Genomic DNA, 111175 nt, shown 5'->3' on the forward strand with positions numbered 1-111175 from the left:
GGGAAGGCGAAGACGATCGCGCGGTGGGCCGCCCGCTCCAGATCGGCCCGTGACGGCAGCCGTGATATCCCGTCGCCGCGGATCAGGTAGAGGATGCCCGACACACCGGCCACGATGAACAGACCACTCGCCAGGATCGCCGCCGTCACGTGGATGGCCACCCAGTACGAGTTGAGCGCCGGCACCACCGGACCCGCCGCCGTGTAGAGGACCTTGACCGCGAAGCCGAGCCCCAGGGCGGCCGTCACCATGACGAAGGCGCCGAGGAAGCGAATGTTCTGCCGGAGCTGGGTGCCGAGGAAGGCGGTGACCGCGGCGAAGCAGATGGCCACCACGAACTCGTACATGTTGCCCCAGGGCCACCGGTCCACGGCCAGACCCCGGGTGACGATGGCGGCCAGGTTCGCGGCCCAGCCGAGCCAGCCGAGCGCCATGGCCGCCCAGCCGGCCTTGCCCGCCCAGGCCGGCGGCTCGACGGCCGACTCCGAAGCGACAGGGCCGTCCGAAGCGGCTGGGCTGCCTGAGGAGCCGCCCGCCGAGCCGACTGCGGCTCCCACGGGCTGCCTGGCGGGTACGGCCGCCGAGTCGGCCTGGGAGCGACCGAAGGCCAGCTCCAGCGCGAACCCGATCATGGCGGCCAGATAGAGCAGGACGGCGGCGACGACGAAGAGGTCGCTCACCCCGGCCAGTTGCTGCTCAGCGGGCATCCTTGCCTCCAGCTGATAGGACCTTGACGATGTCGGCGAACTCCTCGGTGAAGCCCGCCGCGGACCCTTCGGTACGGGTAAGACCGCCGACTTCGGCCACGCCGTCCTTGACCCGCACCCACACCCGGCGGCGGCGGATCATCAGCGACAGCGCGATGGCGACCACGGCCGTGCCCGCGGCGATCAGGGCGGGCAGCCGCCCCGGGTCGTAGGCGATCTGGAGCGTCATCCACTCCTTGACCGCGGTGAACTCCAGCTTTCCCGCCCCCTTGGGCAGGTCGATCGAGCCCCCGACCGCGAGTGGCGCCTGGCCGGTGCCCATGACCAGCGGGGTGAGCTTGCGCATCACCTCGGGCGGCGCGAGCTCGTAGACGGACTGCGGCCGCCCGGAGCGTATGCCGAAGTCGCCGGAGAATGCCCCGAGGAGCTGGACCTGGGGGTTGAGCGCGCCGGGGAAGAGCGAGGCCCCCGCGCCGTTACCCGTGGGCAGGAAGCGCAGCAGGAACCCGAGCTGCGACGGCTGGGCGTCGGGCACCTTGACCACGCAGCCCGAGGTGAGCGTGGGCTTGCTCTCGATCAGGCAGGGGACGGGCCCTTCGAAGGCGACCTGCCCCTTGCCGTCGGTGACCTTGAAGACGGGCGCGTAGCCGTGACCGAGGAGGTAGGTCTGGGTGCCGTTGACCTCCAGCGGCTCGTTGACCTTGAGCGTGTAGTCGCGCGTGGGCGCCCCGGGCGCGTCGTTGACCTTCATGTAGGCGGAGTAGTCGAGTTCCTGCCCTCTCTTGGGGCCTTCGACCTGGTAGGTGGTCTGGAAGTCCGTGAGCGAGAATGAGAACGGCTCCAGCGACTCCGCCGACACCTGACTGCCCGGGATGAACCGATCGTAGGCGGCGACCGTGTTGGCGAAGCCGTCGCCCTCGACCACCAGCACGTTGCCGCGGTAGCCGTACAGGGAACCGAATCCGATCGAGACGAGCAGGGCGAGCAGGGAGGCGTGGAAGAGCAGGTTGCCCGTCTCGCGCAGGTAGCCCTTCTCCGCGGCCACCCAGCCGTCGCCGACATCGACGCGGAAGCGGAGCCGGCGCAGCCGCCCGGCGGCCTCCTCGACCGTCAGCGGGTCGTCCAGCCGCGAGAAGTGCGGCAGGCGCGAGAGGTTGCGCGGCGCGGCCGGTGGGCGGCGGCGCAGCTCGCGCACGTAGGTGGCGGTGCGCGGCAGGACGCAGCCGATCAGCGAGGTGAACAGCAGCAGGTAGATCGCGGCGAACCAGGTCGAGGTGAAGACGTCGAACAACTGGAAGCGGTCATACCACTCGGCGAGCGTCGGGTCGTTCTGGAAGAGCATCGCCACCTTGTCGGGGTCGACGCCACGCTGCGGCACCAGCGAGCCGGGCACGGACGCCAGCGCGAACAGGAACAGCAGGATCAGCGCCGTCTTCATCGAGGTGAGCGTGCGCCAGCTCCAGCGCAGCCAGCCCATGGGCCCCATGCCGGCGGGCCGCGCCCGCTCCTTCTCCAGCTCGTCGACGGTCATCAGATCACCGGCCTGAAGGCGCCGATCAGACCCTGCATGGTCGCGATCATCTCTCCCCAGAGGCCGGTCACCAGCAGGATGCCGACGGCCACCATCATGCCGCCGCCGATCCGGGTGATCAGCTGTGAGTGCTTGCGGATCGCGCGGAACGTACGCAGGGCCTTGCTGTAGGCGAGGGCGGCGGCCACGAAGGGCAGTCCGAGGCCCAGCGCGTACGCCACGGCGAGCAGCGCGCCACGCGAGGCGCTGCCCTCGTTGAGTCCGAGCGCGAGCACGACGGCCAGCGTGGGCCCGATGCACGGCGTCCAGCCCAGCCCGAACACCACGCCCAGCAGCGGTGCCCCGGCCAGTCCTGCCGCGGGCAGCTTGTGGATGCGTATGTCGCGCATCAGGCCGGGCACTACGCCCAGGAAGGCCAGGCCGAGCAGGATCGTCAGCACGCCGAGCACCCGCGTGATGATCTCCGCGTTGTCCAGCATGGCCGCGCCGAGGCCGCCGAACAGCGCGCCGCTGAGCACGAACACCAGCGCGAAACCGGCCACGAACAGCACCGTGCCGAGCACCAGCCGCCCCCGCTTGGGGTCCTCGCTCATGCCCGTCACGTACGACAGGTAGCCCGGTACGAGGGGCAGCACGCACGGCGACAGGAACGACACCACCCCGGCCAGCACCGCGATGGGCACGGCCAGGAGCAGCGAGCCCGAGGCGACGACGTCACTCATCGCGTACCTTGGTCACCGCGTCCATCAGGTCGGTGTACTTGACCGCGCCCAGCGCCCTGGCGGCGATCCTGCCCTGCGCGTCGATGATCAGCGTGGACGGGATGGCCGCGGGCGGCACCGTGCCCTGGAAGGCCAGCGCGACCTTGCCGGGCTGATCGAAGATGCTCGGGTAGCCGATCTGCTCGGTGCGTTCGAACGCCTGCGCGTCGGCCTTGCGGTCCTTGAAGTCGACGCCGAGGAACTCCACGCCGCCCTTGGTCTTGGCGGCGACCTCCTTCAGCACCGGCGCTTCCGCCCGGCACGGGCCGCACCACGACGCCCAGAAGTTGAGCACCACGACCTTGCCCTTGTGGGCGGCGAGCGAGGCGGTCGCGCCGTCGAGCGTCTGCCCGCCGATCTCGGGGGCGGCTTTGCGGTCGGCGGCGGCGAACACCTGCATCTTCCCGTCGCCCGCGACGAACCGGGTGTCGCCTGCCTGCGGCTGGCCCGACTGATTGCCGCCCGCGCAGCCCGCGAGGCTGCCCGTGGCCAGGAAGGCCGACAAAACAAGGGAGATGGACTTGGCGCGCACGGAGGAAGATCTCCTTGTACTACAACCGGTAGAGCTTGCAACTCTACCGGCGGGGTCAGGCGCCCGGGACGCTGGGGCCCGTCGCCAGTGATCCGGCGGGCTCGCTGTAGCCGACGCTGACCAGACGATCGCCGTCGAAGGTGAGCGTGGTGAGGCTGGCCAGATTGCACTGCCTGCGCCGGGGGTCGTGCCAGAGCCGGCGGCCCTCGGCCGCCATCCTGATCGACCAGATCGGCAGCTGGTGACTGACCAGGAGCGCCTCGTGCCCGCGCGCCTCCGCCCTGACGTCCTCGATGATCGAGCGCATCCGCTTGACGATGGCCGGATAGGGCTCGCCCCAGGACGGGCGCAGCGGGTTCCAGAAGTAGCGGTAGTTCTTGGGATCGCGCAGGACCGCCAGGCCCTGGCCGACCTTGCGGCCCTGGAGCATGTTGGCGGCCTCGATCAGCCGCTCGTCGGTCCGCACCGGCAGCTCAAGCAGCGCGGCAAGGGGCGCGATGGTCTCCTGCGCGCGTTCGAGCGGCGAGCTGTAGAGGGTGACGATGTCACGGCCCGCCACCGACTTGGCCACCGTCTCGGCCATCAGCCGGCCGGTCTCGGACAGGTGGTAGCCGGGCAGCCTGCCGTACAGGACGCCTTCGGGATTGTGCACCTCACCGTGGCGCATCAGGTGAACTACGGTGGTTTCAGCCATGGTGTGCCACAGCCTATCCCGCTCTGCCCGTTCCGCGATCTCGCCCGTCCCGCGAACAACCCCGGCGCGCCGCAGGACCCCAAACCCCAACAAACCGCCCGCCCGAAGGGGATTCCTCCACAGAGACCCCAACTACGACGGACCGTTGTCTTCCGCACGCCCAAAGAAGGTTTCCCTCGCAGGGGCCCCGACCACGACGGACCGTCATCTCCCGCACCCCCGAAGGGGGTATCTCCCCTAGGGACATCAGCCACGACGGACCGTCACAGGGATCGAAACGGTCGCGTGACGAAACCCCCTAGGCGACCGCCCAGGCGTTCTCCTTGGTACGGCTGGCGTCCGCGAGCGCCTCGACCGCCGCCCGGATCGCCGGCCGCCGAGCCGCGTCAGTCCGCCAGATCACGTAGATGCGCCGCGACTGCCTGGGCCGCAACGGCACCACAGTCACCCCGTCGGGCACGCAGTCACGCCCCAGCCGGGGAATGATCGCGCAACCGAGCCCGGCCGCCACCAGCGCCATCTGGGTCGGATATTCGTCGGCCATGCAGGAGATCTCGGGCTCCAACTGCGCGGCGCGCAGCGTGTAGACCAGCCAGTCGTGGCACACGGTGCCGGGCGAGGAGCTGATCCACCGCTCGTTCGCGGGCAGCGCGGCCAGCTCGACCTCCTTGTTGCCGGCCAGCGGATGGTCCGCGGGCAGCAGAAGGTCGGCGATGTCGTCGAGCAGCGTGGACCGGGACAGCCCTTCGGGCAGGGCGATCGGCCGGTTGAGCCAGTCCTGGATGACGCCCAGGTCGAGCTCGCCCCTGGCCACGTCGCGCACGATGCGTTCCGGCTCGCGCTCGTGCATCTGAACGTGCAGGTCGGGATGACGCCGCTTGAGCGCGGTCAGGGCGGAGGGCATCAGCCCGCGCGCCGCCGTCGGGAACGCGGACATGTTCAGCCGCCCCACGACCTCGCCGCGCAGCGCCTCGAAGTCCGCCTCGGCGGTCTCCACCAGGGCGAGGATCCGCTCGGCGTGGTCGGCGAGCAGCCCGGCGGCGTCCGTCAGCCGCACCCCGCGCCCGTTGCGCTCCATGAGCCGGGCACCGGTCTCGCGCTCCAGCTTGGCGATCTGCTGCGACACGGCCGACGGCGTGACCATGAGCGCGTCGGCCGCGGCGCCTACAGAGCCGTAGATGTGCACAGCGTGAAGGGCCTTGAGACGGTTCAAGTCCAACATGTAAGCCAGTCTAAAGGGTTTAGCGTAGAAAGTCTCGCTTGTCCTTCACTCTGTAGCAGGAGAAAATATATGCATGAGAAACAACAAGGCGCAGAAGCAGCAGACGACCACCATCTCCTACCTCAAGACCCTCGCCGAGCAGGCTCGGGACCAGCGCGTCCGCTACCAGAAGCCGGCCGCCAAGTAACGATCAGAGGACCGCCGCGGCAGCCTTGGCGGCTGCCGGCAGGGCGTCGGCGATCTGACCGAGCGCCTCGTCGTCGTGAGCGGCCGAGAGGAACCAGGCCTCGTACGCCGATGGCGGCAGATAGACCCCGCGATCCAGCATCGCGTGGAAGAAGGCGGTGTACGCCGCGGTGTTCTGGGCCCGCGCACCGTCGAAGTCCGTCACCGGCGCATCCGTGAAGAACACCGAGAACAGGCTCCCCGCCCGCTGCAACCGGTGCGGCACACCCGCCGCGGCGAGGGCGTCGGAAGCGGCCTGGCCGACCGCCAGCGCGGCCGCGTCCACCTTGGCGTAGGAGCCGGCGTCGAGCGCGCGTAGCGTGGCCAGTCCGGCGGCGCAGGCCAGTGGGTTTCCCGACAGCGTGCCCGCCTGGTAGACCGGCCCTTCCGGTGCCAGGCAGGACATGACGTCGGCCCGCCCGCCGAAGGCCGCCGCCGGCAACCCGCCGCCCATGACCTTGCCGAAGGTCATCAGGTCGGCGTCGACCGGGTCCAGCCCGTACCAGCCCGAGGGCGAGACCCGGAAGCCCGTCAGCACCTCGTCCATGATCAGCAGCGCGCCGTTGGCCGTGCACAGCTCGCGCAGGCGCGCGTTGAAGCCGTCGAGCGGCGGCACCACGCCCATGTTGGCCGGGCACGCCTCGGTGATGACACAGGCGATCTCAGCGGACGCGAACGCCTGCTCCACCGCGCTGATGTCGTTGTACGGCAGCACGATGGTGTCGGCCGCCGACGCCCCCGTCACGCCAGGCGTGTCGGGCAGCCCGAACGTGACCACACCCGACCCCGCCGAGGCCAGCAGCGCGTCCACGTGACCGTGGTAGCACCCGGCGAACTTGACCACCTTCGACCGCCCGGTGAACCCGCGGGCCAGCCGCACCGCGCTCATCGTCGCCTCGGTGCCCGAGCTGACCAGCCGGAGTTTGTCCACGGGCGCCACCCTGGCGACGATCTCCTCGGCCAGCTCGACCTCCCCCGGCGTGGCGGTGCCGTACGAGAGGCTGTGGGAGAGCGCCGACGAGACGGCCTCGACGACGGCGGGGTGGCGGTGGCCGAGGATCATCGGCCCCCACGAGCAGACCAGGTCGACGTAGCGGTTGCCGTCGACGTCGGTGAGATAGGGACCCTGCCCGGAGGCCATGAAGCGGGGCGTGCCGCCGACCGCGCCGAACGCGCGGACCGGGGAGTTGACGCCACCCGGCACGATGGCGCGGGCGCGGGCGAACAGGTCCTCGGAGTTCTGTGTACGGCTCACGCGCTCCAGGTTAGTCCTGGGCCACGGCGGTCTAGTCGGCGAGCCAGTCGAGGATGCGCAGCGGATCGGGCAGCGGACGGCCGTCCGGCGGGCGCAGCCAGGAGACGGGCTGGCCGGTGGGGAGCGTGGAGGGTGGGGCCAAGACGTAACTGTCGCGGCAGTGCCAGCGCAGGCCCGGATTGTCCTCGATGGTGCCGGGCTCGCAGTCGAGCTGGCAGGACCACCACTCGTCCTCGTCGTCGGGATTGCCACGGGTGGCCACATAGAACAGGACCCGGTCACCGTTGGCGGCGACCGGGCCCGAGTGCGCCGAGGCGCCGTCGATGCGGGTGAGGGCCGACAGGCCCGTGTCGAGCGGTACGTCGAAGACGTCGAACACCCGGCCGGTGGGCAGAATCACATTGGCGTCGGGGTCCATCCGCCACCAGCGCGTGAGCTGAGTGGCGTCCGTCGTGGCCTGTAGGTGCCAGGCGGGAGACAGCGGATGCGCGCCCGGGTCGGGGCAGCCGAGGCGGTCACAGGAGCAGGAGCGGGCGCCCTGACGCAGCGGATGAGCACCCGGCACGCTCGGCCAGCCGAGAGCGGCATAGCCCAGGACGGTGTCGATCCGTGTCGGGCGCGGCCGTTTCTTGGTACGCCGAGCGAGTGGTACCCCCACCATGGTGTCTCCCGTCGATCCAAGCGCCTGAAGAGGCCCCGGCTCCTGGCTGCAAAGCACACGCGGGACACACCAGCACTTGCTATTGCACTCTAACGCACAGGCCTCAGCGATCTACGGGAAACCCCCTGGTTCACAGGCGGCGCGCCACCTCGGTAGCCCAGTACGTCAGGATCAGGTCGGCGCCCGCGCGCTTGATCGAGACCAGTGACTCCATGATCATCCGGTCGCGGTCGATCCAGCCGTTGGCCGCGGCGGCCTCGATCATCGCGTACTCGCCGCTCACCTGATAGGCGGCCACCGGCACGTCGACCTCGTCGCGGAAGCTCTTGATGACGTCCAGATAGGCCATCGCGGGCTTGACCATGACGGCGTCGGCGCCCTCCGCGAGGTCGAGGCGTAGCTCGCGCATCGCGTCTCCCAGCGGCCCGGCCGGGTCCTGCTGGTGGGTGCTGCGGTCGCCGAACTGCGGCGCGCACTCGGCGGCCTCGCGGAACGGGCCGAAGAAGGCGGAGGCGTATTTGGCGGTGTAGGCGAGGATCGGCAGGTCACTGAAGCCGTCGGCGTCGAGCGCCGCCCTGATGGCCCCGACCTGGCCGTCCATCATGCCGCTCGGCGCGATCATCTGGGATCCGGCCCTGGCCTGGGCGACCGCGATCGACGCGTAGCGCTCCAGCGTCGCGTCGTTGTCGACGTCGCCGGAGGCGGTCAGCACGCCGCAGTGGCCGTGGTCGGTGAACTCGTCGAGGCAGGTGTCGGCCATGACCACCACCGCGTCGCCCACCTCGGCGCTCACGTCGCGCAGCGCGACCTGCAGGATGCCCTCGGGGTCGTCGGCCGCCGAGCCCCGCGCGTCCTTGACGGCGGGGATGCCGAACAGGATCACCCCGGACACCCCGGCGTCGGCGGCCTCGTGGGCGGCCTTGCGCAGCGAGTCGCGGGTGTGCTGGAACACGCCGGGCATCGAGGCGACCGGCTGCGGCTGGTCGATGCCCTCCTTGACGAACAGCGGCAGGATCAGGTCCGCGGGGTGCAGTCTGGTGCCCGCCACCATGCGCCGGATCGCGGGGCTACGACGGAGCCTGCGCGGCCGGGCGACCGGGTAGTCAGCACTCACTTGGCTCTCCTTCTGGCGCCTCTGCGGTTCTGCGACGGCCGCCGCGGGCTGTCGCCGGCGGCGAGGGCCGCCTGGCGTTGCTTGGCACCGTACGCGGCCAGCGCGGCTGCCAAGGCGGACGCCGACGGCCGGTCGGCCATGACGTCGACGCGCAGCCCGAACTCCTCGGCGGTCTTCGCGGTCTGCGGCCCGATCACCGCGATCACGGTGACGTTGTGCGGCTTGCCGGCGATGCCCACGAGGTTGCGCACGGTCGAGGAGGAGGTGAAGAGCACCGCGTCGAACCCGCCGCCCTTGATCGCCTCGCGGATCGGGGCGGGGGGCGGTGCGGCTCGTACGGTGCGGTAGGCCGTGACGTCGTCGCACTCCCAGCCTAGCTCTGTCAGACCGGCCACGAGGGTATCTGTGGAAATGTCCGCCCGCGGCAGGAGCACCCGGTTGATCGGGTCGAGCATCGAGTCGTACGGCGGCCACTCGGCCACCAGGCCCTCCGACGACTGCTCGCCCGAGGGCAGCAGGTCGGGCTTGACGCCGAACTCGACCAGCGCCCGCGCGGTGGCGTCGCCCACGGCGGCCACCTTCAGCCCGGCGAAGGCGCGGGCGTCGAGGCCGTACTCCTCGAACTTCTCGCGCACCGCCTTGACCGCGTTGGCGCTGGTGAACGCCACCCACTCGTAGCGCCCGGTGACCAGGCCCTTGATCGCGCGGTCCATCTGCTGCGGCGTGCGCGGCGGCTCGACGGAGATGGTCGGCACCTCTTCCGGCACGGCGCCGTAGGAGGTGAGCTGCTCGGACAGCTTCTCTGACTGCTCCTTGGTGCGCGGCACCAGCACGCGCCAGCCGAACAGCGGCTTGGTCTCGAACCACGACAGCTTGTCGCGTTGCCCGACCGCGTCGCCGACGACGATCAGCGCGGGCTCGGTGAAGCCCGCGTGCTTGATGTCGGCCTGCAGCCTGGCCAGCGTCGAGACGACGGTGTACTGCTCGGTCGTGGTGCCGCTGCTGCTGACCGCCACGGGCGTGCTGTCGGGCTTGCCCCCGGCCACCAGCGCCTTGCCGATCGCCACGGCCCCGGCGAGGCCGTTGTAGATGACCAGCGTGCCCTGGCAGGCCGCGTGGGCGGCCCAGTCCTGCTCGTGCGCGGCGTCGACGATCCGGAACTCCGGCACGTCGGCCGCCGGCGGGATGCCCGCGTAGGTGAGCACCGCGGTCGCGGGCGGCACGCCGGGCACGATCTCGAAGTCCACCTCCGCCGCGGCGCAGGCCGCGACCTCCTCCTCGATCGACCGAGCGATCGAGGAGAACAGCATCGGGTCGCCCTCGCACAGGCGTACGACGAACTGCCCGGCCTTGGCGCGCTTGACGAGGTCGCCGGACGCGATCTCCACGCCTTCGCGGCAGTGGCGCAGGAACGAGCCGAACAGCTCCTCGTCGAGGGCGACCGCGTCGGCCTTGGCCAGTAGTTCGGCGCCGCGGAGCGTGAGAAGGTTCGGATCGCCGGGGCCCGCGCCCACGAACGCGAGGAAACCGGAGGTTGGACTATCGGAGCTCAACGGGATTGCTCCCCCATCAATCTGTCGGCCCCTTCGGAGATCATCTCGGCCGCGAGGAGCTGGCCGAGTTTCACAGACTCGGAAGGAGAGCCGGCGGCGGACTTGCGCACCGCCTGCTGGCCGTCGAGAGAGACGACCATGGCGGTGAGGTTCAGGGTCTGTCCGTCATCGACGGCGAAGGCACCCACGGGGGATGAGCAGCCGGCCTCGAGGGCGGACAGGACGGAGCGCTCGGCCGACACCGCGGAGCGCGTCCGCGGGTCGTCGAGCACACCGAGGATGGAGATCAGGTCGGCGTTGTCGGAGAGACACTCCACGGCCAGGGCGCCCTGCCCTGGCGCGGGCAGCACCTCCTCGACCTCGAAGATCTGCGCGATCTCCACGTCCCTGCCGATCCTGGTCAGGCCCGCCGAGGCGAGCACGACCGCGTCGACCTCGCCGGCGGCGATCTTGCCGATCCGGGTGTCGGCGTTGCCGCGGATCGGGACGTACTCGAGATCGGGGCGCAGCGCCCTGAGCATGGCGATCCGGCGCAGCGAGCCGGTGCCGATCCTGGCCCCGGTGGGCAGGTCGGCGAACTTCGCCGGGCCGACCAGCGCGTCGCGATGATCGTGCCGGGCCACGATGGCGGCCAGCGTCACCCGCGGGTCCGGCTTGGTCGGCAGGTCTTTCAGCGAGTGGACGGCGAAGTCGATCTCGCCGTCGATCAGCTTGTCACGCAGCGCGCTGACCCACACGCCCGTGCCACCGAGCTGCGCCACCTGAGCCTTGGTCACGTCACCGAACGTGGTGACGCCGACCAGCTCGATGGCGCGGCCGGTCCGTTCGGTGTAGGAGTCGGCGACCATCTGCGACTGCGTGGTCGCCATCAGGCTGCGCCGGGTGCCCAAGCGCAGTGTCACAACTCCACCTCCCTCACGGCTTCGGGCATCTTCGGATCCAGGTCGAACAACTCGCGCAGCGCTTCGGCATAATGATCGCCTCCCGGGCTGGTGGCGAGCTGTTTGACACGCACAGTGGGCTCGTGAAGCAGCTTGTCGACGACCCGCTGCACAGTCTGCGCCACCTCGTCCCTGGCCTTGCCGTCGAGCTGGGGCATGCGCATCAGGAGCCGGCCCAGCTCGGCCTCGACCACGGTCGCCGCCTTGCTGCGCAGCGCCACCACGGTCGGAGTGACCTTGGCGGCCCGCTCGGCGGTGAGGAAGGCGGCCAGCTCCTCGGCGACGAGCCTGCGCACCGAGTCGACGGTGTCGCCCTCCCTTGAGCCTATGCCCGATTCCTGGATGGTCTCCAGGTCGACCAGGGTGACGCCGGGCACCTCGCGGACAGCGGGGTCGATGTCGTGCGGCAGTGCCAGGTCCAGCAAGAACGTGCCTGGGGGGACGATGTCGGGGGTGATTACGTGCCGGCCGCCGCCCGTGCAGGAGATGACGATGTCGGCCGTCGCGAGCTCTCGGGGAACCGCGGCGAACTCCACCGCCCTGCCGCCTACGGACGCCGCCAGGCGTACGCCTCGTTCGAAGGTGCGGTTGGCGACCACGATGTCGGTCACGCCCGCGCGGGCCAGCGTGGTGGCGGCCAGCGAGCTCATCGAGCCCGCGCCGACCACCAGCGCCCGGCGCCCGGCGAGGTCGCCCGCCAGCGCCAGTCCGGCGGTCACGAGGGAGGCGCCCGCCTTGTCGATGTCGGTGTCGGCGTGGGCGCGCTTGCCGACCCGCAGTGCCTGCTGCACCAGCTCGTTGAGGGTGGCGCCGATGGTGCCCTGCTTCTGCGCCAGGGTGAGCGCCCGGCGAACCTGGCCGAGGATCTGCCCTTCGCCCACGACCATCGAGTCGAGGCCGCAGGCCATCGCGAACAGGTGCTCGACGGCCTGGTCTTCGTAGTGGACGTAGAGGTGCGGCTGCAACTCCTCCACGGGGACGCCCGAGTGGACGCCCAGCAAGCGACTGATCGCGGTGACGGCGCCGTGGAAACGGTCGACGGCCGCGTAAACCTCTACCCGGTTGCATGTCGAGACCACCATGGCCTCGGCGACGCACACGTCCTGCTGCACGTCGTGCAGGAGCTTGACGAGCGCCTCGCCGGACACCGATACGCGCTCGAGCATGGCCACCGGAGCTGTCCGGTGGCTGAGTCCGATGGTGAGAAGACTCATTGACTGTCCACGGCCATAAGTGGCCCCCCTGCTTTGCGCTGCTCATGGAACGCAAGGATCTGCAGTTCTATTGATAGGTCGACTTTACGGACATCCACGCCATCTGGTACAGAAAGCACTACGGGCGCGAAGTTCAGGATGCTGGTGACCCCGGCCGCCACCACACGATCGCAGAGTTGCTGCGCCGCCACCGCGGGTGTCGCCAGTACCACGATCGAGACCCCACGCCGTTCGATGACGGCTTCCAGGACGTCTATGTGCTCAACATTCAACCCCGCTATATCGTCGCCCACGACTTCGGGGTCGGCGTCGAGAAGCCCGGCCACACGGAAGCCCCTGGAGACGAAACCACCGTAATTGGCCAGTGCCCGGCCCAGATTACCCACTCCTACGATGGCCACGGCCCAGTCTTGGGTCAGGCCCAGCTCGCGGGAGATCTGGTAGACGAGGTATTCGACGTCGTAGCCGACGCCTCGCGTGCCGTACGAGCCCAGATGGGACAGGTCCTTGCGGAGCTTCGCGGAGTTGACTCCCGCGGCCATGGCCAGATCTTCGGAGCTGACGGTCGCGATGCCGCGTTCGGCCATCCCGTTCAACGCCCGCAGGTACAACGGGAGCCGGGCGACCGTTGCCTCGGGGATCCCGCGGTCACGGGACTGGGACGGGCTCTTCACGTGCCGGAGCTCCAGGGGACGAGCGGCCTGCCGGCCGCGTGAATGAAATCGAACCGCCTTTCAGGTTAATCCCTTTGTGAAGCGATGCACAAAGTCGGCACGATACGGTTGGGTGCATGCACCGCATCACGCTGCTCGGCAGGCCGGGCTGCCACCTCTGCGACGACGCGCGCGAGGTCGTCTCCCGCGTGGCGGGAGACCTGGGTGTGCCGTGGGAGGAGGTCGACATCGACTCCTCCGAGGAGTTGCGGGAGAAATACTGGGAGATGATCCCGGTCACTCTGATCAACGGAGTCCAGCACGACTTCTGGCGGGTCTCCGAAGACCGGCTGCGCGCCGCGCTGAGCGGGTAGCGCGCCCGTAGCAGTTAGAACATCGCGGTCGGGAGCGGTACGACCTTGGCGGCGTTGACGTTCAGCTCGATGATGTTGGTGGCCAGCACCATGGCCTGGCGCTCGTTGACGAACCGCTCGACGTGCGGCTGGCGCTGATGGTCGCGGTAGGCCACCTCGTCGCGGTAGAGCTCATAGACGATGCGCTGCAGCGGGGCCGACTTGACCGCGTGGCAGGCGTAGATGAGCGTGTCGGGCTCGCCCCGGCGTACGGCCTCGACGGTGAGCTCCGCCAGGCGGTCGAACGCCTCGCCCGAGCCGTCCATGAGGGTGAAGACCGTCAGCATGCCGTAGATGCTCGGTGAGGGCCTGCTGGAGGCCGCCTGCTGCTGAGGCTGGGCCTGCGGGGCGGGCATCCGCGCGGGCTGGCCCTGAGGAGACTGGCCCTGAGGGGGCTGCTGGGCCGCGCGGGAGCCGGTGGAGAACAACTCGGCCCCCGGGTAGGCCGCGGGCATCCCGAAGTCCTGGGGACCGGTCTGGGGCCCGGCGCCGTGCCCGCCGTTCATGATGTAGCCGGTCGAGGGGCCCTGGTCGGGCGGCGGCGCCATCCGGGCGGCGTAGTCGACCGGCTGGTCTCCCGCCCGGTATTCGGCCACCAGATCGCCCAGGCCCGACCGGCGGGGCTGACCGGGAGGCGGCTGCTGTTGCTGGGGCGGCCCCTGCATCGGCGACTCGGCGAGCGGCTGGGGGAAGGGCTCCGACCGGGGGAAGGAGTCCGACGGGAGGAACGGCTCCGAGTGGGGGAAGGAGTCCGGCTGGGGGAAGGGGTCCCGATCCCGCATGGCCCGGCGGCCATGGGAGGACCGCTCAACCGGCCGCTCGCCGGACCGCTCGCCGCGGTGGCCCTCGAACTCGTCGTCCTCGTCGTCGTCCTCGTACGGCGCCAGGGGGCGCAGCACGGCGTACCAGATGCCCGCGGCGGCCACCACGAACAGCGCGGTGGCGAAGAAGCCCGGCACCGCGAACCTCATCGCCCCGATGATCGCGATGCCCGAGGGCGCGATGACCATGACCGCGTGCAGGTTGTCGGTGTCGAGTTCGTCACCGTTGCGCCAGCGCAGCGCCGCGATCACCACGGCCGCCAGCATGATCAGCCCGGCGATGGAGTGCGCGCCGATCAGCAGGTAGCTCGGGATGAGGTTCCAGTGCCCCTCGGCCGCGGGGAGCAGCTTGCTCATCTCGTCGGCCCTGCTCACCGGGTCGAAGATGAGCACCACGGTGGCGACGATGGTGAACGCGATCCCGAGCAGCCAGCCGGCGAATTTCGGCGGCACCTTCTCCGACAGGAGTTGGACCAGTCCGATGGCCAGCCAGAAGGGCGCGAGGAGGGATCCGGTCAGTTGGTAGACCTTGAAGGTGACGTCCCCGAACCCCATCAGATAGCCGACACCGATCGCACCGAGCGCCAGGCAGAGGGCGACGGCTGAAACGGTCCAGGCGATCAACCACCCCTCCACCTCGTCACGCAGGCGCCGGACCAGGGCGACCGCGCCGATCGCGGCGAGGAGTGCACCTACAAAGGCTAGGACAGCAACGAGGATCTCCATGGTGACTCCAATGCTGCCGGACTATGCCTCCCAGCCGGTAGCCGAAGAGGGAACGGGTCGGTCCACACGGTATCGGCCGATTACGGCTAGTCATGCCTTCGCGAAGCGGATTGTGGAATTTCCGGTTGATTTCTAGAGTGTTCGAGCACGCCGCACCCCTTACCCCTAGGGATACCGGATGCCTGACTCGTGGCCGTTCGCCGGGCTGCTCCCACCAGCGGTCGCTGGTCCCGCCCGGACGAGCGAGCTTGCCGTGCGCGAAGAGATTCCCGATGACCTCCGCATGCTGGTGCTGCACGCCAAGACCGGAGACTCGGATGCCTTTGGCACGCTCTATGACCGATACGTGGATCTTGTCTATCGCTATATCTACTTCCGCGTCGGCTCGCATCCGCTGGCCGAGGATCTCACCAGCGAGACCTTCCTCCGCGCGCTTCGACGGATCACCGACTTCACCTGGCAGGGCCGTGACTTCGGCGCCTGGCTGGTCACCATCGCCAGGAACCTGGTCACCGATCACTTCAAATCCGGCCGCTATCGCCTGGAGATCCCGACCGGGGAGGTGATCGACGTCCCGCTCGACGGCCCGCACATCCCGGAGAACGCCGTCGTCACGGCCATCATCAACGACCGGATGCTCCGCGCCGTCCAGGATCTGAACCCCGAGCAGCAGGAATGCGTGGTTCTGCGGTTCCTGCACGGCCTGTCGCTCGCCGAGACCGCGTTGATCATGGGGAAGAAGAGTGGAGCGATCAAAGCCCTGCAGTTCCGAGCGATCCGGGCCCTGGCCAGGGCGCTCAAGCACGACCTGGCGTAACCTCCACCAGCGGCACGTCGTTAGGCAGATGTCACGATCGGATCTTTTGGCGGGGGCGTCAAGGAGCTGTCATGGGTAGGGCGCGCAGATCGCGCGAGCGCGTGCTCGAACACCTCACAGAGCTACGACGGCTCCCGCTGGGCGGGGGTCCGGCCGCCGCCTTCCGCGAACGTCTCCGCGCCGAGCTCCTGTCCGCACAGCGCCTCCCCGAGCCCGTACGAGCCCGCCGTTCCCATCGCCGTCCGGGGCGGCGGCTCTCCTGGCTCTCCCAGGCCGCCACGTTCGGTCTGGCGGCGGCCATGATGCTGTCGGCGTTCGCCACCTACCACGCGCTGCCCGGCGACACTCTCTACCCGCTCAAGCGCGCCGCGGAGAGCACGCTGGTCCGGCTCAGCACCGACGACGTGCAGCGGGCCGAGCGCGAGCTGGTCTCGGCCAAGACCCGGGCGGCGGAGGTCGCCCAGCTGCTCGGCTCGTCCGGCGACGGACCGCTGGTCACCAAGACGCTCAAGGAGATGGAGGACTCGACCCGGTCCGGCATCAGGAGGCTGGAGCGGGCCGAGCCGCGCTCACCGAAGATCAACCGGTTCGCGCGCGACCAGAAAAACATGGTCGAACCAATGCTTGAACGGATGGACGGGGATCAACAGGACAAGGCGACGGGCTACCTCGACTACATAGACGGGCTTGTGGCCCCGCGCTAGGTAAGCTGAGGCGCATGTGGCGGCTAATGCGACGACGGCGCGAGGCGGAGGCGGAGCTCGCCGGCGAGGCCGCAGCGGCGGCCGCGGTGACGGTGACCCCTACGGAGCCCGACCAGCAGGCGGCCGCCTTCTTCGACGTCGACAACACGATGATGCGCGGCGCCTCCATCTACCACTTCGCCAGGGGCCTGGCGACGCGCGGCCTGTTCACCACCTCTGACCTGTTCAAGTTCGCCGTCGGGCAGGCGGTGTTCCGGCTGCGCGGCAACGAGAACCCCGAGCACATCGCGGTGGCCCGCGAGACCGCGCTGGCGTTCGTCGCGGGCGCGAAGGTCGACGACGTGATCCGGCTGGGCGAGGAGATCTACGACGAGGTCATGTCCGACCGCATCTGGGGCGGCACCCGGGCGCTCGCGCAGAGCCACCTCGACCGCGGCCAGCGCGTCTGGCTGGTCACGGCCACGCCGGTCGAGCTGGCCAGGGTCATCGCCCAGCGGCTCGGCCTGACCGGCGCGCTCGGCACCGTGGCCGAGACCACCAACGGCGTCTACACCGGGCGGCTGGTCGGCGACCTGCTGCACGGCCCGGCCAAGGCCGAGGCGGTGCGGGCGCTGGCCCGCAGGGAGGGCCTCGACCTCACCCGGTGCACCGCCTACAGCGACTCGGCCAACGACCTGCCCATGCTGTCGCTGGTCGGCAAGCCGGTGGCCATCAACCCCGACAGCGAGCTGCGCGAGCACGCCAAGAAGCACGACTGGCCGATCAAGGACTTCCGCACCGGCAGAAAGGCGACGCTGACCGCCCTGCCGATCGCCGCGGGCGTCGGAGCGGTGGCCGGCGGCATCGCCGCCGGCATCGCCCTCCGCAGGCACTACCGCTCGCCGCAGTAGCCGACCCGGGCATCCCTCCAGGGACCTCGGCCACAACGAACGGCCCTCTTCCTCGCCCCCGGACGGGGAATCCCTCCAAAGGACCCCGGCCACAACGGACCGCCCACTTCGCCTCCCCCGAGGGGCCCCGGCCACGACGGACCGTCCCCTTCCTCTCCCCCCGGACGGGGGATCCCTCTAAAGGGCCTCGGCCACAACGAACCGGCCGCTCCCCCTCCCCCGGAGGGGGTATACCTCCAAGGGACCCCAGCCACCACAGGCGGTCACACGGATCGAGACGGTCATGTGAACGAACCGCCCAGGGCCCTACCGCAGGCTGGCGAAGAGCCGGTTCGCGTCCGGTTGCATCCACACGATCCGGTTCGGATCGTCCGGATCGGGCTTCCAGGGGACTGTGGTGAAGGCCAGCTTGGTCTTCTCCAGCGCGCCGGCGATGCCGATCATGGTGTCGAGGTCGAACTCCGGGTCGGTCTTGATCGACTTGCTGGCCGTGGTGAGGAAGTCCCGCAGGGCCGCCGGCTCCTTCAGCCGCTGCTTGGCCTTCTTCAGCAGCGACATCATGAGGATCTGCTGACGCTTGATGCGCTGGATGTCCGACCCGTCACCGTAGTGACGCAGCCGGATGTAGCCCAGTGCCTGCTTGCCGTTGAGCACCTGCTTGCCCGCGGGAAGCCGCAGCTTCGCGCTCTTGTCGTCCACCGGCCTCGGCAACGTGACCTCGACCCCGCCGAGCGCGTCGACGATGGCCTCCACTCCGGAGAACTCGACCTCCATCATGTGGTCGACGCGCACCTTCGTCAGCTTCTCGATCGTCTTCACCGAACAGGCGATACCGCCGGCGTGGAACGCCGAGTTGATCATGTCCCTCCTGGCCGGCTGGGACCCGCAGGCGGGAATCTGCACCATCGAGTCCCTGGGGAAGGAGATGATCCTTGCCTTCGTCCGGTCGATCGGCAGATGCAGCAGCAAGAGGGTGTCGGAGCGGGCTCCCTTGTTGAACTTGTCCGTACCCTCCTGGCTGTCGCTGCCGACCAGGAGCACGTTCAGCACGCCGCTCGTATTGGCCGGGCGGGCACCCGCCGGCTGAGGCACGGTCTGGCGGCCCGCCAGCATCAGCGTGGGCACGGCTACGGTGGCCACCGTGGCCATCGTGGCCACCGCGACGAGGCCCGTCAGCAACCACGTCAGCCGCCTGCGCCGCGGTCTGGCCTGGAGCAGGCGCTGCCGCTGACGGACCAGCGTCGCCGGAGGCTGGTGTTCGAGCTCCCTGCCGAGGTCGCGGAGCATCTTCAGGTCGTCCATCGTCACTCCTCCTCGAGCATCGGGTTGGTGTCGCCGAGCGCCGCGCGTACCTTCCGCCTGCCCCTGTTGAGGCGGGAGCGTACGGTGCCGATCGGGATGCCGAGCGCCTGCGCGACCTCGTCGTACGTCAGATCGCCCCAGGCGATCAGCAGGAGTACGTCGCGGTCCTTGGCGGGCAGGGCGGCCAGCGCGCTGGCCAGCTCGGGGCGCGACGCCTGCGCGGTCACCCCGGCGGCCACGCGGTCGGCCGGGGACTCCACGTCGGCGTCGACAGGGGCGCGCTGCAGGGCGCGGTAGCGGGCCGCCTCGGTGCGGTGGTGCCGGGAGACGAGCTTGGTCAGGATGCCGAAGAGCCACGGCCGGGCGTCTGGATAGCTCGGGTCGTAGCTCTTCCTGCGGGAGAAGGCGACCAGGAACGTCTCGCCGACGATGTCCTCGGCGGGCTCGGGGCCCAGCCGTTTGGAGACGTACCTGTAGAGCATGGCGGAGTAGCGGTCGAAGAGCTCGGCGAACACTTCAGGATCGGTCAGCGAAGCGTGCACGAGCTCTGCGTCCGCACCCCTGGTGGCGGGTTGCGTGATCATCTCCGCCCTTCTGCGGGGGGAAGTCGGTCAGGGATGTATCACCACAACCCGCCAATCAGGTTCATGACGCGGTCTACACCTCCTTGACGCAGCCTCCGTCGATCACGATGTCGGCGCCCGCCGTGCTGCCGGAGCGGGGCGAGACCAGGAGCGCGATCGCGTCGGCGACCTCCTGCGGGGTGACCAGGCGGCCGGTCGTCAGCTTCATCATCTCCGGGGCCACCTTGGTGATCAGGTTGTCCCGGTCGGCGCCGACCATGCCCGCGAAGACGTCAGCCGCGCCGCCCTCGTCGGTCCACCAGGGGGTGAGCACGGGCCCGGGAGAGACGGTGTTGACCCGGATGCCCTGCGGGCCGTATTCCTCGTCGACCGCCTTGCTGACGAAGGTGAGGGCCGACTTGGCCGCGCCGTAGTCCATGTTCACCGCCGAAGGCTGCCGGGCGGTGACGGAGGAGACGTTGACGATCGCGCCGCCGCCGCTCTCCAGCATCACCGGTACGGCGGAGCGGATCATCCGGATGACCGAGAACAGGTTGAACTCGAACATCCCCCGCCACGTGTCGTCGTCCGAGGTCATGAACCCGGCGTGCGGCAGCGTCACGCCGGGCGGCGGGCCACCGGCGTTGTTGACCAGGATGTCCACCCGGCCGAACTCCTCGACCGCGCGGGCGACCACCTCGGCGGGCGCCTGCGGGTCCATCAGGTCGACCGGCACGTGCACCGCCTTGTCGGGCAGCTCGGGAGTGCGGGTCCTGGAGGCCGCGATGACGTGCGCGCCCTCTTCGATCAGGGTGTTGGTCACCGCCAGGCCGATGCCCTTGGACGCCCCGGTGACGATGGCGACGCGTCCGGTGAGTTGCAGATCCATATGGGTTTTCCCTCGCTTCCGGTGTTGTCTTCAGTTGGAGAACACCGGCGGCCCGCTACTGGTTGCAGGTGCAGCGGGGACCGTCGAGAAAGTGCAGCTCACCGTGGGCGAAGTCCAGGTGGGCGCGGCGGTTGAGCGTGGGGCACTCGGACGTGGCGATGTACTGGACGATGTCGTGCACGGCCCAGGCCGCGATGACCGTGTTGGTGGCGCCGAACGACCATGGGGTGGGGCCGTGGCCGCCCTCCAGCCGCCGCTCGCGCGACAGCCCGGCCTCACGGGCGTGCTCGAAGCAGGTGTGGCAGTGGCCCTCGCGGGGCGACAGCAGCGGGCCCCAGTGGCCGTGCTCATGGGCGACCGCCGCACGGCTCATGGCCACATCGCGTTCGCGGCACCATCGCCAGACCGTGTCGGCCAGCTCGGCCGGCTCGTCGGCGCCGATGAGGACGAGGTCCACGGGCGGCAGGCCGTCGAGGTCGGCCGCGCCGGCGACGCGCCGCCGTACGGACACCACCTCGGTCTCGGGCGCGAAGTCGCGCAGCCGCGCGCTGAGCGCGTCGACCTTGGGCACGCCCACGTCCCTGGTCGTGTACGGCAGCTGCCTGTTGAGGTTGTGCAGCTCGACCACGTCGGGATCGACGGCCACGATGCGCCCGACCCCGGCGGCGCCCAGGTGCTGGGCCGCGACCGCGCCGATGCCGCCCACGCCGAGGAGCATGATCGAGCAGGCGGCGATCCGCGACTGGAGCTCGCGCGCGTCGGGGGCGAACAGCGTCAGGTAGCCGTGCTGGCGGGCGAGCCGGCCGGTGGACTCGGCCGCCGACTGCGGCGGCTCCGAGGTGAGCCACCCCATGTGCGTCAGCGCCGCCACCAGGTCGGCCAGCAGCCGGTCCGCGTCGATCTCACTGTCGTCGACGCCGTCCCGCAGCAGCGTGACCGCCTGCTCGACGCGGTCGAGGTCGCCCCGCAGCGATAATCCGTCACGTGAGCCGGTCGACAGGATCACCTGGTCGCCGGCGTTCGTGACAAGCACGGAGTCGACGAGCCGTCTCATGCACGCTCCCTAGGTGTCGAACCCATGGGTGTCCAGCCGCCGTCTTGCCTTGCTCGGTTTCCCCATCCTTGATGGCTTGACCGATCATGTCAAGATTCTGTTGAGTTCAGAAGAATGGCGGAAAGGCGGGGCCGCGGCGCAGCCTCAGCTCGTTGAGCATCTGCTGGATGATCTCGCGGATGTGATCGGTGAGGTTGAACACCAGCACCGGATCATCGGCGTCCGCCGCGTCGTACTCGTCGGTACGGATGGGCTCCCCGAACTGGATCATCCACTTCGACGGCAGCGGCACCAGGCCGAGCGGGCCGAGCAGCGGGAAGAGCGGGGTGATCGGCAGATAGGGCAGGCCGAGCAGCCTGGCCAGCGTCGGCAGATCGCCGATCTTGGGGTAGATCTCCTCGGCGCCCACGATGGCGGTGGGCAGGATCGGCACCCCGGCGCGGATCGCCGACGCGACGAACCCGCCGCGGCCGAAGCGCTGCAGCTTGTAGCGCTCGGAGAAGGGCTTGCCAACGCCCTTGAAACCCTCGGGGAACACCCCGACGAGCTCGCCCTTGCGCAGCAGCCGGTCGGCGTCCTCGCGGCAGGCCAGCGTGTGGCCGGTCTTGCGCGACAGGTGGGCGAGCATCGGGAGCTGGTAGACCAGGTCGGCGCCGAGCAGCCGCAGCGGCCGGTCCGCCTCGTCGTGCAGCGCCACCTGCATCATCAGCGCGTCGACCGGCAGCGTGCCGGAGTGGTTGGCCACCACCAGCGCGCCGCCCTCCTCGGGCACGTTCTTCAGATCGACGGTCTCCACCCTGAACCAGTGGTGGTAGAGGGGCCTGATCAGCTCCAGCAGCACCTTGTCCGTCAGCTCGGCGTCATAGCCGAACTCGTCGACCTCGTAGTCGCCGGTGATGCGCCGGCGGATGAAGGCCAGCAGCCTGGCGAGCGGCTCCGGCTCCTCGAAGGAGGGTGCCGAGCTGATGGGGATCACGCGGGCCTCGTCGTCCGGGACGCTCAATGCCGCACACCTCCGAGCGGGTGCAGCCCCCGCGAGAGCAGAAAGTCGTCGAAGGCCGCTCCGGTGGTGAACTTGGGCTTCCAGCCCAGCTCGGCCTCCAGCCTTGAGCAGTCGACCGCCCGGCCATGGCTCATCAGCCGGACCTGCTCGGGCGAGTAGTCGACCAGTCCGGCGCGGCGCGCGGCATCGCCCAGCAGGCGGAAGGCGGGCGCGAACAGCGGCAGCGACGGCCGCCCAGCCCGGCGTGCGCACTGCGACAGCAGCAACACGCCTGCCCCGGCCACGTTGTACGTGCCGGGGTGATCTTCGGTCGCCATCCGCCGCAGCACCTCGACGGCGTCGTCCTCATGGACGAACTGCAGTCGCGGGTCGAAGCCGAACACGTACGGCAGCACCGGCTGGGTGAAGTAACGAGTGAGCGGCGAGTCGACGCCGGGACCCATGAAGTTGGCGAAGCGCAGCAGCGACACCGTTATGTCGGGCCGACGGCGCGCGAAACCGCGCACGTAGCCCTCCACCTCGACCGCGTCCTTGGCGTAGCCGTGGCTCGGGCTGTCGTGCGGCTCCAGGTCTTCCGTGAACACCGCGGGATCCCGTGGCGACGAACCGTAGACGGCGGTGGTCGAACGGACCACCACACGCCGCACGGTCGCCGACCGCTGGCAGGCACCGAGCAGCTGCATGGTGCCGATGACGTTGTGCTCCTTCATCACGGCCCTGCCCGCGCCCCGCGACGGAGCGCTGACCAGGCTCATGTGCACAACGGTGTCGATGTCGGCAGCCGCGATCACCTGAGCGATGTCGGGGCTGCGCAGATCGACCCGGACGAACTCCGTCCGGCCGAGGGAGATGCCGCCATCTCGCGTCAGCGAGGGCGGCGGCACGGTGTCCACTCCGATGACGCGACTGATGTCCGGGTCGGCGGCGAGCACGCTCGCCATCCGAGCGCCCACGTGGCGCGAGACCCCGGTGACGAGCACGGTGTGGGTCATCAGCGCCTCGCAGCTGCGTCTGTTACTTCTTGTTGCGCCGCTGGATGCGCGTCTTCTTGAGCAGCTTGCGGTGCTTCTTCTTGGCCATCCGCTTGCGGCGCTTCTTGATCACAGAGCCCACGGGACCCCCAGGTACTGATAGCAGATCTGAACCGATGCGCGAGCGCACACCGGATCACAGACTACCGGCGATCGGCTGTGGATCGCCCCCTGGGGGTGAGCCCGGCCGCTCGGTGGCGGCCGGGCGTCTCCCACGACGGCATTCACGGCGTGTGGCATACGCCGCTACCTCAAGATCTACCCTGCCTCGATGTAGGCCTCCCGCAGATAGTCGTGGACCGCCTGCTCGGGCACCCTGAACGACCGGCCGACTCGGATGGCCGGCAGCTCGCCAGAGTGCACCAGGCGGTACACCGTCATCTTGGACACCCGCATGACCGTGGCCACTTCCGCCACCGTCAGGAACTTCACCTCACTGAGAGGTCTTTCGCCTGCACCCATCGGACGCCTCTTCCGCACGTGTTTACGGGTTATCCCCACTGGTGCCACTGCTCACGCACGTGTACTGCCGTCAGCGTAAGTCGGGACTCCGACAGCGCAAACCCCCTATTTTCTCAGCTGACGGAGCTGCCTGTCAGCCAAACCAGCAAAATCGCTGGTTAACACCGGCTTGAGCACCTCGCCTGGACGTTGGAACTGTCCAACTTGTCACACATAAGAGTCGCCCAGGCCCTCTCAAAAGTTGGCAAAGGGACTGCGAGCCTCTTGGAATGCAGGCGCGAAAAGACCGTATGGGGATGACCGAATTGAACTCAAAGGGCCTGTGAGGCTCGTGTGACCAGATGGGCGATCAGCGGCTCGTAGTAGCGCGGTAGCACATTGTCATCCAGAGGTACGACCACGTCGATCTTGCCCTCGGCCTCGCCGAGGAAGAGCCCGGGATCGTTGCTGTCGGCGAACGCCACCGTCGGCACACCCGCCTCTCCAGCCGCTCCCGCCCAGCCGTGGTCGGCGATGACCAGGTCCGGCGTGGCCTCGCCCAGCACGGTCAGCATCCGCTCCATCGGGGCGGAGTCGTGGGTGTGCACGAATCCGCCCTTGTCATCGAGCATGGCGATGTCCTGGAGGTAGCGGATCTTACGCGCGCGTCCGAAACCCGACCCGGAGTAGGTCCAGCCCTCGGCCGGCGTCAGCAGCGTCGCCCCGCGCTCCACGGCGAACCGGGCGAGCGCCAGGTGGACGACGAGCAGGCCCGTGGGGTGACCGGTGGCGAACAGCAGCCGCGGCTTGTCCCGCGACAGCACGCCGGCGATCCGGTCGGCCATGGCATCGAGCGCGTCGATCGTCAGATCGGGGTCGATGGTGTCCTGGCCCCAGCGGTGTCCCGCGTCGGCCTGCACGCCCGCCGCCTTGACCATCTGCGCGAGGACGTCGCGGAACGACCACGGCTGTTCGAGGGTGAGTCCCAGCAGGTAGTAGGGATCGCGGTTGGCCACCGAGCTGTAGTGGTCGAGATTGTTCTCGCGCGAAGTCGCGACCTCGCCGGCGATCCGGGTGCGGATCAGGTGTTCGCGGAGTTGGTCGCGGCTGAGCACAGCTCTCCCTAAGGCATCGGGTCGAGGCCGTGCAGGGGGAAGACCGCCTGTCGGGTCGCCATGACCGCACGGTCGATGGGGTCTGCTGGGTCATAACCACCAGCTAGGTCACGAAATTCCGGATTTCTGCCGTCCGTCATGGTCAGCGGAGCCGTCTCGCCCGTCCGCTCCCGTACGAACGCCCGCCAGGCCGGGGGCGTCTGGGTGGCCGGGTCGAGCGGATGCCCGGACAGCTCGGCCATCAGGTGCGTCCAGGCCCGCGGCACCACCTGGACCAGCTCGTAGCCGCCCCCGCCCGTCGCGAGCCACCGGCCACCGGCCGTCTCGTGCGCCAGCCGGTGCAGGACGGAGTAGGCGGTGCGCTGCCCGTCGAGGCTGAGCATCAGGTTGGCGAGCGGGTCGAGCGCGTGGCTGTCGCAGCCGTGCTGGGTCACCAGGATCTCCGGCCGGAACTCGCGCAGCAGCGGCGGCACGACCGAATCGAAGGCCCGCAGCCAGCCCTCGTCTCCGCAGCCCGCGGGCAGCGCCACGTTGACCGCCGTGCCCTCCGCGCCGGTCTCCCCGGGGTAGCCGGTGCCGGGGAACAGCGTGCGCGGGCTCTCGTGCAGGCTGATCGTCAGCACCCGGGGATCGTCGTAGAACATCGCCTGCACGCCGTCGCCGTGGTGCACGTCGACGTCCACGTAGGCGATGCGGCCGACCCCCTGCGCGAGCAGCCAGGCGATGGCCAGCGCCGGATCGTTGTAGACGCAGAAGCCGCTGGCGTTGCCGGCCATCGCGTGGTGCAGACCGCCGGCGATGTTGACCGCGTGCTCGGCCGTGCCCTCCCAGACCGCGCGGGCGGCCGCGAGCGTCGCGCCCGCTATGAGCGCGGAGGCATCGTGTACGCCCTTGAAGGCCGGATTGTCGGACGTGCCGAGCCCCACGGACAGATCGGCCCCACCGGAGGCGGAGACGCGCTTGACGGCCTCGATGTAGTCGCGCCGGTGCACCATGGCCAGTTCGTCGTCGGTGGCGGGCACACAGCCGACCACCTCGATCTTGTCCAGCACACCGAGCTCACGGGCGAGCGCCATCGTCAGCTCCACCCTGACGGGCGCCAGCGGATGGCTCGGCCCGAAATCGTAGGAAGTGAGAGCATCGTCCCAGATGGCCCGTGCCGTAGAACTCATTCCCGCTCCCGTCCCTCGCCCTTGGAGCGACGTTACCGCAGCGTCAACTGGCCGCGTCCAGACGGTGACGAGGGCTGTTCCGGCGAAATATCGCCGCTTTTCAATAACTGCCGCATAGGGTTGGATCATGCGCTTCATGCGTCGCGTCACGGCCGCATGGCGCTTCTTCAAGCGTCCGCGCGTCTTCGACATCACGCTGGTGACCGTGCTCGTCGGGGGCGCGAGCGTCGGCCTGGTCTCCGTACTGCGCCAGGGCTACCCGGACGTCGGCGCGGGCGCCGTCCTCTTCATCCTCAGCACGTTCCCGCTGCTCTTACGGCGGAGCCGACCCGTCACGGTCGCCGCGATCGAGACCGCCGGTGAGATCTTCGGCCTGGCCGCCGGCATCGTGGCGTCGGCCAGCATCCCCTCGACGATCGCCTTCTACAGCGTGGGCCGCTACACCCCGGGCAGGACCGCCGCGCTCACCGCCGTCGGCGGGGGCGTGGTCTACGGCCTGGCCCACCACCTGGCCAGGCCGGTGCCGGGCTCCTGGATAGCCGGGGCGATCTACCCGGTGGCCGCCATACTCGTCGGGCAGCTCGTCAGGGTCCGCGCCGAGCTCAGGGAACGCGGCCAGCGGGAGGCCACCGAGAGCGCGGTCCGCGCCGAGCGGCGGCGCATCGCCAGGGAGCTGCACGATGTCGTGGCCCACCACATCAGTGTCATCAACGTGCTGGTCGGCGGCGCCAGGGCCACTCTGCCGCCGAGCGAGGACGCCGCCCATGACGCCCTGGCCGGGGCGGAGCGGACCGCGCGCCAGGCGCTGGCCGAGATGCGCCAGCTCCTCAACGTGCTCAGGGCCGACGACCCGGTCGGAGCCGGCGGAGTGTTCACCACGGACGGGCTGCTCAGGATCGAGGGGGGCGCCGACGCCGCGACCGGGGTGGGCGCCGCCCGGCTGCCGGCGCTGGTCCAGGAGGCCGCGACCGCCGGGCTGCCCACGAGCCTGTCCGTGGTCGGCGAGCCCGTCACGCTGCCGGCGGCCGTCGATCACGCCGTCTACCGGATCGTGCAGGAGGCGCTGACCAACACCCGCAAGCACACCGTGGGGGCGCGGGCCAGCGTCCGCCTGGCGTACGAGAGCGAGGCGGTCGAGGTGGAGGTCACCGACGACGGCCTGCCCGCGGCGGGCGGCCGGACCGCCCCGGCCCCGGGGTTCGGGCTGGACGGGATGGCCGAGCGTGTGACGCTGTGCGGCGGCCTGCTGAGCACGGGCCCCCGTCTGGAGGGCGGCTTCCTGGTGCGCGCCCGCATTCCCCTGGAGACGACATGATCACCGTACTGCTGGCCGACGACCACGCGCTGGTGCGCAAGGGCTTCCAGCTCATGCTCGACGCCCAGCCGGACATGCGCGTGGTGGGCCAGGCGGCCGACGGCGCGGAGGCCGTCGAGCTGTGCGAGCGGCTGCGCCCGGACGTGGTGCTGATGGACCTGCACATGCCGGGCCTCGACGGGGTACGCGCGACCGAACGGATCACCGTGGAGTCGCCCGGAGTGCGGGTGCTCGCGCTGAGCACGTTCGACCTGGACGAGAACGTGGTGGCGGCCCTGCGGGCGGGCGCCGCCGGGTTCCTGCCCAAGGACGTCTCCCCCGAGGAGCTGGTCGAGGGCGTCCGCGTGGTGCACCGCGGCGAGTCCGCCGTGGCGCCGCGCCTGCTGACCCGCCTGATCGGCACGTTCGTACGGGCGGCGCGACCGCGCCGCCGCGCGGCTACCACGACGCTGGACGGGCTGACCGAGCGCGAGCGGGAGACGCTCATCCTGATCGCCCGAGGCAGATCCAACGCGGAGATCGCCGAGGACCTGGACGTCTCCCCCTCGACCGTCAAGAACCACGTGACGAACCTGTTCGCCAAGATCGGCGTCCGGGACCGGGCCCAGGCGGTGATCGTGGCCTACGAGGCGGCGCTGATCACCCCTGGAGAGTAGGAGCAGGGTCCCAGAGGCCGCGCCCGCGAACGGTCCTCCAGCAGGACGAAATCCGCTTCCCGTACGGCCACGCTTGGATCATGACCGCGATCCGGGCAACGAACCTCTGCAAGCGCTACGGCGGCACCGTGGCCGTGGCGGACCTGTCCTTCGACGTCGAGCCCGGCCAGGTGACCGGGTTCCTGGGACCGAACGGTGCCGGGAAGTCGACGACCATGCGCATGATCCTCGGCCTGGACCACCCGTCGGGCGGGTCGGTCCTCGTGGACGGCAGGCCGTACGGGGAGCTGCGGCACCCGCTGCGCAAGGTCGGCGCGCTGCTCGACGCCAAGGCCGTGCACGGCGGGCGCAGCGCCCGCAACCACCTGCTGGCCATCGCGCAGACCAACGGCATCCCGGCGAGCAGGGTGGAGGAGGTGCTGGAGGTGGTCGGCCTGACCACGGTGGCCAAGCGGCGGGTCGGCGGGTTCTCGCTCGGCATGTCGCAGCGGCTCGGCATCGCCGCCGCGCTGCTCGGCGACCCGGAGATCCTGCTCTTCGACGAGCCCGTCAACGGGCTGGACCCGGACGGCATCCTGTGGATCCGCACGTTCATGCGGAAGCTGGCGGCCGAGGGGCGCACGGTGTTCGTCTCCAGCCATCTGATGAGCGAGATGGCGCAGACGGCCGACCACCTGGTGGTGATCGGCAAGGGCGCGCTGATCGCCGACACGAGCATGTCGGAGTTCATCGGGCGCAGCTCGCAGTCGTACGTACGGGTGCGCTCGCCCCGCCTGGCCGAGGTGGCCGATCTGCTCAAGGTCGGTGACCTGCACGCCGACCACCTGAGGGTGACCGGGGTGACGCCGCTGGAGATCGGCACGATCACCGCGCGGGCCGGGTTGCCGCTGGAGGAGCTGACGCTCGTCCAGCCCTCGCTCGAAGCGGCCTACATGGAGCTCACCAAGGACAGCCTGGAGTACTCATCATGATCGACATTTTCCGCTCCGAATGGACCAAGATCCGCTCTGTCCGCTCGACGGTGTGGACCCTGGCCACCACCGCCGTGCTGATGCTGGGCTTCTCCATCCTCCTCAACGCCTCGGCCAAGGGCATGGCCAAAGGGCCGGTCCCGGGCCGGGATGCGATCATGCTGAGCCTGACCGGGGCGATGATGGCCTCGATCGCCATGGCTACCCTGGGTGTTCTGGTGATCTCCAGCGAATACCGTACCGGGGGCATCCGCACCTCGTTCATGGCCGTGCCCCAGCGCATGCGCCTGCTGACCGGCAAGATCGTCGTGTTCGTCGCGGTGTCGCTGGTCGTCTGCCTGGTCGCGTCGGCCGTCGCGGTGGGTGTCGGCCTGGCGATCTCCCAGCCGGCGTCCATCGAGACGGGGGAGGTGGCGCGGGCCACGCTCGGGGCCGGTCTCTACTTGACCGCCTGCGGGCTGTTCGGGCTCGGGCTGGGCACGCTGATCAGGCACACGCCAGGCGCGATCGTGGCGGCCATCTCGCTGATCATGGTGCTGCCCAGCGTCGCGGGCCAGCTCCCGGGCGAGTGGGGCAGGACCGTGGCCGAATACTTCACCACGAACGCCGGCTTGCTGGTCGTGTCCGGCGACAGCCGCGACTCCCTGGGCCCGTGGAGCGGGTTCGCGGTCTACCTCGTCTGGGTGGCGGTCGCGACGATCGCTGGGGCCGTGCTGATGCGGCGCCGCGACGCGTAATCGCCTTTGATCCCGTTACTCGGCGCGGAGGGCGATGACCGGGTCCAACCGGCCGGCCCTCCGCGCGGGCGCGACGCCGAAGAACACGCCCACCGCCGCCGAGACGCCGAACGCCAGCGCGATCGACCACCAGGTGATCGAGGCGGGCACCGGCGTGAGCGCCTGGATGGCGAGGGCGCCGCCGACGCCGAGCAGGATCCCGATGACGCCGCCGATCGTCGTCAGCAGCACCGCCTCGATCAGGAACTGGGTCAGTATGTCGCGCTGCCTGGCCCCGAGCGCCTTGCGCAGCCCGATCTCACGGGTCCGCTCCCGGACGCTGACCAGCATGATGTTGGACACGCCCACGCCGCCCACCAGCAGCGAGATGCCGGCAATGGCGGCCAGCACGCCGGTGAGCATGCCGAGCACGCTGCCGATCGTGCCGAGCAGCTGGGTCTGCGTGACGGCCGAGAACTTCTCCCCCGGATACCTGTCGGTCAGCGCCGCCACGACCCGGCTCTGGAGCGGCTCGATCTCGTCGGGCCCCGACGCGCCGACCGCGATGCCGTTGACCCTGGCGATGCCGAGCAGCCGCTGGGCCGTCGTCACCGGGATGTGCACCTCCTGGTCGCGCGAGACGCCGAAGGTCTGGCCGATCTTGGCGTAGACGCCGACGACCCGGAACCGCGCCCCGGAGATCGTCAGCTGCCGCCCGATCGGATCGAGGTCGCCGAACAGCTTGTCGGCCACCTCGGAGCCGAGCACGGCGACCCGGCGCCGGGTGTCGACGTCGGTCCCGCTCAGGTGGCGGCCCTTGTCGAGCGGGCGGTCGAAGATGTTGGTGAGGTTCTGGTCGGTGCCGACGACGGTGACGAACGCCTCGGTCCCGCCGACGCGTACGGTCTCGCCCGACTGCAGCGACACCGTCACCTTGGCGGGGTCGCCGACCACGCGCCGCACGTACGCGACGTCGGCCAGGTTGAGCTTGCTCTGGGTCGGCGCCGCGCCCACGGTGAGCCGGCCGGGGACGACCAGGATGATGTTGGTGCCGAGGCCGGAGATCTCCTTCTCCACCGCGTCCTTCGCGCCGGTGCCGACGGCCACCAGGATCACCACGGCGAGCACGCCGATGACGACCCCGAGCATGGTCAGCACGCTGCGCATCCGGTTGACCCGCAGCGCCTCCAGCGCCATGCCGAACGCCTCGCGCCCCCTCACTCCTCGCCGCCGCCGCTTGGGTGCCCGGTGTCGAGCTCGATCAGCCCATCACGTACGTGGATCTGCCGCCGGGCGTGGCCCGCGACCTCCGGCTCGTGCGTGACCAGCACCACGGCCACCCCACTGTCACTGTTGAGCCGGTCGAGTATGGCCATGACCTCGGCGCCGTTGCGGGTGTCGAGATTGCCCGTCGGCTCGTCGGCCAGCAGCACCTTCGGCTCGCCCACCAGCGCCCTGGCGATCGCCACACGCTGCTGTTCGCCGCCGGACATCTGCGAGGGCCGATGCCCCATCCGGTGCCCCAGACCCACCGCCTCCAGCGCGGCCCGCGCCCTGGACCGGCGCTCGGTCTTCCCGACCCCCCGGTAGACCAGCGGCAGCGCCACGTTCTCCAGCGCCGAGGTCCTGGCCAGCAGGTGGAACGACTGGAAGACGAACCCGATGGTCTTGTTGCGCAGCTCGGCCAGCTGGGTGTCGGACAGCTGCGACATCTCCACCCCGTTCACCCGGAGCCGCCCGGAGGTGGGCCGGTCGAGGCAGCCGAGTAAGTGCATCAGCGTGGACTTACCGGACCCGGACGGCCCGATGATCGCCACGAACTCGCCGCGGCCGATGCGCAGCGACACACCGCGCAACGCCTCCACGGCGACGCCGTCGAGCTGGTAACGCCTGGTGAGATCCACGGCTTCCAACGCGGCGGCGGTCATGGCAGTCGCTGCCCTTGCCGTACCGAGTCCGCGCCCTTGACCACGATCCGGTCACCGACCGACAGTCCGTTCAGCACCTCGACCACCGCCTCTCCCTGGGCGCCGAGCTTGACCACGCGGCGCTCCGCCGTACCGTTCCTGACCACCCAGACCACGCTCTCGCGCCCGCTGGAGACGATCGCCGAGGCCGGGGCCGCGATGGCGGCGGGCGACTCGCGGACCGTCAGCCGCGTCACCGCGCTCATACCCGGTTTGGGAGTGGGCGCCGCGGCGCCGTCGTCGAACCGGCCCGCGCCGAGCGTGAGCTGCACCGGGTAGCTGACGCCGCCCGTCGTGCCGGGCATCGGCGTCACACCGACACCCGTGACCCGCGCGGTGTAGGCCGCGCCGGGAACCGCGTCGAGCTCGACCGTGGCCTTGGTGCCTCTCTTGACCAGCAGCACGTCGGTCTCGTCGATATCGGCGGAGAGGGTGAGCTCCGAGACGTCCGTGACGGTGACGATCGGGTCGCCCGCCGACACGGGAACACCGGTCGCCACCGGCGCGCCGCCGCTCGCCGAGCCGCCGGAGGTGTCGGCGGGCAACTGCTGGCCGCCGGTGGGCAGCTGGCTGAGCAGGCCGTTCAGGCTGCTCGCGGCGCCGCCGCCCGAGGGCCGGCCGAGCGTGACCACCCCGCCGAACGGCGCCTTGACGGTGAGCGACTTCACCGCGCTCTCCGCCGCCTTGACCGCGGCCTTCGCCTGGGACTTGGAGGCCGCCTGCAGCGACGCCATGGACGACGTCAGCCCGCCGAACCCGCTGGTGACCCCGGCCAGCACGCTGTTGATCGACCGGTTGAGCTGCGCGGTGATCGACTTCAGGGCCCTGGTCTGCGCCTTGTGCTGGGCCTCGGCCAGGCCGATGGCGCTGAGCAGCTGCCTGCGGGCCTGGGCGTCGTCGATCTTCTTCGCCTCCCTGCGCGCCTTGGCGAAGTGCGCGGCCACCTTGCGGTCGAACGCGCCGGTGTCGAAGGAGGCGAGCCGGACGTTCGGGCGGCCCAGGCTCGGGGTCGCGGGCGCGGCCGACTTCGACGCCCGCCGGGCCTGTTTGAGCTGGTCCTGGGCCTGCGGCGAACGGATCTTGGCCACGATCTGGCCCTTGCGCACGTGGTCGCCCTCACGTACGTACAGGTGAGCGATCGTGCCCTGGGCGGGCGAGCGGAGGGTGGCCGTGGCGCGGGCGCCGATGGTGGCGGGCGCCTCGACGACCTCGGTGACGGGGGCGCGCTTGACGTCGGCCAGTTGTACGGCGGCCGGTGCCTCGGCCGAGCAGCCGGTCAGCGCGAGCAGGACGAGCAGCGGGGGGATGCCGCGACGGATCGTCACCCGACCCATCGTAGGAGCAGGGTGCCCGGGGTGGCTCGGGCCTCCCGAACTCAGCCCGAGGCCAGCTCGCGGCTCCGGTCGCGGGCGGCCTCGATGGCGGCCAGGAAGGCGGCGCGGACGCTGTGGCGTTCGAGCTCGGCGATCGCCGCGATCGTGGTGCCGCCGGGCGAGGTGACCGCCTCGCGCAGGATCACCGGGTGTTCGCCCGAGTCGCGCAGCATCACCGCGGCGCCGACGATCGACTGGGTGACCATGTCGAGCGCGGCGGCCCTGGGCATGCCGAGCAGGATCCCCGCGTCGACCATGGCCTCGACCAGGTAGAAGAAGTAGGCGGGCCCGCTGCCCGACAGCGCGGTGGCCGCGTCCTGCTGCGACTCGGGGATGCGCAGCACCTTGCCGACCGGCTTGAGCAGGTCCTCGGTGTGCTGGAGGTGCTCCTCGCTCGCGTGGGCGCCCGCCGAGATCACGCTCATCGCCTCGTCGAAGCGGATCGGCGTGTTGGACATCACCCTGACGACCGGCACCTCGACGCCGAGACGCTGCTCGACGAAGGCGCTGGTGATGCCCGCGGCGGCGGTGATCACCAAGCGGTCGGCGGGGACATAAGGGGCGATCTCGGCCAGTAGCGCCGCCATGTCCTGTGGCTTGACCGCCAGGATGATCGTCTCCGCGGCCTTGGCGGCCTCGGTGTTGGTCACGGTGCGCACGCCATAGGCCTCACGCAGCGCCTGCGCCCGCTCCGGCCTGCGGGACGTCGCCATGATGTCGCCCGGATCGAACCCCGCTCGCAGCAGCCCGGACAGGAGGGCCTCGCCCATCTTGCCCGTGCCCAGAATCGCAATCACCCCGGTAGCCTACCGAGCCGGTGCCGGCCGACCGGCGACCGGGCGAAGCTAGTGGCGGCTGACCGGCGACCGGGCGAAGCTAGTGGCGGCTCACCAGCGACCGGGCGAAGAAGGCCAGGTTGCGCGGGCGCTCGGCGAGGCGGCGCATGAGGTAGGCGTACCAGTCGGCGCCGTAGGGCACGTAGACGCGCACCTGCGCGCCGAGCCCGGCCAGCCGGGCCTGCTCGGCGGGCCGAACGCCGTACAGCATCTGATACTCGAAGCCCGTCGCGTCCCGCCCGGTGAGTACGGCCAGCGCCGAGGCGATCTCCACCAGCCGCGGGTCGTGCGTGGCGACCATGGGGTAGCCGGTGCCCGCCATCAGCACCTTGAGGCAGCGCGCGAACGACCGGTCGGTGTCGGCCCGGGAGGTGAGGGCGCCGGGCGCGCTGTAGGCGCCCTTGCAGAGCCGTACGCGGGCGCCGTCGAGCCGCTCGCAGCGCTCACGGGCGTCCGGCAGGTACGCCTGCACCACGATGCCCACGTCGGGATGCTCCTTGCGCAGCGTGGCATGCACGGAGTGGAGCCTGTCGATCGTGTCGTGCTCCTCGGCGTCGAGGGTGACCGTCACTCCCCTGGCCGCGGCGGCCTCGCAGACGGTGGCCGCGTTGTCGAGCGCGAGCTTCTCGGACAGCCGCAGCCCCAGCGCGGTCAGCTTGACCGACACGTCGGCGTCCCGGGGCAGCCGGCCGAGCAGCGCTAGGTAGCTCTGGACCGCACGCTCGACCTGCGCCCGGTCGGTGACGTCCTCGCCCAGGCGGGCGATGGTGACGAGCAGCCCGTCTCGGGTCAGCCGGCCGACGACCGCTTCGACGTCGTCGGCGACATAGCGTCTGACCACGTCTCTGGTCAGCGGCGAGGTGGTGACGACCCGCTCGACGAGGTCGCTCCTGGATAGGGCTAGCAGGGCCTGACGCAGCACATGCTCCAGCCTAACTTCGCCGGCGCGATACCCGCCGGATTCGGTAGCTGAACCTGCGAGCCGTCCCATTCGTCCAAGAGGTATGCGCACAATGACAGCGACTCTTCTGGCCGGATGTCTGGTGCTTGCGACGAGTTGCGGGGCCCCGGCGCCTGCCAAGCAGGCCACCGCCCCCGCCCCACAGACGCCGGTCACCACTGACCCCGTGGCGAGTGTTCCCGCTGAGACCACTCCCACGAAGGCTCCGAAACCGGTCAAGCCCACGGGCGACACCATCAACACGCACAAGGTCCGCTGGACCAAGGCGCAACCGACGTCCCACGGCCGCAAGCTCAAGCTCATCTGGTGGTCGGGCGTGGCCCCGTGCACCGTCCTGGACCGGGTGAAGGTCAAGGAGACGCGCAAGAGCGTCAAGGTCACCCTGTACGAGGGCACCGCCCCGAAGGCCAAGGACGTCGCCTGCATCATGATCGCGGTGGAGAAGACGACGACGGTCAAGCTGAAGACCCCGCTCGGCAAGCGCAAGGTGCTGGACGGCGCCAAGCCCTGAAACCCCCGACCAGACCCCGGCACACGACCCTTTGTCGCGCCGGGGTCCGCCAGTTTCGGGCGGAGGACCTTCAGGGAGGAACGGCCAGACCCCGGTACTCGGCCCTTGTCGTGCCGGGGTCTCGTCAGGGTTTGAGGGGGGAGTTCTCAGGGGGAATACGGGTGCCCGGGGTCAGGTTGAGTCGAGTAGGCTCAAGCTGTTTGACAAACACCCCGGGTATTCGTACGTTGAGTCCAACCGACTCAACTTTAACTACAGGGACGTACTCATGGCACGTGCGGTAGGTATCGACCTTGGGACGACCAACTCCGTCGTCTCGATCCTCGAGGGCGGTGAGCCCACCGTCATCGCCAACGCGCAGGGCTCGCGGACCACGCCGTCCGTGGTCGCCTTCGCTAAGAACGGCGAAGTCCTGGTCGGCGAGGTCGCCAAGCGACAGGCCGTCACCAACGTGGACCGGACCATCCGCTCCGTCAAGCGGGAGATGGGCACCAACTGGTCCCAGGAGATCGACGGCAAGAAGTTCTCCCCCCAGCAGATCAGCGCCTTCGTGCTGCAGAAGCTGAAGCAGGACGCCGAGGCCTACCTGGGCGAGAAGATCACCGACGCGGTGGTCACCGTCCCGGCCTACTTCAACGACGCCCAGCGCCAGGCCACCAAGGAGGCCGGCACGGTCGCGGGCCTCAACGTGCTCCGCATCATCAACGAGCCCACCGCGGCGGCCCTCGCCTACGGGCTCGACAAGGAGCAGGACCAGACGATCCTGGTCTTCGACCTCGGTGGCGGCACCTTCGACGTGTCCCTGCTCGACGTCGGCCAGGAGGACGGCCACGGCTTCGTCGAGGTCAAGGCGACCTCCGGCGACAACCACCTCGGCGGTGACGACTGGGACCAGCGGGTCGTCGACGAGCTGGCCAACCGGTTCAAGAACGCCCACGGCGTCGACCTGTCCAAGGACAAGATGGCGCTCCAGCGCCTGCGTGAGGCCGCCGAGAAGGCCAAGATCGAGCTGTCCAGCCAGGCCGAGACCAACATCAACCTGCCCTACATCACCGCCTCCTCCGAGGGCCCGCTGCACCTCGACGAGAAGCTGACCAGGGCTGAGTTCCAGCGGCTGACCGCCGACCTGCTCGAGCGGACCAAGGGCCCGTTCCACCAGGTCATCAAGGACGCCGGCATCAAGATCTCCGACATCGCCCACGTGGTGCTCGTCGGCGGCTCGACCCGCATGCCCGCCGTCTCCGAGCTCGTCAAGGAGCTGACCGGCGGCAAGGAGCCCAACAAGGGCGTCAACCCGGACGAGGTCGTCGCCATCGGCGCCGCCCTGCAGGCCGGTGTGCTCAAGGGTGAGGTCAAGGACGTCCTGCTGCTCGACGTGACCCCGCTGTCGCTGGGCATCGAGACCAAGGGCGGCATCTTCACCAAGATCATCGAGCGCAACACGACGATCCCGACCAAGCGCTCCGAGGTCTTCACCACGGCCGAGGACAACCAGCCGTCGGTGCAGATCCAGGTCTACCAGGGCGAGCGCGAGATCGCTTCTTACAACAAGAAGCTGGCCACCTTCGAGCTGACCGGCATCGCCCCGGCGCCACGCGGCATCCCGCAGATCGAGGTCACCTTCGACATCGACGCCAACGGCATCGTCAACGTCTCCGCCAAGGACCTGGGCACGGGCAAGGAGCAGACGATGACGATCACCGGCGGCTCCGCGCTGCCGAAGGACGACATCGAGCGGATGATGCGCGAGGCCGAGTCCTACGCCGACGAGGACAAGAAGCGCCGCGAGGAGGCCGAGGTCCGCAACAACGCCGACGGGCTCGCCTACCAGACGGAGAAGTTCCTCCGCGAGAACGACGACAAGGTCCCCGGCGAGATCAAGACCGAGGTCGAGGAGGCGCTCGCCGAGCTGAAGAAGGCTCTGGAGGGCACCGACACCGACGTCATCCGCAACTCGGCCGAGAAGCTCGCGACCGTCAGCCAGAAGATGGGCTCGGCGATCTACGCGCAGAGCCAGGGCCAGCAGCCCGGCGGCGAGGGCGCCCCGCAGGACGCCGCGGCCGGCGAGCAGCAGAAGGCCGATGACGACGTGGTCGAAGCCGAGATCGTCGACGAAGACCAGCCGAAGAAGGACAAGTGATGCCGACGCGTGACAACGGGCACGACGAGCCGGTGATCCGCGACAACCGCAAGATCGACCCGGAGACGGGCCAGGTGCGCGAACGACCGCAGGACCAGGACGCTCCCCCTCCTCCCGCCGCCAGCGAGGCGGCGGCGCAGGACGGAGACCTGCTGGCCCAGCTCTCCGAGCGGACGTCCGACCTGCAGCGTCTCCAGGCGGAATACACCAACTACCGCAGGCGGGTCGAACGCGACCGCGGAGCCGTGCGGGAGCAGGCCGTCGCGAGCGCCCTCCAGGAGCTCCTGCCCGTGCTCGACGACATCGGCCGGGCACGTGATCACGGCGAGCTCACCGGTGGCTTCGCGAAAGTGGCAGAGTCACTGGAAGCGGCCGTCACCAAGCTCGGGCTCAACCCCTTCGGCCAGAAGGGCGACCCGTTCGACCCGACCGTCCACGAGGCGCTGATGCACAGCTACTCGCCGGACGTCACCGAGCCGACCGCGATCGAGGTGCTCCAGCCCGGTTACCGCATGGGTGACCGGGTGCTCCGCCCGGCGCGGGTGGCCGTGGCGGAGCCAGAAGACGCCCCCCCGGCGTCCGACGACGACAACTGACGCAGAACGAAGGGCGATAGATGAGCACCAAGGACTACCTGGAGAAGGACTACTACGCCGTCCTTGGTGTGCCCAAGTCAGCCACGGCCGATGACATCAAGAAGGCCTACCGCAAGCTGGCCAGGCAGTACCACCCCGACACCAACCAGGGCGACGTGGCCAAAGAGGCCAAGTTCAAGGAGATCTCCGAGGCCAACGACGTCCTGTCCGACAGCAAGCGCCGAAAGGAATACGACGAGGCGCGCACGCTGTTCGGGTCCGGGGTGGGGGCCCAGCGTCCCGGCAGTGGCGGCTTCCCGTTCGACTTCGGCGACCTGTTCGGGGGCACCGCCAACCAGCAGCAGCAGGGCCACGGGGCGGGTGAGCGGCTCGGCGACCTGTTCGGCGGGCTGTTCAACCGCGGCGGCGCCGGCTCGACCCGTACGACCAGCGCCACCAGGCCGCGGCGTGGCCAGGACGTCGAGTCCGAGGTCACGCTCACGTTCACCGAAGCGGTCGAGGGCTCCACGGTGTCGCTCAGGCTGACCAGTTCGGCCGCCTGCACGGCCTGCAGCGGCACCGGGGCCAAGGCCGGCACCACCCCACGGGTCTGCCCGACCTGCGAGGGCACGGGGGCGGCCAGCCGCAACCTGGGCAACTTCGCCTTCTCCGAGCCCTGCCGCGACTGCAAGGGCCGCGGCCTGCTCGTGGACGACCCCTGCCCCGTGTGCGAGGGCAGCGGCCGGGCCAAGAGCACCCGCAACATCCAGGCGCGCATCCCCGCGGGGGTGGCCGACGGACAGCGGGTCAAGCTCAAGGGCAAGGGCGCCCCGGGCGAGAACGGCGGCCCGGCCGGCGACCTCTACATCCTCACGCACGTCAAACCGCACGCCGTCTTCGGCAGGACGGGCGACAACCTGACCATCACGGTGCCGGTGACGTTCTCCGAGGCCGCGCTCGGCGCCGAGATCAAGGTGCCGATACTCAAAGGGCTGCCGGTCACGCTGCGCATCCCGACGGGCACGCCCAACGGCCGCACGTTCCGGGTCCGTGGCAGGGGCGTCGCCCGCAAGGACGGCACCAAGGGCGACCTGCTCGCCACCGTCGAGGTGCTTGTCCCTCAGACACTGGACGACAAGTCCCGCGAGCTCCTCACGGAGTTCAACACCGCGACGGCGGGCGAGGACCCGCGGGCTGATCTCATACAGAGAGCCAGAAGCGAGTAGCCGATGGACGCCAACTATTTCGACCTGTCAGACGAGACTCCGGTCTATGTGATCTCGGTGGCCGCGCAACTGTCGGGCCTCCATCCACAGACCTTGCGACAGTACGACCGGCTCGGACTGGTTTGTCCAGGCCGCACGGCGGGGCGCGGCCGCCTCTACTCCACCCGCGACATCATCCAGCTCCGCGAGGTCCAGCGGCTCTCCCAGGAGGAGGGCATCAACCTCGCGGGCATCAAGCGGATTCTCGAGCTCGAGAACGAGGCTCTGCGGCTGCGTGAGGAGGTTCACCGCCTCCGCGCCGAGATGCAGATGGTCAGGGCGCTGATCCGCTATGAGCTGCCACCGGGGGCCTAGAAACACATGGACTACAAGCTCACCCAGAAGAGCCAGGAAGCTCTCTCCGGGGCCATGCGGCGTGCCGCCGCGGAGGGCAATCCGGAGATCGCGCCCGCCCATCTGCTGACCACCCTGCTCGCCCAGACGGGCGGCACCGCCATCCCTCTGCTCGAAGCCGTCGGCGCCGACTGGAAGACGCTGCGCGCCAAGGCCGAGGAGCAGCTCGCCGCGCTGCCGAAGGCGCAGGGCTCCACCGTGAGCGCGCCGTCGAGCTCGCGCCAGCTGCTGACCGTGATCAACACCGCCGCGCAGCGGGCCAAGCGGCTCGAAGACGACTACGTCTCCACCGAGCACCTGCTCGTGGGCCTGGCCACCGACGGCGGTCAGGTGGCCGAGCTGCTGAAGTCCCAGGGGGCGACTCCGCAGGCGCTGCTCGACGCCTTCGAGAAGGTACGCGGTCACGCCCGCGTCACCAGTGAGACGCCCGAGGACACCTACCAGGCGCTGGAGAAATACGGCGTCGACCTGACCGAGCGGGCCCGCAACGGCAAGCTCGACCCGGTCATCGGCCGCGACTCCGAGATCCGCCGGGTCGTTCAGGTCCTGTCGCGGCGCACCAAGAACAACCCGGTGCTGATCGGCGAGCCCGGCGTCGGCAAGACGGCCGTCGTCGAGGGACTGGCCCAGCGCATCGTGGCCGGCGACGTGCCCGAGTCGCTGCGCAACAAGCGGCTCATCTCGCTCGACCTCGGCGCGATGGTCGCGGGCGCCAAATACCGCGGCGAGTTCGAGGAGCGGCTCAAGGCCGTGCTCTCCGAGATCAAGGAGAGCGACGGGCAGATCGTCACGTTCATCGACGAGCTGCACACGGTCGTCGGGGCGGGCGCCGCCGAGGGCGCGATGGACGCGGGCAACATGCTCAAGCCGATGCTGGCCCGCGGCGAGCTGCGCATGATCGGCGCCACGACGCTCGACGAATACCGCGAGCGCATCGAGAAGGACCCCGCGCTGGAGCGCCGCTTCCAGCAGGTCTACGTCGGCGAGCCCACGGTCGAGGACACGATCGCGATCCTGCGCGGGCTCAAGGGCCGCTACGAGGCCCACCACCAGGTCCAGATCGCCGACAGCGCGCTGGTCGCCGCCGCCGCGCTCTCCGACCGCTACATCACCAACCGCTTCCTGCCCGACAAGGCCATCGACCTGGTCGACGAGGCCGCCTCCCGGCTGCGCATGGAGATCGACTCGCGTCCCGTCGAGATCGACCAGCTCCAGCGCAACGTCGACCGGATGAAGATGGAGGAGCTGGCCCTTTCCAAGGAGACCGACGAGGCCTCCATACAGCGGCTCGAACGCCTGCGCAAGGAGCTGGCCGACCGCCAGGAGGAGCTCAACGCCCTCGTCGGCCGCTGGGAGCTGGAGAAGGCCGGACTCAACAAGGTCGGCGAGCTGAAGAAGCAGCTCGACGAGGCCAGAAGCGGCGCCGAGCGGGCGCAGCGCGACGGCGACTTCGAGGCCGCCTCCAGGCTCATGTACGCCGAGGTGCCGCGCCTGGAGCAGGCCCTGCGGGCCGCCTCCGACGCCGCGACACCCGACAACGCCATGGTCAAGGAGGAGGTCGGCGCCGACGACATCGCCGAGGTCATCTCCTCCTGGACGGGCATCCCGGCGGGCCGCCTGCTGGAGGCTGAGACGGCCAAACTGCTGCGGATGGAGGAGGAGCTGGGGCGGCGCCTCATCGGGCAGCAGCAGGCCGTACAGGCTGTCTCGGACGCCGTACGCCGGAGCCGGGCCGGTATCTCCGACCCCGACAGGCCCACGGGCTCGTTCCTGTTCCTCGGCCCGACGGGTGTCGGCAAGACCGAGCTGGCCAAGGCGCTGGCGGAGTTCCTGTTCGACGACGAGCGGGCGATGACCCGCATCGACATGAGCGAATACTCCGAGAAGCACAGCGTCGCCCGGCTCGTCGGCGCGCCGCCCGGCTACGTCGGCTACGAGGAGGGCGGCCAGCTCACCGAGGCCGTCAGGCGGCGGCCCTACACGGTCGTGCTGCTCGACGAGGTGGAGAAGGCCCATCCCGAGGTCTTCGACATCCTGCTGCAGGTGCTCGACGACGGCCGGCTGACCGACGGCCAGGGCCGTACCGTCGACTTCCGCAACACGATCCTGATCCTCACCTCCAACATCGGCTCGCAGTTCCTGGTCGACCCCAAGCTGGCCAACGGCGCCAAGCGCGAGGCCGTGATGGGCGCGGTGCGCAGCTCGTTCAAGCCGGAGTTCCTCAACCGGCTCGACGACGTGATCCTGTTCGACGCGCTCGGCTCGGAAGAGCTGACGCGCATCGTCGACCTCCAGGTCGAACGCCTGGCCCAGCGGCTGGCCGACCGCAGGCTCACGCTGGAGGTCACCGACGCGGCCAGCGAGTGGCTGGCGCTCACCGGGTACGACCCGATGTACGGGGCGCGCCCGCTGCGCCGCCTGGTCCAGTCGGCGATCGGCGACAAGCTGGCCAAGGCCGTGCTGTCGGGCGAGGTCGTGGACGGCGACCGGGTGTTGGTGGACCTGGCCGACGACGAGCTGTCCATCGTCCGCGGCTGAGGTCTGATACGTGACGCCCGGGAACCGGCTGGTTCCCGGGCGTCGGCGTTCCACGGCAGCCGGTCGGTTTTCGGGGGTCTTGGACTTGTCGGGGGGTCTCAGACCTTTCGGGATCCTGGACTGACGCACGACGCAGCCACGCGCCGATCGGCCGACTGCGCGCCATAGCCGGCGGATCGCGTCACCAGCCCGTGGGCAGGCTCACGCCACCCACCGGGCCCGTCACGTCCACCCTCTCGGGACGTCCCTGGTCAGGACGCCAGGCCCGTCACGTCCACCCTCTCGCGACGTCCCTGGTCAGGACACCAGGGCGTCGAGGTCGTCCTCCGGTAGGCCGAGGTCCACCCTGATGCGGTAGCGAGTACGCAGCAGGGCCACGTGCTCGGGGTCGTCCTCGTCGCAGGCCAGCACCGCCTGGGTCGCCCACTCGTGCCCAGCCCGCAGGTCACCGTAGGCGACCAGGGTCTCGGCGATCGTGTGGGCGGTCGCCGTGGTGGCTCTGCCCTCCGCACGGATGGTCTCGATGACCTCCCTAGCCTCGTCCGGCCTGTCGAGCTCGAAGAGCGTGTCGGCGATGCCGGCTCGCGGGTCGATGCTCGACTCACCACCGTCCTCCATCGCACGCTGGAAACACTCCATCGCACGCGCGGGCTGTCCCGCCGCCCGCCATTCCTCGGCGGCCAGGACCAGGATGGATGCCCTGGAAACGTCGCCCGTCGAATAGCCGAGCGCGACGTCGTACAGCCGCTTGGCCAGCGAACCGTGGTCGTCGGCCAGCAGTGCCTGCTCTAGCAGGCGATCAAGGTGCTCACGGGTCACATGCGCCACACCGCGAGACTACCGAGCCGCTTGCGGTTTTGCCCGGTCAATGCACATCGCGGATCTCGCACAGGTTCGGCAACGTAGCGTTAAAGTGTGACTACAGTCAGCGTGTCTGTGCTGGTCGGAGGGGATATTACCGTCGCGCTCGTCCGCTAGTGGAGGGAGTCGCGATGGGCCTGTCCAGGCAGATGACCTTCATTTTGGTCTGCCTCGTCGTGCTGTCCGCCGTGATTCCGGGCGCGGTCGGCTACCTTTCGGCCCGTCTGGAGGCCATCGAATCGGCGGAGCGAAACCTGCACGCGCTTGAGGCGAGACTGCACACCAGGATGATCAGGGAGGCCCGTGACGCACGGTCGGTGACGTTCCTGACACCGTGCGCGCCGGGCACCGACACCTCTCGCACCCAGCCGCACCCGCCGCCCGCCTCCGCGCTCGTCCCGGAATCGGGCGACCGGCTCCAGTCCAGGTATGACCCTCGCGGCTCGACTCCCGCCTGGCTGCCGGAGCTCCTCAGAGAGCTGCACGCGGCCCACTGAACGCCCAGCGGCTCCGGCACGTGACGCCCCACGAGGGCCAAGCGTGACGCTTCACACCAGACAGACGAGACGCGTCACAAAGGGCGTGACGCTTCATCGAGGGCCCGGGCGGCTCCCGAGGGCCACGACTTGAGCTGGCGGGACAGGAAGCCGCGGATCAGCTGCTTGGCCGCCTCGATGATCTCCGGCGCGCCGTCCGGATCGCGGCGGAAGGCCAGCTTCAGCACGGCGTCGCCCGCTTCGACCGCGACCAGCACGGCCATGTCGAGCTCCTGGCTGTCGGCCAGCCCGAACTCCTTCAGCAGCAGCCCGCGCAGCCGCCCGGCGATCACCATGTTGTTGTCGGAGTCGGAGTCGAGCAGGTTGAGGTCGACCACGTCGCCGAAGCGCAGATTCCTGAACCCGGGCACGCTCCGATGCATGTCGACGAACTCGTCGATGATCGCGTCGACCGCCTCCCACCAGCCGCGGTAGTCCTCTTCGAGGAACCGGCGGCCGACCCGGGAGACGAACTGCTCGACGTTGCGCCGGGTCAGCTCCTGCGTGATGGCCCGCTTGTCGGGAAAGAACTGGTAGACCGACCCGATCGCGACACCGGCTCTCTCGGCGATGCGGGTGGTGGAGAGCCCTTCGTAGCCGATCTCGTCGAGCAGCTCGGCGGTCGCGTCGAGCATCCGCTCGACGCGGCGGGCACTGCGGCGCTGCGTCGGCTGCCGTCGGAGCGGTTTGGGCGCCGCGCAGCCGTCTTCAATCATCGGGGAGGACACGTGCTCCATCTTCCCCCCAAGTGCACGATCGTTACCTGGCGAATGGCGGATTTCTCGTGACGCCGGTCACTCTCGCGAACCGGCGCAGCGCTCCCGGCGAGATCCTCGACAGCGCGTAGCCGATCTTCCCTTCCGCGTTGACCGCCACAACGGCCTGGTCACGGTGTACGGCCCGGAGGATATGAGCGGCGACGCGCTCGGGCGGGTAGCCGCGGCGGGCCAGCCCTTGTTCGGCCGAGTCCCTCATGTCCGGTCCGACGTACGTGGCGTTGTGCGCGATGGGCGTGGACACGAAACCGGGGCAGATCACGCTGACCCCGATGCCCTGTCCGGCCAGCTCCGCTCTCAGGCAGTCGCTCAGCATCTTCACCGCCGCCTTCGAGGTCGAGTAGGCGGGCAGCAGCCGCGACGGTACGAACGCGGCCAGCGAGGCGATGTTGATGATGTGGCCGCCTTCTCCGCGTTCGACCATCTGGGCGGCGAACAGCCGGCAGCCGTGGATGACGCCCCACAGGTTGACGTCGAGGGTCCTGCGCCAGTCGTCGACCGAGTGGTCGAGGAACGGCCCGCTGACCGCGATCCCGGCATTGTTCACCACAATGTCCGGCACTCCATACTCAGTGCGGATATTTCCGGCGAAGTCTTCCATTTGGGTGGTGTCGGCGACATCGACTCGTACGGCGTGTGCCGTACCGCCGAGGTCCTTGGCGATGCCGTCAGCCGTACGAGCCGCCGCCTCGCGATCGAGGTCCGCGCAGACGACCTCGGCGCCGTGCGCCGCGAAGGCCCGCGCGGTGGCGCGCCCGATGCCGCTGCCCGCGCCGGTGATCACCGCCAATCGCCCGTCGAACGCCTTGCGCCTCTCCTTAAAGCGTCCCTCCTCGACACGGGCCCCGCGCAGGCCCCTGGTCGGCGCGCCGCCGTCGACGTGGGTGGCGAACTCGGCGATCATCCTGGCGACGACGTCGGGATGACTGCGCTGGACCCAGTGCCCGGCCGCGATCTTGCGATGCCAGAACTTGGGGACTCCCTCCCCCAGCGAGGCCAGCAACGCCGGGCCGACGAACGGATCCCGGGTGGCCTCGATGAGCTGAACGGGCACGGCAACGGCCGGACCGCCCCCACGACCGCCGTCGCCACCCTGGAGCCGATCGACCACTTCACCGCCGCCGGAGCCGGAGCGGTCGGAGTGCCCGCCCATGTTGCTCCGGTAGAGGCGCAGTCCATTGCGGGCGTCACTTCTCAGGGTGTCGGCCGGGTGGCCCGGTCTGGGTTCGAGGCCCTCGTCCCGCCGCATCGACCGCTCCAGGACCCGCGGCATGAACGTGCTCCAGGCCAGCTCGGGCAGCACCGGGAGCCGGAAGGCGCCGATGTACCAGGACCTGACCGCCTGCGCCAGGACGTCGCGCCGCCTGCCGTGCCGCATGAACTGGCGTGCCTGCGCGAGCCCAGGACCGCCGAAGCTGGTGAAGGAGGCGATGCGGTCCCGGATGCCGGGACGGGACACGGCGTCCCAGCCCTGCAGCGAGCCCCAGTCGTGCCCGACCAGGTGGACCCGGGGCTTGCCGATCGCGTCGAGCACCGCCGCCAGGTCGGCCGCCAGCCGGTGGAAGGCGTAGTCACCGGTATGACGTGGGACCGTCGAGGCGCCCGCACCGCGTACGTCATAGCGGACCACGTGGAAGCGGTCACGCAGCCGCTCGGCGACCTCGTCCCAGACCCGGTGCGTGTCCGGATAGCCGTGGACGAGCACGATCGTGGGGTCGCCGGGATCGCCTTCCTCGAAGACCGCCAGCCGTACGTCATCGGACGCGACCCAGCGCATGGCGACCTCCTTATTGGACGTGGAGTCCAATGATAGATCTCGTCAAGGGCGGGCTGCCAGCCCCGTACAGGATCGCAGGGCCCGCCAGTCGGCCACCGCCTGCGTCTTGGCCGTGCCCGTCATCAGGATCGGTATACCCCCCTGGATGGTGGCGGGCGTCCACTGGTCCTTGAGCACCTTGCGGCCCTTGATGGTGAGCGTCAGCACGCCGGTCCTGCCGGTGGTGCCGGGCGTGGAGTTGTAGAAGACGAAGTTGCCCAGGCCGTAGCTGACGTAGCCGTTGCCGATGTACCCGGCGCCGAGCAGGATGTGCGCGTGCCCGCCGACCACGACGTCGGCGCCCGCCTTGACCAGTTTCGGGCCGAGCGCGAGCTGCGCCGGGTTGGGGCACTTCTGCATCTCGGTGCCCCAGTGCAGGTGCACGATGACGGTGTCGGAGTTCTTGCGCGCCTGCCGTACGGCCTGGAGCAGGCGCTCCTCGTTCTTGGCCGACGCGAGCCCGCCCTTGTCGGGCGTCGCCGTCCACGCCTGGATGAACTCGGCGTCGAGCACCTGCGTGGCCCCGATGATGGAGACGCGGTTGCCGTTGACGGTCTTCCTGTACGGCTTGTAGGCCTGGGTGGAGTTCGCCCCGATGCCCACGATCGGGAACTTGCTCCGCTTGATCGCCGCCAGCGAGTCGGCGAGCCCGGTCTCCATGTAGTCCATGCCGTGGTTGTTGGCCATCGACGCCACGTCGACCCCGGCGGCCTTCAGCGCGCCGAACGCCGTCTCGGGCGCCCGGAATGTGTACTGCTTGCCGGGCGCGGGCGTGCCACCGGTCGTGATCGCCGTCTCCAGGTTGACCATCGCCAGGTCGGACGAGCGCAGCACCTGCGCGATCGGTCCGAGCGCGGTGCGCGGCGCGGTGAGCCGGTTACGGAGCCCGCCCTCGAAGTGCACGTCCCCGCCGAACGAGATCGTGTACGGCTTCCGGGCGGGGGCGGTGGGGGTGGTTTTGACGGGCGTTTCCTTCGGTTTCTCCGCCGCCTGTTCGCTCTTCGGCGGCTGCTCCGACTCGGCCGCCGAGCACGCGGCGGCCGAGGCCAGCATCACGGCGAGGGGCGCCGCGAGAAGGGGGCGGGGGACTCTCATATGTGCGGCTACTTCCGCTCGATCCTGACTTTCAGCCATCGAGCATGCCATGAGCGGATGAATCGCGCGCTACCTAGGGGTGCTGACCTTTGGTCATGAGGCCGGTCATGTCATGAGGTCGAGAAACCGCGGGGTCACGACGTGGAGGCGGCGCCGGCCATCAGGCGGGTCATGGCGTCGAGGCACCGCTGGTCCTGCGGCGAGTAGACGATCATGCGGGTCTCCGGCGCCGACGAGAGGTGGAAGCTGGTCGTGCTGAAGCCGATCCGGCCCATCTCACGATGCTCGTACGTCTTCACCCGCGGCCCGGGCTCGGCCACGTCCTGCCTGGCCCACAGCCTGGCGAACTCGGCGCTCTCCGCGGCGAGCCGCCGGACGAAGTCCTGCCAGCACGGGTCGTCGGTGTGGCGGCTGTAGGCGCCCCTGAAGACGGCGACGGCGCGCGGCAACTCCTGGTCGCGGTTGACGAGCATGGTCGTCCACGAAGGGCTGAGGAACGTCTGCCAGAGCGAGTTGCGCTCGCCTTCTGGGGCGTCGACGATCTCGGGAAAGATCGTCGCGTAGGCGGGGTTCCAGGCCAGCACGTCGCAACGGCTGTTGGTGATGCACGCGGGCATCGCGCCGAGCTGGTCGAGTATGGCCTGCATCTCCGGCGTCACCTGGGTGGAACCGGCCAGGATCGGCGTGCCCGGCTGGCCCGCCAGCCGGTAGAGGTGCTCCCGCTCGGCGGTGTCGAGCCGGAGCGTACGCGAGATCGCGTCGAGCACCTGGCTGCTGGCGTTGATCGGCCGCCCCTGCTCCAGCCACGTGTACCAGGTGACACCCACCCCGGCGAGCTGGGCGACCTCCTCGCGGCGCAGGCCGGGAGTGCGCCTGCGGGGCCCGGGCGCCAGATCGACCATCTCGGGGGTGATCCGCTCGCGCCGGGTGCGCAGGAACGCCGACAGATCGGAGCGCCTTGCCTCTGTCACGGTCACCCCTTCACTATGGTGGAGCGGGCGTAAGCCATCCAGGTGCTGCTAATACCAGTATAAAGGGGCTCTCGTTACTGGTACTGGTTTGCCGCCAGAATCTACACATGACCCAATCTGCCCATCTTGCTCCCCCAATCCCGGCCGTACAGCCGGAGAAGGGCAAGGCCAACGGACTGCTCCTCGCGATCATCCTCGTCGGACAGTTCCTGGCAATCTTGAACGTCAACATCGTCAACGTGGCCACCCCGACCATCGAGGCCGATCTGCACTCATCAGGTGCCGGGCTGCAGATGATCGTGGCGGGATACACCATCGTCTACGCCGTCCTCTTGATCACCGGTGCCCGGCTCGGCGACCTGCTCGGCTACCGCAACGCCTTTCTCGCCGGGCTCGCCTTCTTCACGCTCACCACGCTCGCCGCGGGACTCGCGCCCACGACCGGCACGCTGGTCGCCGCCCGGCTCGCCCAGGGCGCCGGGGCCGCGCTGATGATGCCCCAGGTCATGACGCTGATCCAGCGAAACTATCAAGGCGCGGCCAGAGGCCGGGCGCTGGGTCTGTGGTCGGCGGTGGTGAGCGGCGGCATCGTGGTCGGCCAGGCGCTGGGCGGGATCCTGCTCGGACTCGGCGCCGGCTGGCGGATCGTCTTCCTCGTGCTGGTGCCGATCGGCGCGCTGCTGTTGATCGCGGGGCTTCGGGTGCTCCCCGCCGACCACGGTGGCGGCCAGGGCGGGCTCGACCCGTGGGGCCTGGTGAGCCTGTCGGCCGCCGTGCTGCTGTTCGTGGTGCCGCTCGTGCTGGGCAGGGACCTCGGCTGGCCGCTGTGGGGCTGGGCCTCGATGGCGCTGAGCGCGGTGGTCTTCGTGGCGTTCGTCCGCGTCGAGCGCTGGGTGACGGGCCGCGGCGGGCGCCCGCTGGTCAACGCGGGCGTGCTGCGCGCGCCCGGCATGCGGCCGGGACTCGCCGTGCTGCTGCTCGGGCCGGCCACCTGGGGCGCGTTCCTGTTCACCTCGGCGCTGCACCTGCAGGGTGACCTGGGTCTGTCGCCGCTGGCCTCGGGCATGATGCTGGTGCCGTGCGCGCTGGCGTTCGCGCTCGTGGGGCTCTGCTGGCCGCTGCTGCCACCCGGCCTGCAGCGCTCGCTCGTGCCCTTCGGCTACGTGGTGGCCGCGCCGGCCTACCTGGGCCTCGGGCTCGCCTCAGGAGGCGGCGTCCTGTACGCGGTCATGAGCGCGCTCATCGGCGCCGGACTCGGCGTGCAGGTCGCGGTGACCAACATGGCGACCCAGCAGGTGGACGACGTCTACGCCGCCGACGCGAGCGGAGCGCTCCTCACCGTGATGCAGCTCGGCCAGGTGATCGGGGTATCGACCGTCGGAACGCTGTTCATCTCCCTCAGCCAGGGTGGGGGCACCGGCTCCGCCTCGATGGCGACCGCCGTGGCGCTCGCGGCGCTGGCCGTACTGGCCGGGCTGAGCTCGATCTTCCTGGTACGGCGCCGCTGAGACCCTTCTTGGTACGGCGCGGCCGAGACCTGTACCAGTCCTTTACTTGAATCATTCAGGTTTAGCACTAGCGTGTCCGGATATGGGGGACAACGACCTAATTCGCCAGGCGGGACTACGGGTGACCGCCGCCCGCCTGGCGATCATGCGGACCGTGCGCGAAGGCGACCACCTCGATGTGGAAGCCGTTCACCGCGGCGTGCTCGACCGTGTGGGTCAGGTATCCCTTCAGGCCGTCTACGACTCGCTGCACGCGCTGCACCAGGCCGGACTGCTCCGCAAGATCGAACCTATGGGCAGTCCGGCGCGCTACGAGGCCAGGGTGGGTGACAACCACCACCACCTCGTCTGCCGGCGCTGCGGCGTCATGACCGACGTCGACTGCGCGACCGGGTTCGCCCCGTGTCTGGTGCCGGTCGACGCGGCCGGATTCGTCGTGGACGAAGCCGACGTCACCTACTGGGGCGTCTGCCCGAGCTGTCAACGATGATTTTCGGAGGACCGCGCTGATGACGAACAGGCCTATCTCCACCGACGACGCCGGCATTCCCGCGCCGAGCGACGAGCACTCGCTCTCCGTCGGCCCCAACGGCCCACTTCTTATGCAGGATCACTATCTGATCCAGAAAATGGCGCACTTCAACCGGGAACGTGTTCCCGAGCGCGTCGTACACGCCAAAGGCGGCGGCGCCCATGGCGTCCTGCGAATCACCGAGGACGTCAGCCAGTTCACCAAGGCCGGCCTCTTCCAGAAGGGCAAGGAGACCCCGCTCTTCCTGCGCTTCTCGACCGTCGCCGGTGAGCTCGGCAGCCCCGACACCGCCCGCGACCCACGCGGGTTCGCGATCAAGTTCTACACCGAAGAGGGCAACTACGACCTCGTCGGCAACAACACCCCGATCTTCTTCATCCGCGACCCGCAGAAGTTCTCGGACTTCATCCACAGCCAGAAGCGCCGGGCCGACACCCACCTGCGGGACAACAACATGCAGTGGGACTTCTGGACCCTGTCGCCGGAGTCGGCGCACCAGGTCACGTTCCTCATGACCGACCGCGGCATCCCCGCCTCGTGGCGGCACATGCACGGCTTCGGCTCGCACACCTTCCTCTGGTACAACGCCGGAGGTCAGAAGTTCTGGGTGAAGTACCACTTCAGGACCGAGCAGGGCATCAAGAACTACACGGGCGAAGAGGCGGCCGCGCTGCTCGTCGACCCCGACCACCACATCCGCGACCTGCACACGGCCATCGAGGCCGGCGACCATCCGTCGTGGAAGGTGAACGTGCAGATCATGCCGTTCGAGGCCGCGGCCGACTACCGCTTCAACCCGTTCGACCTGACCAAGGTGTGGCCGCACGAGGACTACCCCGAGATCACGATCGGCCGCTTCACCCTGAACCGCAACCCGCGCAACTACTTCGCGGAGGTCGAGCAGGCCGGCTTCGAGCCGTCGAACCTGGTGCCCGGCATCGGCGCCTCGCCGGACAAGATGCTGCAGGGCCGCCTGTTCTCCTACCCCGACACGCACCGCTACCGGATCGGCCCCAACTACCTGCAACTGCCGATCAACCAGCCGCGGGCCGCGGTCAACTCCTACAACTTCGACGGTCCGATGGCCTTCAGCAACTCGCAGGACCCGGTGTACGCCCCCAACAGCGTCAACGGCCCGGCGGCGGACCCGGCGTTGTACGAGGGCGAGAACTACCAGGTGGCCGGCGAGATCATCCGGTCCGCGTACACCAAGCACGCCGAGGACGACGACTACGTCCAGCCGCGCGCCCTCTGGGAGAACGTGCTGTCAGAAACGGACCGCGCGCACCTGGTGGACAACATCGTCGGGCACGCCTCGGCCCCCGAGGTCACCTCGGAGATGAAGCAGCGCGTGGTGGAGTACTGGAACAACATCCACAAGGACCTCGGCGAGGGCGTCTCCAACGGCCTCGGCCTCTCCTGACGCCGCACGCGAAACAGCCCGCGCCCATGTGCGGCGCGGGCTGTTCCCGTTGTGGGTGGTCCAAATGGGGGGAGCAGAGGGCGCTTCGGCTGGAGTCGTCAGACCGTACTCCGCGATTGTCTGCTTCGAACCAGGTGTGGCTAGTTGATCTCCAGCGCGGTTCGGGCCAAGATATGAAGATCTTCAGATCGCGCGTACAAGGTCGAACTGGAGTGCGTGGCGGCCCTGATGGTGTTGTGTCAGCAACCTGCCAGGGCCGTTTTTCATGAAGCGGTAGCGGCAAGCGAGGTCAGGTCGAACTCGCCGTCGCGGACCCCGGCCGTAAAGGCGGCCCATTCACTCGGCGTGAAGACCAGGACGGGACCGTCCTGCTCCTTGCCGTCCCTCAAAGCGACGTTGCCGTCGGCAAGGGGTGCGACTTCGACGCAGCTGCTCGCGCCGTTGCAGAAGCTGCTCTTCTGCCAGGTCGCTACCACGGGATCGATGTACATTTTCTCCCCAAACGGGCGAAAGGGGCACCATTGCCCCTTGTTGTGATCTTTGTCGCTAGCCCCGCCACATCATGGCCTTGCGCTGGATGAGGACACGTGACTCGTCCTCGTCGAGCGCTTGGGACTTGATGTAGTCGAAGGCTGTCTCATATCCGGCCACACGTTCGAGGTCCTCGACGAAGTGAGCCGTGTAGAGCTGCTCCAGGTATACAACATCGTCGAATTCCGCGAACTTCAGATGGATGAACGCCCCCGTGTTGACGGGATGTAGCGCTTCCGTAGCCAACACCTGCACGCTGACGTGCGGCAACAGCGACATCTCCAGGAGATGCTCCATCTGCGCACGCATGACCGAGGGCTCACCGAAACGACGCATCAGCGCCGGCTCGTCGAGCACGAAGCGTAGCTGGGACGGCTGTGGGCGATGCAACACCCGCTGCTGCCGATCCAGGCGCGCCTCGACCCGGCTCCGGACACCGCTGTGCGTGATCCGTGAGATGCCACGGACGGAAAGGACGACCTCCCGTGCGTAGTCCTCAGTCTGGAGGAGACCAGGCACGATCTGGGGTTCCCAGTTGCGCTGGAATGTCGCCTCCGCTTCCAGCCCGAGGAATCTTGTGTATTCCTCCGGGAGGGCGTCTTCGTAATCTTCCCACCACCCACGCTGATCCGCATCCCTCAGCAGGGCGAAGAGTTCGTCACGTTTCTCGCTGTCGACCTTGTAGAGCTCCGCCAATGCCTTGATGTCCTCGGCACTTGGCATGGTCTTGGCGGCTTCGATCCGGCTGATCTTGCTGGGACTCCAGCCCAGGCCACTGGCCGCCTTGGCCCCCGTCATCTTCTTTCGTTCGCGTAGGAGCCGGAGCTCCTGACCGAGTCTGAGCCTGCGAACAGTCGGACTGCCCTGCTGCGATGGCACCGTCCACTCTCCTCGTCGGGAATGAAGGTGGGGGTGTAACGGGAAAGGCCACTTAGCCGTTCGGCCAATCTTACACTGCAACTTGCACGAGCACTGCCACGGACGCTTGCCGTAAGGGTTTCACGGAGTGAGCGTAGGGGGCAAGAGGGGCCCAGCCCGGAGCCGACGACTTCCCCCACCTGCTCTTGCATCGCAGGCATCTGACAGTTGGCGTGCAAGTTGCATCCACAGATGCACAACAAACATCAGGCAAGGACCAAGAAAACTAAATCTTCTCTTGCTGAATGTATTGCACCGGGCCCATCCGGGAGAGACGATCGAGCCCTGGAAGGTAACCGACGGATGGGGGGCCGAGATGACAACACGGCCTACCACATCGGGCCTATCGCTCTTCATCGCTGGCGGCCACGCGGGCCGCACCTCCGGCAACGTCGCCGTCCCGGATTTGATTCTCTGCCCCAGGGAGGCCGCTTGCCGGAAGGACCCCGCACGCATCTGACTGACCACAGCGCATGTCGCTCATTCGAGCATGGAGAAACACGAAGAAGCCGGACCCAGGCTGACCACCTATTAGCCGCTCAAAAGGGCTGCCACCCTGCGGCGTCACCGGTCATCAGCCTGCGATCCGGCGAAAGAACCCACCTCGAGTAATGCCGCGAAAGAGGTGTTCCATGTACTCACAAGGTACCAAGGGACTCAGCCGAATCAAGACCCGGATCCGGGAACTCATGGCATGGGCGGATCGAGAAATCTGCATGGAGCCGGATGAGTTCGCCTACCGGCGCGGCTGGACCGTCGCCAAGGTCGGATTCGGCGCTCGTCGCTACCGCGACCCCCGATTCGACCAGCTCACGATCCCCTCCCGAGTCGCCGAGGAGGTGTCCTGAGATGTCGAGGAACCCGCGCAACCAGATCTACCCCGCCAATGAGGACCTGCCACCCGGCCGTACCGGACTGCCTGCCAGGCTTTGGCGGATCCGTACCGAGTTGCTGCTGATCGGGGCGCTCAGCCTGTTCGTGCTGACCCTGCTGGGCGCCACCCAGCAGGGCCGGTGGTGGCCGTTCATCATGCTGACCAGCGCGATCTCCGCGCCCGCGGTGACCAGGACCGGTCGCAACTGGGTGATGGCGCACTTCTGGTGCGTGGCGTCCCGGCACCGGCTGCAGAAGACCTGCCTGGAGACCACCATGCACACCCGCGCGGGCCGGATCCCCCTGGTGTTGTGGATCACGCCCACGCGTACGGGTGAGAAGGCCCTGGTGATGACCAGGGCGGGCATCTCCGCCGCGGAGTTCGAGGCGTACGCCGAGGAGATCGCCGCGGCGTGCTGGGCCAGGAGCGCCAACGTCTACCGGCACCGCAAATGGGCGCACCTGCTGATCGTGGAGATCGTCCGCCGTGACGAGTTGCCCGGCGCCGTCTCCCCCGGACTCGACCGGCTCTATGGCCGCGCCTGGGCCTCTCTGAGGACCGACCTCGAGGAGCCCCCTGATCTGGCCAGGCCGTTCGCCCTGCCGCAGGTCGGCTGACGGCCCGCCCATGACCTGGGGAGTGGCGGCTCGGGCCTGGGCCGGACGCTCCCCAGTGCAAGCCCCGGAGACCGCGGGGGCTCCGGGGCTTCCCCATATGTGTCGTACGAGCAAAGATGAGTTCCACCGACGAACTCAGGAGCCGTGATGACGTCGACCGTTCACCGGACCTGTCCCCTGTGCGAGGCCGTGTGCGGCCTGACACTCACCCTCGACGAGGGCGGGCACGTGACGAGCGTGCGGGGCGACAAGGAGGACCCGTTCAGCAAGGGCTTCATCTGCCCCAAGGGCGCCAGCCTGGGCCGCCTGGACGAGGACCCCGACCGGCTGCGCAAGCCGCTGATCCGGGAGGGCGAGCTCTGGCGCGAGGTCGGCTGGGACGAGGCGTTCGCCGCCGTCAAGCAGGGCCTCGACCAGGTCACGGAGCGGCACGGCCGCCAGTCGGTCGGCGTCTATCTCGGCAACCCCAACGTGCACAACATGGCGGGCCAGCTCTACGGCACGCCGCTGCTCAAGTCCCTCGGCACCCGCAACATCTTCTCGGCCAGCACCGCCGACCAGATGCCCAAGCACGTCGCCAGCGGGCTGATGTTCGGCCATCCGCTCGCCGTCCCCGTGCCGGACCTCGACCGGACCGACTACCTGCTCATGCTGGGCGCCAACCCACTGGAGTCGAACGGCTCGCTGTGCACCGCGCCCGACTTCCCCGGCCGGCTCAAGGCGCTGCGCGCCCGCGGCGGCCGGCTCGTCGTGGTCGACCCCCGCCGCACCAGGACCGCCGGACTGGCCGACGAGCACGTGTTCGTACGTCCGGGCACCGACGCCTACCTGCTCTTCGGGATCACGCACACGCTCTTCGCCGAGGAGCTGACCACGGTGTCTCACGAGGTCAACGGCCTGGAGGAGTTACGCGAGGCGGCCAAACACTTCCCGCCCGAGGTGGTGTCCCGCCGCACCGGCGTGCCCGCCGAGGTGATCGTCCGGCTGGCCAGGGAGCTGGCGGCGGCCAGGACGGCGGCCGTCTACGCCAGGATCGGCACGTGTACGGCCGAGTTCGGCACGCTGGCCCAGTGGCTGGTGGACGTGCTCAATGTCCTCACCGGCAACCTCGACCGGCCCGGCGGCGCCATGTTCGCCAAACCCGCCACCGAGTTCGGCCTGGGCCGCCGCCCCTACACCGTGGGCCGGTGGAAAAGCCGCGTCAGGGGCCTGCCCGAGGCCAACGGCGAGCTGCCGGTCGCCACCCTCGCCGACGAGATCGAGACACCCGGCGACGGACAGATCCGCTTCCTCCTCACCGTGGCCGGCAATCCGGTGCTCTCCGCGCCGCACGGCACCCGGCTCGACGCGGCCTTCGAGCGGCTCGACTTCATGGTCAGCGTCGACCCCTACCTGAACGAGACCACCAAGCACGCGAACGTCATCCTGCCGCCGCCGCGGGCCCTCCAGTCGGGGCACTACGACTTCGCCCTGCTCAACTTCGCGGTACGCAACTACGCCCGCTACTCGCCGCCATCGCTGCCGCTGGACGGGCAGCCGTCGGAGGCGCAGATCCTGGCCCGGCTGACCATGATCGCTTCCGGGCTGGACGGCGATCTGGACGAGTTCGTCCTCGACCAGATGCTGCGCAAGGCGGTCGACCTGCCGGGCTCGGGCGTGGAGGGACGCGACGTGGCCGAGTTGCGGGCCGCGCTCGAAGGCGATTGCGGGGCCGAGCGCCGGCTCGATCTGATGCTCAAGCTGGGCCCGTACGGAGAATGGGCGGGCAAAGGCGACCTGTCGCTGCGCAAGCTGCTCGACCACCCGCACGGGCTGGATCTCGGGCCGCTGGAGCCCCGGCTGGGCGAGGTGCTGAGGACCGCCTCCGGGGTGATCGAGCTCGCGCCGCCGCAGCTCATCGAGGACGTCGAGCGGCTGCGCGGCGGGCTGGAGCAGGAGCCGCCGGACATCGTGCTGATCGGGCGGCGCCACCTGCGCTCCAACAACAGCTGGCTGCACAACGTGGGCCCGCTGGTCGGCGGCAGCAACACCTGCACGCTCCAGATCAACCCGGCCGACGTGGCCCGGCTCGGACTGGACGGGGAGGCCCTGGTCCGCTCGGCCACGGGAGAGCTCAGAGTGCCGCTCGAACCCACCGATACGATCATGCCGGGCGTGGTCAGCCTGCCGCACGGCTGGGGACACGCGGGCAGCGCCCAGCTGGTCGCCGCCGAACACGCGGGAGTTAGCGCGAACATACTGACCGATGAGTCCGCAATCGATGTTCCGTCGGGAAATGCCGTGTTCAATGGGGTTCCGGTGACGATTTTGCCAACCGGGGTGATCACCGCACAATAAGGTGTCGCGCGTGACTATCGCACCAGAAGAGGACCGCCTGACCGCCCAGATCGCCTTCGCCGTCGAGATCGACAAGTTGAAGCGGATCATCCGCCGCAACCATCTCATGGACGGCTCACGGCGAGAGAACGACGCAGAGCACTCCTGGTACGTAGGCATGCTGGCCATGGTCCTGGGCGAGCACGCGCCACCCGGGACAGATATCCAGCGGGTGGTGTCCATGCTGCTCGTGCACGACCTGGTCGAGATCGACGCCGGTGACACCTTCGTCTATGACACTGCCGCGGTGGCCGCCCAGCCCGAAGCGGAGCGGGCCGCCGCGGACCGCATCTTCGCGCTGCTCCCGGGCGAGCAGGGGGCGGCGATGCGGGCGCTCTGGGACGAGTTCGAGGCCAGGCAGACGCCGGAGGCGAAGTTCGCCCGAGCGCTCGACCGCTTCGCGCCGATCCTGGCCAACCACCACACCGAGGGCGGCACCTGGCCGCTGTTCAAGGTGACGGCCGCACAGGTCAAGGAGAAGGTACGGCTCATCGAGGACGGCTCGCCGTCGCTCGGGGCGTACGCGCTCGAGCTGGTCGAGCTCTCCATCGCCAGGGGGCACCTGTCCGAGTGATGCCCTTATGGCCGGGGTAGGGGACTTGTCGTGAAAGAGAAAGTACGAGCGAGAAGGCGGCAGTCGCGGCGTTTTGTGGGGCCGGTCGACCTGGCCGACCGGCTCGAACGGTCCAAAGCCATGGACGAGCCGATCCGAGTGCTGGCCAAGGCCATACGCAAGGGGATCCGGCCGGGACGGCTGCGCGACTGGCTGCACGGCGTGCCCACGGGCAAACCGCTGCACCCGCCGCTCGCCTCCTTCAGCCTGGGCTGCTGGATGTCCACCGCGGTGCTCGACTGGACCAGCACCGATCCCCGGGCCGCGCGGCTGCTGCTGGCCACGGGCCTCGGCAGCGCGCTGCCCACCGCGGCCGCCGGTCTGACCGACTGGTCGTCTCTCCATCGCGAGCAGCAGCGTGTCGGGTTCGTCCACATGCTGTCGAACGTGACCGCGCTGGGGTTCTTCTCCGCCTCACTCCTGGCCCGGCTGCGCGGGAACGAGCGCGCCGGCAAGATGCTGACCATCGCCGGTCTGAGCGTCGGCGGTCTCGGCGCCTACCTGGGCGGGAATCTGGCCTACCGGCAGGCGGCGGGCGCCAACCACGCGCCCCAGGTCACCCATCTCGTACCACTGGGCTGGCACGACCTTTGCCTGGTCAACGACCTGCCTCAGGGCCGCCCCGTGTCACGGCGGCTCGGCTACATCCAGCTCTTCGTGCTGCGGCACAGCTCGGGCGTCACCGTGCTCGCCGACCGGTGCTCCCACCTCGCGGGCCCGCTCCACCAGGGGCGGCTCGTCGTGGAGAACGGTGAGGCGTGCGTGGTCTGCCCCTGGCACGGCAGCACGTTCCGGCTGGTGGACGGGTCTGTCAAGCACGGTCCGGCGACCGCGCCCGCGCCGACGTTCGAGACCCGGATCCGCAGCGACGGCACACTCCAGGTACGGCCGAGCATGACCTGAAGACCGCTTGACCTGAACATTGGTTGAAGTTCTACGGTCCGTCCATGAGCAGAATTCTGGTGACCGGCGCGACCGGCAACGTAGGCAAGCACGTGGTCTCCCAACTGGCCGGGGCGGGCCTCCAGGTCCGCGCCCTGGTCCGCGACCCGGACCGGGCGAAACTCCCGGAAGGGGTCGAGGCGGTCCAGGGCGACCTGTCCATCCCCGAGACCCTGGAACCGGCGCTGAAGGACGTCGAGTCCGTCTTCCTGATCTGGCCCGGCTTCGCCGCCGAGACCGCCCGGGACGTAGTGGCGGCCATCGCCGCCCACGCGCGCCGTATCGTCTACCTGTCGGCCGACGTCGAGGATCTGGCCGATGGTGAATCGCCGACGCTGTTCCACCAGGAGGTGGAACGGCTGATCAGGCACACCGGCCTGAGCTGGACATTCCTGCGGCCCGTGGGTTTCGCGGCCAACACGCTCGGCTGGGCCGACCAGGCCAGGCAGGGCGTGGTGCGCTGGCCGTACGGGGAGGCGCGCAGGTCGTTGATCCACGAGAAGGACATCGCGGCGGTGGCCGTGCACGTGCTCACCTCGGCCGGGCACGGCGGGGGCAAGTACGTCCTCAGCGGGCCCGAGCAGCTGTCACAGGCCGAGCAGGCGCGGATCATCGGCGAGGCGGTCGGCCGGGAGGTCCGATGGGTGGAGCTGCCGCTGGACGTCGCCCGCGAGCAACTGCTGGCCGCGTGGGGTGACGCCCGGTTCGTGGACGGCGCGCTCGCGGGCTGGGGCGCGTTCGTGGACACGCCTGAGCGGATCACGGATACGGTCCCGAAGCTGCTCGGACGGCCGGCGCTGACGTTCCGCGAGTGGGCCGCCGACCACGCGGCCGACTTCCGCTGACATCGCGCCTTGGCCCGCCGAACGTGGCCGACTTCCGCTGATGTCGCGCCTTAGCCCGCCGGCTCCGGCCCTTCCGCTGACGTCGCGCGCCTGAGCCCGCCGCCTCCCGCTTCCCTACGGGCCGTCTCCGCCCTCTCCCCCGAAGGGGGGATCCCCTCCGAGGGACGCCAGCCATCACGGACCGTCTCAGGGGCCGCGGCGGGGGTCAGCTCTCGTCGGCCGGATGTTCCACCAGGGCCAGGATCCGGCTGGACATGAACCGCGCCGTACGCACCGCGGTGCCGCTCCTGGTCACCTCACTGACCTCGACCAGCCCCCGCCGCGTGGCCACCTCGACACGGCGGCCCGCGCGGGTGGCGGCGATCTCGTAGGTGCGCGGGGATGAGTCGCCCGCGTCGATGACGATCTCCACCCGATCACCCTTCATGTACGGATTTATACCCAGAATGCCCGGTATTTATCCGTACACCAGTTTGATAATCGCCACGATCCCCACACAAACGATGATGCCCCGCAGCACCGGAGCCGGGATGCGGCGCCCGACCTTGGCCCCGACGAACCCACCCACCGTGGCCCCCAGCGCCACCGCCAGCACCGCCCACCAATCCACGTGGGCGATGAAGACGAACAGCACGGCCGCGGTGCCGTTGACGATCAGGGAGAGCACGTTCTTGGCCGCGTTCACCCGCTGCAGGGGTTCGGTCAGGAAGCTGCCGAGCAGCCCGATCAGCAGCACGCCCTGGGCCGCGCCGAAGTAGCCGCCGTAGATCCCCGCCCCCAGCACGCCGAGCCAGAGCAGCACCCCGCCGTGGGGATCGTCGTTCTTACGCCGGGCCGACAGCCAGCCGTTGAGCTTGGGCTGCACCACGACCAGTACGCAGGCCAGCCCGATCAGCACCGGAACCACGACCTGGAAGACCCTCGGGTCGAGGAACAGCAGCAGGATCCCACCGATCAGCGAGCCGATCGCCGAGGCGGGCCCTAGGCGCAGCAGCCGTTCGCGCTGCCCGGCGAGCTCGGCGCGGTAGCCGTACGCGCCGGTGAAGGAGCCGGGCACCAGGCCGATGTTGTTGGAGACGTTCGCCACGACCGGGTCGATGCCGACGGCCACGAGCGTGGGAAAGGTGATCAGCGAGCCCGACCCGACCACCGCGTTGATGGCTCCGGCCGCGACCCCGGCCCCGAACACCGCGACCGCCTCCCACACTGTCATCCGACAGAGCTTAGAGGCGGCCCCTTTCCCGGCTACAGGTCGGGGTCATCCTTGGGCGGCGAGAAGAGACCGCCCAGATTCTCCAGCGCCCGGCCCATCTCCGACGGGACGATCCAGATCTTGTTGGCGTCACCCTTGGCGATCTCAGGGAGCATCTGCAGGTATTGGTAGGCGAGCAGCCGCTGGTCCGGTTTGCCCTCGTGGATGGCCTTGAACACCATCCCGATCGCGTCGGCCTGCCCCTTGGCCCGCATGGCCTGGGCCTCGGCCTCCGCCTGGGCGCGCAGCACGGCCGCCTCCGCCTCGCCACGGGCGCGCAGGACCGCCGCCTGCTGCTCGCCCTCGGCCGTCAGGATGGCCGCCTGCCGCTGCCCCTCCGCGGCCAGCACCGCGGCCCGCTTGTCGCGGTCGGCGCGCATCTGCTTCTCCATCGAGTCCTGGATGGAGGAGGGCGGGTCGATGGCCTTGAGCTCGACCCGGTTGACCCGGATGCCCCACTTGCCGGTCGCCTCGTCGAGCACGCCGCGCAGCTCGGTGTTGATCTCCTCGCGCGAGGTCAGCGTGCTCTCCAGGTCCATGCCGCCGACCACGTTACGCAGCGTGGTGACGGTCAGCTGCTCGACGCCGACCAGGAAGTTGGCGATCTCGTACGTGGCCGCCTTCGGATTGGTCACCTGGAAGTAGATGACGGTGTCGATCGAGACCACGAGGTTGTCGGAGGTGATCACCGGCTGCGGCGGGAACGAGACGACCTGCTCGCGAAGGTCGATCAGATCCTTGATCCGGTCGACGAACGGCACCACCAGGTTGAGCCCCGGCTTCAGCGTGCGGTGATAGCGGCCGAGCCGCTCGATGATCGCCGCGGTCGCCTGGGGGATGATGCGGACCGTCCGCGTCACCCCGAACCCCACCGCGGCGACCACGACGATGGCGACGATGAGCTGCTCCGTGGACATGCCAACGCTCCGAGGCCGAGGGGATCGCCTTCGTAAATGCTAATGGTCGTTCAGCGGATTTACGCGATCTAGTGCGCGCGGGCGTACCAACGTCCTTCGGCGCTTCGGTCTAGCGTCAGCGGCACCCCGAACGTCTGCGACAGGTTGTCGGCCGTCATCACGTGCTCCAGCGGCCCCTGGGCCACGACCGAGCCGTGCTTGAGCAGCAGCCCATGGGTGAACCCGTTGGGCACCTCCTCCACGTGATGCGTGACCAGCACCAGCGTGGGTGAGCGGAGGTCGTTGGCGAGGACCGACAGCCGGCGTACGAGGTCCTCCCTACCGCCCAGGTCGAGCCCGGCCGCCGGCTCGTCCAGCAGCAGCATCTCGGGGTCGGGCATGAGCGCACGGGCGATCTGCACCCGTTTACGCTCACCCTCGGACAGGGTGCCGAATCTGCGCCTGATCAGATGCGCGGCGCCCATCATGTCGATCAGCTCAACGGCCCTGGTGACATCGTTGGAGTCGTATTCCTCGGTCCAGCGGCCCATGATCGCGTAGGACGCCGTCAGGACCAGGTCGATGACCTTCTCCTCCGGCGGAATGCGTTCGGCCAGCGCGGCGCTCGCCAAACCGATGCGGGGCCGCAGGTCGAAGACGTCGGCCTGACCCAGCCGCTCGCCGAGCACCTCCACGATCCCCTCGCTCGGATAGAGCAGTGTCGCCGCGACCTGCAACAAGGTCGTTTTGCCTGCTCCGTTCGGCCCGATGACGACCCAGCGCTCGTCCTCGTTGACCGTCCAGTCGATGCCGCGCAACAGGGCTGCTCCGTCGCGCCGGACGGCGACGTCCTGGAGCCGCAGCACCTGACCACCCATCCCCGTATCCCTCCTTTAGGAGTAACGCTCGGGACAAACCTATTGCAGGGCGAGCGCATATCGTGGATCGGTGCCTCCTGAATCACCTGTCTCTCCTCCGCTGGTCGCCTGGGGCAACGCCTGGCTCGCCGGTCACGTCGGTCTCGACGAGGCCGTGGACCGGGTCGAAGCCGCCGCCGGTCCCGCCGTCGTGGGCCCCGCCGACGTCTCAGGCTCCCCCGTGGACGTCTCAGGCTCCCCTGCCGACGTCTCGGGCTCCCCTGCCGGCGTCTCGGGTTCCGCTGCCGTGGGCGACGTGCCGTTGCGTGCCTACCTCGCCGGGCTGCGGTCCGACGGGCTGACCGAGTTCCGGCTCGCCCTGCCCGCGCCCGGCGACCCACTCGGGCTCTCCGGGCCGCCCGCCTTCAACGCGGCCGCGGTGGAGGCCGGTCAGGCGGTCATCGCGGTGCTCTCCGGCCACTGCCTCGGGCTCGTGCCCTCGCCCGACCTGCGCGGTTCGTCCTATGTGGGGGTACGACTGGCCGTACACCCCTCGGGGCCCGTACGCGTGGACCTGCCCTCGGTGGCCGAGGCGGAGCGGGAACTGTCGATCGCGATGCGGTCGGCGACGGACGCGCTGGCCTCGGTCGACGGACCCGCACCGGAGCGGCCCGACCGGCTGGGACGGCTCGGCGGCGAACTGGCCCCCGGCTATCCGGGACGGGCGCATCGCGTCTCCGCCCTGGCCACCCGGCTGGGCGCGGTGCTGCGGGTGGCCGACGAGAGGGGGCTCACCTCGGGCCAGCTCGCGGCGAGCGGCGAGGCCCTGCGGGAGCTCGACCGGGCCGTACGGCGGGCCCTGGTGGCGGCACACCACGCCATCTTCGAGCCGGTCAAGCATCAGTAGCCGCGACCAGCCCTGCACAAGCCTCCAGCGGTAGGCAGCCAGGGCGCCGGGGTCAGCTCCTAGATCTTGTCTGCCTTCACCTGGGCGATGAAATCGGCCCATACCTCGGGTGCGAACACCAGGGCTGGGCCGCTGGGGTCCTTACTGTCGCGGACGGCGACGATGCCGGGCAGGTTGGTGGCCACCTCGACGCAGTCACCACCGTTGCCGCCACTGTGGCTGCTCTTGAACCAATGGGCGTCCGTCAGATCCATGATCCCATCGCTTTCTCCATCAGGGCCACCGACGCGGCCTGTGGCAGGGCACACGCCCGGAGCGCGTCGAGCTGGGCCGACAGGGTCTCGATTTCGGTGAGAGCGTTGACTATCTGACCCTCGGATGCAGTTTCCAAATAGACTATATCGTGCGATCCTCTAAAACTCGCGATCACGAAAGCCCCGGTCATACCGGCATGCGCGCCCACTTCAAGCGGGATGACTTGAATGGTGATTCGGGGCAGCTGAACCAATTCGAGAAGCTGCTCCAGCTGCTTACGCATGACTTGCGCGCCGCCAACGGGACGCATCAACACGGCTTCGTCCAGGGTGACCAAGAACATGGGCGGGTCCGGCTTGGTGAGGATTCGTTGCCGTTCCATGCGTGAGGTCACCAGATCTTCCACCTGCTCCCCGGTATCGCCCGGTCGTCCCGCTCGTAGAACCGCTCGTGCGTAGTCCTCGGTTTGCAGCAGTCCCGGAACGAGGATGGGCTGGAAGCTCCGCAGGGTCCGGGCCTCGCGTTCCAGTTCGACGAACGGCCGGAACCACACGGGGGAGACGTCCCTGCCGATCAAAGGCCATAGGCGGACGAGAGCGCCATCCGTCTCCAATGCGTCATCACACTTCTCCGCGAACTCCCTCGTCGGCGCGCGTTTTGCCGTCTCGATGAGACCGACAAGAGACGTGGAATAGGAGATCCTACGCGCGAGATCCTTCTGACTCCATTGCGCCGCCTCTCGGTATTTACGCAGTTCGGCCCCCCAGTAAGCAAGAACACTCGCGTTCGCGTCCAGCTCGTTCGGAGAGGGCATCGCTACTCCTGTCCTACAGGGGTCTACACGAATCGTTGTGTGTCCTACCAAAGACGCCACCGAATCTGCGGGCTCACCGTTGGAGGCATCCCACTACCGAACGTAGTCGCCTCGCTACACATTTGGAAGGGCAATCCGACTGCAAATATCAACCGCGCCGAGAGGAGACGGACAACGATGATCGCTCCCGCCCTGCCGGCCCGAACGCCTGCCGTACACGCCGCTGAACAGCTCAATAACGCGCTGAAACAGCACGGGATCTTCGCTGACGTTCATGACGGCTATGGCATCGCCCTGGTGTCGGTCTGGGTTGATCTTCTGGTCTGGACGGACGGCTTCGTCTACCGCTGGTGGACGGGGCAGATCTCAGGGCGGACGGGCCGACGGCTCTACACGGTCTACAACGTGGAGAACCCGGCTACCGTCGCCCGTTGCGTCGCGCGCCGGTACGTAGAACTACATCAAAGCCGCGCGTTGTTGGAGCCGGTCCATGGGGACACGTCGTGAAGTCACTTGAAGAGTGCCTGAGCCCGCACGTGGCCATGCCTCAGCGCGATCACACTCGGTTGAAGTGGAGCAAGCCGTACCGGACATCTAATCGCATAAGGCCGGTGAGCTGGACCTGCGCCTGCCGCGCCACGGTCTACGAACTGTGCGAGGGCGGCGGGCAGGCGTTCATCCGGCGAACCGTTCAGCGCGACCACAAGCACGAGATCCACGAGACCAGCCGATGGTCTCTCGCCGAAGCTCGGGTGATCTGGGCGGGGTTGCTGTCCGGTAGCGCCCGGTAGACGGGCGTGGCGGCGTGGGATCTGGAGGGACGGCGTCGCCACGCCCACCAAGGCGTCGAGGAGCACGAGCCGGTCGGGCCGTAACACGCGGCGGATCAGGCGGGAACGGCGGTGAGCGGCTCGACGCGAGACCTCCGGCGATAGACCACCAGGGCGCCCGCGCACAGGAGAGCCAGCAGGAGCGTGGTCGGCAGGCCGGTGAACGGTCCGGCCAGCGCCGCCTCTCCGGCCAGCGGGCTCGCCTTCGGCTGGCTCAGCAAGAGCACGGCCATGTCCGGCTTCGGCTGCCCCGGCACGGCCACCACGAAGGCGTTACTGGCCAGCCAGAGCGGCGTCGCGTGGAAGGCCATGGTCGCCCAGAGACTGCGCGTGGTCAGCGTGAGCAGCGCCCCCAGCACCGACCAGAGCACCAGGTTGGTCGCGAGCACCCAGTGGAAGGTGTGCAGCGGCCAGATCAGCATCAGGGGTCCGACGAAGTGGAAGAGCGCGAACGCCGCGGACGACAGGGCGATGCCCGCGGGCACGCCCCATCGCGTCCCCGCGCTCTGCAGGATCCAGCCCCGGAAGAGGATCTCCTCGATGGCGATCATTATGAGCCTGGCCAAGTAGGAGACGGGCAGCAGGTAGACCAGGGCGGAGCTCCACAGCGAGCCGTCCACGCTCAGGTTGCCCGTGGCGTACTGCAGCCCCAGCCAGCCCGCGATGAAGGCCGCGCCCAGGCCGAAGCCGATCAGGTGCTGCCGCCAGGCGTCGCGGCCCCGGGAGAGGCCGAGCGAGGCGAACGGCCGCTTCTCGTAGAAGCGCGTCCAGAGCCACAGCAGCACGAAGATCGGTGCGTGCTGGATCACGATCTGGAGCAGCATCAGGACCGCGAAGAGCGGGCCCGAATGCCTGCCGGGGAAGAGCATGCCAAGGGGCAGCAGGAGCGCTATTCCGATGACGATCCCCGCGGCGTAGATCAATTGCGCCAGCAGGACCGCGAGAAGCGGATGGGTCGTGCGTTTCCCGGCCGTCGCGGCATTGACGAAAGCATTGTCCATATCGCCGAACGTAGAGATCGGCCACGCCCGGCGAATCATGCGCGAGACCGATCACGGCCTGTCTTCGCATGTGTCGCAGGTCATGTTCGCCCGCCGGCCCCGAGGGGTTCGCCGTCCCCGCTGTTAGCGTGGAAGCGTGGCCGGAAGTGATCGTTGGACACGTGGCACCGATGAGCGGGCCCCCTACCTTCTGAGCGCCCTTTTCGGCGGCTCGGATCTGATGCTTCTCTGGGCCGCGCTCCAGGTGGCGGCCGGTGACCACAGATTGTGGTTCTTCTGCGTGCCTCCCCTGGCGATGCTGGGCATGTGGCCGTTCCTGCGGTGGAATCGGGCGGCCTCGCGGACCCGTAGAGCGGTCAGCCTCCTTTTCGTGCTGGCCGCGCTGGGTGGGATGGGCACCGGAAGCGCGATCACGACCATCCCCCTGGTGGTGGTGGTGCTCACGCACATCGTCTCCGTGTTCGGGTTCGGCGGGGGCGTGTGGTTCAGCGCGGTCGCGGTGGGTTTCACCCTGACCGCGAATCTGATGGCGGGGCGAGATGCCTGGCGGTTGCTCGCCGAGACGATCGTGATGACCGTGTTCACGGTGTGGGCGCTGATCGCCACCCGTGTGCTGCTGGGCGCCAGGCAGCGCGCCGCCGACAACGAACGGCTGCTGGCCGAGCTGACCGACGCCCATGCGGAGCTGCGCCGCTACGCCGCCCGGGTACGCGAGCTCACGGTGGCCGAGGAGCGGGCCCGGATGTCGCGCGAGATGCATGACTCCGTCGGCCACTACCTCACAGTGATCAACCTCGGCCTGGAGAACGCCCAGCGCTACCGCGCGGCCCGCCCCGACGAGGCGTGGGCCGAGGTGCGCCAGGCCCAGCAGCTCACCGTCGAGGCCCTGGCCGACACCAGGCGCTGGGTGCGGGCGCTCAAGCCGCTGGCGCTGGAGGGCAAGGCGGGCGCCGCGGCCCTGGCCGAGCTGGCCCGGTCGTTCGAGGGCACCGGGCTGGACGTCGCGTTCCGCGCGGAGGGTGCGGAACCGGCCTTGGCGGAGCAGGCCGAGCTGGTGATGTACCGGGCGCTGCAGGAGGGGCTGACGAACGCGGTGCGCCATTCGGGGGCGCGGCGCGTGGAGGTTGTTCTCGGCGCCGCGGACGACCGCGTCGAGCTGGCCGTCACCGACGACGGATGCGGCGCGACGGACGAGGAGCTCGGCGCCGGGCACGGCCTGACCGGGCTGCGCCAGCGGGTCGACGCCCTCGGCGGCTCGCTCCACGCCGGGAGCCTCGCGGACGGCGGGTTCGCATTACGGGTCAGCCTGCCCGTTGGTGTGGGGGTGGGCGCGTGACCGTACAGGTGCTGCCCGTTGGTTTGGGGGTGGGCGTGTGACCGTACGGGTGCTGCCCGTTGGCGTGGGGGTGGGTGTGTGACCGTCCGGGTGCTGATCGTGGACGATCAGGTGCTGATGCGCCAGGGCCTGCGCAAGCTCCTGGAGCTGGAAGAGGGCATCGAGGTCGTGGGCGAGGCCGCGGACGGGCTGGCCGCGCTCGACCTGCTACCCTCGGCCCGGCCCGACGTGGCGCTGGTGGACGCGCGGATGCCGAGGATGGACGGGATCGAGCTGATCGGCCGGCTCGACATTCCCGCGATCATCCTGACCACGTTCGACGACGACGACTACATCTTCGGCGGCCTGCGCGCCGGCGCCCGTGGCTACCTGCTCAAGGACACCCCGCCGGACGAGCTGGTGGCGGCCATCCGCAAGGCGGCCAGAGGCGAGACCGTGCTGGGCGGAGTCGCCGCCGAGCGGGTGGTCGCCGAGCTGCGCAGCGCCCCCGCCACGCCGGACCTCGCCGACCAGCTCTCCGAGCGCGAGCACGAGGTGGCCGTCCTGGTCGGCGATGGCGCGACCAATCGGGAGATCGCCAGGCGGCTGTTCATCACCGAGGGCACGGTGAAGAACCACATCTCCAGCATCCTGCGCAAACTGCGGCTACGCGACCGCACTCAGCTGGCCATCCACATCGCGAAGTCCGGCTAGGCGAAGCCGTGGCAGACGACGTACAGGGCGGCCTCAGTGGCCACAGACGTTCGCCGGGTCTGATGAACTGTAGTTATACCTCGAAGCGCTCGACTGTCGGAAGAACTCCGGGTGCCCACAGAGCCACCAGAGCGTCAACGCGTGAGGAGTAGTCGTTGCGCTCCGCCTCCATATGTTTCTCCAGCGTCTTTTGGCTGGCCCACTGTTCGAGTATCACCAGCCGGTCAGGGGCGTCCAGACTCTGGAACAGTTCGTACTGCTCGCAGCCCTCTTCTTGCTGTACGAGAGCCTGCAGCGCCTTGAAAGCGCCGGCGAAACCGGCGGCCTGGCCAGCGGCAACCTGGATCGTGATGACATGGCGAACAGCCACAACGTCTCCCCTAGCTAGTGGGACCCAAAGCAGACTAATCGCCCGGGTCATTGCGGACCAGCGGTCGCTGCTGACCAAACTGCCGCAACCACCAGACCCGGCGAACGTTGTGGGAGCCGGTCCATGTCGTGAAGTCGCTGGAAGAGTGCCTGAGCATGGCTCAGCGCGATCACACTCGGTTGGAGGGGCGGAATCCGTACCCGACGTCTGATCGCATAAGGCCGGCGAACCGTTCAGCTCGACCACAAGTGCAAGATCCACGAGACCAGCCGATGGCCGCTCGCCGAAACTCGGGTGATCTGGGCGGCGTTGCTGTCCGGTAGAGCCCGATAGACCGGTGTGGCGGCGTGGGATCTGGAGGGACGGCGTCGCCACGCCTGCCAGGGGTCAGAGGTGATCGTGAGGTCAAGCTAACCCGTGGCGGACGGCGTACAGGGCGGCCTGGGTGCGGTCCTGGACGCCGAGCTTCATCAGCACGTTGGACACATGCGTCTTGACCGTCTTCTCGGCGACCGACAGGCTCCTGGCGATCTCCCGGTTGGAGTGGCCGGCCGCGATCAGCGCCAGCACCTCGCGCTCCCGTTCGGTCAGCGGCACCGGCCCCAGCGCCGGCGGCGAGCCGTTGGCGCCGGACAGCATCGCCTCCGCCGCCTCGGGGGCGAGCAGCACCTGCCCTCCATGTACGGCCCGCACCGCCTGCACGAGCGCGTTCGGATCCACATCCTTGTAGAGGAACCCGGAGGCGCCCGCCCGCATCGCCGGCCCCACGTCGGACCGGTCGCTCACCGAGGTCAGCACGATCACCCTGGGGAGCGCCCCCGAGAGCCGGGCCAGCGCGCCGAGCCCGTCGAGCACCGGCATCTTCAGATCGAGCAGCAGCACGTCGGGAGCGAGCTCGCCGGCCAGCTCTACGGCCTGGGCCCCGTCGGCCGCCTCGCCGACGACTGTGATGTCCTCCTGAAGGTCGAGGAAGGTCCGCAGGCCCTGTCGTACCACTGGGTGATCGTCGGCGATCAGCACCCGGATCACACGCCCACCTCCACGCGGACCGTCGTCCCCTCGTCGCGGGCCGAGGCGACGGTCATGACGCCGCCCACCGACTCCGCCCTGTCCCGCATCGACACCAGGCCCAGGCCGCGCGACTCGGCCTGCTCGAAGCCCTTGCCGTCGTCGCGTACGGTCAGCACCAGCTTGCCGCCCTCGTCGGCCAGCCGCACCTCGACGTGGCCGGCGTCCGAGTGCCTGAGCGCGTTGTGCAGCGCCTCCTGCGCGACCCGCAGCACGGCCACCTCCACCACCGACTCGAGCGGCGGCAGCTCGCCGCCCTCGAACGTGACACTCGCGGGATGGAGCCGGTCGAGCAGGCGTACGTGCTTGCCCAGCGTCTCCGCCAGCCCGTGCCGGTCGAGCTCGGCCGGGCGCAGCTCGACGATCACCGCCCGGAGCTCGGCCAGCGCCTCGCCCGCCAGGCGCTGCACGCGGTCGAGCTCGGCGGCGGCCTGGTCGGGGGCGCTGCGCAGCAGGACGGCGGCGGACTGCGCGGTCAGCCTGAGCGAGAACAGCTTCTGGGTGACGGCGTCGTGCAGCTCGCGGGCCATCCGGTTGCGCTCTTCGAGCATGGCCAGCTCGCGACCCCGCTCGTACAGCCTGGCGTTGGTCAGCGCGATGGCGGCGTGCGCGGCGAACAGCGTGAGCAGGTCCTGGTCCGCCTCCGTGAACCCGTCGGGCGAGCGCTTGTTGGCCAGGAAGATGATGCCGAGCACCTCCTCGCCGTCGCGGATCGGGGCGCCGAGGAAGTCCTTCATCACCGGATGCGCTTTGGGCCACCACTCGAACCTGGGGTCCTCGCGCAGGTCGGGCAGGCGTACCGGAGCCCCGTCGCGCAGCATCGCGCCGAGCATGCCGTGCTGCCTGGGCAGCGGGCCGATCGCGTCCCACTGCTTGTCGGTGAGCCCCTCGGCGACGAACTCGGCGAACGAGCCGTCCTCGTCCGGCACGCCGAGCGCGGCGTAGCGGGCGTCGAGCAGCCGCTGGGCCGAGCGGACGATGACCTGCAGCACCTCGCGCACCGAAAGGTGCCGGGTCACGGCGAGCACGGCGGTGCTCACCGCCTGCATGATCTCGTCCCTGTCGGAGGCCACGGCACCCACTCTATGGTCCTGGACCGCCATGCCCAGGACCATCGGTCCTAGGTCCATGTGCCCAGGCGGAGGCGGCCCCTCAGCCCGATGTACGGCCGCTTCCGCGCTCCTACCGTCAAGACATGACGAACACCGCACTGATCACCGGTGCCTCCCGCGGCCTCGGCCTGGCCCTGGCGACGACCCTCGCCGGCGCCGGATGGGAGCTCCTGCTCACCGCCCGCGGCGCGGCGGACCTGGAGCGGGTCGCGGCCGAACTGGGCGCCACCGCCATCGCCGGTGACGTGGGCGACCCGGCACATGTCGAGCGGCTCGCTCGGGCCGTACCCCAGCTGGACCTGCTGGTCAACAACGCGAGCGGGCTGGGCGTGACCCCGCTGCCCCCACTGTCGGTGTACCCCAGGGATGAGTTCAGGGCCCTGCTGGAGACCAATGTGATCGCTCCCCTGGCCCTCATCCAGGCGACGCTGCCCGCGCTGCGCGCCACGCGCGGCGCGATCGTGAACATCACGTCCGACGCCGCCACCGGCGCCTACGAGGGCTGGGGCGGCTACGGCGCCACCAAGGCCGCCCTGGAGCAGCTGTCCAACGTCCTGTCGGCAGAGGAACCCGACCTGGCCGTCTGGTGGGCCGACCCCGGCGAGATGAACACCCGTATGCTGGCCGACGCCGTCGGCGCGGAGGAGGCGGCCGGCGCGGCGGACCCCGCCAAGGTGGCCGCGGCACTGTACGACCTGGTCAGGGCCCGTCCGGCCAGCGGCCGAGTGAGCCTGCAATGACCGCCGCGCTCGACTTCGCGCTGCCGGACACCCTGTCGGCGCACGAGCCGCCCGAGGCCCGAGGGCTGACCCGCGACTCGGTACGGCTGCTGGTCTCGCGCGGCCATCTCCCGCCGGAGCACCACCGCTTCACCGACCTGCCGGGGCTGCTCGACCCCGGCGACCTGATCGTGGTCAACAACTCGGCGACGCTGCCCGCCGCCATCAGGCTCGACCGGCTCGCCGTGCACTTCTCCACCGCGCGCGAGGACGGCACCTGGCTGGTCGAGCTGCGCCGCCGTACCTCGAAGTCCTCCGAGCCGTACGGCGGCGGCGAGCCGGGCGAGTGGCTGCCGCTGCCCGGACGGGCGACGCTGCGGCTCATCGAACGCGAGACGCCGCGCCTGTGGCGAGCCAGGCTCGACCGTGACGTGGAGGCGTACCTGCGCGATCACGGCGTGCCGATCCGCTACTCCTACGTGGAGCGCGACTGGCCGCTCGACGCCTACCAGACCGTCTTCGCCACCGTGCCGGGCAGCGCGGAGATGCCGAGCGCGGCCCGGCCGTTCACCGCCGAGCTGGTCACGGCTCTGGTGGCGCGCGGTGTCGGGATCGCGCCGATCACCCTGCACACCGGGGTCGCCTCGCCGGAGAAGGACGAGCCGCCCTACGCGGAGCGGTATGAGGTGCCCGCGGCCACGGCCCGCCTGGTCAACCTGACCACGGCCAACGGCGGCCGGGTGGTGGCCGCCGGCACCACCGTGGTGCGCGCGCTGGAGACGGCCGTCGGCGGCGACGGGCTGGTGGCCGCCTCGGCGGGCTGGACCAGGCACATCGTGACGCCGGAGGTAGGGGTCAAGGCCGTGAGCGGGCTGCTCACCGGCCTGCATGAGCCCAGGTCAAGCCACCTGATGATGCTCACCGCGATCGCCGAGCGGGAGCCCCTCGCCCGCGCCTACGAGGCGGCGTTGCGGGAGGGGTACCTGTGGCACGAGTTCGGTGACACCCATTTGCTGCTGCGCCGATAGTGGCCCCTCGTGCTCATGTGTCAGGGTACGCCCAGTAGCCTGGCTCAATGTGGACCAGCGCACCCTCCTGATCACCCTGACCGGCCCGGACCGACCGGGCGTCACCTCGAGGCTCTTCTCGGTTCTGTCGGGTTTCCCGGTGACCGTGGCCGACATCGAGCAGGTCGTCATCCGCGGGCGGCTCACTCTCGGCGTGCTCGTCGCCTACGCGGGCGGTCCGTCGACCGGCACGGGCAGCACGCTCGGCGCCATGTGGACCGCCGTCGAGCGGGTGGCTGAGGACCTCGGCCTGGAGCTGGAGCTCTCCACCGGCTCCCAGACCAAGGAGCAGCGCCGGCGCGGCCGCCTGTCGGTCAGCGTGCTGGGCGCGACGCTCCAGCCCGCCGCCATCGCGGGCATCGCCGGGCGCATCGCCGCCGCCGGGGCCAATATCGACCGAATCGAACGCCTCGCCCAGTGGCCGGTCACCTGCATCGAGCTGTCGGTCTCCGGCGCCGACCCGAGCGCGCTCCGCGTCGAGCTGGCCGCCGAGGCCGCCGCCCTGCACGTGGACGTGGCCGTGCAGCGCACCGGTCTGTCGCGGCGGGCCAAGCGGCTGGTCGTCATGGACGTCGACTCGACGCTCATCCAGGGCGAGGTCATCGAGTTGCTGGCCGGCCACGCGGGCTGCCTCGAAGAGGTCGCCCGGGTCACCGAGGAGGCCATGCGCGGCGAGCTCGACTTCGCCGAGTCCCTGCGCCGCCGGGTCGCGCTGCTCGAAGGGCTGCCGGCGGAGGTGTTCGAGCAGGTACGGCAGCAGGTCGTGCTCACCCCCGGCGCCCGTACGCTGGTCCGCACACTCAAGCGGCTCGACTACCGCTTCGCCATCGTCAGCGGCGGCTTCACCCAGATCACCGACAGCCTGGTCGAGGACCTCGGCATCGACTACTCGGCGGCGAACGTGCTGGAGGTCGTCGACGGCAAGCTCACCGGCCGCGTGGTCGGCGAGATCGTCGACCGGCCGGGCAAGGCCCGCGCGCTGGAGCGATTCGCCCGCGAGGCGGGGCTGCCGATCAGCCAGACGGTGGCCATCGGCGACGGGGCCAACGACCTCGACATGATCGCGGCGGCCGGGCTCGGCATCGCGTTCAACGCCAAGCCGGTCGTCCGGCAGGCGGCGGACACCGCGGTCAACACCCCCTACCTCGACTCGATCCTCTACCTGCTGGGCATCTCCCGGGACGAGGTGGAGGCGGCGGACGCCGAGGACGGCGTGCTCACTCGCTGACCTCTCCCTCCTTGGGGTCCCAGCGGGTGATCAGCTGGGCCTCGCCCGGCCACAGGTCCACCCAGTTCGCTTCCGTACGGATGACCGCGAACGAGCCCGGCCGGAACCCGTAGTCGCCCCCGGCCAGCGCGATCGCCAGTTCGTGCACGCCCGGGTTGTGACCGCACAGCACGACTGTCTCCAGCTCCGGATCGGTCAGCTTGACCAGCGCCAGCAGCTCTTCGGGGTAGGCCTGGTAGACGTCACGCTCGTAGCTGACCGCCACCTCGGGGAAGGCCAGCTCGGCGGTCTGCTTCGTGCGCAGGGACGGGGAGCACAGCACCAGGCCGGGGGCCAGCCCGAGAGCCCGCACCTCGTCGCCGGCCCGCTTCGCGTCGCGTTCGCCCCGGTGCGTCAGCGGACGCTCGCTGTCCTCCAGGCCGGGGACCTGCGCGGCCTTGGCGTGGCGGAGCACGATCAACGTACGCACGTGCTCATGTTCCTCTCGTCGCCCACACACCCAGCGCGACGATCACCGCGAGGATGGCCAGCATCGCCAGCAGAATGTAGGCCAGCGACTTGCCGCCGCTGGGCCGCTTGTCTTCCATCCGCCCAGTTTCCCACCGGGGGCGGTGGGTGCCGCACCTGACCCGCGATCCTTCTTTGTTTCTTGAGACCGGCGCCTTGGGAAGTTGCTCCTTGAGACGTGGAACGCCCGCTCCCCCAGACCTCGGAGGAGCGGGCGTCCAGACGTGGGTCGCTACGAGGCCACCGGCTCGTGCTCCCGGTTGTTGTCGTTGCTGGCCGACTCACTGGTGACCGAGCGGCGCTTGGAGACGAGGATGGCGCCGACCACCACGCCCACCGCCACGACGGTGATCCCGATGCGCAGGGCCGGGTTGCCCGCGTACAGGACCACCGCCGGCGCAACCAGGAGCGCCACCAGGTTCATCACCTTGATCAGCGGGTTGATGGCCGGTCCGGCCGTGTCCTTGAACGGGTCGCCGACCGTGTCACCGATGATCGTGGCCTCGTGGGCCTCGGAGCCCTTGCCGCCGTGGTGCCCGTCCTCGACCAGCTTCTTGGCGTTGTCCCAGGCACCGCCCGAGTTGGACAGGAAGACCGCCATGAGCGTGCCGCAGGCGATGGCCCCGGCCAGGAACGCGCCCAGCGGCGCGTAGCCGAGGGCGAACCCGACCGCGATCGGCGTCATGACCGCCAGCAGGCCGGGCGTGGCCAGCTCGCGCAGCGAGTCACGGGTGCAGATGTCGACGACGCGGCCGTACTCGGGCTTCTCGGTGCCGTCCATGATGCCCGGGTGGTTACGGAACTGGTCGCGTACCTCGAAGACCACGCGCATCGCGGCCCGCCCGACCGCGCTGATCGCCAGCCCGGAGAACAGGAACACGACCGCCGCGCCGATGACCAGGCCGACGAGCACGTTGGGCTGGTCGATGCCCAGGCTGAACGTGGAGAACGTGCCGAGCGACTCCTTGATCGCGTCGGTCGCCTGACTGAGCTGCGTCTCCACGGCCGTACGGAACGCGCCGAACAGCGCGGTCGCCGCGAGCACCGCCGTGGCGATCGCGATGCCCTTGGTGATGGCCTTCGTCGTGTTGCCGACGGCGTCGAGGCTGGTGAGCACGCGCGCGCCCTCACCCTCGACGTCACCGGACATCTCGGCGATGCCCTGCGCGTTGTCGGAGACCGGCCCGAAGGTGTCCATCGAGACGATGACGCCGACCGTGGTCAGCAGGCCGGTGCCGGCCAGCGCCACCGCGAACAGCGCGATCGTCACGTTCCCGAAGCCCAGCAGGAACGCGCCGTAGACCGCGCCGGCGATGATCAACGCCGAGTAGACGGCCGACTCGAGGCCGACGCTGATGCCCGCCAGGATGACGGTCGCCGGGCCGGTGGCCGAGCTCTCGCCGATCTCGCGGACCGGACGCCTGGTCGTCTCGGTGAAGTAGCCGGTCAGCAGCTGGATGGCGCTGGCCAGGACCAGACCGATGATGACGGCGCCGATGGCGATGAGCCGCGGGTTGGCGGTGGACTGCACGGCCGAGCCGGTCAGGTCGCTGAAGGTGGCGGGCAGGTACCAGAACGCCGCCGCCGCGACCAGCACCGCGGAGATCCCGGCCGAGATGAAGAAGCTGCGGTTGATGGCGGCCATACCGCTGCGGTCGCCGTCGCGCATCCGGGTGACGAAGATGCCGATGATCGCGGTGAGCACGCCGATCATGGGCACGATCAGCGGGAAGATCAATCCCTGCTCGCCGAAGGCCACCTTGCCCAGGATGAGGCTGGCGACCAGCATGACCGCGTACGACTCGAACAGGTCGGCGGCCATGCCCGCGCAGTCGCCGACGTTGTCGCCCACGTTGTCGGCGATCGTCGCCGCGTTGCGCGGATCGTCTTCGGGAATGCCCTGCTCGACCTTGCCGACCAGGTCGGCGCCCACGTCGGCGGCCTTGGTGAAGATGCCGCCGCCGACTCGCATGAACATCGCCAGCAGCGCCGCGCCGAAGCCGAAGCCCTCCAGGACACCGGGCGCGTCACCTTGGTAGACGAAGACGACGACGGCCGCACCGAGCAGGCCGAGGCCCACGGTGAACATGCCGGCCACGCCGCCCGTACGGAAGGCGATGCGCATGGCGCGCTTCTCGCCCGCCTCACGGGCGGCGGCCGCGACGCGTACGTTTCCGCGTACGGCCAGCCACATGCCCATGAAGCCGGTCAGCGCGGAGAATACCGCCCCGACCACGAAGAAGATCGAGCGGCCGATGCGCACATCGGTCTCACCCGGTAGCAGGAGCAGCAGGAAAGGGATCACGACGACGAAGACCGCCAACGTGCGGAACTGCCGCGCGAGATAAGCGGCGGCTCCCTCTTGTACGGCACGGGCGATGTCCTGCATGCGCTCCGTGCCGGGGTCGGCGGACAGCACCTCGCGCACCAGGCCGCCGGCGACGGCTAGGGCGATCAGTGCGACCGCGGCGACCACGATCACGATGGTGAGATTGTTGCCGCTCAGGGCCAGATTGGACGCTGGCTCCACCGCCAGCATGTGCCTAAACATCGTTCTCCTCGGCAAGACCGGTCGTCCTGCCCGGGCGGTGCGCAAAGATCGGCGGACTGGTGCGGCACCATCCGGGTTGTGGGTGCCGCTTCCGGTTGAGTCCGCAGTTTCGCCGGATCACCTTGGCCGGTGCCGGGAGTCTACGCACGGGCTGCGCGGATATGAAGGCTCTGCCGGTCGCTATTTGGCCACGCGTCCAGTAATCCCCCAGTAATCCCCAGCCAGCAAGGCGATTTGCCATCTGACAACCGATATTTCTCCGGGTTTACGGCCATGACAGGGTGCCCAAAACGACACGCCCGAAACATGGGTTTGGGACATCCCAGAGGGACGACGTGGCGGTGGGCGCATCGCTCTTCGGCGCCCAGCGGCCGGGATGACATGCCGAAGCCGGGAGGTGGGCGCATTGCCCGGGAGATGCCCTCGGCGCCCAGCGGCCGGGATGACGTACCAGAGCCGGGCCGTGGCTGCCCACGACCCGGCCGGTCACTCGGAAGAGACGGCGACGGCCCTGCGTCTGCCGGCCGGTGCCCTATGGCCGTCGAGCTCGGTGCTCTCTGGCCGTCGGGTGGCTCGGTGCTCTATGGCTGTTGGCTTGTGGAAGCCATGGGTGCCGTGCCTCGTATCGGCGCCCAGCCCCGCATCACCAGAGGAGCGTATCCCTGGACAGGGCTCAGCCACGGTCGGCGGGAGGGGCCCACCGTGCCGTGCCGTAAAGAAAAGATTGTCGTTATATCGGCGCGCCATTGGTGGCGGCGGGCCAGCTCATGCGGATGCGCATCCCCTTCGGACTGGGGAACACCTCCACATCGTCGGCCAGCCCCGCGATCACCGCGATGCCGAACCCCGACATGAACGAGTCAGAGAGCATGCCCAAATCGAGAGGTTGCTCCTGCTTGATCTCATCGCTGGGGGCCTGATCGCTGACCGTGACCTCGAACCGCCCCGAGTCGTCTTTCAACTCGATACGGATGGGCTCTCCCGGGCAGTGCGCGCGATGCGCCTCAACCGCCCGGGAGCAGGCCTCACCGACGGCGAGCCTGACCTCGTCCAGCAGTGACTCCTCCACGCCGGTGCGCCGGGCGATCGCCGTCGCGACCAACCGGGCGGTCCGCACATGGGCGGGGAGGGCGCTGAACGTCAGCTCGACGGTAGCCATGACTACTTGTCTTTGCCGTGAGCTTCCTTGGCCTCGTCGACCGAAGCGTAGATCCCGAAGACCTTGGTGAGTCCGGTGATCCGGAAGATCTTGAGGATGCGCTCCTGCGTGCACACCAGCTCGAGCGAACCGTCGTGCGCCCGAACCCGCTTGAGCCCCCCGACCAGGACACCGAGGCCCGTCGAGTCGAGGAAGTCGACCTTCTCCATGTTCACGAGAAGGTGGAAGTTGCCCTTGTTCACCAGGTCGATGAGGAGCTCACGCAATCTCGGCGCCGTGTAGACATCGATCTCACCCTCAACCTCGACGATGGTGAGTCGGTCCTCGTTGTGGTGATCCAACTTCAGATCCACAGATCCTCCAGCGCCTCGCCTGCGAAAGTACCCTTGCGGGCCTGGCAGTCTGGAACGGGGCTCCAGACCGTCTGACCCTGACGCGCGGCATTCAACCACGCGTCTGGCTTGTGTCTATACGAAATCACGATTCCCGGCGACTTTGCCCACGGATGCAGACTGGAAACAGTGACTTCCTCCGCTTCCTCCCCACACCGGCCAGGTCCACTCCTCGGTCACCTGCTCGGTGTTCCCGCACGTCATGAGCGCGTCACTCATGTGGAGCATGTTCCAGCACGTCAGGCGGGTCAAGTGGGTTGGCCGAAATGGGCGCCGGAACTCCTGGTTACGCGCTTGGCGAACCGTGGAATCCCGGGATTGTGGCCACACCAGTACGAAGCCGCTGACCTGGCCCATCGTGGCCGAAATGTGATCATTTCCACCGGAACGGCATCCGGGAAGTCGCTCGCGTACCTCACTCCGGCCGTCGCCTCCTGCCTCGACGGCGGCACGGTCCTTTACCTCACTCCTACCAAGGCCCTGGCCGCCGACCAGCTCCGCGGCCTCCGCGAGCTCCGCGTCACCCAGCTCCGCGCGGCCTGTTTCGACGGCGACACGCCGTTCGAGGAACGTACCTGGGTCCGGCAGCACGCCAACTACGTACTAACAAATCCCGACATGCTGCACCGCAGCATCCTGCCCCGGCACGCCCAGTGGTCGTCGTTCTTCCGGCGGCTGCGGATGGTCGTGGTGGACGAGTGTCACGGCTACCGCGGGGTGTTCGGCTCGCACGTGGCCCAGATCCTGCGCCGCCTGCGCCGCGTCTGCTCCCGCTACGGCTCGCAGCCCGTCTTCCTGCTGGCCTCAGCGACGGCCAGCGAGCCGGGGGCGTTCGCGATGCGCCTGACGGGGCTTGAGATGGCCGAGGTGACGTCGGACGGGTCTCCCAAGGGTGCGACGACCATCGCGCTCTGGGAGCCGCCCCTGACCGAGCTACGGGGCGAGAGGGGCGCTCCGGTGCGCCGCACGGCCACCGCCGAGGCCGCGGACCTCCTGACGGACCTCGTCCTGGCGAACGTCCGCACCCTCGCCTTCGTCCGCTCCCGGCGCGGCGCCGAGACAGTCGCCCTGACCGCCCGCGCCAAACTCGCCGACGTCGCCTTCTCACTGGCCGGAACGCCAGGGCCCGTTGACGGCTCATCGAGTACGGCCTCCACCCCCACTCCCGGGGCGCTCTCCCTGTCTGGTGGTCACACCATCCCCTCAGCACCCCCAGACCACGGCATTTCCCCGCCTTTCTCCGCCGCGTCGCCAGACTGCGACACCCCCATGGCATCCGTGGACCACGGCACTTCCTCGCCCTTCTCCGCCGCTGACCCAACGCCTCCAGACCGCGACACCCCCACGGCATCCATGGACCACGGCACTTCCTCGCCATCCCCGGCCCAGGACGCTCACTCAGCGTTCCCCGCCCCCAGCACCACCCCACTGCCCTCAGACCAGGACGCGCTGTCCGCAGGAGCGTCCGAGTCCGCCGACTGGGCCGACCTCCCAGACCGGATCGCCGCCTACCGGGCCGGATACCTCGCCGAAGACCGCAGGCTCCTGGAGAAGGCTCTCCGTTCGGGCTCCATCATGGGCCTGGCCACCACCAACGCCCTTGAGCTCGGCGTGGACGTCTCCGGCCTGGACGCCGTCCTGATCGCCGGCTGGCCGGGCACCCGCGCCTCCCTCTGGCAGCAGGCGGGCCGAGCCGGCCGCGACGGCCAGGAGGCACTCGCGGTACTCATCGCAAGAGACGACCCCCTCGACACCTATCTCGTACACCACCCCCAGGCCCTCTTCGGTCAGCCCGTAGAGGCGATCGTGCTCGACCCGGACAACCCGTACGTCCTCGGCCCCCACCTCTGCGCCGCCGCCGCGGAGATCCCGCTGACCGACGCCGACCTGCCCGTCTTCGGCCCCACCACCCCGAACGTCCTCGACGACCTGGTCACCGAGGGCCTGCTCAGAAAGCGCCCCGCCGGCTGGTTCTGGACCAGGCGCGAACGTGCCACCGACCTGGCCGATATCAGAGGCGGCGGAGGGGCGCCCATCCAGGTCGTGGAGTCCGCGACCGGCCGCCTCCTCGGCAGCGTGGACGAGCCGTCCGCCCACACCACCGTCCACACCGGCGCCGTCTATCTGCATCAGGGGGAGACGTACCTGGTGGAGCTCCTCGACCTGGAAGCCGGCGTCGCTCTCGTGGGCAGTTCGGAGCCCGACTACACGACGTTCGCGCGCGACGTGACGGAGATCTCGGTGCTCGCCTCCCTGCGTTCGCACGACCTCGGCCCCGGCAGCCTCCATTTCGGTGAGGTGGAGGTCACCAGGCAGGTGGTCTCATACCTCAAACGCCGCCTCCAGTCCGGCGAGATGCTCGGCGACGAGCCCCTGGACCTCCCGCCGCGCACCCTCCGCACCCGCGCGGTCTGGTGGACGCTCCCCGCCTCAGAGGTCGCCGCCTTGGCTGAGGAGGGCTTCGACCTGGGCGGCGCCGCCCACGCCGCCGAACACGCCGCCATCGGCCTGCTCCCCCTCTTCGCCACCTGCGACCGCTGGGACATCGGCGGCGTGTCCACGGAACTTCACGCGGACACGGGCCTGCTGACGGTGTTCGTGTACGACGGTCACGAGGGAGGCGCCGGATTCGCCGAACGCGGCTACGCCCGTGCCACCGACTGGCTCACGGCCACCCGCGAGGCCATCGCCTCCTGCGAATGCGAACGCGGCTGCCCATCCTGCATCCAGTCCCCCAAATGCGGCAACGGCAACGAGCCTCTGGACAAACGCGGCGCCATCCACCTTTTGGACACCTTGCTACGCTCCGCTCCCGCCGCAAGCTAGTCCGGCATCCACGAACGTCCGTGCGGAGACGTCCGTGCGGAGACGTCCGTGCGGTTTCCACGAACGTTCGCCAAGTGCCCGTCCTTCCTCGCCCCCAAAGAGCACCGGCAGCACCCCGCGAGCGGCCGGGACGAGCTCCCGCATCAGCGGCGCGAACCGCGAGATGGCGCCGCGCCGAGCTACCCCTCCGCCAGGACCCCTGCCACAACAGACCATCACCGAGATCGGACCAACCGAGGGCCATCGTGGTCACCGCGCTAGGCAGCACGCGACCGCCCGAACCTCGATAAGCCCAGGTGAGAGCACCCGCTGACCGATTCCTCCAAGATCCTTGACGCGTTGGCCGCGAGACCCACCCACTGACCGATTCCTTCCGGGTCCTTGACAGGTTGGCCACGAGACCACGCACCCTCCAGGTCCTTGACGGGTTGGCCGCGAGATCCACCCACTGACCGATTCCTTCCGGGTCCTTGGCGGGTTGGCCGAGGCGAGACCACCCACTGACCGCATTGCCAGTCCCACTCGTAGAACGCAACGATGCGCAGACTTACTCAAGGCGCAGCCCCTGCAGGATCCGGGACAAGGCGGCCCACACGTCGTCCAGATCGCCGGGATCTCCAGAGCCGGCCAGCCACAGGGCGGCCTCGTTCATCGCCCCCGACAGCAGGTGAGTCAGCGGGGCGACCGGCTGTCGTGCGATGATCCCTGCCTCGATGAGGCCGGAGAGCGCCTCGGCCAGATGGCGGGCGGAGGCGGCCTCGTCCAGCGCGCGCCACTCGCTCCAGCCCAGGACTGCGGGGCCGTCGATGAGCATGATCTGCTGGATGTCCGGATCGGTGCAGGCTGTGAGAAACGCCCGGCACCCGGCCACCAGTTGCTCCCACGGGTCGTCCTGGACCTCAGCGGTCGCGGCCACCGTCTCGGCTACCTCCCCCTGCACCTGCTCCAGGACCGTACGGAACAGGTCGGCCTTGCTCTCGAAATGGTGGTACAGCGCACCCTTGGTCACCCCGGCAGCGGCGACGATCTGCGACAGGCCCACCGTCCCGTAGCCCCGGCTCGCGAACAACATCCTGCCCTCGCGTACCAGAATCCGCCTGGTCTGCTCGCGCTGCTCGATCCTGCTGCCCTGGCGCATCACGTCACCCCCGTTGACGTACCGATGGTATGCCAATAGCGTAGCTTGACATACCAACGGTATGCGAAGGAGCTTTCCCTGATGCTGACCAGCTTCTATCCGGTTCTCTGCACCTCCCTGTTGCGAGAGTCCCGGGACTTCTATGTCGGGTGGTTCGGGTTTGAGGTGACGTTCGAGGCGGACTGGTACGTGAGCCTGCGCCGACCGGGGACCCCGCCGTACGAGCTGGCCCTTCTCGACCACCGCCATCCCACGCTGCCCGAGAGCCACCGCGCGCCCGTTCAGGGGCTATTGCTCAACTTCGAGGTCGAGGACGTGGACGGGGAGTGGGAACGGCTCGTGGTACGGGGAGGTCTGCCGGCCGTGCTCGAACCGCGCAGCGAGGATTTCGGACAGCGCCACTTCATCGTGGCCGACCCCAACGGAGTGCTCATCGACGTCATCACACCAACCGTTCCCACCGCCGAGTACTCCGGCCAGTATCAGACTCAGGATTCACAAGGATCCGCAGCCCTTTGACGCACAACAGAGCCCGTCCGACCTCGGCTCAATAACAGCTTGCTCGCCGCGCCAGATGACCTCACCCACCGCATCAGTGCCCAGGTCAGGCAGCTCAGAGTCCGACGGCATACCGATGATCTCGGCAAGACCGATCGCATCAGGCACGCCCTCGACGCGGAGGAACACGCCGAAGGGCCGGCGCCGGCCGAGGAAAGTGCTCCCACCGGCCGACTCCTTCGGAGGGCTTGGTGGGTTGGTCGTGGCCTAGCTGTCGCCGCCGCGATGGCGGTGGCCCGCGAAGGCGTTCTCGTCGTCGTCAGCCGCCCAGAAGTCACCCGCTCCGGGCTGCGGACGCTCCCAGAAGCCACTGTCCTCCATCGCCCTGGGAGCAGGGGGCAGGTAGTCGTCCCAACGCTCCTCGATCCGTACCGCGGGCGGCGTAACGGCGGCGGCCGACTCGGGCACCTCGATCACGGCCGAGCTGGGCAGCGCGATCCGTACGGGCTCCTGACGGACCGTCCGACCGTCCAGCTCAGCACGTATCCGACCGGGCTGGTCGAGAGGCTCCCGATCACCCTGAGCCGCTCCCCTCCAGCCGTCCTGATCACTGGAAACCAGGTCATATCGACCGGCATCCCCCCGGCCATCCCGCTCCCCGGACACCCACGCAACCCGCCCAGCATCCGCCGAGCCATCCTGTCCGTCGGACAACCAGGAAGCCTGCCCAGCACCCGCCTGGCCGTCCCGGCCGCCGGACGCCCACGAAACCTGCCCACCACCCGTCCGGCCGTCCCGACCGCCGGACGCCCAGGAAGCCTGCCCGCCACCCGCCTGGCCGTCCTGACCGCCGGACGCCCAATCATCCGGATCAGCAGCCCCCATGTCGGCGTCGCTGAGGTGCAGCGGGAGGGCGGCGCGTACCTGCGCACGCCCCTGTCCCGGCACCGGCCCGTCAGCCCGACCGGCACTCGGCCCCTCCGCGTAGCGCCGTGCTGCGGACGGCGTGGCCAGCGGGTCAGACGCTGTCGAGTTGAAGCGATCGGGTGACACCACACCAAGCTGTTCAGACCCGCCCGGACCGAACCCATCGGACCCGCCCGGACCGAACCGATCGGGAACCCCCAGACCAGACCTATCCGATATCCCTGGATCGAACCGGTCGGACCCGTCCGACCCGGCTACACCGGCAACCCCCTGACTGAACCGATCGGACACCCCCAGATCGGAAACCCCCAGAGTGGACCCTCCCAGGGTGGACGCTTCCAGGCCAGGTGCTCCGGGCCCGGTTAGGTCGGACACCCCCGAACTGGGTCGGTCGGACGCCGTCGAGCCAGGGGATTCCAGTGCCTGCATGTGGGATTCCAGTGCCCGCATGCGGGATCGTGCGGGCGTCTGCGCGCCGGAGCGTCCTGGTGGCGTACGCGAGGCTCCAGGAGCCTGAGCACCAAGCCGCTCTGACGCGCGCGAACGCTCAGGCGACTGAGCGCCGGACCGCTCCGGCGCGCGGGACTGTTCAGGGGACTGCGTACGAGGATGCTCACCGACCGGTCGGACCTTGGCGACTGCGAGCACCACGGCAGGGCGTCGGGGGGCCGAAGCGGTGGGCGGGACGCTGTCGGTACTGGGTTGAGCGGAAATGCCGAGACTTGGCGAAGCAGCAGCCGAGTGCGGAATCGAACCCCCAGCACCAGCGGAGGCGAGAGACCGGCGACGCGCCCACGCGCCTCCGTGCGCGGCCAGCAGCAGCAAGACGAGCCCGCCTGCGACGTACAGGCCGTATTGGCCGATGCCTCCGGCGGCCGACTCCGACGACTGGGCCTTCACCTTGGAATCGATGGCAGCGGAGTCGGCGTCGCCTGTTGTGCCGTTCGGAGCGAGGCCGTCGGTCTTGCTCGAATCCCCGGTCGTGTTGGCGGTCGGAATCGGGAGATTGCCCTTGGGGTCCGTGTCGGGCATGGCGGGGAGCTTGTCGGTCTTCTTCGTCGTGGTCGCCTTGTGCGTGGGCGCGACCGTGGACTGCGCGTGCTTCTTGGCGGGCAGCGTAGGGAGGGTCTCGACGCCCTTCTTGGTGCCCGGGGTCTCCTGTTTCGTGGCGGTCTTCTTCGGCTGGGCGGTCGGCGGTGCGGGGATGGTCACGTACGCTGCGCCAGAATTGCCGGACTCGATCGACCCGCCATCGCCGTCGCCCCTGAACGCCTTCACGGTGAAGCCCACCCGCTGCCCGGCCGCCTTGGTCGGTACGGCGAGCACGGCCTTGCACGATGATCCGGAGCAGGCGCTGTCGGCGGGCAGCCTGCCCACGATGCCGGACTGGCTGGTAGCCACCTCGTACGACTGGAGGTCCGGCTCCGAACCCTTGCTCCAGGTCACCACGATCTTCTCGGTCCCCTGCAGGGCCGCGGCGACGTTGTCCGGCGCGGCGGCGGGCCGCCTCAGCTTGAAGGTGCTTGTCGCGTAGGTGCTGCCGGTGAGCTCACCCTTGAGGACCACGTTGAAGGTCCCGTTGGGTGCGCTGCCCGCGTCGAACGTCCCGGAAATCGTCTGGTTGGCACCCCCACCGGCGACCTTCTGCCTGGTCGTCGAGGGGCCCTCCACGTACACGCCCATGTTGAGCTGCATTAACCCGGTATGCGCTGAGATCGGCACGGATCCACTCGTGACCACCTGACCGTCGGACGGAGACGTGATCTCCCCGGGGGCCGCACCTTGCCGCTCCACCACGGCCGCCTGAGCGGACCCACCGAACACGATGGTTCCCGCGACGACCGCCGTCGCGACTATCGCTCTGCCAACCGTCACGGCGCTTCCCTCCATAGAGAGCCTCGCGCCGCCTGACCACCCTGGGGCGTTCACGCGACGACCGGAATGCAGTCCGCTTGGCCGATGTCGATCACCGACCGCCCCTGAACCCGCACCCTAGCGGCTCAGGTCCGGGCTATCCCAGACTCCGACCCAGACGGCATGGACTCACGAGTAAGCGGCACCTTATGTGAGCTATCTAACTCTTGGACACTCTGTCTAAGAAGTCGTAATTCGATTGCGACCTAGCCCCGACAGCCCCACAAGCCACATTGTTCGCAAAAGTTAAAAAAGCCTCTGCTTTCACGAACAATGCGCTAAATAACGGCCCACCCCGCTCTGTGGGAGCGAGATCCGACCCCACACCCCTCGGCACGGGCCGGAGTCCGCTCCCGACCCAGAACCAGGAGCCACCTAAACCAAGGCTCACAGCCCGCAGACTCACAGCGCAGGTCCGGGCTTCGGAGGCGACGACCCAGAACTGGGCCCTGGACCGGAATCAGAACCCAGGACCGGGCCAGGACCCGGCCAAGACCGGTCCAAGACCGGGCCAGAACCAGAACCAGAGCCAGAGCCGGGGCCGGGACCAGGGCCAGAACCAGAGCCGGGGCCAGGGCCAGAGCCGGGGCCGGGACCAGGGCCAGAGCCGGGGCCGGGACCAGGGCCAGAGCCAGAGCCAGGGCCGAGACCAGGGCCAGAGGCAGAGCCAGGGCCAGAGGCAGAGCCAGGACGGAAGCACACCCACACCTCCGCCCACCTCAGCGCCTCGTCATACCGGCCGATCGATCAACCAGATGCGGGCCAATGCTCCCGTGTCCAGGCGCGATGGTGTAGGCCCGCGCGTCAGTGCCCCCAGGGGCGCGAGCGTGCAGCGATCGGAACTGCTTGCGATGCCTCAACCACGTACAGTAAAGATCCCGTGATCGAACGGGCAAGCGACAACCAAGCTGGCTGTGAGGTCACTTCCTGGATTCATCGGTACGACGAGGCCACCGGACGGGCGGTGACAGGACGTGGAGACTTGCCGCTACGGGTCGGTGAAGCGTCAAGCATCCTGCTCCACAGCTCGTGCTGCTTGCGCAGCATGGACTGCTGCGTGAGTAGCACGGGAATCTTCGCCTCTTCAGGGCGAGGAACATGTCAAACTCCGCATCGTGACTGCTGCATCCCAGCGTGGTGGCTCCTTCTACGACTCACCCAAGATCTCCCAGAGGTATCGCGACCATCGGCACAGTGGAGTAACGAGCCCAAACCACGTCATGGAGGAGCCAGCGCTACTGGATGTCCTTGGCACGGTCACTGGTCTGCGCGTTTTGGATCTCGGCTGTGGGGATGCGGCCATCGGGCGGACTCTGCTGGACTCAGGCTGCCGCAGCTACCTGGGCCTGGATGGCTCGGCAGCCATGGTGGAGGCGGCCGGCGCGACCCTTCGTGACACCTGTGGGCGAGCTGAGCATGCGGACATAGAGGATTTTTCCGCTCCGCCGTCATCGTTTGATCTGATCATTTCTCGCCTGGCCCTGCACTACGTCGAGGATCTGGAGGCCGTGCTGACGGCATACCAGGCATGCCTTTCGCCTGGTGGGCGCATCGTTCTTTCGGTTGTTCATCCCGTTATCAGCTCATACGACGCCGGGACGGGGAAGCAGCGCACGAACTGGATCGTCGACGACTACTTCCTCAAGGGTCCACGGCAGCGCAACTGGTTGGGCGGCAGTGTCGTCTGGTTTCATCGGACTGTTGAGGACTATGTAAATGTGCTGATGAGCGCCGGGTTCGCACTGTCAGCTCTGCGTGAGTGCGCCCCGCAGGAAGAGCGGTTCGACGGCGACTCGGCCGAGTTGGCGCGCCGCCGCCGCGTGCCGCTCTTCCTGTTGCTCAGTGGCACGAGGATCTGACCGGCCAGGAGAACGGCCGGACAAGGCCTTGCCCCATGTACGCACGGGGTCACCAAGGAGGTCGCCCTGGCCGAGCGGGTACGGACGTCCCTATCCCGGCCGAGCGGGTACGGACGTCCGCGTACCCGCTTGGGCCGGCGCGGGCCCTGCCCGTCAGGGTTCGGGTTCCTAAGGCGGGCAGGGTGATGGTCAGCGAGGTTCGGACATCCGCGATTTCACCTGTGAGCGTGCATTGGAGGAGGTGGGCGCCGTTTTTCGCGGCTATGGTCTTCGCTCTGTCGCAGGCTGCCCGGGGGTCGAGAATTGCCAGCCTCGCCGCCGCCAGCGCGCTCAGATCAGCTGCGTCGTGTACGTGATGGCGAGCGACGCGTACTGAGCCCACGGTGGCAAGGGCCGTGGCAACCGTCATGAGCAAGCCCATGAGCGCGACGCCCCACAGCGTCGCGGAACCCCGGTCTGCTCCCTTGGCGAACGTTGCGGCTCGATCCTTCGTCGCCGAGGTGCGCCGGCGCGTCATGATTCCGTGTCGGCCGTCGCGGTGGCGGCTACTTGTACTGCGGGCAGGGACGCTCCCCATGCTGGTCGTACCTCCACCGAGATCTCTACTTTTGTGCTCTCCGGGCTGCGGCTGATGTCCACCTGTGCGTTGGAGCGGGTGGCGGATCGTACGAGTTCGCGGACTTCATCCAGTGGCTCGCCTCTGGCTGCGGCCCGGGCTGCGGCGCGGGCCGCGTCGACGCATTCCAGCTGGACCCCGACTGCTTGGATCGCCCACAATGCGGCGGCCAGGACGACCATGAGCGCGGGCAGGACCATAGCGGTCTCGGCGGTCACGGAGCCGCGCGACATCGACCGCCGCTTCAGCCGCGATGTCGGCCACTTGCGACGCGAAACGGATCGCTTCACGGGCGACACCGGCCGCCTCGGACCTGCTGTCGACCGTTTACGACGCGCTACGGATCGCTTCACGTGCGAGGCCGACCGTCTCATAGGTGATGTCGGCCGCTTCGCGCGCTTGGAGGTCGCAGCTTGGGGCGGGGTCATCCGGCTGTGTTGAGCGCCTTGTCGATGAGCTTCGAGAGCATCTCATGCACCTCGGGGCTGTTGACCACCTTGAACAGCAGCGCCGCGAAGGCGCATGCGGCAATCGTGCCCACGGCATATTCGGCTGTGGACATGCCGCGCTCGCGGTGTCGTCCTGAACAACGGGCCCATCTGTCGGCGAGCCAGCCGTGGTGGCGGACGGCTGGGCTGGCCGCTTTGGTGATCGGCCGATCTTGTGACGGTGCGACGATCCGCCGGTCCTGTGACGGTGTGACGATCCGCCGGTCTCGTGACGGTGTGGCGATCGGCCGGTCTTGTGACGGTGTGGCGGCGGCGTTCGGAGTGGTTGCCGCAGGGCGCATGGTGCCTCCAGGTGATCGGAGCCGGGTGTCGTCCGGCGTGGGTCCAACAGTGGCCCAAGGCCGCACGCGGCCGATGACCCGAACGCCGTTCTGTGGAAAACGTTGGACCATCCACAATCAGCCGACCAACCGGGGGGGGTTACCGGCACTCTGCCGGTATTTGCGATAGCTGATCTCTCCGCCCGTCGTTGCGATAGCTGATCTCTCCGCGTGTTCCCGACATCGATCCAGCACGCGTAGGTGCGCAGCAGCCGCCCCCGCGCACGTTCATGCCGTCCGAATGAGCGCGCAGGCGTTCGCGTACCCGACAGACCATGGGAACACCCAGCGACCTCAGCGGCGCGCAGAGCGGCCCTACGAGTCGGGTGCGCTTTTCTGGAGGGACTGCATCCGCTTGCCCAAGGCGGCCTCGTACGCACGCATCGTCCGCACGATCGTGGCGCGCTCGGCCGACGTGAGGTCGGCCAAAACCTCAGTCCATGCCAGCGCGCTGCCCGACAGCCATTCGCGGATCGGCTCGACGTACTGCGGTGCGATTGCGACGACCCGTCGTCGCCGGTCGGCATCGTCCTCTTCCCGTGTCAGGACACCTCGGCGAGACAGGTCGCCCACCATGAGACTGACGGTCGTCGGAGCGATCTCCAGCCGCTCCGCCAGCTGGCTCACCGTGAGACAGCCGTCGTACTGCAGGTAGGCCAGCAGCGACAAGTGGCGGGGCGCGAGGTCGAGCGTCCGCAGCGCCTCTGGGACGGGCAGCCGCTTGGCCCGCCCGACCATCCTCGGCATCAGCAGCAGCATGGACCGCACCGCCTGATCGGTGGTCATGCCGTCCGCGTTGTTGACCATCTGGTACTTCACCCATTACCTTTGACATTAAAGCTAGTTTGAGAACAAATAGGAGGCTTATAGTGCCACATCTGACTGTCCGCGTCCTGGAGCCGCAGCTGCAGGGCAACGAAACGGCCCTCATTGCCGCGCTGACCGAAGCGGTGGTCGACGTATACGGCGAGTGGGCGCGCGACGTCGCGGTCATCCACCTCGACGGCGTACCCGCCGGACGGTGGGGCCTGCGGGGCAAGCCCGCCGACGAGGCGCCACCCGCGATCATGTTCGGTATCCGCGAGGCGGCGTTCACCCGCCCCGACAGCGGCGAGCTCATCGCCAAGCTGGTACGGACCGTCACCGACGCCGTCGCCGACGTCCTCGGAACGCACCTGCGCGACACCATCACGGTCGAGCTCGTCGCCGCCCCGGCCGGCCGCACTGCGGTCGGAGGTGTGATCGTCGACAGCTAGCCCTTTTCCGCGTGCGAGTGAGCTTCAGCGGAGGTCTCGTGGGTCGATGTCGGCGGAGGTCCATGAGGTGGAGCTATGGACCAGTGGGCTGGTCAGCCTTTCCCGATTCGGTGGCCGCTAGGTCGTCGGTCTGGTCAGAACGTCGATGAGGGCGGCGGCGAACTCACCGGGCTGGGACCAGTAGCCGGTGTGGTCGCCCGGGAAATCGGTCACGGGTGTCCCCCAGCGGTCGGCCAGGGCGAGGATGGGACGGTAGGGGAAGTGCTGGCGAGAGTCCCGGCCGCCGATCGGGACGATCCGGGCCCGCTGGGCGTCCAGGGCCGCCAGATCGGGGCGGTAGCCGGGCGCCTGCCGTACTTCGTGATCAAGGAAGAAGCCGATATTGACCGACAAGCGGCGGATCAGTTCGGGGTCGATGGCAGCTGGGCGCTGGAGCGCGTTCAGGCCGATGCCGGTCATGAACATCCGCATCGCCGGTTCCGCGCCGTCACGCCGGTAGGTGTCGTACACCTCCTGGAAGAACGCCCGCCACCTGGCGGCATCGGCCAGCACCTCCGCCAGAGGTGGCTCGTGGGCGATCAACCTGGTGACCAGGCCTGGGCTCTCGCTGATCAGCGCGAGTCCGATGACCGCACCCGCGCTGCTGCCGAAAACATACGCCGGGCCCCCTGCGACCGCCCGTAGTAGGCGACGCGCGTCGTTGACGTGAGTCTCGTCCCATGCGCTGTTGTCGAATGATCCGTTCAAGGTGCTCCTGGAGAACCCGCGCCGGTCGTAGCTGATGACGGTGTAACGAGGGGCGAGCAGGTCCGCGACGGCGTCGAACAGGTCGGCGTCGCCGTTGCTTCCAGGGATCAGCAGGAGCGCGGGCCCTTGCCCGCGCACCTGGTAATGGAGGCGGGCACCGGGCACGTCCAAGGTGTGGGTCTGCTTGACGAGCATGGCAATGATCCTTTCCTCTGCTACTTACCTGCCGTAAGGCAAGCTAGCGTGCTAACCGGCCGTCAAGTAAGTGATGGGTAACTGATCGCCCGAGTTGATAGCTAGGTCCGCTCACAGGACCTGGCGGACCTACTCCCATTGACACCTGGCTCAAGTGCCTTGGAGCGGCAACTTCCGGCTGGCTCGTATCCGAAACCAATCCCCCGTCCGACATTTCGGCGATGGGGTTATTAGGTGTTAGGGGATGGTGATGGCGGTGGCGAGGCCGGCCACGACGGGGATGATGCCGAGGAGGACGAAGGCCGGCAGGAAGCAGAGGCCGAGGGGTGCTACCGCCTTCACGCCGACGCTCCTGGCTGCGGCCACAGACGTGGCGTGGGTGGATTGGCGGGCGTCGTCGGCCAGGCGCGTCAGGACGTCGGCCACCGGGGCGCCGGTCTGAGCCGCTCTGCTCATCGCTCGTGACAGTTGTGCGGTGGCGGGTTCTTGGGCGAGGAAGGCCCAGGTGGGGTCGGGGTCGGCGCCCAGTCGGAGTTGCCGGCTCACCCACGACAGGCGCTGGCCGAGCGGGCCGCCCAGCGCGCCAGCCGCTATCTCGGTGGCTGCGCTGACCGGCTGCCCGGCGAGGAGGCTAGCTGCCATCAGGTCGGCGGCGAACGGCAGGTCAGTGGTGATCTGTTTGCTGTCTCGGCGGGTTTCCGGGTCGACTTGTCTGTGCAGGACCATGCCGACGATGGGGGTGACGATCAGGGCGGCTATCAGTCCGGCTCCTCCGCCGATGAGTAGGGCGGTGATGAGGGCGGTCCCGAGTGCTCCGACCAGCGTGCGGCGGTTGATGCGGCGGGGTGAGGTCGCGGGGTGATCGAGCCAGGCCGGTGGGGCGAATGTGTCGGCATCCGGGTATGTGGAGCCTGAGTTCGGGAGTCGGTGTGTTCTGGGTGGGTGCAGGTGCCCTGCGGGTGGGTGTAGAGGTATGCCTGCCCTCGGCCCGGGTTGGGTGGCGGCTTCTGGTGATAGCAGGCGGGTCAGGCGTTCGGCCGGAGTTGTCGGGGGGATCCACAGCCAGGTCGCCACGCAGGCACAGACTGCGGAGAGCAGCTCGAACATCGTCTGGGGTCCGTTCCGGTCGGTTGCGCCGCGCGATCATCTGAGGGAGCCGTGCGATCACCCGAGTCAGCCGCGTGATCACCTGAGGTAGCAGCGTGATTGTCCGACGGAGCGGCGTGATCACCTGAGGTAGCAGCGTGATCGTCCGACGGAGATCCGGGCGGGCGGTGGTGGAGCGGGGCGTCGCTATGAGTTTTCGGCGCGGGTTGCCATCTGGTGGGTCCACCACAGGCCGCAGGCGTCGAGGGCGATTCCGGCCGTGAGGCAGGCGAGGCCGGGAAGGCTACCGAAGAGGAAGGCGAGCGGGCGCATGCCCAGCGCGCTTCCCATGAGGAGGCCCAGGACAGGGAGCGTGGCCAGCATTCTCGCGGTGGTGCGTGGGCCTGCCAGTTGCGCCGTGACGTCCCGGCGGTGGGCTTGGGCTGAACGTAACGTGCTGCCGACGCGCTCGACGAGGGCTGCCAGTCCAGCGCCTACGGTCACGCTGACGTTCCAGCAGGCGGCGAGGCGGCGTAATCCCTCGCCGCCCTGCTGGGGGGCCGCTGACAGGAGGGCCGTGGACACGTCGCCGCCGTCTCTTGCCGCCGCCATCACCGGGCGTAGGGCTTCCGGGTCGGGGAAGTCGACTGCGGTGATCGCTCTGGTGAGGGCTTCGCCTGGGGTACGGCCTGCGGACAGCTCGGCTGAGAGGGCTTGGCAGAGTTCGATCGATGCCTGACGCCAGGCGTCGGCGCGACGGGCTGGGCTGGAGCGGGTGATCAGGTGCTTTATGGATCGCTGCTGGAATGGCTCGCGGACTGAGGTCAGCCTGTTGAGGCGGGCTGTCGCGGTGTTCGGGCCGGTCCACAGCCATACAGCGGTTGCTGTGGACAATGCGGCTACCAGGGCTGCGATCACGGGTTGGGGCCTCCGTTCGCTTGTCGCGGGTCTGCTCGGGTGCAGCTCACCGGTGGAAGTACAGGTGGGTGGATGGAATCGGGCGAGTAGGGATGGGTGGGTAGATAAGCGGGTTCGGGCTGGTGGGGTTGGGGGCCGGTGAGGTTGGGGGTTTGGCGGTGGGGTTGGTGGCGTGTCAGCTTGCGGCCGTGGTGCGGGGGCAGAGGGGATGGGCGCACGCACGGCGTTCGACAGGTGTTCGTTGGCGAAATCGGTCGTTTGCGGCACCCCGTGGGGTTACGGAGGCGTTCTCTGCGCCAGGGTGTTGTATCCCGGGCCGGTTTGGGGTCGGCCGTGCGCGTCGAAGGTCAGGGCGGGCAAGGATTCGACGAAGCCGGTCGGGGTTCTCGACAGGAGGCAGATCTCCGCTACGCGGCGGCGGCCGTCGGAGTGGTTGCGGGTCAGGTGGATGACCACATCGAGGGCGGCGGCGAGTTGGCTGTGCACGGCCTCCCTGCTCAAGCCCGCCGCGCAGCCCAGCGCTTCCAGCCGGGGTGGTACGTCGGCGGCCGTGTTGGCGTGCAGAGTGCCGCAGCCGCCCTGGTGGCCGGTGTTCAGTGCGGCCAGCAGGTCCACTACCTCTGCGCCCCTGACCTCGCCGACCACGACTCGGTCGGGACGCATGCGCAGGGCCTGGCGTACCAGGTCTCGTAGGCCGACACCGCCGGCGCCTTCGAGGTTTGACGGACGGGACTCCAGACGTACCACGTGAGGGTGGAGCGGGCGGAGTTCGGCCGAGTCTTCTACGAGCAGCAGGCGTTCACTCGGATCGGCCAGTGACAGCAGCGCGGACAGGAGCGTTGTCTTGCCTGTGCCGGTGCCACCTGTGACCAGGAACGCCAGCCTGGCCGTCACGATGGCCGTCAGCAACGGTATCGCCGACTGCGGGATCGTGCCCGCCGCCACGAGGTCGGGCAGCGTGAATGTACGTCTCGGTGGCAGGCGCAGCGACACGCAGGTGCCGCCTGAGGCGATCGGTGGGAGCACGGCGTGCAGGCGTACGCCTCCGGCCAGCCTGGCGTCCACGTACGGCGAGGCGTCGTCCAGGCGTCTGCCCGCGGCGGCGGCCAGGCGTTGGGCCAGTCTGCGGACGGCGCCGTCGTCGGCGAACGTCACTTGGGTTCTGCGCAAACCGTGGCCGTCGTCCACCCAGACCTCGCGAGAGCCGTTTACCAGGACGTCAGTGACGTCGGGCTCCGCCAGGAGGGGCTCCAGTGGGCCGGCTCCTATGAGGTCCGCGCAGAGGGATCGGGCAACGGCGAGGATCTCCGCGTCGCCGTATACGGATTTTTCGGCTCGTAGGGCTACTGCCACCTGGGCGGCGCTGGGCTCGACGCCGGTCCGTGCCAGCCGTACGCGGACGGCCTCGATCAGCTCGGGTGACACGCCTCCTGCGTTCATGGGCTGACCTCCTACATTCATGGGCTCACCTCTGTCCGCTCCGGCAGCCCGGCGCATAGGGACCTGGGTACGTGCACGGACGCCCACGCGCAGGGCGGCGGCGTGGGTTTCGGCGGCGTGGACGTGGACGTAGGCGAGGGCGTGGACGTGGACGTGGACGTGGGCGAGGGCGAGGGCGAGGGCGAGGGCGAGGGCGAGGGCGAGGGCACGGATCCGGACGCTGACGCGCTTCTCATTGGGGCCGGCCGAGGACCGTGAACAGCGGACCTGTCATGGCGCAGGGAGTGCTGGAGGTTCGTCTGGCTGGTCACGATGGGAGCAGGTCGCGTAGGAGGGAGGTGCAGAGGGCGCCGAGGACGGTGCGGGGGCCGAGTTTGGGGAGTTCGCCGCGATTGAGGGTGGTGGGGAGGCGGGGCTGCTCGGGCAGGTGGCCGGCGGAGGGGATGCCGAGGGAACTGGCCACCACGGCGTCGTCGAGGATTCCGGGACGGATGACCGCGCGAATGTCCGAGGTGTGCTGGTTTACCGCTGTGAGGACCTGAGCGGCCGCCAGCACGCCGCGTACGTCCGCCATGGCCACGAGCAGCGTGCCGCTCGCCCTGGTCAGTGCCTCGACGGCGGCGGGGTCGAGGTGGCGTGGGAGGTCGACGACCACCACGTCGAAGCCGCGGCGTCCGGCTTCCAGCACCGAGCGCATGGCCTGGGCGGGGATCGCCCGCACCTCTCCGCGGTGGAAGGACAGGACCGTCAGGTCGCCGAACGCGGGCAGCGCGGCCCGCAGGGCTGCCGAGCCGACCCGGCCTTCGCGGGCCACCAGGTCTCCCCAGCGGGCGCCGGTGGCCTCCTCCTGCCCCAGCAACGCGTCGATGCCGCCGCCCAGCGGGTCGGCGTCGATCAGCAGTGTGCGCAGGCGGTCGCCGGAGGCGCGCAGGGCCAGGCAGGCCGCCAGGACGCTCGCCCCCACCCCGCCCCGGCCGCCGATGACGCAGAGCACGACGCCGGAGCGGGGATCGGGCTCCATGGCGTCGGCGAACTCCTCCACCAGGCGCCGCTCACCTCCCGGCAGGTCGACGACGGCCTGGGCGCCCACGGCCACACATCGTCGCCAGCTGTCGGGATCTTCAGGACCGCGGGTGACCAGGAGCACGCCGTCTCGGGCGGGTGGTGAGGTGGCGGCCACCGCGTCAGCCAGGTCGCCGCCTATCACCACCAGGGGCGCGAGGTTCCAGAAAGGGCGCGCGTGGGCCGGGGCGTGGGCCACGTCGAGCTGGGCTCCCGCTGCGGCGGCCACGCGGACGAGGTCGTCGAGCAGGTCGCGGTCTTCGGTGATGACCAGTGGGCGGTGCATGAGGGGCCTCCTGATCTGCGGGTCGGGAGGTACACCATGCGTCGCGAGGGTGGGGCGGCGGGCCACCGAACGCGGTTCTGTGGATGACGGGGCTAGAGGTGGGAAACCCCTGTGGATAACGGGAGCCCCTGTGCGACGACGCGCGGCCCTCAGGGCGGATCCAGGCGCAGAGGGACCCGGGTAGAAATGGGGCGACCCCCGCCGGGGGGGAGAGCGGGGGTCGCCTGATCGGTCCGGCTCCGGGGGGGTAGAGCCGGTCCCGTTTCAGAAGAAAGCTTTCATCACTTGACCGGAGCATGGCAAGAGACTGGCAAACCAAACCCATGCACAGTCGCCCCAGTTTCCGGAGATACCCCCGTATGCTGCCCGATCGACTCGAGTTTCGTCGAGGAGCAATCTCGCATTTTCGCCAAGTTTTTTTCGTGCCCCCATAACGATCACATAAAGCAGATCACTCTGCGTGATCGTCACAGGTTGATAACCGTAACAAAACCCACGAGCCCCCGAAATCTTCACCCCCGGAGAGCCCCGCACCGGTAAAGGTCTTGGTCCTAGGGGTTCCCATCAGGGCGGATCCGTCGTACAAAGGGGACACGGACCACTTGTCCGGGTGCGTCAACCAGGCACCCACGCGCGACCAGCCGCGGGAGGCGCGTCGTGACGGGCTTGTCCCGCTCCGACGAATAGAGGTGCACGCTTGGTAACCCGGTGTGACGTATCGGCAGACGGCGTCTCATGACTGAGACGCCGTCAGCTATGTCAGGACCCTTACGGCGCCCCAAGATCGACCCTTCCGTGGCACCGCGCAGGTCAGCGCCTCGCTGACCAGCCCCTCTTCCAGCTCAACCCCTCTGCAGCGCCTCGCAGATCGCGGTCGTCTCGCGTACGCCGAGGGTGACCGCGGCGGCACAATGTCGTACCCACTCCGCCACCCCCTCGGGTGACCCCGTCAGGTAAGCCCGCAGGCCATCGGCATAAGGCAGCTCCAGATGCCCCACCTCGACGGCCACCAGCGACTTCGGGTCGAGCCCGTACTCCACCAGCGTGAGCCGTTCGGCCGAGCGCGCGACGACACCGTCGGCCGTACCGAAAGGACTCAGCACGGCCAGCTCCGCGTGAACGACGGCGGCCAGCACGAGCGCGGGTGCCTTCGTCGGCGCTTCGAGCAGCCCGAACAGGCTCTCCAGGCGGGCCGCCAACTCCTGGTCCTGGGTGCGCGGGCGGCCGAGTGAGTCCGTGAGGCCGGCCGCGGCGACCGTGTGCAGGCGGGCGAGCACCTGGCGGGGGGCCTTGCGCCAAGTGGCGCCCAACCGGCCCAGCTCCGCCGACGCTCGCAGGGCGCCCTGGACGACGGGGTCCTCGATCGAACCCCGGCGCAGCTCGTCCAGAGGTATGTCGACGCCCTCGATGGCCGCCGACGCCCGCGCCCCGCGCAGGGACGACTCGGCCGAGACCGACGGGCTCGCGCGGCGCAGGACGCGATGGCGATAGAGCCCGTCGACGGCCTGCCTGGCCTCCTCCACAGCCTCGGGAACGCCGGGAAGTGCCGCGATGACAGCCAGTGGATCACTCACGGCATTCCACCCTAGCGGGGGACCCAATAAACCCACCCATTGGCCCGTTCCATATTGGTGTGGTGCCAAAATGACAACAGTTCAATAGCAGTTGTTAGTCCCGTTGATAACTGGATCACCCACGCGGCGCCACATGTACAGACCTGTCTAGACCTCTTGTGTGCGGAGCACGTGAGCTGGTGGAGTGGGACACGACCTGTCCGATCTGGCCCTAGAAGGAGCACGAGGTGGCCCCGGAAACCCCTGGCAACGAGCCCCAGGCGTTGTCGAACCTGCTGCAGGAGAACCGCCGGTTCGCACCGCCGGCCGACCTGGCGGCCGCGGCGAACGTGACCTCCGCCGCGTACGCCGAGGCGTCGGCCGACCGGCTCGCGTTCTGGGAGAGTGCGGCCGACCGGCTGACCTGGGCCAAGCGGTGGGAGACCACGCTTGAGTGGAACGCGCCGTTCGCCAAATGGTTCGTCGGCGGCGAGCTGAACGTCGCCTACAACTGCGTGGACCGCCACGTCGAAGAGGGTCGCGGCGACAAGGTCGCCTACCACTGGGAGGGTGAGCCCGAGGGCGACACCCGCACCCTGACGTACAACGACCTGAAGTCCGAGGTCAGCAAGGCCGCCAACGCCCTGCTGGAGCTCGGCGTACGCAAGGGCGACCGGGTCGCCGTCTACATGCCGATGATCCCCGAGCTGCCGATCGCGATGCTGGCCTGCGCCAGGATCGGCGCGGTGCACTCGGTGGTGTTCGGCGGGTTCTCGGCGACCGCGCTGAAGAGCCGCATCGACGACGCCGACGCCAAGGTGGTCATCACGGCCGACGGCGGCTACCGCCGCGGCGCCCCCTCGGCGCTCAAGCCGACCGTGGACGAGGCCGTCGCCGAGTGCCCGCAGGTCGAGCACGTCCTGGTCGTACGGCGTACCGGTCAGGACGTGGCGACGAACGACAAGGACGTGTGGTGGCACGACCTGGTCGAGCGGCAGAGCGACCAGCACACCGCCGAGCCGCACGACGCCGAGGACCCCCTGTACATCCTGTACACCAGCGGCACCACCGGCCGGCCCAAGGGCATCCTGCACACCTCGGGCGGATACCTGACCCAGACGGCCTGGACGCACCACGCGGTCTTCGACCTCAAGCCGGAGACCGACATCTACTGGTGCACCGCCGACATCGGCTGGGTGACCGGACACTCCTACATCGTGTACGGCCCGCTCGCCAACGGCGCGACCAGCGTCATCTACGAGGGCACTCCGGACACCCCGCACCGGGGCCGGTTCTGGGAGATCGTGCAGAAGTACAAGATCACGATCCTCTACACCGCCCCCACGGCGATCCGGACGTTCATGAAGTGGGGTGACGACATCCCCGCCAAGTACGACATGTCCAGCCTGCGCATCCTCGGCTCGGTCGGCGAGCCCATCAACCCCGAGGCGTACGTCTGGTACCGCGAGCACATCGGCGACAACCGCTGCCCGGTCGTCGACACCTGGTGGCAGACCGAGACCGGCGCCATCATGATCAGCCCGCTGCCGGGCGTCACCAGCGGCAAGCCGGGCGCCGCGATGCGCCCGCTGCCGGGCATCAGCGCCGACGTGGTCGACGACCAGGGCAACAGCGTGCCCGACGGGGGCGGCGGCTTCCTCGTGGTACGCGAGCCGTGGCCGTCCATGCTCCGGACGATCTGGGGCGACGACCAGCGCTACATCGACACGTACTGGAGCCGGTTCGAGGGCATGTACTTCCCCGGCGACGGCGCCAAGAAGGACTCCGACGGCGACCTGTGGCTGCTCGGCCGCGTCGACGACGTCATGCTCGTCTCGGGCCACAACATCTCCACGACGGAGGTGGAGAGCGCGCTGGTGAGCCACCCGAAGGTCGCCGAGGCGGCCGTCGTGGGCGCGACCGACCCGGTGACCGGGCAGGCCATCGTGTCGTTCGTGATCCTGCGCGGGGCCGCGGAGGAGGGCGCCGACATCGCCTCTGAGCTGCGCAACCACGTGGCCAAGGCGCTCGGGCCCATCGCCAAGCCGCGCCAGATCCTGGTGGTGCCGGAGCTGCCCAAGACCCGCTCGGGGAAGATCATGCGGCGGCTGCTCCGGGACGTCGCGGAGAACCGGAGCGTGGGGGATGTCACGACGCTGGCCGACAGCACGGTGATGGACCTCATCTCGGAGAAGCTCCCGTCGGCGAAGAGCGAGGACTGACGGGGGAAACGAAGGGCGAAAGGCGAGACCCGCTCCTCTACGGGACGGCGATCTGAGGTCACCCGCCGTAGGTGGCGGGCGGCCTCTGGGGACCGACCCGATGCCGCCCGCCGCACACGGCGGGCGGCCTCAGGGAGAGCGGACGTAAAAAGCGAAGGCTGCTTTACGGCACGGCCAACCTGGCGCCACCCGCCGTACGTGGCGGGTGGCCTCCAGGGAAACGGCCGCTGAGCCCGCACGGGGTCGGTCGCCGTGACGTGCGGGTTCTTGGCCGGTTACCGGACTGGCTTGGCCGGTTACCGGGTTAGGGTGGATATCGGTGTGCCGGGAAGTCGGGTCGGCGTCACGGGGAAGCGATCCTCGCGACAGCCGCCAGAGGAGACCCCGTGCGCCCAACCGCCGAAATGTGGCCTTTCCAACCGACCGTTCGCTACGCCCGTACCGTGGCCGAGGCGTTGCGCGCCGAGACGATCGGCGGCATCGTCATGCTGGCGGCCACGGTCGCCGCGCTGATCTGGGCGAACGTCTCTCATGAGGGCTACACCGCGCTCCAGCACACCGCGCTCGGCCCGATGGAGCTCTACGAGTGGGCGCAGCACGGCCTCCTGACGATCTTCTTCTTCGTGGCGGGGCTGGAGGTCAAGGAGGAGTTCGTCCACGGGGAGCTGGCCAACCTGCGCAAGGCCGCGCTGCCCATCTTCGCCGCCCTCTGCGGCATGGTCGTGCCCGCGCTCGTGTACCTCGCGGTGAGCTGGGGAGCGCCGGGCGCGGCGCGTGGCTGGGCGATTCCCACCGCCACCGACATCGCCTTCGCGCTCGCCGTGCTGGCGGTGACCGCGAGCTCGATGCCTCCGGCGTTGCGGGCGTTCCTGCTGACCAGTGCGGTCGTCGACGACCTCGGCGCCATCTCCATCATCGCCGCCTTCTACACCGCCCATCTGAACCTCCTCATGCTGCTGGCCGGCGCCGCCCTGATCGCCGTCTACTGGGTCCTGCAGCGCTCGGGCGCCGGGCGGCTGTGGATGTACCTGCCGTTGGCCGTAGGCGCCTGGTACGCGGTGGAGGCCAGTGGCGTGCACGCGACAGTGGCCGGAGTGGCGCTCGGCCTGCTCACCCGCGTCACGACGCGAGAGCACGAGACCCGCTCCCCGGCGGAGGCCGCCGACCACTATCTCCGCCCCGTCTCCGCGGGCCTCGCGGTGCCGGTCTTCGCGTTCCTGTCGGCGGGGGTGAAGCTCGACGGCTCCAGCATCGGCGGTATCTTCTCCGATCGGGTAGTTCTGGGAGTGATAGCCGGGCTCGTGATCGGGAAGTTTGTGGGTGTGTTCGGCGGTGCCTGGCTGTCTGTACGGCTTGGCCTGGCGAAACTGTCCAAAGAGCTCCACTGGCGGGACATGGCGGCGGTGTCGCTGCTGGCCGGGATCGGGTTCACGGTGTCGCTGCTGATCGGCGATCTGGCGTTCGGCGCCGACCAGGAGCGGGTCGACGCTGTGACGACCGGGATCCTCTTTGCCAGCCTCACCGCGTCCGTCCTGGCGGCGCTACTGCTTCACGTACGGATGCGCAAGCGGCGCATCGCGCTGGATGATGTATGACACGGCCACCAGGCCTCGATAGGAGACGTTCATGCCCCAGACTCCCGAGGAAGAATCCCTGGGCTCGCTGGTCGCCCAGGCGAGCGATCACATCTCGACCCTGATCCGCTCGGAGATCGAGCTGGCCAAGGCCGAGTTCAGGTTCGACGCCAAGCGGGTCGGCACGGCCGGCGGCCTGTTCGCCGCCGCCGCCTTCATGGCGCACCTGTGCCTGATCCTGGCCTCGTTCACGATCGCCTTCGTGCTCGCCCAATGGTTGCCGAACTGGGCGGCCTTCCTCATCGTCACCGTCTTCTATCTGCTGGTGGCCGGGCTGCTGGTGTTCATCGGAATCCGTAGGCTTAAGGGGCTGGCCGGGATGAAGCGTACGGCCAGGTCGATCAAGGGACTCAAGGAGATCGCCAGTCCGGAGAAGGAGATAGAGCCGGTGACCAGTGATGGCACCTGACGAGTCGGTCGTCCAGATCGAGGGACCGTGGAAGCACCGGCAGGTGCACGCCGGCGGCACCCGCTTCCATGTCGTGGAGGCAGGTGAAGGGCCGCTGGTCCTGCTGCTGCACGGGTTCCCGCAGTTCTGGTGGACATGGCGCAACCAGCTGCGGGCGCTGTCGGCGGCGGGATACCGCGCGGCCGCGGTGGACCTGCGTGGCTACGGCGGCAGCGACAAGCCGCCGCGCGGCTATGACCTGCCCACACTGGCCGGCGACGCCAGCGGCCTGATCCGGGCGCTCGGCGAGACCGGGGCCATCGTGGTCGGCCACGACTGGGGCGGGCTGCTCGCCTGGACGATGGCGGTGCTCGACCCCAAGTGCGTACACCGTCTGGTCACCGTGTCCGCGCCGCACCCCCTGCGGATGCGCAGGTCGCTGCTGACCGACCCGTTCGGCCAGCTGAGGGCGACCAGCCCGGCGATCGGCTACCAGCTGCCGTTTCTGCCCGAACACCGGCTCACCCGTAACGGCGGCTCGCTGGTCGGCAGGATGCTCGACGCCTGGTCGGGGCCCGGCTGGCCGGACGAGCAGACCGCCGGCGTCTATCGCGAGGCGATCCGCATCCCGACCGTCGCCCACTGCGCGCTGGAGTATCACCGCTGGTTCGGCCGCTCCCAGTTCCGCCCCGACGGGCTGCGTTTCGCCAGGACGATGCGCGCCCAGATCGAGGCCCCCACCCTGCACCTGCACGGCGCCCTCGACCGCCGGGTGCTGCCCCGTACGGCCCTCGGTTCGGGTCGCTACGTGGCCGCCCCATACCGGTGGCGGCTGATCGAGGGCGCAGGCCACTTCCCCCACGAGGAGACCCCCGACGTGTTCGACGCCGAGCTGATCGGCTGGCTGTCCGATTCGGAGCCTGGCCGATGAGAGACCGCGACCCCGAAGGCAAGCCGCGCAACGCCCGGCCACGCGACGCCTACGGCCGGCCGATGCCCTACGGCTCGACCGGTGTGGACCGAGTGCCCGACGACTACGCGCCCACCACGCCGCAGGCCCTGTCCGACGGGCGCCGCTTCCTGAGCGAGGGCCTGCCGTTCAACGCCCACGAGGTGTTCGAGGGCCGCTGGAAATGCGCCCCCGACGACGAGCGCGAGTTGTGGCAGGGGCTGGCGCAGATCTGCGTCGGGCTGACGCACCTGCAGCGCGGCAACGGGCGCGGGGCGCTGACCCTCTTCAGCCGGGGGGCCGCGCGCGTGCAGTCGTACGGGATGCCGTACGACTCGGTGGGACGGGCGGCGTCGGGGCTGAGCGACGACAGCGACCCGGCGCAGGCCATCGAGCTGATCCTCAGTCGGCTGCCTGACTAGTCGCACTCCTGCGTGCCTGCCGGGGTGGTGTCGTTTCGGCCCTGGTCGGCGTCTGGCCTGACCTCGTTGGCCGTCAGTACGTAGCCCGTGTCCTCCTGGCTGACCGCGGCGGCGAAGACGACGCCGAACACCTGGCCGTTGACGGTCAGGAGCGGGCCGCCGGAGTTGCCGGGCAGCACCTTGCCGCGGATCGCGTAGACCTTCCTGGTGACGTTGCGGCTGCGGTAGATGTCGGGGCCCTCGGCGTTGAGCTGGCTGCGGATGCGGGCGGGCTCGGCAGTGAAGCCCTGGCCCTTGGGGAACCCGGCGACGATGGCGTTCTCGCCCTTCTCCGCCTCGCCGTCGAAGGAGAGCTGCGGCAGGCCCAGCCCCGGCACGTACAGGATGGCGATGTCGCGCTGCGGGTTGTAGCGCACGACGGTGGCCGGGTGGCGCTTGTTGTCGTAGGCGAGGACCTGCAGGTCACGCGTCACGCCGGCGACCACGTGCGCGTTGGTCATGATCCGGTCCTTGGCGTAGACGAAGCCGGTGCCCTCGATGAGCTTGTTGCAGCTCTCGGCGTTGCCCTGGACCTTGACGATGGCCCGTTGCGCCCGTTCGAGCTTGGCGCCCTGGAGGATGCTGCGCGCCGGCGGCGGCACGTCGACGAGCTGCCCCGCGCCGATGGCGTCGAACACCGGCGGGAACTCCGACCGGTCGATGAACTTCTTGAACGGCTGCTGCCAGTTGCGCGCGGTCTGCGGGATCGAGTCGTCGACCGTGGTGAGCAGCATGGAGTTCTTCACCTGGTCGACGAGCGGGGTGAACGCCGTCGACACGATCAGCGAGCCGATCAGCCAGGCGATCACCAGCACGGACAGCGCGCTGGCGAACGTACCGCCGACCGCGTCCGCGACCTTGGCCGGCTCCCAGGTGACGTGGCTACGCACCACGGCGCCGATCGTCGAGGAGGCGAACTGGCCGATCGTCGCGGCCAGGAACACGATCACGATGGCCAGCAGCGCCTGCGGCGTGTCACCGTCGACGACGGCCTTGGAGATGGGGGGCGCGATGAAGACCCCGAGCACCGCCCCGCCGACGAAGCCGACGAAGCTCATGGCACCGATGATGAAGCCCTGCCGGTAACCCGAGATGCCGAAGGCGATCACGAGGCCGATCAATATGAGGTCAAGCAGATCACCGCGCACGTTTCAAAGGTAACCAGCGATTCGGTCAAGTGTGCACGTCTTCATCAGGACGGCGACACGCGCTGGTTACCTTGGGCGGCATGCCGCCCAACGACGAAACAGTGCGCGGCCTCATCGAAGCAGCTCTCGGCGACGACAACCCCGACGGGGCGGTGCGGTGGCACGTGATCTCCGTACTGCGACAGCGCGGCGATCTTGAGTCCTTCATCGAGGCTCGGCGGCTCTGCGCGGCGGACGACGTCACCCAGCGTCTGCTCGGGGTGGACATCCTGGGCATGCTCGAGGCGTACGTGGATCGGATCCTGCCCGTCCTGCGCTACCTGGCGGCCAGCGAGGACGACGTCATGGTGCTCTACTCGGTGCTCATCGCCTTCGGCCACCTGGCCGACCCCCGGTCGCTACCGTCGGTGATGGATCTGGCCGGGCACGAGGACCCGCGGGTCAGGTACGGCGCCGCGTACGCGCTCCAGCACGTGCTGGGCGACCCGCCGGACCGGGCCGGGCTGAACGCGCTGCGGGCGCTGGCGGCCGACAGTGACGCCGACGTGGCCGACTGGGCCTCGCTCGGCGTCGCCCTCACCACAGGCGATCAGGACCGCCTGGACCCGCTCGCCTGAAGCGGTGCTTCAGCCCCGTGAGGCCATGTCCAGGACGTCGGGCGGCATCTCCTCCACCCGCCCGGGATCCCACGGCCGTTCCAGCCCGCCTTCGCGCAGCACCCCGTCGAGCACCATCGCGGTGAACCCCCACACCAGCATCCCGCGCACCCGGAAGGCGGGCCCGGCGTAGCCGCCCGGATGCCGCAACGTGAACCGGTTGTCCGGATCGACCAGCTCGGCGATCGGCACCCGCTCCACGGACTCCACCTCGGCGGGCGAGGCCGCGTGCACCGCCGACGGAGTGCGCCACCAGCCGACGACCGGTGTGACCCGGTTGTCGCTGCGCCAGATGTAGAGCTCGGGCATCGTACAGAGCACGGTCACGCCCTGTGGATCGAGACCGGTCTCCTCCTCGGCCTCGCGCAGCGCCGCCCCGACGGGCCCGCCGTCCTCCGGGTCCACGCCGCCGCCGGGAAAGGCCGGCTGGCCCGCGTGCCTGCGTCCGCGCGAGCTGCGCTGGATGAGCAGCACGTCAGGCCCGAGCGGGCCCTCGCCGAACAGCAGCAGGACCGCCGCGGGCCGCCCTCCCTCAGCGGGCGGGCGCAGCCCGGCGGGCACCGAAGTGAGTACGGCCTGCGCCGCGAGCGTGTCGAGCCAGTCGGGCACCTGAGTCACGCAATCTCCAACACACCAGGGGTTCGGGGACTTCCCTACTCAGGAAAAGGGGCCCGGTCTGACGAGCTTCTGGGCCTTGACGGCGTCCGTGGGACCCGTGCCGTACGAGGGGCAGAGGGCGGCCAGCGGGCAGACGCCGCAGGCCGGCGTACGGGCGTGGCAGATGCGGCGCCCGTGCCAGATGACCCGGTGCGAGAAGATCGTCCACTCGCGTTTGGGGATCAGCTCCCCCACCACGTGCTCGATCTTGACCGGGTCGGTCTCGTCGGTCCAGCCGAAGCGGCGGACCAGCCGCTGGAAGTGGGTGTCGACGGTGAGGCCGGGCACGCCGAAGGCGTTGCCGAGCACCACGTTGGCGGTCTTGCGGCCCACGCCGGGCAGCTTGACCAGGTCCTTCAGCTTGCCGGGCACCACCCCGCCGTGCTGCTCGCACACCGCCTGGGCCATGCCGATGATGCTGTTGGTCTTGGCACGGAAGAACCCCGTCGAGCGGATGATCTCTTCCATCTCGGCTCGGTCGGCGCCCGCATAGTCATCCACCGTCGGGTACTTGGCGAAGAGTACTGGAGTAACCATGTTGACCCTCTTGTCCGTACACTGCGCCGAGAGGATCGTCGCGACCAGCAGTTCGAGCGGGGTACCGAAGTCGAGCTCGCAATGAGCCTCGGGGTAGGTTTCCGCCAGGATGCGATTCATCCGGCGTGCGCGACGCACGAGGGCGAGCCTGGACTCAGTGGGCATTCCCATAGCCTACGTGCGCCGCCTGGAGTGGGGTGCGTCACAATGGCAGCAGAGGAGGCAGAGTGAACACCGAAGATGTGCTGGGCAAGGCCCCCCTGTTCGCCGCGCTTGACCGCGAGAGCGCCGCGGCGCTACGGACGAGCATCACCGAAGTCCAGCTGTCCAAGGGGCAGACGCTCTTTCACGAGAACGAGACGGGCGACCGGCTCTACGTCGTGCTCGAAGGCAAGATCAAACTGTCGCGCACCTCGCCCGACGGCCGCGAGAACCTGCTCAGCGTGCTCGGCCCGAGCGAGATGTTCGGCGAGCTGTCGCTGTTCGACCCGCGCCCCCGTACGGCCTCCGCGACCGCGCTGACCGACGTACGCCTGGCCGGGCTGGGCCACGACGACCTGCGCCCCTGGCTCACCGGCCGGCCCGAGGTGGCGCTCCACCTTCTGCGGGCGCTGGCCCAGCGGCTACGGCGCACCAACGACGTGCTGGCCGACCTGGTCTTCACCGACGTGCCCGGCCGGGTGGCCAAGCAGCTGCTCGACCTGGCCGAGCGGTTCGGCACCAAGACCGACGACGGGCTGCGCGTCCACCACGATCTCACCCAGGAGGAGCTGGCCCAGCTCGTCGGCGCCTCCCGCGAGACGGTCAACAAGGCTCTCGCCGACTTCGCGCAGCGTGGCTGGCTGCGCATCGAGGCAAAGGCCGTGGTCATCCTCGACATGGACCGCCTCTACAACCGCTCCAGGTAGTCCAGCTGGGCCCGCACCGACATCTCGGCGGCGGGCCAGAGCGACGTGTCGACGTCGCTGTAGACGATCTCCACGATCTGGCGGGGCGTCTTGGCGCCTTGGCGCAGTGCCGCCCTGATCTGGTCGAGGCGCTGGCGCCGGTGCGCGATATAGCCGTCGAGCACGCCGATCGGGTCGGCCAGCACCGGTCCGTGGCCCGGCAGCAGCGCCGCCACGCCCAACTCGTCGGCCATGGCCCTGAGCCGGTCGAGGCTGCGCAGATAGTCGGCCAGGTCGCCGTCGGGGGCGATCACCGTGGTGCCGCGGCCGAGCACGGTGTCGCCGGTCAGCATGGCCTGGTCCTGGGGCAGCCAGAAGCAGAGCGAGTCGAACGAGTGGCCCGGCGTGCCGTACACGCGCACCTCGACGTCACCGGCGCTCACCACGTCGCCGTCGCCCAGCCCCTCGTCGCCGAGCCGGTGCTTGGGGTCGAGGGCCCGCACGGGCGCGCCGACCAGCTCGGCGAAGCGCCGGGCGCCGCCGCTGTGGTCGTGGTGGCCGTGGGTGAGCAGGATCCAGCTCACCCGGCGCTCGGCCAGGTGGTCGGCGACCCGGCGCAGGTGGCCCTCGTCGTCGGGGCCCGGATCTATGACGATGGTGTCCCGGTCGCCGATGATCCAGGTGTTCGTGCCGTCGAGGGTCATGGGCGACGGGTTGGGCGCGAGCAGGTTCTCGGCGTGGGCCGTACGGGATCCGTCGGGCGAGCCGACCGGAATGTGCAGACCGCTCATGCCGTCACCAGCTGAAACTCGCCGTCGACCTCCACGACCCTGGGCAGGATCGTGACGATCTCCCGTCGCGTGGCCAGGACGTCCGCCACCGAGTCGCAGGCGGCCAGCTCGGTCAGCGTGCGATAGGTGGGCGGCATCAGGAAGATCTTGCCCTCGTGCGCCAGCTCGACGGCGTCGGCCGGGCGCTTCCAGTCGACCTGGTCGGCCTCGCCGCCGACGTCGCGGGTGCGCTGCCCCTCAGGGAGTACGGCGGCGAAGAAGCGGGTGTCGAAGCGCCGGGTCTCGATCTCCGGGGTGATCCAGTGCGCCCACGGCTTGAGCAGGTCCGAGCGGAGCACCAGGCCGCGCTTGGCGAGGAAGTCGGCGAAGGACAGGCTCCGGTCGATCAGCGCGAGCCGGTCGGCCTCCCAGTCGTCTCCCGTGGTGTCGTCGACCACCGAATCGGGCCCGGGCCCCGCGAGCAGCACCCCCGACTCCTCGAAGGTCTCCCGTACGGCCGCGCAGACCAGCCCGCGCGCGACCCCCTCATCCGCGCCGAAGACCGTGCCCCAGTCCGCCGGAGACGGCCCGGCCCAGGCGACGGCGTGGTCGGTGTCACGGGGATCGACCGAGCCGCCGGGGAAGACGTACGCGCCCGCGGCGAAGGCCATCGTGGACTTGCGCCGGAGCAGATAGACCTCCGGCCCCTCACGCAGGATGACCACCGTGGCGGCGTCCCGCGCGGGGACCGGCTGGACGCGTCCGGCGAGGATGTCCCTCGCCCGCTCGGCGAGCTCGTCTGGGAGTTGCAGACCAGTCACATGACCTCCTTCTAGAACAACTCGGGCTTCTAGAACATCACTCGGGTCATCGTGACATATCCGGACTCTCAGGAGACCTCGGCGATCAGCTCCACTTCGACCGGGGCGTCGAGCGGCAGGGACGCGACGCCCACGGCGCTGCGGGCGTGCTTGCCCGCGTCACCCAGCACCTCGGCGAGCAGCTCACTGGCCCCGTTGGCGACCTGGGGCTGCTGCGTGAAGGCCGGGTCGCTGGCCACGAACGCCACGACCTTGACGATCCGCACGACGTTGCCCAGCTCGCCGACCTCGGACTTCAGCGCGGCCAGCGCGTTGAGCGCGCAGATCCGGGCCAGCTCGCGGGCATCGTCGAGACCGACCTCGGCGCCGACCTTGCCGGTCTGCGCGAGCTTGCCGTCGACCATGGGCACCTGGCCCGAGGTGTAGACGAGGTTGCCGGTCCGTACGGCCGGCACATAGGCGGCCAGCGGCGCGACGACCTCGGGCAGCGTCAGCCCGAGTTCGGTGATCTTCTCTTCGGGTGTCACTGCTTCTCCCTCTTGAAGTAGGCGACAAGCTGCTCGGGCGTGGCACCCTGCAGGATCTGGACCAGCTCCCAGCCGTCGGCCCCGAAGTTGTCCAGGATCATCTTGGTGTTGTGGATCAGCACCGGAGCCGTCAGGTACTCCCATTTCTTCATGGAGGCCAGCGTAGGAGAAGCGCAACCCGTGGCGCACCGCACGCCACGATGTGAGCTATCTCAAAGGGTGGTCGTCGGCATTCGTCAAGTGACCGTTCGGTAGCCTCGAAACGTGGACTCTCGGGACACCGATTGGGACGGCGTGCGACTGCACGTGGTCACCGGCAAGGGCGGCACAGGCAAGACCACGGTCGCCGCGGCCCTGGCCCTGGCCCTGGCCTCGGGCGGGCGCAAGGTGCTGCTCGTCGAGGTGGAGGGCAGGCAGGGCATCGCGCAGATCTTCGACCTGCCACCGCTGCCGTACGAGGAGCGCCGGATCGCCGTGGCCCCATCGGGCGGCGACGTCTACGCGCTGGCCATAGACCCTGAGGAGGCCATGCTCGAATACATGGAGATGTTCTACGGCATGCGCAGGGCGGGGCGGGCGCTGACCAAGATGGGCATCGTCGACTTCGCGACCACCGTCGCCCCCGGTTTCCGCGACGTCCTCGTCACCGGCAAGACCACCGAGGCCGTACGCAGGCGCGGCAAGAACGGCAAGCGGATCTATGACGCCGTCGTGCTAGACGCGCCGCCGACCGGCCGCATCTCGCGCTTCCTGAACGTCACTCAGGAGGTCGCCGGGCTGGCCAGAGTCGGCCCGATCAAGAACCACTCCGATCTGGTGAGCAAGGTCGTGAAATCTCCGGAAACGGCGGTGCACTTCATCACCTTGCTGGAGGAGATGCCGGTTCAGGAGACGCTCGACGGCATCGCCGAATTGCGGTCGGCGGGGCTGCCGCCCGGCGGAATCTTCATCAACATGGTTCGTGAATCACTGCTTCCACAGGCCGCACTTGACAGTGCTGTCAAGGGCCGATTCGACGTCGCCGAGCTCACGCTCGGGCTCAAGGCGGCCGGGCTGTCCGACGGCGCCTCCGCGGTGGCGGAGGCTCTGGCGGAAGAGGTCGCCGAGCACGCCCGCCGTACCGAGCTGGAACAGGCCGAGCGCGCCTCTCTGGCGGAGGCGACGCTGCCGTCCTACGAGTTGCCGTTGCTGGCCGACGGCGTCGATCTGAGCGGCCTGTACGAGCTGGCCGAGGCCATCCGCACCCAGGGAGCAGCGTGAAGAAGCCCCCCGTACTCGACGTCGACGCCATACTCGACGACCAGGGCACCCGGATCATCGTCTGCTGCGGCGCCGGCGGCGTGGGCAAGACCACCACGGCCGCCGCACTGGGGCTGCGGGCCGCCGAGCGCGGCAGGTGCGCGGTCGTGCTGACCGTGGACCCCGCGCGACGGCTGGCGCAGTCGATGGGGCTCACCGAGCTCGACAACACCCCGCGCCTGATCAGCTCACCCGAGGGCGGCGGCCAGCTGTTCGCGATGATGCTGGACATGAAGCGTACGTTCGACGAGATCATCGAGGCGCACGCCGACCCCGACCGGGCCCGCCAGATCCTGTCGAACCCCTTCTACCAGTCGCTGTCCTCCAGCTTCGCCGGCACCCAGGAGTACATGGCGATGGAGAAGCTGGGCCAGCTGCGCCGCTCGGACGAGTGGGATCTGATCATCGTCGACACCCCGCCCTCGCGGTCGGCGCTCGACTTCCTCGACGCCCCTGAGCGGCTCGGCCGTTTCCTGGACGGGAGGTTCATCCGGCTGCTGACCGCGCCGGCCAAGGCGGGAGGGCGGAGCGCGTTCCGGCTGCTCAACGCCGGGTTCGGGCTCATGGCGGGCGCCATGACCAAGCTGCTGGGCGCGCAGGTCATCAAGGACCTGCAGACGTTCGTGTCGGCGCTGGACG

At 69.2% G+C, this 111175-nt stretch carries 115 protein-coding genes and 1 pseudogene (2 of these 116 cut by a window edge); 46 read left to right on the top strand and 70 right to left on the bottom strand.

All coding sequences use genetic code 11. The annotated features are described in order from the left end of the window. The 13 genes from ccsA to ACQP2T_RS58815 form a co-directional block, all read right to left on the bottom strand. A protein-coding gene (gene ccsA, locus ACQP2T_RS58755; RefSeq protein WP_433513352.1) for a cytochrome c biogenesis protein CcsA crosses the window boundary here: on the bottom strand, positions 1 to 707 show its 5' portion. Its footprint begins 265 nt before the window's first position; the window shows 707 of its 972 coding nt (coding positions 1-707); its start codon is at positions 705 to 707; its stop codon lies off the left edge, out of view. Continuing rightward, positions 697 to 2238 (bottom strand): cytochrome c biogenesis protein ResB, encoded by a 1542-nt coding sequence (resB, locus tag ACQP2T_RS58760; RefSeq protein ID WP_433513353.1) that lies wholly within the window; start codon positions 2236 to 2238, stop codon positions 697 to 699. The genes ccsA and resB overlap by 11 nt, the downstream gene beginning before the upstream one ends. Further along, positions 2238 to 2960: a cytochrome c biogenesis CcdA family protein gene (locus ACQP2T_RS58765; protein WP_433513354.1), complete on the bottom strand. Its 723-nt coding sequence runs from the start codon at positions 2958 to 2960 to the stop codon at positions 2238 to 2240. Before ACQP2T_RS58765 ends, resB begins: the two co-directional genes overlap by 1 nt. Then, entirely contained in the window at positions 2953 to 3531 is a 579-nt protein-coding gene (locus ACQP2T_RS58770; RefSeq protein WP_433513355.1) for a TlpA family protein disulfide reductase, read from the bottom strand. Before ACQP2T_RS58770 ends, ACQP2T_RS58765 begins: the two co-directional genes overlap by 8 nt. Positions 3532 to 3586: 55 nt before the next feature. Next, positions 3587 to 4225: a histidine phosphatase family protein gene (locus ACQP2T_RS58775; RefSeq protein ID WP_433513356.1), complete on the bottom strand. Its 639-nt coding sequence runs from the start codon at positions 4223 to 4225 to the stop codon at positions 3587 to 3589. A 298-nt stretch (positions 4226 to 4523) separates the two neighbouring features. Next, the gene (locus ACQP2T_RS58780) at positions 4524 to 5447 is read right to left on the bottom strand and encodes a LysR substrate-binding domain-containing protein (protein ID WP_433513357.1); all 924 of its coding nucleotides are present in this window, start codon (positions 5445 to 5447) and stop codon (positions 4524 to 4526) included. Between the two features lie 190 nt (positions 5448 to 5637). Beyond that, positions 5638 to 6927 (bottom strand): glutamate-1-semialdehyde 2,1-aminomutase, encoded by a 1290-nt coding sequence (hemL, locus tag ACQP2T_RS58785; RefSeq protein WP_358546574.1) that lies wholly within the window; start codon positions 6925 to 6927, stop codon positions 5638 to 5640. A 31-nt stretch (positions 6928 to 6958) separates the two neighbouring features. Next, complete coding sequence (locus ACQP2T_RS58790; protein WP_357954651.1) at positions 6959 to 7588, bottom strand: bifunctional DNA primase/polymerase; 630 nt, start codon at positions 7586 to 7588, stop codon at positions 6959 to 6961. Positions 7589 to 7718: 130 nt separating this feature from the next. Further along, the gene (gene hemB, locus ACQP2T_RS58795; RefSeq protein WP_433513358.1) at positions 7719 to 8702 is read right to left on the bottom strand and encodes a porphobilinogen synthase; all 984 of its coding nucleotides are present in this window, start codon (positions 8700 to 8702) and stop codon (positions 7719 to 7721) included. Further along, positions 8699 to 10255 (bottom strand): uroporphyrinogen-III synthase, encoded by a 1557-nt coding sequence (locus tag ACQP2T_RS58800; protein ID WP_433513359.1) that lies wholly within the window; start codon positions 10253 to 10255, stop codon positions 8699 to 8701. The genes hemB and ACQP2T_RS58800 overlap by 4 nt, the downstream gene beginning before the upstream one ends. Beyond that, the gene (gene hemC, locus ACQP2T_RS58805; protein WP_433519981.1) at positions 10252 to 11124 is read right to left on the bottom strand and encodes a hydroxymethylbilane synthase; all 873 of its coding nucleotides are present in this window, start codon (positions 11122 to 11124) and stop codon (positions 10252 to 10254) included. The genes ACQP2T_RS58800 and hemC overlap by 4 nt, the downstream gene beginning before the upstream one ends. 29 nt (positions 11125 to 11153) lie before the next feature. After that, the gene (locus tag ACQP2T_RS58810) at positions 11154 to 12410 is read right to left on the bottom strand and encodes a glutamyl-tRNA reductase (protein ID WP_433513360.1); all 1257 of its coding nucleotides are present in this window, start codon (positions 12408 to 12410) and stop codon (positions 11154 to 11156) included. Then, positions 12407 to 13084 carry a redox-sensing transcriptional repressor Rex gene (locus ACQP2T_RS58815; RefSeq protein ID WP_433513361.1) on the bottom strand — a complete coding sequence of 226 codons (678 nt, stop codon included), beginning with the start codon at positions 13082 to 13084 and terminating at the stop codon, positions 12407 to 12409. The genes ACQP2T_RS58810 and ACQP2T_RS58815 overlap by 4 nt, the downstream gene beginning before the upstream one ends. Positions 13085 to 13200: 116 nt before the next feature. Between ACQP2T_RS58815 and ACQP2T_RS58820 the strand changes: the two genes are divergently transcribed. Beyond that, a complete protein-coding gene (locus tag ACQP2T_RS58820) occupies positions 13201 to 13437 on the top strand; it encodes a glutaredoxin family protein (protein WP_433513362.1) in 237 nt (78 codons plus the stop codon). A gap of 14 nt (positions 13438 to 13451) precedes the next feature. Here ACQP2T_RS58820 and ACQP2T_RS58825 read toward each other — a convergent pair whose 3' ends face one another. Next, a complete protein-coding gene (locus tag ACQP2T_RS58825) occupies positions 13452 to 15023 on the bottom strand; it encodes an antibiotic biosynthesis monooxygenase (protein ID WP_433513363.1) in 1572 nt (523 codons plus the stop codon). Between the two features lie 178 nt (positions 15024 to 15201). On the opposite strand from ACQP2T_RS58825, the gene ACQP2T_RS58830 reads away from it, so the two are divergent. From ACQP2T_RS58830 to ACQP2T_RS58840, 3 genes are all read left to right on the top strand, one after another. Continuing rightward, complete coding sequence (locus ACQP2T_RS58830) at positions 15202 to 15840, top strand: sigma-70 family RNA polymerase sigma factor (RefSeq protein WP_357655008.1); 639 nt, start codon at positions 15202 to 15204, stop codon at positions 15838 to 15840. A 71-nt stretch (positions 15841 to 15911) separates the two neighbouring features. Beyond that, complete coding sequence (locus ACQP2T_RS58835; protein WP_433513364.1) at positions 15912 to 16544, top strand: DUF5667 domain-containing protein; 633 nt, start codon at positions 15912 to 15914, stop codon at positions 16542 to 16544. Positions 16545 to 16558: 14 nt separating this feature from the next. Beyond that, the gene (locus tag ACQP2T_RS58840; RefSeq protein ID WP_433513365.1) at positions 16559 to 17434 is read left to right on the top strand and encodes an HAD family hydrolase; all 876 of its coding nucleotides are present in this window, start codon (positions 16559 to 16561) and stop codon (positions 17432 to 17434) included. Between the two features lie 306 nt (positions 17435 to 17740). On the opposite strand, the gene ACQP2T_RS58845 is transcribed toward ACQP2T_RS58840, so the two are convergent. The 10 genes from ACQP2T_RS58845 to ACQP2T_RS58890 form a co-directional block, all read right to left on the bottom strand. Next, positions 17741 to 18736, bottom strand: coding sequence for an LCP family protein (locus tag ACQP2T_RS58845; protein ID WP_433513366.1), 996 nt, complete (start codon positions 18734 to 18736; stop codon positions 17741 to 17743). 2 nt (positions 18737 to 18738) lie between these two features. Continuing rightward, positions 18739 to 19320 (bottom strand): RNA polymerase sigma factor, encoded by a 582-nt coding sequence (locus ACQP2T_RS58850; RefSeq protein ID WP_363992741.1) that lies wholly within the window; start codon positions 19318 to 19320, stop codon positions 18739 to 18741. A gap of 73 nt (positions 19321 to 19393) precedes the next feature. Continuing rightward, a complete protein-coding gene (locus tag ACQP2T_RS58855; RefSeq protein WP_433513367.1) occupies positions 19394 to 20188 on the bottom strand; it encodes an SDR family NAD(P)-dependent oxidoreductase in 795 nt (264 codons plus the stop codon). 55 nt (positions 20189 to 20243) lie between these two features. Then, the gene (locus ACQP2T_RS58860) at positions 20244 to 21242 is read right to left on the bottom strand and encodes a HesA/MoeB/ThiF family protein (RefSeq protein WP_433513368.1); all 999 of its coding nucleotides are present in this window, start codon (positions 21240 to 21242) and stop codon (positions 20244 to 20246) included. Between the two features lie 106 nt (positions 21243 to 21348). Further along, positions 21349 to 22245, bottom strand: coding sequence for a lysophospholipid acyltransferase family protein (locus ACQP2T_RS58865; protein WP_433513369.1), 897 nt, complete (start codon positions 22243 to 22245; stop codon positions 21349 to 21351). Further along, positions 22242 to 23237 carry an NAD-dependent epimerase/dehydratase family protein gene (locus ACQP2T_RS58870; protein ID WP_433513370.1) on the bottom strand — a complete coding sequence of 332 codons (996 nt, stop codon included), beginning with the start codon at positions 23235 to 23237 and terminating at the stop codon, positions 22242 to 22244. The genes ACQP2T_RS58865 and ACQP2T_RS58870 overlap by 4 nt, the downstream gene beginning before the upstream one ends. A 22-nt stretch (positions 23238 to 23259) precedes the next feature. Then, positions 23260 to 23358: a 30S ribosomal protein bS22 gene (locus ACQP2T_RS58875; RefSeq protein WP_018654693.1), complete on the bottom strand. Its 99-nt coding sequence runs from the start codon at positions 23356 to 23358 to the stop codon at positions 23260 to 23262. 176 nt (positions 23359 to 23534) lie between these two features. Then, the gene (locus ACQP2T_RS58880; RefSeq protein ID WP_026214222.1) at positions 23535 to 23738 is read right to left on the bottom strand and encodes a helix-turn-helix domain-containing protein; all 204 of its coding nucleotides are present in this window, start codon (positions 23736 to 23738) and stop codon (positions 23535 to 23537) included. 311 nt (positions 23739 to 24049) lie between these two features. After that, positions 24050 to 24832 carry a phosphatase gene (locus ACQP2T_RS58885; protein ID WP_433513371.1) on the bottom strand — a complete coding sequence of 261 codons (783 nt, stop codon included), beginning with the start codon at positions 24830 to 24832 and terminating at the stop codon, positions 24050 to 24052. A gap of 8 nt (positions 24833 to 24840) precedes the next feature. Next, a complete protein-coding gene (locus ACQP2T_RS58890; RefSeq protein WP_433513372.1) occupies positions 24841 to 26004 on the bottom strand; it encodes an acetoin utilization protein AcuC in 1164 nt (387 codons plus the stop codon). Positions 26005 to 26131: 127 nt separating this feature from the next. Between ACQP2T_RS58890 and ACQP2T_RS58895 the strand changes: the two genes are divergently transcribed. From ACQP2T_RS58895 to ACQP2T_RS58910, 4 genes are all read left to right on the top strand, one after another. Continuing rightward, positions 26132 to 27319: a sensor histidine kinase gene (locus tag ACQP2T_RS58895; RefSeq protein ID WP_433513373.1), complete on the top strand. Its 1188-nt coding sequence runs from the start codon at positions 26132 to 26134 to the stop codon at positions 27317 to 27319. Then, the gene (locus ACQP2T_RS58900) at positions 27316 to 27975 is read left to right on the top strand and encodes a response regulator (protein ID WP_433513374.1); all 660 of its coding nucleotides are present in this window, start codon (positions 27316 to 27318) and stop codon (positions 27973 to 27975) included. The genes ACQP2T_RS58895 and ACQP2T_RS58900 overlap by 4 nt, the downstream gene beginning before the upstream one ends. Before the next feature lie 80 nt (positions 27976 to 28055). After that, complete coding sequence (locus ACQP2T_RS58905) at positions 28056 to 28946, top strand: ABC transporter ATP-binding protein (RefSeq protein ID WP_433513375.1); 891 nt, start codon at positions 28056 to 28058, stop codon at positions 28944 to 28946. After that, positions 28943 to 29683 carry an ABC transporter permease subunit gene (locus ACQP2T_RS58910; protein WP_433513376.1) on the top strand — a complete coding sequence of 247 codons (741 nt, stop codon included), beginning with the start codon at positions 28943 to 28945 and terminating at the stop codon, positions 29681 to 29683. Before ACQP2T_RS58905 ends, ACQP2T_RS58910 begins: the two co-directional genes overlap by 4 nt. 15 nt (positions 29684 to 29698) lie before the next feature. On the opposite strand, the gene ACQP2T_RS58915 is transcribed toward ACQP2T_RS58910, so the two are convergent. The 5 genes from ACQP2T_RS58915 to ACQP2T_RS58935 all read right to left on the bottom strand — a co-directional run bounded on the left by ACQP2T_RS58915 (position 29699) and on the right by ACQP2T_RS58935 (position 34760). Further along, on the bottom strand, positions 29699 to 30883 hold the full coding sequence (locus ACQP2T_RS58915) for an ABC transporter permease (protein ID WP_433513377.1): 1185 nt from the start codon (positions 30881 to 30883) through the stop codon (positions 29699 to 29701). Further along, the gene (locus tag ACQP2T_RS58920; protein WP_433513378.1) at positions 30880 to 31590 is read right to left on the bottom strand and encodes an ABC transporter ATP-binding protein; all 711 of its coding nucleotides are present in this window, start codon (positions 31588 to 31590) and stop codon (positions 30880 to 30882) included. The genes ACQP2T_RS58915 and ACQP2T_RS58920 overlap by 4 nt, the downstream gene beginning before the upstream one ends. Next, positions 31587 to 32954, bottom strand: coding sequence for an efflux RND transporter periplasmic adaptor subunit (locus ACQP2T_RS58925; RefSeq protein WP_433513379.1), 1368 nt, complete (start codon positions 32952 to 32954; stop codon positions 31587 to 31589). Before ACQP2T_RS58925 ends, ACQP2T_RS58920 begins: the two co-directional genes overlap by 4 nt. 50 nt (positions 32955 to 33004) lie before the next feature. Further along, positions 33005 to 33799 (bottom strand): pyrroline-5-carboxylate reductase, encoded by a 795-nt coding sequence (gene proC, locus ACQP2T_RS58930; protein WP_357954599.1) that lies wholly within the window; start codon positions 33797 to 33799, stop codon positions 33005 to 33007. A 79-nt stretch (positions 33800 to 33878) separates the two neighbouring features. Further along, positions 33879 to 34760, bottom strand: coding sequence for a proline dehydrogenase family protein (locus ACQP2T_RS58935; RefSeq protein WP_433513380.1), 882 nt, complete (start codon positions 34758 to 34760; stop codon positions 33879 to 33881). Between the two features lie 91 nt (positions 34761 to 34851). On the opposite strand from ACQP2T_RS58935, the gene ACQP2T_RS58940 reads away from it, so the two are divergent. The 6 genes from ACQP2T_RS58940 to clpB all read left to right on the top strand — a co-directional run bounded on the left by ACQP2T_RS58940 (position 34852) and on the right by clpB (position 42182). After that, complete coding sequence (locus ACQP2T_RS58940; protein WP_357954595.1) at positions 34852 to 35310, top strand: hypothetical protein; 459 nt, start codon at positions 34852 to 34854, stop codon at positions 35308 to 35310. A gap of 268 nt (positions 35311 to 35578) precedes the next feature. Further along, positions 35579 to 37450, top strand: a complete 1872-nt coding sequence (gene dnaK / locus ACQP2T_RS58945) for a molecular chaperone DnaK (RefSeq protein ID WP_433513381.1) — start codon at positions 35579 to 35581, stop codon at positions 37448 to 37450. After that, a complete protein-coding gene (gene grpE, locus ACQP2T_RS58950) occupies positions 37450 to 38046 on the top strand; it encodes a nucleotide exchange factor GrpE (protein ID WP_433513382.1) in 597 nt (198 codons plus the stop codon). Before dnaK ends, grpE begins: the two co-directional genes overlap by 1 nt. 20 nt (positions 38047 to 38066) lie before the next feature. Continuing rightward, positions 38067 to 39251, top strand: a complete 1185-nt coding sequence (dnaJ, locus tag ACQP2T_RS58955) for a molecular chaperone DnaJ (protein WP_433513383.1) — start codon at positions 38067 to 38069, stop codon at positions 39249 to 39251. 3 nt (positions 39252 to 39254) lie between these two features. Beyond that, positions 39255 to 39605: a heat shock protein transcriptional repressor HspR gene (locus tag ACQP2T_RS58960; protein ID WP_113703558.1), complete on the top strand. Its 351-nt coding sequence runs from the start codon at positions 39255 to 39257 to the stop codon at positions 39603 to 39605. A gap of 6 nt (positions 39606 to 39611) precedes the next feature. Further along, positions 39612 to 42182, top strand: a complete 2571-nt coding sequence (gene clpB / locus ACQP2T_RS58965; protein WP_433513384.1) for an ATP-dependent chaperone ClpB — start codon at positions 39612 to 39614, stop codon at positions 42180 to 42182. Between the two features lie 297 nt (positions 42183 to 42479). On the opposite strand, the gene ACQP2T_RS58970 is transcribed toward clpB, so the two are convergent. Beyond that, a complete protein-coding gene (locus tag ACQP2T_RS58970; protein WP_225299024.1) occupies positions 42480 to 43010 on the bottom strand; it encodes a tetratricopeptide repeat protein in 531 nt (176 codons plus the stop codon). Between the two features lie 164 nt (positions 43011 to 43174). On the opposite strand from ACQP2T_RS58970, the gene ACQP2T_RS58975 reads away from it, so the two are divergent. Continuing rightward, positions 43175 to 43540, top strand: a complete 366-nt coding sequence (locus tag ACQP2T_RS58975; protein WP_358180379.1) for a hypothetical protein — start codon at positions 43175 to 43177, stop codon at positions 43538 to 43540. A gap of 74 nt (positions 43541 to 43614) precedes the next feature. Here ACQP2T_RS58975 and ACQP2T_RS58980 read toward each other — a convergent pair whose 3' ends face one another. The 4 genes from ACQP2T_RS58980 to ACQP2T_RS58995 all read right to left on the bottom strand — a co-directional run bounded on the left by ACQP2T_RS58980 (position 43615) and on the right by ACQP2T_RS58995 (position 48237). Beyond that, entirely contained in the window at positions 43615 to 44295 is a 681-nt protein-coding gene (locus ACQP2T_RS58980; protein ID WP_433519982.1) for a TetR family transcriptional regulator, read from the bottom strand. Between the two features lie 43 nt (positions 44296 to 44338). After that, positions 44339 to 46132, bottom strand: coding sequence for an SDR family oxidoreductase (locus ACQP2T_RS58985; protein ID WP_433513385.1), 1794 nt, complete (start codon positions 46130 to 46132; stop codon positions 44339 to 44341). A 42-nt stretch (positions 46133 to 46174) separates the two neighbouring features. After that, positions 46175 to 47266 (bottom strand): CapA family protein, encoded by a 1092-nt coding sequence (locus tag ACQP2T_RS58990; protein WP_433513386.1) that lies wholly within the window; start codon positions 47264 to 47266, stop codon positions 46175 to 46177. 134 nt (positions 47267 to 47400) lie between these two features. Then, positions 47401 to 48237 (bottom strand): helix-turn-helix transcriptional regulator, encoded by an 837-nt coding sequence (locus tag ACQP2T_RS58995; protein ID WP_433513387.1) that lies wholly within the window; start codon positions 48235 to 48237, stop codon positions 47401 to 47403. A 107-nt stretch (positions 48238 to 48344) separates the two neighbouring features. Here ACQP2T_RS58995 and ACQP2T_RS59000 point away from each other — a divergent pair, with 107 nt between their 5' ends. The 3 genes from ACQP2T_RS59000 (at position 48345) to ACQP2T_RS59010 (ending at position 51700) form a co-directional block, all read left to right on the top strand. Continuing rightward, positions 48345 to 49745, top strand: coding sequence for an MFS transporter (locus ACQP2T_RS59000; RefSeq protein ID WP_433513388.1), 1401 nt, complete (start codon positions 48345 to 48347; stop codon positions 49743 to 49745). An 82-nt stretch (positions 49746 to 49827) separates the two neighbouring features. Continuing rightward, on the top strand, positions 49828 to 50235 hold the full coding sequence (locus ACQP2T_RS59005) for a Fur family transcriptional regulator (RefSeq protein ID WP_433513389.1): 408 nt from the start codon (positions 49828 to 49830) through the stop codon (positions 50233 to 50235). A 19-nt stretch (positions 50236 to 50254) separates the two neighbouring features. Further along, positions 50255 to 51700, top strand: coding sequence for a catalase (locus ACQP2T_RS59010; protein WP_433513390.1), 1446 nt, complete (start codon positions 50255 to 50257; stop codon positions 51698 to 51700). Between the two features lie 263 nt (positions 51701 to 51963). Here ACQP2T_RS59010 and ACQP2T_RS59015 read toward each other — a convergent pair whose 3' ends face one another. Further along, positions 51964 to 52191: a DUF397 domain-containing protein gene (locus ACQP2T_RS59015; RefSeq protein ID WP_357954571.1), complete on the bottom strand. Its 228-nt coding sequence runs from the start codon at positions 52189 to 52191 to the stop codon at positions 51964 to 51966. 55 nt (positions 52192 to 52246) lie between these two features. After that, positions 52247 to 53029 carry a helix-turn-helix domain-containing protein gene (locus ACQP2T_RS59020; RefSeq protein WP_433513391.1) on the bottom strand — a complete coding sequence of 261 codons (783 nt, stop codon included), beginning with the start codon at positions 53027 to 53029 and terminating at the stop codon, positions 52247 to 52249. A gap of 836 nt (positions 53030 to 53865) precedes the next feature. Here ACQP2T_RS59020 and ACQP2T_RS59025 point away from each other — a divergent pair. The 6 genes from ACQP2T_RS59025 (at position 53866) to ACQP2T_RS59050 (ending at position 59416) form a co-directional block, all read left to right on the top strand. Further along, positions 53866 to 53997: a hypothetical protein gene (locus tag ACQP2T_RS59025; RefSeq protein ID WP_433513392.1), complete on the top strand. Its 132-nt coding sequence runs from the start codon at positions 53866 to 53868 to the stop codon at positions 53995 to 53997. A 1-nt stretch (position 53998) separates the two neighbouring features. Next, positions 53999 to 54640: a hypothetical protein gene (locus ACQP2T_RS59030; protein WP_433513393.1), complete on the top strand. Its 642-nt coding sequence runs from the start codon at positions 53999 to 54001 to the stop codon at positions 54638 to 54640. A gap of 147 nt (positions 54641 to 54787) precedes the next feature. Beyond that, entirely contained in the window at positions 54788 to 56977 is a 2190-nt protein-coding gene (locus tag ACQP2T_RS59035) for a molybdopterin-dependent oxidoreductase (protein ID WP_433513394.1), read from the top strand. A 1-nt stretch (position 56978) separates the two neighbouring features. After that, positions 56979 to 57590 (top strand): HD domain-containing protein, encoded by a 612-nt coding sequence (locus tag ACQP2T_RS59040; RefSeq protein WP_433513395.1) that lies wholly within the window; start codon positions 56979 to 56981, stop codon positions 57588 to 57590. Between the two features lie 30 nt (positions 57591 to 57620). Then, entirely contained in the window at positions 57621 to 58532 is a 912-nt protein-coding gene (locus ACQP2T_RS59045; protein ID WP_433513396.1) for a Rieske 2Fe-2S domain-containing protein, read from the top strand. A gap of 44 nt (positions 58533 to 58576) precedes the next feature. Next, positions 58577 to 59416 carry an NAD(P)H-binding protein gene (locus ACQP2T_RS59050; protein WP_433513397.1) on the top strand — a complete coding sequence of 280 codons (840 nt, stop codon included), beginning with the start codon at positions 58577 to 58579 and terminating at the stop codon, positions 59414 to 59416. Positions 59417 to 59621: 205 nt separating this feature from the next. On the opposite strand, the gene ACQP2T_RS59055 is transcribed toward ACQP2T_RS59050, so the two are convergent. The 4 genes from ACQP2T_RS59055 to ACQP2T_RS59070 form a co-directional block, all read right to left on the bottom strand. Beyond that, positions 59622 to 59843, bottom strand: coding sequence for a hypothetical protein (locus tag ACQP2T_RS59055; protein WP_357954555.1), 222 nt, complete (start codon positions 59841 to 59843; stop codon positions 59622 to 59624). 30 nt (positions 59844 to 59873) lie between these two features. Further along, entirely contained in the window at positions 59874 to 60629 is a 756-nt protein-coding gene (locus ACQP2T_RS59060) for a sulfite exporter TauE/SafE family protein (RefSeq protein WP_433513398.1), read from the bottom strand. Positions 60630 to 60661: 32 nt separating this feature from the next. Beyond that, entirely contained in the window at positions 60662 to 61585 is a 924-nt protein-coding gene (locus ACQP2T_RS59065) for an SPFH domain-containing protein (protein ID WP_225299057.1), read from the bottom strand. 68 nt (positions 61586 to 61653) lie between these two features. After that, positions 61654 to 62442 carry an ABC transporter ATP-binding protein gene (locus tag ACQP2T_RS59070; RefSeq protein WP_225299059.1) on the bottom strand — a complete coding sequence of 263 codons (789 nt, stop codon included), beginning with the start codon at positions 62440 to 62442 and terminating at the stop codon, positions 61654 to 61656. 70 nt (positions 62443 to 62512) lie between these two features. Between ACQP2T_RS59070 and ACQP2T_RS59075 the strand changes: the two genes are divergently transcribed. Then, a complete protein-coding gene (locus tag ACQP2T_RS59075) occupies positions 62513 to 63328 on the top strand; it encodes a hypothetical protein (RefSeq protein ID WP_433513399.1) in 816 nt (271 codons plus the stop codon). Positions 63329 to 63387: 59 nt separating this feature from the next. On the opposite strand, the gene ACQP2T_RS59080 is transcribed toward ACQP2T_RS59075, so the two are convergent. Both ACQP2T_RS59080 and ACQP2T_RS59085 read right to left on the bottom strand, forming a co-directional pair. Continuing rightward, positions 63388 to 63582, bottom strand: coding sequence for a DUF397 domain-containing protein (locus ACQP2T_RS59080; RefSeq protein ID WP_433513400.1), 195 nt, complete (start codon positions 63580 to 63582; stop codon positions 63388 to 63390). Then, positions 63573 to 64397 carry a helix-turn-helix domain-containing protein gene (locus ACQP2T_RS59085; RefSeq protein ID WP_433513401.1) on the bottom strand — a complete coding sequence of 275 codons (825 nt, stop codon included), beginning with the start codon at positions 64395 to 64397 and terminating at the stop codon, positions 63573 to 63575. Before ACQP2T_RS59085 ends, ACQP2T_RS59080 begins: the two co-directional genes overlap by 10 nt. 177 nt (positions 64398 to 64574) lie before the next feature. Between ACQP2T_RS59085 and ACQP2T_RS59090 the strand changes: the two genes are divergently transcribed. Together ACQP2T_RS59090 and ACQP2T_RS59095 are read left to right on the top strand one after the other, a co-directional pair. After that, positions 64575 to 64904 (top strand): hypothetical protein, encoded by a 330-nt coding sequence (locus tag ACQP2T_RS59090; protein ID WP_433513402.1) that lies wholly within the window; start codon positions 64575 to 64577, stop codon positions 64902 to 64904. A gap of 104 nt (positions 64905 to 65008) precedes the next feature. Beyond that, entirely contained in the window at positions 65009 to 65188 is a 180-nt protein-coding gene (locus tag ACQP2T_RS59095) for a hypothetical protein (protein ID WP_433513403.1), read from the top strand. Positions 65189 to 65283: 95 nt separating this feature from the next. On the opposite strand, the gene ACQP2T_RS59100 is transcribed toward ACQP2T_RS59095, so the two are convergent. Then, positions 65284 to 66228, bottom strand: a complete 945-nt coding sequence (locus tag ACQP2T_RS59100) for a lysostaphin resistance A-like protein (protein WP_433513404.1) — start codon at positions 66226 to 66228, stop codon at positions 65284 to 65286. A gap of 136 nt (positions 66229 to 66364) precedes the next feature. On the opposite strand from ACQP2T_RS59100, the gene ACQP2T_RS59105 reads away from it, so the two are divergent. Together ACQP2T_RS59105 and ACQP2T_RS59110 are read left to right on the top strand one after the other, a co-directional pair. Then, positions 66365 to 67564, top strand: a complete 1200-nt coding sequence (locus ACQP2T_RS59105) for a sensor histidine kinase (RefSeq protein WP_433513405.1) — start codon at positions 66365 to 66367, stop codon at positions 67562 to 67564. Between the two features lie 117 nt (positions 67565 to 67681). Next, the gene (locus ACQP2T_RS59110; RefSeq protein WP_433519983.1) at positions 67682 to 68257 is read left to right on the top strand and encodes a response regulator; all 576 of its coding nucleotides are present in this window, start codon (positions 67682 to 67684) and stop codon (positions 68255 to 68257) included. A gap of 73 nt (positions 68258 to 68330) precedes the next feature. Here ACQP2T_RS59110 and ACQP2T_RS59115 read toward each other — a convergent pair whose 3' ends face one another. From ACQP2T_RS59115 to ACQP2T_RS59125, 3 genes are all read right to left on the bottom strand, one after another. Beyond that, positions 68331 to 68627, bottom strand: a complete 297-nt coding sequence (locus ACQP2T_RS59115) for a putative quinol monooxygenase (protein ID WP_433513406.1) — start codon at positions 68625 to 68627, stop codon at positions 68331 to 68333. Positions 68628 to 69032: 405 nt separating this feature from the next. Next, positions 69033 to 69656, bottom strand: coding sequence for a response regulator (locus ACQP2T_RS59120; protein WP_433513407.1), 624 nt, complete (start codon positions 69654 to 69656; stop codon positions 69033 to 69035). After that, positions 69653 to 70768, bottom strand: a complete 1116-nt coding sequence (locus tag ACQP2T_RS59125; protein WP_433513408.1) for a GAF domain-containing sensor histidine kinase — start codon at positions 70766 to 70768, stop codon at positions 69653 to 69655. The genes ACQP2T_RS59120 and ACQP2T_RS59125 overlap by 4 nt, the downstream gene beginning before the upstream one ends. A gap of 122 nt (positions 70769 to 70890) precedes the next feature. Here ACQP2T_RS59125 and ACQP2T_RS59130 point away from each other — a divergent pair, with 122 nt between their 5' ends. From ACQP2T_RS59130 to serB, 3 genes are read left to right on the top strand one after another with little or no spacing between them, the layout of a single operon-like run. Beyond that, the gene (locus ACQP2T_RS59130; RefSeq protein ID WP_433513409.1) at positions 70891 to 71547 is read left to right on the top strand and encodes an SDR family oxidoreductase; all 657 of its coding nucleotides are present in this window, start codon (positions 70891 to 70893) and stop codon (positions 71545 to 71547) included. After that, a complete protein-coding gene (locus ACQP2T_RS59135) occupies positions 71544 to 72554 on the top strand; it encodes an S-adenosylmethionine:tRNA ribosyltransferase-isomerase (RefSeq protein ID WP_433513410.1) in 1011 nt (336 codons plus the stop codon). Before ACQP2T_RS59130 ends, ACQP2T_RS59135 begins: the two co-directional genes overlap by 4 nt. Positions 72555 to 72603: 49 nt before the next feature. Next, positions 72604 to 73821, top strand: a complete 1218-nt coding sequence (gene serB / locus ACQP2T_RS59140; protein ID WP_433513411.1) for a phosphoserine phosphatase SerB — start codon at positions 72604 to 72606, stop codon at positions 73819 to 73821. Here serB and ACQP2T_RS59145 read toward each other — a convergent pair. The 4 genes from ACQP2T_RS59145 to ACQP2T_RS59160 all read right to left on the bottom strand — a co-directional run bounded on the left by ACQP2T_RS59145 (position 73811) and on the right by ACQP2T_RS59160 (position 78391). Then, positions 73811 to 74290, bottom strand: coding sequence for a SixA phosphatase family protein (locus ACQP2T_RS59145; protein ID WP_433513412.1), 480 nt, complete (start codon positions 74288 to 74290; stop codon positions 73811 to 73813). The two genes, serB and ACQP2T_RS59145, sit on opposite strands and share 11 nt — an antisense overlap. Positions 74291 to 74560: 270 nt before the next feature. Then, positions 74561 to 76879: a sodium-translocating pyrophosphatase gene (locus ACQP2T_RS59150; RefSeq protein WP_433513413.1), complete on the bottom strand. Its 2319-nt coding sequence runs from the start codon at positions 76877 to 76879 to the stop codon at positions 74561 to 74563. 730 nt (positions 76880 to 77609) lie between these two features. Further along, positions 77610 to 78038, bottom strand: coding sequence for an ATP-binding protein (locus ACQP2T_RS59155; RefSeq protein WP_397304494.1), 429 nt, complete (start codon positions 78036 to 78038; stop codon positions 77610 to 77612). 2 nt (positions 78039 to 78040) lie between these two features. Next, the gene (locus tag ACQP2T_RS59160; RefSeq protein ID WP_020542579.1) at positions 78041 to 78391 is read right to left on the bottom strand and encodes an STAS domain-containing protein; all 351 of its coding nucleotides are present in this window, start codon (positions 78389 to 78391) and stop codon (positions 78041 to 78043) included. Between the two features lie 408 nt (positions 78392 to 78799). Here ACQP2T_RS59160 and ACQP2T_RS59165 point away from each other — a divergent pair, with 408 nt between their 5' ends. Next, positions 78800 to 81256: a DEAD/DEAH box helicase gene (locus ACQP2T_RS59165; RefSeq protein ID WP_433513414.1), complete on the top strand. Its 2457-nt coding sequence runs from the start codon at positions 78800 to 78802 to the stop codon at positions 81254 to 81256. A 99-nt stretch (positions 81257 to 81355) separates the two neighbouring features. Here ACQP2T_RS59165 and ACQP2T_RS59170 read toward each other — a convergent pair. Both ACQP2T_RS59170 and ACQP2T_RS59175 read right to left on the bottom strand, forming a co-directional pair. Further along, positions 81356 to 81436, bottom strand: a pseudogene (locus ACQP2T_RS59170) (phosphoribosylformylglycinamidine synthase subunit PurQ); the annotation flags it as partial. A gap of 367 nt (positions 81437 to 81803) precedes the next feature. Beyond that, positions 81804 to 82394 (bottom strand): TetR/AcrR family transcriptional regulator, encoded by a 591-nt coding sequence (locus ACQP2T_RS59175; RefSeq protein WP_433519984.1) that lies wholly within the window; start codon positions 82392 to 82394, stop codon positions 81804 to 81806. Between the two features lie 78 nt (positions 82395 to 82472). On the opposite strand from ACQP2T_RS59175, the gene ACQP2T_RS59180 reads away from it, so the two are divergent. After that, entirely contained in the window at positions 82473 to 82913 is a 441-nt protein-coding gene (locus tag ACQP2T_RS59180) for a VOC family protein (RefSeq protein WP_433519985.1), read from the top strand. A 246-nt stretch (positions 82914 to 83159) separates the two neighbouring features. Here the strand turns inward: ACQP2T_RS59180 and ACQP2T_RS59185 are convergent, their stop codons facing one another. Next, positions 83160 to 85694 (bottom strand): hypothetical protein, encoded by a 2535-nt coding sequence (locus tag ACQP2T_RS59185; protein WP_433513415.1) that lies wholly within the window; start codon positions 85692 to 85694, stop codon positions 83160 to 83162. A gap of 1259 nt (positions 85695 to 86953) precedes the next feature. Here ACQP2T_RS59185 and ACQP2T_RS59190 point away from each other — a divergent pair. Further along, a complete protein-coding gene (locus ACQP2T_RS59190) occupies positions 86954 to 87592 on the top strand; it encodes a class I SAM-dependent methyltransferase (RefSeq protein WP_433513416.1) in 639 nt (212 codons plus the stop codon). Positions 87593 to 87641: 49 nt separating this feature from the next. Here ACQP2T_RS59190 and ACQP2T_RS59195 read toward each other — a convergent pair whose 3' ends face one another. From ACQP2T_RS59195 to ACQP2T_RS59210, 4 genes are all read right to left on the bottom strand, one after another. After that, the gene (locus ACQP2T_RS59195; protein WP_433513417.1) at positions 87642 to 88169 is read right to left on the bottom strand and encodes an Rv3654c family TadE-like protein; all 528 of its coding nucleotides are present in this window, start codon (positions 88167 to 88169) and stop codon (positions 87642 to 87644) included. Continuing rightward, the gene (locus ACQP2T_RS59200) at positions 88106 to 88441 is read right to left on the bottom strand and encodes a TadE family type IV pilus minor pilin (RefSeq protein ID WP_433513418.1); all 336 of its coding nucleotides are present in this window, start codon (positions 88439 to 88441) and stop codon (positions 88106 to 88108) included. Before ACQP2T_RS59200 ends, ACQP2T_RS59195 begins: the two co-directional genes overlap by 64 nt. Positions 88442 to 88632: 191 nt before the next feature. Further along, positions 88633 to 88998 carry a DUF4244 domain-containing protein gene (locus tag ACQP2T_RS59205; protein WP_433513419.1) on the bottom strand — a complete coding sequence of 122 codons (366 nt, stop codon included), beginning with the start codon at positions 88996 to 88998 and terminating at the stop codon, positions 88633 to 88635. A gap of 354 nt (positions 88999 to 89352) precedes the next feature. Then, entirely contained in the window at positions 89353 to 89856 is a 504-nt protein-coding gene (locus ACQP2T_RS59210; RefSeq protein ID WP_433513420.1) for a MarR family winged helix-turn-helix transcriptional regulator, read from the bottom strand. Between the two features lie 50 nt (positions 89857 to 89906). Between ACQP2T_RS59210 and ACQP2T_RS59215 the strand changes: the two genes are divergently transcribed. Next, entirely contained in the window at positions 89907 to 90293 is a 387-nt protein-coding gene (locus ACQP2T_RS59215; RefSeq protein ID WP_433513421.1) for a tautomerase family protein, read from the top strand. A gap of 117 nt (positions 90294 to 90410) precedes the next feature. On the opposite strand, the gene ACQP2T_RS59220 is transcribed toward ACQP2T_RS59215, so the two are convergent. The 4 genes from ACQP2T_RS59220 to ACQP2T_RS59235 form a co-directional block, all read right to left on the bottom strand. Beyond that, the gene (locus ACQP2T_RS59220) at positions 90411 to 91235 is read right to left on the bottom strand and encodes an alpha/beta fold hydrolase (RefSeq protein WP_433513422.1); all 825 of its coding nucleotides are present in this window, start codon (positions 91233 to 91235) and stop codon (positions 90411 to 90413) included. 237 nt (positions 91236 to 91472) lie between these two features. Then, entirely contained in the window at positions 91473 to 91961 is a 489-nt protein-coding gene (locus ACQP2T_RS59225; RefSeq protein ID WP_433513423.1) for a type II secretion system F family protein, read from the bottom strand. A gap of 567 nt (positions 91962 to 92528) precedes the next feature. Then, positions 92529 to 93239 carry a type II secretion system F family protein gene (locus ACQP2T_RS59230; RefSeq protein ID WP_433513424.1) on the bottom strand — a complete coding sequence of 237 codons (711 nt, stop codon included), beginning with the start codon at positions 93237 to 93239 and terminating at the stop codon, positions 92529 to 92531. A 276-nt stretch (positions 93240 to 93515) separates the two neighbouring features. After that, positions 93516 to 94679 carry a TadA family conjugal transfer-associated ATPase gene (locus tag ACQP2T_RS59235; protein WP_433513425.1) on the bottom strand — a complete coding sequence of 388 codons (1164 nt, stop codon included), beginning with the start codon at positions 94677 to 94679 and terminating at the stop codon, positions 93516 to 93518. A gap of 102 nt (positions 94680 to 94781) precedes the next feature. Here ACQP2T_RS59235 and ACQP2T_RS59240 point away from each other — a divergent pair, with 102 nt between their 5' ends. Next, positions 94782 to 94937, top strand: a complete 156-nt coding sequence (locus tag ACQP2T_RS59240; RefSeq protein WP_433513426.1) for a hypothetical protein — start codon at positions 94782 to 94784, stop codon at positions 94935 to 94937. Positions 94938 to 94986: 49 nt separating this feature from the next. On the opposite strand, the gene ssd is transcribed toward ACQP2T_RS59240, so the two are convergent. Beyond that, positions 94987 to 96027: a septum site-determining protein Ssd gene (ssd, locus tag ACQP2T_RS59245; protein ID WP_433513427.1), complete on the bottom strand. Its 1041-nt coding sequence runs from the start codon at positions 96025 to 96027 to the stop codon at positions 94987 to 94989. A gap of 842 nt (positions 96028 to 96869) precedes the next feature. Further along, the gene (locus ACQP2T_RS59250) at positions 96870 to 97601 is read right to left on the bottom strand and encodes an oxidoreductase (protein ID WP_433513428.1); all 732 of its coding nucleotides are present in this window, start codon (positions 97599 to 97601) and stop codon (positions 96870 to 96872) included. 227 nt (positions 97602 to 97828) lie between these two features. On the opposite strand from ACQP2T_RS59250, the gene acs reads away from it, so the two are divergent. From acs to ACQP2T_RS59275, 5 genes are all read left to right on the top strand, one after another. Further along, positions 97829 to 99802: an acetate--CoA ligase gene (gene acs / locus ACQP2T_RS59255; RefSeq protein WP_433513429.1), complete on the top strand. Its 1974-nt coding sequence runs from the start codon at positions 97829 to 97831 to the stop codon at positions 99800 to 99802. A gap of 386 nt (positions 99803 to 100188) precedes the next feature. Next, positions 100189 to 101397 (top strand): Na+/H+ antiporter NhaA, encoded by a 1209-nt coding sequence (nhaA, locus tag ACQP2T_RS59260; RefSeq protein WP_433513430.1) that lies wholly within the window; start codon positions 100189 to 100191, stop codon positions 101395 to 101397. A gap of 31 nt (positions 101398 to 101428) precedes the next feature. Further along, entirely contained in the window at positions 101429 to 101845 is a 417-nt protein-coding gene (locus tag ACQP2T_RS59265) for a phage holin family protein (protein WP_433513431.1), read from the top strand. Continuing rightward, entirely contained in the window at positions 101835 to 102755 is a 921-nt protein-coding gene (locus tag ACQP2T_RS59270) for an alpha/beta fold hydrolase (protein ID WP_433513432.1), read from the top strand. Before ACQP2T_RS59265 ends, ACQP2T_RS59270 begins: the two co-directional genes overlap by 11 nt. Further along, positions 102752 to 103195 (top strand): DUF309 domain-containing protein, encoded by a 444-nt coding sequence (locus ACQP2T_RS59275; protein WP_433513433.1) that lies wholly within the window; start codon positions 102752 to 102754, stop codon positions 103193 to 103195. The genes ACQP2T_RS59270 and ACQP2T_RS59275 overlap by 4 nt, the downstream gene beginning before the upstream one ends. Here the strand turns inward: ACQP2T_RS59275 and ACQP2T_RS59280 are convergent. Next, the gene (locus tag ACQP2T_RS59280; protein WP_433513434.1) at positions 103192 to 104382 is read right to left on the bottom strand and encodes a MarP family serine protease; all 1191 of its coding nucleotides are present in this window, start codon (positions 104380 to 104382) and stop codon (positions 103192 to 103194) included. The genes ACQP2T_RS59275 and ACQP2T_RS59280 overlap by 4 nt on opposite strands. A gap of 80 nt (positions 104383 to 104462) precedes the next feature. Here ACQP2T_RS59280 and ACQP2T_RS59285 point away from each other — a divergent pair, with 80 nt between their 5' ends. Continuing rightward, entirely contained in the window at positions 104463 to 104999 is a 537-nt protein-coding gene (locus ACQP2T_RS59285) for a HEAT repeat domain-containing protein (protein WP_433513435.1), read from the top strand. Positions 105000 to 105008: 9 nt separating this feature from the next. On the opposite strand, the gene ACQP2T_RS59290 is transcribed toward ACQP2T_RS59285, so the two are convergent. Then, entirely contained in the window at positions 105009 to 105656 is a 648-nt protein-coding gene (locus tag ACQP2T_RS59290) for an NUDIX hydrolase (protein WP_433513436.1), read from the bottom strand. A gap of 39 nt (positions 105657 to 105695) precedes the next feature. Next, on the bottom strand, positions 105696 to 106403 hold the full coding sequence (gene nth, locus ACQP2T_RS59295) for an endonuclease III (protein WP_433513437.1): 708 nt from the start codon (positions 106401 to 106403) through the stop codon (positions 105696 to 105698). Positions 106404 to 106459: 56 nt separating this feature from the next. Between nth and ACQP2T_RS59300 the strand changes: the two genes are divergently transcribed. Continuing rightward, positions 106460 to 107140: a Crp/Fnr family transcriptional regulator gene (locus ACQP2T_RS59300; protein WP_185069893.1), complete on the top strand. Its 681-nt coding sequence runs from the start codon at positions 106460 to 106462 to the stop codon at positions 107138 to 107140. On the opposite strand, the gene ACQP2T_RS59305 is transcribed toward ACQP2T_RS59300, so the two are convergent. The 4 genes from ACQP2T_RS59305 to ACQP2T_RS59320 all read right to left on the bottom strand — a co-directional run bounded on the left by ACQP2T_RS59305 (position 107122) and on the right by ACQP2T_RS59320 (position 109389). Beyond that, on the bottom strand, positions 107122 to 107910 hold the full coding sequence (locus ACQP2T_RS59305) for an MBL fold metallo-hydrolase (protein ID WP_433513438.1): 789 nt from the start codon (positions 107908 to 107910) through the stop codon (positions 107122 to 107124). The genes ACQP2T_RS59300 and ACQP2T_RS59305 overlap by 19 nt on opposite strands. Beyond that, on the bottom strand, positions 107907 to 108701 hold the full coding sequence (locus ACQP2T_RS59310) for an NUDIX hydrolase (protein WP_433519986.1): 795 nt from the start codon (positions 108699 to 108701) through the stop codon (positions 107907 to 107909). Before ACQP2T_RS59310 ends, ACQP2T_RS59305 begins: the two co-directional genes overlap by 4 nt. Before the next feature lie 77 nt (positions 108702 to 108778). After that, positions 108779 to 109237, bottom strand: coding sequence for a RidA family protein (locus tag ACQP2T_RS59315; protein ID WP_433513439.1), 459 nt, complete (start codon positions 109235 to 109237; stop codon positions 108779 to 108781). Then, a complete protein-coding gene (locus tag ACQP2T_RS59320; protein WP_165959776.1) occupies positions 109234 to 109389 on the bottom strand; it encodes a hypothetical protein in 156 nt (51 codons plus the stop codon). Before ACQP2T_RS59320 ends, ACQP2T_RS59315 begins: the two co-directional genes overlap by 4 nt. 112 nt (positions 109390 to 109501) lie before the next feature. Between ACQP2T_RS59320 and ACQP2T_RS59325 the strand changes: the two genes are divergently transcribed. Both ACQP2T_RS59325 and ACQP2T_RS59330 read left to right on the top strand, forming a co-directional pair. Next, the gene (locus ACQP2T_RS59325) at positions 109502 to 110497 is read left to right on the top strand and encodes an ArsA-related P-loop ATPase (protein ID WP_433513440.1); all 996 of its coding nucleotides are present in this window, start codon (positions 109502 to 109504) and stop codon (positions 110495 to 110497) included. Continuing rightward, positions 110494 to 111175, top strand: partial view of an ArsA family ATPase gene (locus ACQP2T_RS59330; protein ID WP_433513441.1) — the 5' portion only. 449 nt of this gene lie beyond the right edge of the window; the window shows 682 of its 1131 coding nt (coding positions 1-682); the start codon lies at positions 110494 to 110496; the stop codon falls past the right edge of the window. The genes ACQP2T_RS59325 and ACQP2T_RS59330 overlap by 4 nt, the downstream gene beginning before the upstream one ends.

Source organism: Nonomuraea sp. CA-143628 (genome assembly GCF_050942315.1).
GTDB lineage: Bacteria > Actinomycetota > Actinomycetes > Streptosporangiales > Streptosporangiaceae > Nonomuraea.

What these genes read in the sequence shown, in the direction of transcription:
- resB (WP_433513353.1), bottom strand. Translation starts at nt 2,238, where the DNA reads ATGACCGTCGACGAGCTGGAGAAGGAGCGGGCGCGGCCCGCCGGCATG.
- ACQP2T_RS58765 (WP_433513354.1), bottom strand. Translation starts at nt 2,960, where the DNA reads ATGAGTGACGTCGTCGCCTCGGGCTCGCTGCTCCTGGCCGTGCCCATC.
- ACQP2T_RS58775 (WP_433513356.1), bottom strand. Translation starts at nt 4,225, where the DNA reads ATGGCTGAAACCACCGTAGTTCACCTGATGCGCCACGGTGAGGTGCAC.
- ACQP2T_RS58780 (WP_433513357.1), bottom strand. Translation starts at nt 5,447, where the DNA reads ATGTTGGACTTGAACCGTCTCAAGGCCCTTCACGCTGTGCACATCTAC.
- ACQP2T_RS58790 (WP_357954651.1), bottom strand. Translation starts at nt 7,588, where the DNA reads ATGGTGGGGGTACCACTCGCTCGGCGTACCAAGAAACGGCCGCGCCCG.
- hemC (WP_433519981.1), bottom strand. Translation starts at nt 11,124, where the DNA reads ATGGCGACCACGCAGTCGCAGATGGTCGCCGACTCCTACACCGAACGG.
- ACQP2T_RS58810 (WP_433513360.1), bottom strand. Translation starts at nt 12,410, where the DNA reads ATGAGTCTTCTCACCATCGGACTCAGCCACCGGACAGCTCCGGTGGCC.
- ACQP2T_RS58820 (WP_433513362.1), top strand. Translation starts at nt 13,201, where the DNA reads ATGCACCGCATCACGCTGCTCGGCAGGCCGGGCTGCCACCTCTGCGAC.
- ACQP2T_RS58825 (WP_433513363.1), bottom strand. Translation starts at nt 15,023, where the DNA reads ATGGAGATCCTCGTTGCTGTCCTAGCCTTTGTAGGTGCACTCCTCGCC.
- ACQP2T_RS58830 (WP_357655008.1), top strand. Translation starts at nt 15,202, where the DNA reads ATGCCTGACTCGTGGCCGTTCGCCGGGCTGCTCCCACCAGCGGTCGCT.
- ACQP2T_RS58835 (WP_433513364.1), top strand. Translation starts at nt 15,912, where the DNA reads ATGGGTAGGGCGCGCAGATCGCGCGAGCGCGTGCTCGAACACCTCACA.
- ACQP2T_RS58840 (WP_433513365.1), top strand. Translation starts at nt 16,559, where the DNA reads ATGTGGCGGCTAATGCGACGACGGCGCGAGGCGGAGGCGGAGCTCGCC.
- ACQP2T_RS58845 (WP_433513366.1), bottom strand. Translation starts at nt 18,736, where the DNA reads ATGGACGACCTGAAGATGCTCCGCGACCTCGGCAGGGAGCTCGAACAC.
- ACQP2T_RS58850 (WP_363992741.1), bottom strand. Translation starts at nt 19,320, where the DNA reads ATGATCACGCAACCCGCCACCAGGGGTGCGGACGCAGAGCTCGTGCAC.
- ACQP2T_RS58855 (WP_433513367.1), bottom strand. Translation starts at nt 20,188, where the DNA reads ATGGATCTGCAACTCACCGGACGCGTCGCCATCGTCACCGGGGCGTCC.
- ACQP2T_RS58860 (WP_433513368.1), bottom strand. Translation starts at nt 21,242, where the DNA reads ATGAGACGGCTCGTCGACTCCGTGCTTGTCACGAACGCCGGCGACCAG.
- ACQP2T_RS58870 (WP_433513370.1), bottom strand. Translation starts at nt 23,237, where the DNA reads ATGACCCACACCGTGCTCGTCACCGGGGTCTCGCGCCACGTGGGCGCT.
- ACQP2T_RS58880 (WP_026214222.1), bottom strand. Translation starts at nt 23,738, where the DNA reads ATGGGTGCAGGCGAAAGACCTCTCAGTGAGGTGAAGTTCCTGACGGTG.
- ACQP2T_RS58890 (WP_433513372.1), bottom strand. Translation starts at nt 26,004, where the DNA reads ATGAGTTCTACGGCACGGGCCATCTGGGACGATGCTCTCACTTCCTAC.
- ACQP2T_RS58895 (WP_433513373.1), top strand. Translation starts at nt 26,132, where the DNA reads ATGCGCTTCATGCGTCGCGTCACGGCCGCATGGCGCTTCTTCAAGCGT.
- ACQP2T_RS58900 (WP_433513374.1), top strand. Translation starts at nt 27,316, where the DNA reads ATGATCACCGTACTGCTGGCCGACGACCACGCGCTGGTGCGCAAGGGC.
- ACQP2T_RS58905 (WP_433513375.1), top strand. Translation starts at nt 28,056, where the DNA reads ATGACCGCGATCCGGGCAACGAACCTCTGCAAGCGCTACGGCGGCACC.
- ACQP2T_RS58910 (WP_433513376.1), top strand. Translation starts at nt 28,943, where the DNA reads ATGATCGACATTTTCCGCTCCGAATGGACCAAGATCCGCTCTGTCCGC.
- ACQP2T_RS58920 (WP_433513378.1), bottom strand. Translation starts at nt 31,590, where the DNA reads ATGACCGCCGCCGCGTTGGAAGCCGTGGATCTCACCAGGCGTTACCAG.
- ACQP2T_RS58940 (WP_357954595.1), top strand. Translation starts at nt 34,852, where the DNA reads ATGACAGCGACTCTTCTGGCCGGATGTCTGGTGCTTGCGACGAGTTGC.
- dnaK (WP_433513381.1), top strand. Translation starts at nt 35,579, where the DNA reads ATGGCACGTGCGGTAGGTATCGACCTTGGGACGACCAACTCCGTCGTC.
- grpE (WP_433513382.1), top strand. Translation starts at nt 37,450, where the DNA reads ATGCCGACGCGTGACAACGGGCACGACGAGCCGGTGATCCGCGACAAC.
- dnaJ (WP_433513383.1), top strand. Translation starts at nt 38,067, where the DNA reads ATGAGCACCAAGGACTACCTGGAGAAGGACTACTACGCCGTCCTTGGT.
- ACQP2T_RS58960 (WP_113703558.1), top strand. Translation starts at nt 39,255, where the DNA reads ATGGACGCCAACTATTTCGACCTGTCAGACGAGACTCCGGTCTATGTG.
- clpB (WP_433513384.1), top strand. Translation starts at nt 39,612, where the DNA reads ATGGACTACAAGCTCACCCAGAAGAGCCAGGAAGCTCTCTCCGGGGCC.
- ACQP2T_RS58975 (WP_358180379.1), top strand. Translation starts at nt 43,175, where the DNA reads ATGGGCCTGTCCAGGCAGATGACCTTCATTTTGGTCTGCCTCGTCGTG.
- ACQP2T_RS58980 (WP_433519982.1), bottom strand. Translation starts at nt 44,295, where the DNA reads ATGATTGAAGACGGCTGCGCGGCGCCCAAACCGCTCCGACGGCAGCCG.
- ACQP2T_RS58985 (WP_433513385.1), bottom strand. Translation starts at nt 46,132, where the DNA reads ATGCGCTGGGTCGCGTCCGATGACGTACGGCTGGCGGTCTTCGAGGAA.
- ACQP2T_RS58990 (WP_433513386.1), bottom strand. Translation starts at nt 47,266, where the DNA reads ATGAGAGTCCCCCGCCCCCTTCTCGCGGCGCCCCTCGCCGTGATGCTG.
- ACQP2T_RS59000 (WP_433513388.1), top strand. Translation starts at nt 48,345, where the DNA reads ATGACCCAATCTGCCCATCTTGCTCCCCCAATCCCGGCCGTACAGCCG.
- ACQP2T_RS59005 (WP_433513389.1), top strand. Translation starts at nt 49,828, where the DNA reads ATGGGGGACAACGACCTAATTCGCCAGGCGGGACTACGGGTGACCGCC.
- ACQP2T_RS59010 (WP_433513390.1), top strand. Translation starts at nt 50,255, where the DNA reads ATGACGAACAGGCCTATCTCCACCGACGACGCCGGCATTCCCGCGCCG.
- ACQP2T_RS59015 (WP_357954571.1), bottom strand. Translation starts at nt 52,191, where the DNA reads ATGTACATCGATCCCGTGGTAGCGACCTGGCAGAAGAGCAGCTTCTGC.
- ACQP2T_RS59020 (WP_433513391.1), bottom strand. Translation starts at nt 53,029, where the DNA reads ATGACGGGGGCCAAGGCGGCCAGTGGCCTGGGCTGGAGTCCCAGCAAG.
- ACQP2T_RS59025 (WP_433513392.1), top strand. Translation starts at nt 53,866, where the DNA reads ATGGAGCCGGATGAGTTCGCCTACCGGCGCGGCTGGACCGTCGCCAAG.
- ACQP2T_RS59030 (WP_433513393.1), top strand. Translation starts at nt 53,999, where the DNA reads ATGTCGAGGAACCCGCGCAACCAGATCTACCCCGCCAATGAGGACCTG.
- ACQP2T_RS59035 (WP_433513394.1), top strand. Translation starts at nt 54,788, where the DNA reads ATGACGTCGACCGTTCACCGGACCTGTCCCCTGTGCGAGGCCGTGTGC.
- ACQP2T_RS59050 (WP_433513397.1), top strand. Translation starts at nt 58,577, where the DNA reads ATGAGCAGAATTCTGGTGACCGGCGCGACCGGCAACGTAGGCAAGCAC.
- ACQP2T_RS59055 (WP_357954555.1), bottom strand. Translation starts at nt 59,843, where the DNA reads ATGAAGGGTGATCGGGTGGAGATCGTCATCGACGCGGGCGACTCATCC.
- ACQP2T_RS59060 (WP_433513398.1), bottom strand. Translation starts at nt 60,629, where the DNA reads ATGACAGTGTGGGAGGCGGTCGCGGTGTTCGGGGCCGGGGTCGCGGCC.
- ACQP2T_RS59065 (WP_225299057.1), bottom strand. Translation starts at nt 61,585, where the DNA reads ATGTCCACGGAGCAGCTCATCGTCGCCATCGTCGTGGTCGCCGCGGTG.
- ACQP2T_RS59070 (WP_225299059.1), bottom strand. Translation starts at nt 62,442, where the DNA reads ATGGGTGGTCAGGTGCTGCGGCTCCAGGACGTCGCCGTCCGGCGCGAC.
- ACQP2T_RS59080 (WP_433513400.1), bottom strand. Translation starts at nt 63,582, where the DNA reads ATGGATCTGACGGACGCCCATTGGTTCAAGAGCAGCCACAGTGGCGGC.
- ACQP2T_RS59085 (WP_433513401.1), bottom strand. Translation starts at nt 64,397, where the DNA reads ATGCCCTCTCCGAACGAGCTGGACGCGAACGCGAGTGTTCTTGCTTAC.
- ACQP2T_RS59090 (WP_433513402.1), top strand. Translation starts at nt 64,575, where the DNA reads ATGATCGCTCCCGCCCTGCCGGCCCGAACGCCTGCCGTACACGCCGCT.
- ACQP2T_RS59100 (WP_433513404.1), bottom strand. Translation starts at nt 66,228, where the DNA reads ATGGACAATGCTTTCGTCAATGCCGCGACGGCCGGGAAACGCACGACC.
- ACQP2T_RS59110 (WP_433519983.1), top strand. Translation starts at nt 67,682, where the DNA reads ATGCGCCAGGGCCTGCGCAAGCTCCTGGAGCTGGAAGAGGGCATCGAG.
- ACQP2T_RS59130 (WP_433513409.1), top strand. Translation starts at nt 70,891, where the DNA reads ATGACGAACACCGCACTGATCACCGGTGCCTCCCGCGGCCTCGGCCTG.
- ACQP2T_RS59135 (WP_433513410.1), top strand. Translation starts at nt 71,544, where the DNA reads ATGACCGCCGCGCTCGACTTCGCGCTGCCGGACACCCTGTCGGCGCAC.
- ACQP2T_RS59150 (WP_433513413.1), bottom strand. Translation starts at nt 76,879, where the DNA reads ATGTTTAGGCACATGCTGGCGGTGGAGCCAGCGTCCAATCTGGCCCTG.
- ACQP2T_RS59155 (WP_397304494.1), bottom strand. Translation starts at nt 78,038, where the DNA reads ATGGCTACCGTCGAGCTGACGTTCAGCGCCCTCCCCGCCCATGTGCGG.
- ACQP2T_RS59175 (WP_433519984.1), bottom strand. Translation starts at nt 82,394, where the DNA reads ATGCGCCAGGGCAGCAGGATCGAGCAGCGCGAGCAGACCAGGCGGATT.
- ACQP2T_RS59190 (WP_433513416.1), top strand. Translation starts at nt 86,954, where the DNA reads ATGGAGGAGCCAGCGCTACTGGATGTCCTTGGCACGGTCACTGGTCTG.
- ACQP2T_RS59195 (WP_433513417.1), bottom strand. Translation starts at nt 88,169, where the DNA reads ATGGGGAGCGTCCCTGCCCGCAGTACAAGTAGCCGCCACCGCGACGGC.
- ACQP2T_RS59200 (WP_433513418.1), bottom strand. Translation starts at nt 88,441, where the DNA reads ATGTCGCGCGGCTCCGTGACCGCCGAGACCGCTATGGTCCTGCCCGCG.
- ACQP2T_RS59205 (WP_433513419.1), bottom strand. Translation starts at nt 88,998, where the DNA reads ATGCGCCCTGCGGCAACCACTCCGAACGCCGCCGCCACACCGTCACAA.
- ACQP2T_RS59220 (WP_433513422.1), bottom strand. Translation starts at nt 91,235, where the DNA reads ATGCTCGTCAAGCAGACCCACACCTTGGACGTGCCCGGTGCCCGCCTC.
- ACQP2T_RS59225 (WP_433513423.1), bottom strand. Translation starts at nt 91,961, where the DNA reads ATGGTCCTGCACAGACAAGTCGACCCGGAAACCCGCCGAGACAGCAAA.
- ACQP2T_RS59235 (WP_433513425.1), bottom strand. Translation starts at nt 94,679, where the DNA reads ATGAACGCAGGAGGCGTGTCACCCGAGCTGATCGAGGCCGTCCGCGTA.
- ssd (WP_433513427.1), bottom strand. Translation starts at nt 96,027, where the DNA reads ATGCACCGCCCACTGGTCATCACCGAAGACCGCGACCTGCTCGACGAC.
- ACQP2T_RS59265 (WP_433513431.1), top strand. Translation starts at nt 101,429, where the DNA reads ATGCCCCAGACTCCCGAGGAAGAATCCCTGGGCTCGCTGGTCGCCCAG.
- ACQP2T_RS59270 (WP_433513432.1), top strand. Translation starts at nt 101,835, where the DNA reads ATGGCACCTGACGAGTCGGTCGTCCAGATCGAGGGACCGTGGAAGCAC.
- ACQP2T_RS59275 (WP_433513433.1), top strand. Translation starts at nt 102,752, where the DNA reads ATGAGAGACCGCGACCCCGAAGGCAAGCCGCGCAACGCCCGGCCACGC.
- ACQP2T_RS59285 (WP_433513435.1), top strand. Translation starts at nt 104,463, where the DNA reads ATGCCGCCCAACGACGAAACAGTGCGCGGCCTCATCGAAGCAGCTCTC.
- nth (WP_433513437.1), bottom strand. Translation starts at nt 106,403, where the DNA reads ATGGGAATGCCCACTGAGTCCAGGCTCGCCCTCGTGCGTCGCGCACGC.
- ACQP2T_RS59305 (WP_433513438.1), bottom strand. Translation starts at nt 107,910, where the DNA reads ATGAGCGGTCTGCACATTCCGGTCGGCTCGCCCGACGGATCCCGTACG.
- ACQP2T_RS59320 (WP_165959776.1), bottom strand. Translation starts at nt 109,389, where the DNA reads ATGAAGAAATGGGAGTACCTGACGGCTCCGGTGCTGATCCACAACACC.